Here is a 97,177-nt window from a genome sequence, read left to right on the forward strand (position 1 = left end):
GACAGCCACGGCCGCTGAGACCGGGCAGTCGACAAGTAGCAAAGGATTGAATGCATGCGCGCCTTAGCTGAGTTCATCATGCGAGGCCGAATGCAGGCCACTCTCGTGGTGGCCGGATGTGCAACATTGCCGTTGTTGTATTGGTTGGGTGCTGCCGCCGGGAGCCTTGTGCTGCTGCGGCGCGGATTGACGGACGCCCTTGGCGTTCTGTCACTGGGACTGCTGCCGGCCTTGATCTGGTGGCTGTATGCCGACGACCCACGGGCACTTCTGGTGCTGCTGGGGTCTTCGGGGCTTGCGTTGGTTTTGCGCGCAAGCGAATCCTGGGTCCGCACGCTGCTGGTCAGCGTAGTGATCGGAGTGGTGTTTTCAGTGGTGCTCGGGGTCGCGTTTGCGGCCCAGATCGAGATGCTCGCACAGGCCCTTATAAAGGTCATGCCGGCACTCCTCGGTGAGACCTACAAGCAATTGTCGGTCGATGAGCAAGCGCGTTTTGCGTCCCTGATTGCACCGGTCCTGACCGGACTGATTGCGGCCTTGTTGCAGATCGTCAGCGTGCTGAGCCTGATTGTCGGGCGGCATTGGCAGGCGTTGTTGTACAACCCGGGTGGTTTTGGTCGCGAGTTTCGCGCCATCCGCATCCCGCTGGGGCCGGCGATGTTACTGCTGGCGTTGATGCTTCTGGGCCCGAATCTCGGTGCACAGATGGCCATGTTGACGCCGTTGTGCAGTGTACCGCTGGTGTTCGCCGGGCTGGCCCTGATTCACGGGCTGGTCGGGCAGAAGCGACTGGCCGGTTTCTGGCTGGTGGGGTTGTACGTCACGCTGCTGTTGTTCATGCAGCTGATCTATCCGTTGCTCGTGGTTCTGGCCATTGTTGACAGCCTGATTGATTTTCGCGGTCGTCATGTGTCGAAAGACACCGACAGCGCGAACGGTGAAGGTTAAAAGTTAGAGGATTTTCACATGCAACTGATCCTTCTGGAAAAAATCGCCAACCTGGGCAACCTGGGCGACAAAGTAAACGTTAAGGCCGGTTACGGCCGTAACTACCTGCTGCCTTTCGGCAAGGCTACCGCTGCGACCGCTGCCAACCTGGCTGCGTTCGAAGAGCGTCGCGCCGAGCTGGAAAAAGCCGCTGCAGACCGTAAGGCATCGGCTGAAAGCCGTGCTGCCCAACTGGCCGAGCTGGAAGTGACCATCACTGCCACCGCTGGCGACGAAGGCAAGCTGTTCGGTTCGATCGGTACTCACGACATCGCTGATGCACTGACCGCTTCCGGCGTTGAAGTGCAGAAGAGCGAAGTTCGTCTGCCGAACGGCACCATCCGCAACGTGGGTGAATTCGACGTGGCTGTGCACCTGCACGCCGAAGTTGAAGCCACCGTACGCGTTGTCGTGGTAGCAGCTTAAGCAACATCGATCGGCTGGCGGCTTGTCCGTCAGACGGTTAACATCGGGCACGATCCTGTTTACAGGTCGTGCCCTTTGTCTTTCTGAATTCCCTGCTTTTCACTAATACTCAAGTGGCCATGAACGATATCTCCGCTCCCGAGCAATACGATCTGCAAACCGCTGCCCTGAAGGTGCCGCCGCATTCCATCGAGGCCGAACAGGCTGTACTCGGTGGTCTGATGCTGGACAACAACGCCTGGGAACGCGTGCTTGATCAAGTCTCCGACGGCGATTTTTATCGACATGACCACCGCCTGATTTTCCGCGCGATCGCCAAACTGGCCGACCAGAACTCGCCCATCGACGTCGTGACCCTTGCCGAGCAACTGGACAAGGAAGGTCAGACGTCGCAGGTGGGCGGCCTTGGCTATCTCGGTGAACTGGCGAAAAACACGCCGTCGGTCGCCAACATCAAGGCCTATGCGCAGATCGTCCGCCAACGTGCGACCTTGCGCCAACTGATTGGCATCAGCACCGAGATTGCCGACAGCGCTTTCAACCCTGAAGGCCGCACCGCCGAAGAAATCCTCGACGAAGCCGAACGGCAGATCTTCCAGATCGCCGAAGCGCGGCCAAAAACCGGTGGGCCGGTCGGTGTCAACGACCTGCTGACCAAGGCCATCGACCGTATCGATACCCTGTTCAACACTGCAGACGCGATCACCGGCCTCTCCACCGGTTACACCGATCTCGACGAGAAGACCAGCGGCTTGCAGCCGTCCGACCTGATCATCGTTGCCGGCCGTCCGTCGATGGGTAAAACCACCTTCGCGATGAACCTGGTGGAAAATGCCGTGTTGCGCAGCGAAAAAGCGGTGCTGGTGTATTCCCTCGAGATGCCAGGCGAATCGCTCATCATGCGTATGCTGTCCTCGCTCGGCCGTATCGACCAGACCAAGGTGCGTTCCGGCCAGCTCGAAGACGATGACTGGCCGCGCCTGACTTCCGCGGTCAATCTGCTTAACGATCGCAAACTGTTCATCGATGACACCGCCGGTATCAGCCCGTCGGAAATGCGCGCGCGGACCCGGCGTCTGGTGCGTGAACATGGCGACGTCGGTCTGATCATGATCGACTATCTGCAACTGATGCAGATCCCCGGTTCCAGCGGTGACAACCGCACCAACGAAATTTCCGAGATCTCGCGATCCCTGAAAGCCCTGGCCAAGGAATTCAACTGCCCGGTGGTCGCCCTGTCGCAGCTCAACCGTTCCCTCGAACAGCGCCCCAACAAGCGCCCGGTGAACTCCGACTTGCGTGAATCGGGCGCAATCGAGCAGGACGCCGACGTGATCATGTTCGTTTACCGCGACGAGGTGTATCACCCGGAAACCGAGCACAAGGGCATCGCCGAAATCATCATCGGAAAGCAGCGTAACGGCCCGATCGGCTTTATCCGCCTGGCGTTCATTGGCAAATACACCCGTTTCGAAAACCTTGCGCCGGGCAGCTACAACTTCGACGACGACGAGTAAAAGGCTGGCCGAAACCCGTCGGCCAGCACTCGCCTCATTCAGCTCGCACTTGTGCCGGCGGCTTCCTCGTCACTGCCGCTGGCCTTGTATTGCGCCAGCTCCTGGCGGCTCAGTGTTTCGATCAGGGCCGCTTCCTCGATCATCCACTCTGCCTGCATTGTTTTTGACTGCGCGTCGTAGTCGGCAAACGACAGTTCGTTGGCCTTGAATGAATCATCCAGGGCCGCCTGCCGATCCTGAAATGGCTGACGCCGGGTTTCGAAAACTTCCTGATAGTGAGTGGTCAGGTATGTTTGCCAGAACTCCCTGGACACCAACGCCTGAAACTCCTCGGCTGAGTTATCCCGCGCAATGACGGTTTGATAAGCACTCTCCATTTGCGCTTTGGAGACCCCGGCCAGGTGGGCAAACCCCATTTCTTCCGGTTGCCCGGGCAGTTGCAGGCGTTCTTTCAGACCATGGCGATAAAATAGCCTGATTTCGATTTCTTCCGGCACGTGTGGCGGTGGCAGGTTCGCGGTCTCGTGAGGCGTTCTGGCGGCGGCAATGACTGCTTCGCGTTGTGCGATATCCGCCGAGGCAATCTTGTCGACTTCATGCAAGCGGAACAATGCTCTGTTCAGCTTGAGCAGCTCCGGCCCCTGCGTCTTGTCACCGGCCCGGGCCACCGCACTGTGCATCATTGACAGAACTTCGAGGTTGGCAAAGGTGAACGCCGCTCGGTCGCAGCAGGCCGCTTCGCCTGCGCGATCGAAGACTTCGTTGCGCAAGCGTTCGGACTGCGGCGTGTTTTCGGTGATGCTGTCGATCAACCGCCAGACACGGCCCTGAAGTGCCAGGTGGCCGGTGGGGGTATCGAGCAGACGTTCTAGTGTGTTGAACAAACCGTCCGAGCGCGACTGGTCGCGCAGGGTTTGCCATTGGCGACTGCGGTTGGCCACTTGATCATCGGAGAATCCAGAGGTCCAGCGGTCTATCGGATCATTCATGACAACGCGAAACGGCGCAGGACGTACGATGGCCGTGCCGATGATGTTCCTTGCGCCTGTCAGCGGTGTCCCGGCTGCTCTCAGGCGATTGTTGTAGCGAAACAGGCGTGCGTCCGTCGCGTCCGACAGTGGGTTGTACGAAATATCGGTGACGTTGTTGACGCGCACGCTGTCCGCCAATTGATTATTTGGTGGCGCGATGACGGCGTCGGGAATTTCCGTGATTCGGTTGTGGTTCAGATTGACCGTGTCCAGCAGCGGCTGATTCATCAATCCCGTCGGGAAGGTTTCGATTCCTGTATGGGACAAATCGATGGAACGCAGGTCGACGATCCGGCTTAGATCGGGAACGATGCCCAGCTGCGGGTTATCCTGCAGCCCCAGTGCGCGCAGGGTGGTGCGATCCCCTAGCACCCGGGCAGTATCGACGTTCAGGGAAATATGGTTACTTTCCAGAAACAGACGCGTCAGACCCTGCATTTCGCCAATGGCCGGCGGTAGTTCACGCAGTTGGTTCCGCCCCATATCCAGCCAGCGTATGTGGCGGAAACGGGTGAGAAAACCTTCCGGTGAGGTGCTCAGGTTCATGTTCCTGAGCTTGAGCGAGCCGACGTGAGTGAAATCGACGTCAATGTCCGGCAGGCTTGGCAGACGCAGATCGCTGAGGTCCAGCTCGAGACCGATAGGAGTTCTGTCATTGGCGAGTTTTTGAGGCGTTTCGCGCCGCCAGCAACTGATAATTTTGTTGCTGGCGGTAACCCGGTCAGGGCGGGTTTGCGCATTGAGCGCCAGTTGGTCGGCGCGAATGTACCCGCCCAGATTGCCGCCGCCGGAAAAAACCCAATCGTCGAGCTGGCGTTTCAGTACTTTGAATTCTCGTTCGAGACTGCGCACTTTGGTGACTACGGTGTCCGCGTCGAGGCTCCACAGGTATTCCCTGCACTGCTTCATGTTCTTGCCTGGAAACAGCCGTTGGTAACGCTGCGCAACGGAGTTGTCACTATCGAAGTTGGGGTGAGCCAGCAGATGGGGAGCGACTGTGCTGACGCGGCGCCAAAACTCATCGAACTTCTTACCGTAACCGGCCGCAAAGCGGTTGCCTTTGAGTACAGTCGCGGCGTTGATTCGGGCGATCGCCAGCAACTGCTCTGCCGGCGGATCAAGGTAAGTCGGCGGCACTTCCTTCAAACGGTTGTTGCTCAAATCAAGGATGATCAGCTCGGTCTTGTCCTGCAACCCGCTAGGCCACTGGTCGATGCCCGTGTTATTGAGCAGCACTTGCCTTACCCGCGTCAGAGCGCTGAAATCAGGCATCGAACCGAGGGCCGAATTGTCGCTCAGGTTGATCGCTTCGAGCTGACTCATGGCACTGAGGGCTGTCGCGCTGTCCTCCGTCAATTGCACACGGTTGCTGGCCAGATCCAGGTTGGTCAGGTTATGCATGGCAGAGATGGGGGCGGGCAGAGCTTCCAGCCCGCAGTGATTGATGACCAGGCGTTCGAGATTGGGGAAACCAGCCAGGAAGGTCTCGGCGTCGCCCGACCACGTAGCGGCATTGATAAACAGCGATTTGACATGGCTGAAGTCGGCGCTGAGTTTCGGCAGTGGCGCCTTGATCAGCGCAAGCCTCAGCGTGTGTGTCGAATCCAGCCAACAGGCTTTGATGATATCCCCGATACGGCGCGCCTGTATTTTTGCCGGTGCGTCAGCACCGGATGCGTCGGGCTGGCTGCCGTTGACATAAGCATCGAGTTGGGATTCCAGTGAATCCAGCGCTGCGACACGGCGTGCCAGTTGCGCTTTGCCGTCGTCGTTCAGAGCGAGGAGAAACGCGCGCAGCTGCTTTGGGTTTTTATCAGGGTAGACCCGCTGCACGCTGGCGGTTTCCGGCATGTCACTGGGGAGCCTGAATGCATCGGCCGCCGCGCTGTTGCCCAGTTCCGGCTGTTCGATCGCTACCCGTTGCCAAAAGTCTTCCAGTTTCGTCCAGTAGCCGGGCGGGAACGGATTGCCCTCCAGCAGCGTGACGCTATTGATACGGGCGAGCGCTTCGAACTGAACGGCGGGTGGATTGAGGTTCGCGTCCGGGACCGCGGTCAAACGGTTGTTGCGCAGGTCCAGGTGCGTCAGCCGGGACTGCTTGTGCAGACCGGCAGGCCACTGATCCAGTTGTGCGTTGCTCAGCTTCAGGGTTTTGAGATCGGGCATGGCGGAAAAGTCCGGCGTTTGACCCAATGGGTTGTCCGACAGATCGAGATGCTTGAGTTTGCTCAGCGAACCCAGTTCAGCAGTCGTTTGTTCGTTGAGGGCGATTCGGTTCGAACTCAGATCAAGGCTGTTCAGGCCGGGCATCCGTGCAAGTGATGCGGGCAGCGTGGCCAGGGTCGAGCCGCTGATGTGCAGCCCCTCCAGGCCGGAGAAATTGCCGAGCAAAGTACTCGCCGCTTCCGACCAGGCAACCGATTGCAGCGTCAGGTGCCGGACATGGCTGAAATCTGCTTTCAGCGCCGGCAGTGTGCCGCTGCCAGCCTCAAGCCATAAAATGGCTCCGGTCTGGTGGCGCCAACAGCGCTTGAGGCTTTGCGCGATCTGCTGTGCATGGGTTGGCGAAGTGCCCGGTGGCGCTGCGTTGGCGGATTGCTGCAGCCAGGCATCCAGCTCGGTCTTGAGGGATTTGTAGGCGCTTTCGCGCTGGGTCAACCCACCAGAGACGTCATTGCCCAAGGACGTGATGAAACGACTGATTTCTTCGTCGGTGTGGTCCGGAAATAATTTTCGTGCCCGCGATTGCGGGCTGCGCAGGCGGTTCAGAGCCTGCGACAGCCGCGCACGCATGCCCGGGCGCGCAGGCACTTCAGCGCCGTCGCCACGCATCATGCCGCCGACGCCAGCTACGGTGGTACCCATCCAGCCTTGTATGGCATCGAATACAATCGGCTCCGAACGTCCCGGACGTGTTGCGACGTACAGGTTAGCGCGGTCACTGGCGACCGGGTCCTCGCTGCGCACGATACGCATCACGCTGGCTACGGGTGTCGAGGCGTCTGGATCGTGCAATACCTGATAAGCATGGTTATCGATCAGCGCATACAGTTTGCCGCCGAAGCGGTGCAGTCCGTCGATGGCCGGTTCCGCGTCGCGCAAAACCAGAGCCGTGCGAAACGCTGCCAGACGGCTATCGCTCAGCGCGAAGGTTACCGGTTCGAATTCTTCCAGCGGATACCACAATCCGCTGTCCGGATCGCGCAGCAGAATCGGGCCGGAAGCTTTCGATTCGCTGGGCAACCTGGCGCGGAACAGACCGCTGTCGGCATCCTGGGCGACCTGAACGGTGCCGATCTCGGCCACATCGACATAGTGTCGTCCCTTGAATATGCGCAAGCCCTCGGCATTGATTGCTGGCAGACCGACGGCGCCCATCACCCGATAGTCCTCCAGCGGCAGAACGGTTGCGCGTGATGTTGCGTTCGGCGTATTCGCTGGATGCATGGTGATCGTGGGCGCCGGTATGATCCCATCGAGATCAGCGTCGCCTGCAGGCCGGGAGGATTGTGTTGGCAGGCCAGGGCTGTCCAAGCCTGGTCGCAATGTCGTATTGGGACGCGGTGTAGTCACGTCCGGCGTCGGTGTCGGGCGAACGTGGGTGTTGCCTGAAATATTGCCTTTGGGTGGCGGCTTGATTGGCATGGGTAACTTCCCTGTAATACTTGCCCGCCACTGCCGCAAACGGGCAGTGGCGTGTCGGTTCGGCGTCATTGCCGGGTTGAGAATCAGCGGGTTGCTGCGGCTGCTTCGGTGGCAAGGGCAAAAATCTTTTTTGCGGTCTTGCCATCGAAGGTCTGTCGCCAGATTGCGACGTGAGGCAGGCCGGCCTGCTCGTCGCGGCGTTGCGACTCGCTGCCGCGCTTGCTCTGTTCCAGGGTTTTCAGATGGCTGCCCCTGATCGTGAAATTCAGTGGCTCACTGTTGTGTTTTTCATAATGAAAATGCGCCTCCCACAACGGCGCATCGTCAGCGCGATTGCTGATTGAGTAAACGTCGAGAAAGGATTTCCCTTTGCCTTTGCCCAGCTGTTTGCGGTCAACCGTTTTCAGTGCTTTGAGCTCGCCGTGATCGATCAGCCAGTTCAGGCGCATGATGTCCAGCACCTCCTTGTTCTTGTACATCCGCACCAGCACGCTTTGGCCATGCGCGGTCAGTGTGTCGGCAGCCGTTTGCAAGCGTTCGGCCAAACTCTGGATCTCGGCGTCCTCAGCTGCTGTATCGTGGTTTTGCAGGCGGCGTGACTGCTCGTTGAGCGGATCGATGGCTTTTTCCAGCTCTTCAATTATTTCCGTCGGATTGTCTTTAGCGGTTTCTTTGCTCCGTGCCTGGGCAATGTGCTTTTCAACGTCAACCAATAAGCGGTTGGCCTCGGCGATCAGTTCCGGTCGCGGAGTGCTGACGATAGGCGGACGAACAGGCAGCCATTCACCCTGCCTTTTCTCGTATCGTTCGACCAGGCCATTTGGCTGGAACGGATTGGAAACCTTGACGATAACGCTGCCGTCTGCGGCGGTTTCCGTGTCGCCAACCATTACTCGAGAGGTGCCGTGCCGTCGGGTGCGGAACACTTTCCTCATCGACGGCGGTCGGGCTGACACGTTATCGCTTGGCTTGGGCGGAATGAAATCGAAGTCGATGTTCTGATCCAGGCTGGGCAGCTCGATATTGCGGTTGGACGAGGCAAAGATTTCTTTCAAGCGAGTTTCGATGCCGGTCTCGAATTGATCGGTCAGCGCGAGGATCTCCCTGGCGTACTCGGCTTTGACGCTGTCTGCCGACAGCTCTGCTTCAAAGCGACCTCTTTCACCTCTTATCTGATCGAGGGTCAGCATCAGCGACAATGGCTGCGCGCCTTCGGGAATGTTGTGCAGATCGCCGGTGATGAGGTCGATGGAGTACAGCGAGCGCATGGTCACGTTTGGCGAATGGTCAGGCGTGCCTGCGAACAAGTGGACGTACAGGTTCAGCTTGTTGAAGTTGATGCGCTCGGCCGTGGCCACTTCATTACGGAGTTCTGCAAGTATCGGGGCCGCTCCTCGGTCAGCTTTCAGGATCAGCCCCATCACCACCTCCCGGTCTTCGAGAAGCTTCAGCTTTTTGTTCATGAAGCTGATGACTTTTATGCAGTTGTCAGCAGACAGCGTGGTGAACAGCGACTCGCCTCTGAAGTTCATGACCTTCATCAGTCGGTTCAGGTATTCCACATGATCCAGGCGAAGGGCGTGCAGCTCTTCGGCGAAAATCCCGTTGGCTTTGAGGTGAATCAACCACGATTTGTGATCGAGTATCGACTGCAAATTGTCAGCCTGCTTTTTGATGTGCCTGAGCAGGTGAACTTCAACGGCGATCAATGCTGCCGTTCGCCCTGCGCTGCCGCTCGGCAGAGCGTCTGCCTGCGCCGCGAGCACGTTATAGCGCTCCGCGGACTGGTTAATCTCGTTCATTCTGGTGACGAAAGGCTCATACCGTTGCAGCAGAATCGGGATCGCCTCATGGCGGCGCATGCCTCCAGGCAAGCCGGTGGAGACAGAAACCCAGGTGTCGTTGGCGTTGCGTGTGACGGCCCGCGATTCTCCACTACGGCTGGCGTGATAGATGTTGTCGCTATCACTGGCCACAGGATCTTTGGCATTAACGATACGCCAGACCTTTTGCACCGGCGTAGAGCCATCCTTATCAAGCATGACCTGATAAGCATGATCGTGGATGAGCGCGTAGCGTTTGCCGTCGTGTCGAAACAAACCGTCGATGTCGGGTTCGCTCGTACTGAAGTCCAGATCCGTGCGAAACGCTTGCAGGCCGACATCGGTAAGAGGGGCAGTAATGACTTCGTCGTTGTCGTTTGCCCGCCAGAATCCGCTATCGCCATCACGGTGCAAAACAGGGCCGGAAGGTTTCGATTCGCTTGCAAGATGAGCCCGGTACTGCCCGGTGTCGGCGTCTTTGGCGATCTGCACAATCCCGACATCGACCACGTCGACATATTGGCGGCCTTTGTGAATTCTGAAGCCCTCGATATTGGCTGCCGGCAAGCTGGCAGTGGCCATCACCCGATAATGCTCCAGCGGTAGAAAGGCTGCGCGTGGTGTTTCGTTCGGCGATGTCGAAGGGTGCACAGTAACGGTGGGAGCCTGGGTGATTGCGTCGTGGTCGTTGCTGCCTGTTGTCCTGGTCGGTCGGAATTGCGGATCGAACGAGGCAGCAGTTTCGAAGCCTGGCCGCACCGGTATGCCGGGGCGAAGATCAGCTGAATCCACTGCGGTATCCGACCGCTGATGCACCTGGGCGGTAATCGTTCTTTTTGGCGGTGTTTTGATTGGCATGTCTTACCTTCCTTGTAAAGTTTGCCAGCAGCTGTCCGATGCTGCTGGAGCTCGTGGCGTCATGGCCTGAGCGGGATTGCGAAGTGCTGGGTCGGATTCGTTACCGGCGAACGGTGCATCGATTATTTCTCGGTCGGGCGGTACTACGCCCGGCCGAGGAACAGCCATCACATGACGCGATCGGTGGTGGTCGCCGCGAGGTCGAAAATTCTCTGCGCGGTGCGTCCGTCGAAGTAATGGCGCCAGATGGCGACGTGTTGCCGTCCCGCCTGCTCCTCTCTGCGTTGCGACACACTGCCCATTGCGCTTTGCTCAAGGGTTTTCAGGTGGGCGCCGCGCACGTTGAAGTTCAGAGCGGACGTGTCGACGGCAGGATAATGAAAATGCGCGTGCCAGAGTGGCGCGCCGGTATGGGCATCCGTCAGTACGTATATGTCGAGGTATTCTCTGTCCTGGCGCTTGCCCCGTTTCAGTCGGGTGGCGGTTTTTTGCGCCCGGATGTGGCCCCTGTCGATCAGATAAATCACCCGGTCGACGCAGAGAAAATTCTTGTCCTTGTAAATCCGGACGCGTATGTCTTCACCTGTAGTTCGCAGGCGCTGACTGTCCTGCTTAAGCTTTTGGATCAATGCCCCGGCATTGGCATCGCTGCGTTCGAACCGCTGTAGCTGCAGGGCCGTGTCATCCAGCGCTTTGGCCTTTTCTTCAAGCGTTTCGACAATGTTGTCCGGGTTGATTTTCCCCCGCTCTTCCCTGAGGGCAGTCTTTACGTGCGAGTCGGATTTGTGCAGTTGTTGGTCGGCGTCCGCCAGCAGCGCCGGCAAGGGCTTTTCCCGCACCGTCTGCGCCGGGCGCCATTCGCCCTCTCTGTGCTCGTAGGTTTGAACGGTTTGCTTCGGATCGAAGGGGTTGCTGACGTCGATGACTTCTTCTCCAAGAGCGGTGCGTCGCGACGCGCCGATACTGATCTTGCTGACACCGTGTTTTTTCGCTCGAAAAAGCCGCCAGGGCTTGGGTTCGGGTCCGCTTCGGTCTTGTGGCGGGATATAGTCGAAGTCAATCGGCTGCTCGGGGGCTGGCCGTGCGGAACTGTCCGGCTGGTCCAGGTAGATACGCGTCAGGCGAGTTTCCAGGGTGTGTTCCAACGCTTGGATTTCTGCGTTGATGTCATTGCGTGAGGTGGCGTGTTCGGGGCCGGCTGGCAGGTCCAGTCGATCGTACCAGTCGCGCAGTGCTGCGCATTGCTGAGACAGGCCACTGAGTACCGATACGTGCAGCTCTTGCGGGATTTTGCCAAGTGCTGCGTAAACGAAGGTTGCCTGACCGAACTGGACGGCCAGGTCAGAGGCCTGAACAGCGTTGCCGGCCGCTTGAGGATTGTCCAGCAGTATGCTTTTGGTGAGCACCCACGAGGCGACGACGTTATGAGTATCTGCCGATGAAAGTATGTCGCTCGAATCGTCCGGCGAGACCTTCCATTTCTTCAATAGATTATCGGCAATGAGCTGGCGCTCTTTGAGATGGCCCATCAATCGGTTGAGGAAGCTGACGGTCCGAGGGAGCCTGTCCGGGGTGAGGTCAAGTAGCGGACCTTCCAGCGCGCGACGACTCAGGCCGCACTCTACAAGTTGTTGATAGGCGAGCATTTGCTTTTTCTGCAGCGCGATCATTTTGGTTCTGTAACCTTCCTCCGTGATAAGGGTGCTTACGACGGATTTCTGGTCTCTGTAGTAGTTCAGAGCCTTCCCCAGACTTTTCAACTCCTTGTGGCTGTGCAGTTCGCGATTGACAAGAGCCCTTAATTCGCCAGCAACCCTCGTGGCGGGCTCACCCTCCAGGTCCTTCGCAGTCAGCCATGCAGCAATCAGCTCTTGACGTTTCTCGTGCGCTGTTTGGACCCGCAGATTTATCCGGTCAAGTTCAGAGGCCACTTCCAGACGCTGCCAGAAAACACTTGAAGGTTGCGTCACGGTTCGCGGCATTCCTGCGGCACCGTACACAATGGTGCCCTGCCAGCCATACCGGCTATCGAAAGCGACAGGCTCCGAACTGCCAGGGCGCGTAGCCACATAAAGGTTGTCAGCGTCGCTGGCGACCGCGTCCTCGGGGCGAACGATGCGCATCACCGGTCTCTGCGGCGACGAGGCATCGAGATCATGCAGGACTTGATAGGCGTGTTGCTCTATCCGCGCGTAGAGCTTGCCATTGAAGCGATACAGTCCATCACTGCCTGGATCGGCCGTGCTGAAATCCAGGTTGGTGCGAAACGCCTCCAGGCGTGCAGTCGATAACGCATAGGTCAACGGCACCGAGCGTTCAACCGGGTACCACAGCGCACTCTCGGCGTCGGGCTTTAACACCGGCCCTGTGGGTATCAATTCACTCGGTAATTTTGCGCGATAGAGGCCGCTGGCCGGATCCACTCCGATCTGGACGGTGCCGCCGTCTGGCACCTTAACGTACTGACGTCCCCTGTGGACCGAAATACCTTGGGCGTCATGTGCCGGCAGCACCGCCAGCGAAGTGATCCAGTAGTCCTTCAGGGAACGTTCGGGCAGAGCGGGGACCGGTGCCGAGTTCGCTGTCGACCTGAGCCCGACTCGCGGTGGCACGGGAGTAATGACCGGTTGAGCTGGATCGGTTGGCGTCAGCGTCGGTGTCGAAGGGAGTCGGGCAGGAGAGGGGAACACCAACGTGCCGCCGACTGAATTCCTGTTACCGGGCCTGGGCACCGAGTCGCTGACGTGCGTCCCATGGACCGATGCGATTGTTGAGCCTCTGATTGGCGGTTTGATTGGCATTGCTTGTCATCCTTTAACATTCACGCCTCGCTATCCCATATGAGATGCGCTGAGTGGTCGGCTTCCTTGCCGTGTCGTGCGTTGTGCGTTCATATGAAACGCGTAGTGCCCGGATGGGCAGCCTCTTGGAGAAACCGACCACCGTCGTCGGAATTGGTCAAAATTTGTGCTATATTCCGCGCCCGCGATTTTTCACTTCAACACCGGTCGTCGACATGCAAGCAGCCAAGCCGTTATTTGACTATCCAAAATATTGGGCCGAATGTTTCGGGCCAGCGCCATTCCTGCCGATGAGCAGGGAGGAGATGGATCAGCTCGGCTGGGATTCGTGCGACATCATCATTGTTACCGGTGATGCCTACGTCGATCATCCGTCGTTCGGCATGGCGATCATCGGCCGGCTGCTGGAGTCGCAAGGCTTCCGCGTCGGGATCATCGCGCAGCCGAACTGGCAGTCCAAAGACGACTTCATGAAGCTCGGCGAGCCGAACCTGTTCTTCGGCGTCGCGGCGGGCAACATGGACTCGATGATCAACCGCTACACCGCGGACAAGAAAATCCGTTCCGATGACGCGTACACGCCCGGCGGCATGGCCGGCAAGCGTCCGGATCGCGCCAGCCTGGTTTACAGCCAGCGCTGCAAGGAAGCCTACAAGCACGTGCCGATCGTGCTCGGCGGCATCGAAGCCTCGCTGCGCCGCATCGCCCACTACGACTATTGGCAGGACCGTGTGCGCAACTCGATCCTGATCGACGCCAGCGCCGACATTCTGCTGTACGGCAACGCCGAGCGCGCGATTGTCGAAGTCGCCCAGCGCCTGTCGTGGGGCCACAAGATCGAAGACATCACCGATGTGCGCGGCACCGCGTTCATCCGTCGCGACACGCCGCAGGGCTGGTACGAAGTCGACTCGACGCGCATCGACCGTCCGGGCAAGGTCGACAAGATCATCAACCCGTACGTGAATACCCAGGACACTCAGGCCTGCGCCATCGAGCAGGAAAAAGGCCCGGTCGAAGATCCGCAGGAAGCCAAGGTCGTGCAGATCCTGGCCAGCCCGCGCATGACCCGCGACAAGACCGTGATCCGCCTGCCGTCGATGGAGAAGGTGCGTAACGACCCGGTTTTGTACGCCCACGCCAACCGCGTGTTGCACCTGGAAACCAACCCGGGCAACGCCCGTGCGCTGGTGCAGAAGCATGGCGAGCTCGATGTCTGGTTCAACCCGCCGCCGATTCCGATGACCACTGAAGAAATGGACTACGTGTTCGGCATGCCTTACGCCCGTGTGCCGCACCCGGCGTACGGCAAGGAGAAGATTCCGGCGTACGACATGATCCGTTTCTCGGTGAACATCATGCGTGGCTGCTTTGGTGGCTGCACCTTCTGCTCGATCACCGAGCACGAAGGCCGCATCATCCAGAACCGTTCCGAAGAGTCGATCATTCGCGAAATCGAAGAGATCCGCGACAAGGTGCCGGGTTTCACCGGGGTCATTTCCGACCTCGGCGGCCCGACTGCGAACATGTACCGCATCGCCTGCAAGAGCCCGGAAATCGAATCCGCCTGCCGCAAGCCGTCGTGCGTGTTCCCCGGTATCTGCCCGAACCTGAACACCGACCACTCTTCGCTGATTCAGCTGTATCGCAGCGCCCGTGCCCTGCCGGGTGTAAAGAAGATTCTGATCGCTTCCGGCCTGCGCTACGACCTCGCCGTCGAGTCGCCGGAGTACGTCAAGGAGCTGGTGACCCACCACGTCGGCGGTTACCTGAAGATCGCCCCGGAGCACACCGAGGAAGGTCCGCTCAACCAGATGATGAAACCGGGCATCGGCAGCTATGACAAGTTCAAGCGCATGTTCGAGAAGTACACCAAGGAAGCGGGCAAGGAGCAGTACCTGATTCCGTACTTCATCGCTGCCCACCCGGGCACCACCGACGAAGACATGATGAACCTTGCTCTGTGGCTCAAGGGCAATGGCTTCCGCGCCGACCAGGTGCAGGCGTTCTATCCGTCGCCGATGGCCACCGCTACGGCGATGTACCACTCGGGCAAGAACCCGCTGCGCAAGGTGACGTACAAGAGCGACGGCGTGACCATCGTCAAGAGCGAAGATCAGCGTCGTCTGCACAAGGCGTTCCTGCGTTATCACGACCCGAAAGGCTGGCCGATGCTGCGTGAAGCGCTGATCCGCATGGGCCGCGCCGATCTGATCGGGCCGGGCAAGGATCAACTGATCCCGGCGCATCAGCCGGCCACCGACAGCTACCAGAGCGCCCGTCGCAAGAACTCGACGCCGGCCGGCAGCCACAAGGTCGCCAAAGAGAAGACCACCAAGATCCTCACCCAGCACACCGGTCTGCCGCCGCGTGCCAGTGATGGCGGTAATCCGTGGGACAAGCGTGAACAGGCCAAGGCTGCGGCATTCGCCCGCAACCAGCAGGCGGCCAAGGAACGCAAGGATGCGGCCAAAGGCAAAGGGCCGAAGCCGACACGCAAGCCGGTCGTGCCGCGTTAAAGAAAACGCCAACCTTCGGGTTGGCGTTTTGCATTTCTGCCGTTGGATTTATTGAGGCCGCAAGATCCATCCCCCTCACCCCAGCCCTCTCCCCCCAAGGGGGCTAGGGGGAAGGGAGCAGGTCTTCGTGCTTTTCAAAATCCCGGTTCGACTCAGGACTTTCACGTCGGCGTACCTCCTACATCCACCTCGGTCCGTCCCCTCTCCCTCTGGGAGAGGGCTAGGGTGAGGGCTCTTTGCAACATTTGCGTGCAACTGAGTCCAAGCATTTCCTCGCATCGCCCGGTTTTGGTGCTGTACTGCCTTGAGCATTTCGCGAAAGCGCGCAAGCCTGTGCATGGCATAAGTCTTGCGCGCTTTCCCATACGCCCAAGGCTCGCAGGAGGCACGCCGTGTCGATTCATGTCGCATTGCATCACGTCACGCATTATCGCTACGACCGCGCTGTCGAACTCGGCCCGCAGATCGTCCGCCTGCGCCCGGCGCCCCACAGCCGCACGCGAATTCTTTCCTATGCGCTGAAAGTCTCGCCCGAGCAGCATTTCATCAACTGGCAGCAGGACCCCCAGGGCAATTACCTGGCACGTCTGGTGTTCCCCGAGAAAACCGCAGAGCTGCGCATCGAAGTCGATCTGATAGCGGAAATGGCGGTATTCAATCCGTTCGACTTCTTCCTCGAGCCGTATGCCGAGCGAATCCCGTTCAGCTACGCCGCCGACGAGCGCAAGGAGCTGACGCCGTACCTCGAAACCCTGCCGTTGACGCCGACGTTCAAGGCTTACCTGGACAGCATCGACCGCACACCGTTGCCCGCGGTGGATTTTCTGGTGGCGCTCAATCAGCGCCTCAGCGAAGACATCGGCTACCTGATCCGCATGGAGCCCGGCGTGCAAACCCCGGAGCACACCCTCCAGCACGCTTCCGGCTCCTGCCGCGATTCGGCATGGCTGCTGGTGCAGTTGCTGCGCAATCTCGGTCTGGCGGCGCGGTTTGTTTCCGGTTACCTGATTCAACTGACTGCCGACGTGAAAAGTCTCGACGGCCCGTCCGGCACCGATGTCGACTTCACCGACCTGCACGCCTGGTGCGAGGTGTATTTACCGGGTGCCGGCTGGATCGGCCTCGACGCTACGTCGGGGTTGTTCGCCGGGGAAGGGCATATTCCGTTGGCGTGCAGTCCCGATCCGTCCTCGGCGGCGCCGATCAGTGGTCTGGTCGAACCTTGCGAAACACAGTTCAGCCACGAAATGTCGGTCGAGCGAATCTGGGAAGCGCCACGTGTCACCAAGCCCTACACCGATGACCAGTGGCGGGCGATCCAGGCGCTGGGCCGGCAGATCGATGCCGATCTGCTCGAAGGCGATGTGCGCCTGACCATGGGCGGCGAACCGACCTTCGTTTCCATCGATGACCCGGACGGTGCCGAATGGAACACCGCCGCGCTGGGTCCGGACAAACGTCGACTGTCCGCCGAATTGTTCCAGCGCATGCGCAAGCAATACGCACCGCAGGGGCTGGTGCATTTCGGCCAGGGCAAGTGGTACCCCGGCGAGCAGTTGCCGCGCTGGTCGCTCAATTGTTATTGGCGCCGCGACGGTCAGCCGATCTGGCACAACGACGCGTTGATCGCCGATGAACAGCAGGACTACGGCGCCGACGGTGAGCTGGCCGGACGCTTTCTGGCCAGTGTTGCCGAGCGCCTCAAGTTGCCTGCGCGCTTCGTCTTCCCGGCTTACGAGGATCAGCTCTATTACCTCTGGCGCGAGGGCGCGCTGCCCGGCAATGTCAGCGCCGAAGATTCGCGTCTGGAAGAGCCGCTGGAGCGTGCGCGATTGCGCAAGGTTTTCAGTCAGGGCCTGAACAAGGTGATCGGCCAGGTGCTGCCACTGGCGCGCACGGCCAAGGGCGATCAATGGCAGAGCGGGCGTTGGTATCTGCGTGACGAGCACTGTCGCTTGGTGCCGGGGGACTCACCGCTGGGTTATCGCTTGCCACTGGCGTCGCAGCCGTGGGTAAAAGCGGCGCAATATCCGTTCATCCATCCCAACGATCCGAATCAGGACTTTGCCGAGCTGCCGGATGCCGCGCAGCTCGGTGTGCACGGCGAACCGGCTGCGCTGGATGAGCGCGTGCCGAAAATCGATGAGTCCGCTGACTGGCTGACCCGTACCGCCTTCTGCGCCGAGGCCCGCGAAGGGCGGCTGTATCTGTTCATGCCGCCGCTGGAGCGGGTCGAGGATTATCTGGAGCTGGTCTCGGCCATTGAGGCCACCGCTGAAGAACTGCATTGCCCGGTGTTGCTGGAAGGCTATGAACCGCCGAGTGATCCGCGCCTGAGCAATTTCCGTGTCACTCCGGATCCGGGCGTGATCGAGGTCAACGTGCAGCCATCGGCGACTTGGGACGAGTTGGTCGAGCGCACCGAGTTTCTCTACGAACAGGCGCGGCAAACCCGCCTGACCACCGAGAAGTTCATGATCGACGGGCGCCACACCGGCACCGGCGGCGGCAACCATTTCGTCCTCGGCGGCGCGACGCCGGCGGACTCGCCGTTTTTGCGGCGGCCGGATCTGCTGCGCAGCCTGATCAGTTACTGGCATAACCATCCTTCGTTGTCGTACCTGTTTTCCGGGCTGTTCATTGGCCCGACGTCCCAGGCACCACGGGTTGACGAGGCGCGCAATGACGCCTTGTACGAACTGGAAATCGCCTTTGCGCAGATGCCGGAACCGGGCGAGGAATGTGCGCCGTGGCTGGTCGATCGGCTGTTGCGCAATCTGCTGATCGACGTCACCGGCAATACCCATCGCGCCGAATTCTGCATCGACAAACTGTATTCACCGGACGGCGCCACCGGGCGTCTCGGCTTGCTGGAACTGCGCGCATTCGAGATGCCGCCCCATGCACGCATGAGTCTGGCGCAACAGTTGTTGCTGCGGGCGCTGGTCGCGCGGTTCTGGCGCGAGCCTTACGCGCCGACGAAACTGGCTCGCTGGGGCACCGAGTTGCATGACCGGTTCCTGTTGCCGCATTTTATCGAGCAGGATTTCGCCGACGTTATCGTCGAACTCAACAACGCCGGCTATCCGTTGCGTGCGGAGTGGTTTGCCGCACATCTGGAATTTCGTTTTCCCAAGGTCGGCGACTACGCCGTCAATGGCATCGAGCTGGAACTGCGTCAGGCGCTCGAGCCTTGGCATGTGCTGGGCGAGGAGGGCTCGGCGGGCGGCACGGTGCGCTACGTCGATTCATCGCTGGAGCGCTTGCAGGTCAGGCTCAACGGCCTGCCGCCACAGCGCTATCTGCTGACCTGCAATGGCGTCGCGGTGCCGTTGCACCCGACCGGGCGGGTGGGTGAGTTTGTCGCCGGGGTGCGCTTTCGAGCCTGGCAACCGGCCAACTGTCTGCATCCGACCATCGCGGTGCACGCGCCACTGGTGTTCGACCTGCTCGATACCTGGATGGGGCGTTCGCTGGGTGGGTGCCAGTATCACGTCGCCCATCCCGGCGGGCGCAATTACGAGACCTTGCCGGTCAACGCCAACGAAGCGGAGAGTCGGCGCATGGCGCGGTTTTTCCGCCTGGGGCACACGGCGGGGAAACTTGCGATACCGAATGTCGAAATCAATGACGAGCTGCCGATGACCCTCGATCTGCGGCGTTTCTAGAGCCTATGCGATACGTGGATTTTCGTATATCCGCGTGTCACGTGGCTGCGTTAGTCTGACCGTTCCCCGCTGTCTGCCGAGCTTTCCATGCCTGACCTGCTAGACCGCTACCCGCTGAACGCGGACACCTATCACGAACTGCTCGACGGCAGCGGCGCAGTGCGTGCGCATTGGCAGCGGCTGTTCGATCAGTTGCAGCGCAGCAGCCCCGCGCAACTGGTGCAGCGCCAGGCCTTGCTGGCGCGGCAGATTCAGGAAAACGGCGTCACCTACAACGTCTATGCCGATCCCAAGGGCGCTGATCGGCCGTGGGAGCTGGATCTGCTGCCCCATGTCATCGCGGCAGATGAATGGCAGCAATTGTCCGCCGGCATCGCTCAGCGTGCGCGCTTGCTCAATGCAGTGCTGGCGGATCTGTACGGTCCGCAACGGCTGATCCGCGAGGGCCTGCTACCGGCGGAGCTGGTATTCGGGCACAACAATTTCCTCTGGCCCTGTCAGGGCATTGCTCCACCCGAGTCAGCTTTTTTGCATTTGTATGCTGTAGATCTGGCGCGCGCGCCGGACGGCCGCTGGTGGGTCACTGCCGATCGCACTCAGGCGCCATCCGGTGCCGGCTATGCCCTGGAAAACCGCACCATCGTCTCTCGCGCTTTCCCCGATCTGTACCGCGATCTGAAGGTCCAGCATCTGGCTGGATTCTTCCGCACGTTGCAGGAAACTTTGGCCCGTCAGGCACCGCAGGGCGATGACGCACCGCTGGTGGTGCTACTGACCCCGGGCCGGTTCAACGAAAGTTATTTCGAACATCTGTATCTGGCTCGTCAGCTCGGCTATCCGCTGGTCGAGGGCGGCGATCTGACTGTGCGCAATGCCACGGTGTACCTGAAAACCCTCAGCGGCCTGCGCCGGGTGCACGCGATCATGCGCCGCCTCGACGATGATTTCTGCGACCCGCTGGAACTGCGTACCGATTCGGCGCTCGGCGTGCCCGGTCTGCTTGAGGCGGTGCGTCAGGGGCGGGTACTGGTGGCCAATGCGCTGGGCAGCGGCGTGCTGGAATCGCCGGGGCTGTTGGGGTTTCTGCCGAAGATCAATCAATACCTGTTCGGCGAAGAACTGATTCTGCCGTCGATCGCTACCTGGTGGTGCGGTGAAGCGCCGGTGCTGGCGCAAGCGCTGGAGAAACTTGGGCAGCTGTTGATCAAACCGGCGTTCCCGTCGCAGAGCTTCGCCCCGGTATTCGGGCGTGACTTGAGTGAAGGCCAGCGTCTCGAGTTGGCGCAGCGCATGCAGGCGCGGCCTTATGCCTATGTCGCGCAAGAACTCGCGCAGCTGTCGCAGGCGCCGGTCTGGCAGGCCGAAGACGGTCATCTGCAACCCCGCGCGATTGGCATGCGCATGTATGCAGTCGCCAGCCACGACGGCTACCGCGTGCTGCCGGGAGGTCTGACCCGGGTGGCGGCCGACGCCGATGCCGAGGTGGTGTCGATGCAGCGCGGCGGCGCAAGCAAGGACACCTGGGTGCTCGGCGACCGTGCGCCGAGCGGCGAGCAATGGAAGGCACAGCGCAATGTCGGCGTGCACGATCTGGTGCGGCGCGATCCGTATCTGCCGTCGCGCGTAGTGGAAAACCTGTTCTGGTTTGGCCGCTACTGCGAGCGCTGTGACGACAGCGCGCGGCTGCTGCGCATCATGCTCACGCGCTACGTCGACGGCGATGATCCGCAGGCGTTGCAGGCAGCGGTTGATTTGGGCGAACGTCTGGCGTTGCTGCCGGATGAGGGTGAACTGCCGGAACGCTTGCTCGCTGCGCTGCTGGGCGAAGATTGGTCGTTCAGCCTGCGTTCCAATTTGCAGCGCCTGCAATGGGCCGCCTCGCAAGTGCGCGGCAAGCTGTCCCGGGAGAACTGGCAAGCGCTGGTCGAGTTGCAGCGCGAAGCGCTGGAGCTGGAAGTCGATGAACCGGACTTCGCCGAACTGCTGGATTTCCTCAACCGTCTGGTGATGTCGCTGGCGGCGCTGTCGGGGTTTGCGCTGGATGACATGACCCGCGATGAAGGCTGGCGGTTTCTGATGATCGGCCGCCGCATCGAACGCCTGCAATTTCTCAGCAGCAGTCTGGCGGCGTTTCTGCGCGGCGCGGGCGCGTTCGATCAGGCGGGGCTGGAGTGGCTGCTGGAACTGGGTAACAGCAGCATTACTTATCGCTCGCGGTATCTGGCGGTGGCGCAATTGATTCCGGTGCTTGATTTGCTGCTGCTGGATGAGCAGAACCCCCACGCGGTGCTGTTTCAGCTGAAACTGGTCACCCGTACCTTGAAACGCCTGAACGAGGATTTCGCCGTGCCTCGCGAGACCGGGCTGCCGCAATTGGTCGAGCGCCTCTCGCGGTTCGATCTCGGTTGCCTGGAAAACCCCTTGTTCGGCAAATCCAGCGTACGTGCCGCGCTGGAGGGTCTGGCTGATCTGTTGCAGGAAATCGCCGAAGCCAGCGGCCAGGTATCGGATCGTCTGGCGCTGCGCCATTTCGCCCATGTCGATGATGTCAGCCAGCGAACGGTGTCCGTGTGATGAGCGCTCAGTACCAGATCTTTCACGACACCTGTTATCACTACGACAGCCCGGTGTCCCTCGCGCAGCAACTGGCGCACCTGTGGCCGCGCGAATGCAGCTGGCAGCGCTGCACCGAGCAGCAATTGCTGATCAGCCCCGAGCCGACGATGCGCCGCGATGAGCTGGATGTGTTCGGCAATCCGCTGACGCGCTTGGCCTTTGAGCGGCCCCATGACCAATTGCAGGTCAACGCCCGGCTGACGGTTGAGGTGCTGGCGCGGCCGGCGCTGGATTTCAGTCAGTCGCCGCCGTGGGAGCAGACCCGCGATGCGCTGACCTACAGCAGCCAGCCGTTGTCCGCCGACTTGCTCGAAGCCTGCCGCTACCGGTTCCAGTCGCCTTATGTGCATTTGAAGCGCAGCTTCGTCGACTTCTCGCAAAGCTGTTTTCCACCGGGGCAACCGTTGCTGCTCGGCGTGCAGGCGCTGATGCAGAAGATATTCAGCGAGTTCACCTTCGATGCCGAAGCCACCCAGGTGGCGACGCCGCTGGTGGAGGTGCTGGAGCGCCGGCGTGGGGTCTGTCAGGACTTCGCGCATCTGATGCTGGCCTGTGTGCGCTCGCGTGGTCTGGCGGCGCGTTATGTCAGCGGCTACCTGCTGACCCAACCACCGCCGGGGCAGCCACGCCTGATTGGCGCCGACGCCTCGCATGCGTGGGTATCGGTGTTCTGCCCGGTACTGGGTTGGGTGGATTTCGATCCGACCAACAACGTGCGGCCGGCGCTGGAACACATCACGCTGGCGTGGGGAAGGGATTTCTGCGATGTGTCGCCGCTGCGGGGGGTGATTCTCGGTGGCGGTAACCATGACCCGGAGGTGCGGGTTACGGTGATGCCTCAGAATTGATGAGTTTTCAGATGTGGGAGCGAGCCTGCTCGCGAAAGCGTCAGGTCAGCCAATAGATTTGTAACAGATACACCGCTTTCGCGAGCAGGCTCGCTCCCACAGGGATTTTGGTGTGTCAGGGAAAGCAGGGCTGTGAGGGCCGGCAGCAAAACCGCCAGCCCCGTCACAAATCCGCAGGGTCTGATTCGATCATCAAACCCGGTGGGGCTCAGGCGTCGGGCGTCTGATCTTTCGGTGCATCGGTTACATCGGGTGCATCAACATCATCATCGGTCGCCACTTCCCCGTCAGGGTTCAGTGCCGCTTCTTCAGCGGTTTGCTTCTTGCGCTGAAGCTTTTCCTCTTTCTTCTGTTCCTTTGCCAGGTCTCGTTGACGTTTGGCGAAGGAGTAATTGGGTTTGGCCATGGGCGATCCTCTTGGGTCGAAGGTGAGGTTGAGCGGCGCGTATTCTGCCCTGTATCGGTGCCGGGGGGTTAACCGGGTTTTTGGTCGACCCACTTGGGCGTGACGGTCGGCTGCCACTGATCGAGGGCGTCGAGCAGGGAATCTGGCGATTCGCTCACTTGCAGCATGTCACGGTGTGGCGCGCGAACGAAGCCTTCGCCGACGATATGATCGAGAAAGTCCGTGAGTTTGCTGTAGAAACCGTTCACTTCCAGCAGCCCCAAAGGCTTGCCGTGGTAACCGAGCTGGCCCCAGGTCCAGACTTCGAACAACTCTTCCAGCGTGCCGAGGCCGCCGGGCAGGGCGATGAAGGCATCGCTGAGTTCGGCCATCCGCGCCTTGCGCGCATGCATGCCGTCGACCACTTCCAGGCGTGTCAGGCTTTTATGGCCGATCTCCTTGTCCATCAGGCTTTGCGGGATGATGCCGATCACTTCGCCGCCAGCGGCCAGTGCTGCGTCAGCGACAATGCCCATCAAACCGACGGCGCCACCGCCGTAGACCAGCGTCAACTTGCGCTTTGCCAGAGCCCGGCCAAGGGCCACGGCGGCTTCGGTATAAGCCGGCACGGTACCGGCGTTGGCACCGCAAAACACACAAACGGATTTCAGCGACATGCGTTACTCCTGAATCGATCAGTCGCACAGGGTAACGGCTGGCACGCCGCGCTCCAAGGACTAGACTTCGCGTTCGGGCGATTCAAATGTACCGCTGGCGCCACAGGCGTAGGCGGCAAGCAAACTGCACAACAGACCGTTGAAGAACATGACAGGCACTCCGTTTCAGTAGATGCACCGATCATAGGGCTGGCCGAACGCAATGGCCGTTAGATTGTGTCGATGAGTGTCATAGCCTGAAAGTTGTATACAATTTTTGACACAAGTCATAGGAACTTGCGAAGATTTCAGGCAGTCTTTCCACCACTAGTGTTTTTGTTAACCCTGCCTTGGAGATTCACCATGTTTTCCAAAGTTGTTGCGGTATCCCTGCTGGCGCTGGCCAGCAGCCAATTGATGGCTGCCGAGTGCAAAACCACCGTAGATTCCACCGATCAGATGTCCTTCAACACCAAGGAAATCGTGATCGACAAAAGCTGCAAAACCTTCACCGTCGAACTGACCCACTCCGGCAACCTGCCGAAAAACGTCATGGGCCACAACCTGGTGATCAGCAAAGAAGCTGACATGCAGCCGATCGCTACCGACGGTCTGGCAGCCGGTATCGACAAGAACTACCTGAAGGATGGCGACGCGCGCATTGTGGCGCACACCAAGATCATCGGCGCCAAGGAAACCGATTCGGTGACCTTCGACGTGGCCAAGGTGGCTGACGGTGGCTACGGCTTCTTCTGCTCGTTCCCGGGCCACATCTCGATGATGAAAGGCACTATCGTCGTCAAGTGATTCAGGCACAAAAAAAGCGTCCTCCGGGACGCTTTTTTTGTGTTGGAGCTGCCGAAGGCTGCGATCTTCTGATCTTGATCTTCAAAGCAAGATTCAAGATCAGAAGATCGCAGCCTCGTTGCACTCGTCGGCTCCTACAGGCTCCTACAGGCCTCTACAGGCTCCTCAATACTTCAAGGTGCGAAAGGCATGACCCGCTTGTGATGGGTCTTGTTGTACGTATCGACGATGATCTTCGCCGCCTCGTCCCGCACGGTTTCACCGTGCAGAAAAGCATCGATCTCGGCATAGGTCACGCCATGCGCAGCTTCGTCCGGCTTGCCCGGCGACAGGTCTTCGAGGTCGGCTGTCGGCACTTTCTCGACCAAAGACTCCGGCGCGCCAAAGCTGCGGGCAATGGCGCGCACCTGATTTTTCACCAGGCCGCTGAGCGGGGCGAGGTCGCAGGCGCCGTCACCGAATTTGGTGAAGAAGCCCATCACCGCTTCTGCCGCGTGGTCGGTGCCGATCACCAGACCGCCAGCCACCCCGGCAATCGTGTACTGCGCAACCATGCGCATGCGCGCCTTGGTATTGCCCAGCACGAAGTCCACCGACGCTGCCGGTTTGCCTTCGAACGCCGAGACCTGAGCAGCCAGCGCCTTGACCGCCGGGCCGATGTTCACGGTGTGAATTTCGTCAGGGGCAATGCAGTCGAGCGAGGCCTTGGCGTCGTGCTCGTCAAACTGGGTTTCGTACGGCAGGCGCACGGCGATGAATTTGTAGCGGTCATCGCCGGTTTTTTCGCGCAGTTCACGTACTGCGCGCTGGGCCAAGAGGCCTGCGGTCAGTGAGTCGACGCCGCCGCTGATGCCCAGCACCAGGGCCTTGAGCCCGGAATTGACCAGACAATCCTGGATGAAACGCAGGCGCCGGGCGATTTCCGCCTGCAGGGCCTGATCGTCGGCGAACGGTGGTTGCACCTTGAGCTGCTCAGCAATCTCACGCTGTACGGCTTGCATGAATTCACTCCTTGCTAGATAGACTGGATTCGGCAGGAACCTGAAACACATGTCGCAAATAGGCGACGAAATTCGGATCTTTGCAGTGGGTCTTGCCGGGCTCGTCGGAGATCTTCGCCACCGGCTGGCCGTTGCAGGCGGTCATTTTAAGCACGATGCTCATCGGCTCGACACCCGGGATATCGCAGGTGAGGTTGGTACCGATGCCGAAGCTCACATTGATGCGACCGTGCAGCGCGCGGAAAATCTCCAACGATTTTGGCAGGGTCAGACTGTCGGAAAACACCAGGGTCTTGCTCATCGGGTCGATGCCGAGCTTGTGATAGTGCGCGATGCACTTTTCACCCCACGCCACCGGGTCCCCCGAGTCATGGCGCAGGCCGTCGAAGAGCTTGGCGAAGAACAGATCGAAATCGCCAAGGAATGCGTCGGTGGTGATGCAGTCGGTGAGGGCGATGCCAAGCAGGCCGCGGTACTCGCGGACCCAGCAGTCGAGCGCGGCGATCTGGCTGTCGATCAGTCGTGGGCCGAGTTGCTGGTGAGCCATGATCCATTCGTGGGCCATGGTGCCCAGCGGTTTCATGTCCAGCTCGCGGGACAGATGCACGTTGCTGGTGCCGACGAAGCGCCCTGGGAAATCATGCTTGAGCACGTTGACCACTTCCGCCTGCACGCCAAAGGAAAAGCGCCGGCGCGTGCCGAAATCGGCGACCTGCAGTTGCGCCAGTTCATCGGCCGAGGCGTTGGCGGTGAGCCAGTCGAACTTGCGATAGAGCTGTTCGCGCGCCTGCTCCAGCGAGGTCTCCCGGTAGCGATAGCGATTGCGCACTTCGCTGACGATCGCCAGCAGCGGCACTTCGTAAAGGATTACGTGCAGCCATGGCCCGCGCAGGCGGATGAACAATTCGCCGTTCTCGATACCGGTGTGCAGGTAGCGCAGGTTGAAGCGAAACAGGCCGAGGAAACGCAGGAAATCCGGTTTGAGGAACGTGATGCGCTCGAGAAAACTCAATTGATCAGGGCTCAGACTCAGCTCGGCAAGGCGCTCGATCTGATGACGGATTTCGGCCAGATACGGGCGCAGATCCTCGGCGTTGCGGCAGCGGAACTCCCATTCGACTTCGACGTTGGGGTAGTTGTGCAGCACCGCCTGCATCATCGTCAGCTTGTAGAAGTCGGTGTCGAGCAGGTTCTGCACGATGCGATCGGCAAACACACTCTCGCTCATAAACGGGTCTCCAGTTGCGCCGCGCCTGGCGCGGTCCATATCGATGGCGCTAGTGGCGCATATCAGCGGTGGGGATTGCCAGCGCTTTTTTGCTTTCAGGTGACAGATCCTCTGAGGCGATACACCTCAAACCGCAGAAATTGCTCATTTTCGGTTGCACCTCAAGCGCGGCATGAAGTACTTGCTCGATGCACTTCCAGCTTTTCAAATACTCGGCGAGTAACGAATGCCTCGGTATCAGGTTTGTTTCCACTGCCTTGAACATCGCTGCTCTGATCATTTCATCGGTTGTTATCTTACAGTGGGTAGAAGCGAGTCATGTCATAAGTTCCACGAGTGTTGCTGATGAAGGAAATTGAGAAGTTCATTTTTTCTGATTTTACTGCTCGAGTGTGCTGGTGTGTCGCGCAGTTATTACTGTTCTCTTATAACTGAAGCTCTAACTTGTAAGCGTGGACGGGTTGCCCGCCGGCTCTCGGTAGAGAGCCGGGTTGCTACGTTTCGTTATGTTTTGGGCGCTGGCACCGGTGGCCATGCAATTGGGTCAAGGTCTAGCTCGAGAAACAGTTTCGAATCAAAAACGGGTGTCTTGATTCCACTGCGACGTTGAACTTCATAATCATTCAAGAGACGCAGGCATATTTTGAAAAGAAGCGCCATCGCCATCAAGTTTACGAGCGCCAGTAAAGTCATGGTGATATCGGCAAAAGCCAGAACTGTGGATAAATCCTCGTTGGCCCCCCAGAACACCATGACTAATACCACGAGCCGATAGATGATCAGCATTTTCTTCGGCTCACCAAACATGAACCGTAAGCTGTTTTCTCCGAGGTAGTAGTTGTAGAGCATCGCCGTGAATACGAACAATGCCAGCACGATACTTATAAACGACCGTCCCCAGTCCCCGACCACGGCGGCCAACGAGTTCTGGGCCAGGGCAATTGCGTCGCCTTCAAATCCCGGACTGTAGATGCCGGACAACAAGATCATCAGTGCGGTGCAGGTGCAGACTACAAACGTGTCGATGAAAACGCTCAATGCCTGGACCGCACCTTGTGCAATCGGATGACTCACCTTCGCTACCGACGCGACATTTGGGGCGCTGCCCAGTCCGGCTTCGTTGGAAAAGACTCCTCGTCGGACGCCCATGATAATCGCGCTGCCGATCAAGCCGCCGAACGCTTGATCCAGACCGAATGCGCTTCTGATAATGGTCATCAGCATTGTCGGTACTTGTTCAAACTGCAGCACCAGTACGTACGCCGTCACGCCGATATAGGCGAGAACCTTCAGAGGAACCAACAGGTCGGCGACTGCTGCAATACGCGTGATACCACCGATGAATAACGATGCCCAGCATCAGGGAAAGCGCGAGGCCCGACCACAAGGGCGGCAAGCCGAATGCGTCTTTCAGGGAGTGCGATACTGCATGGGATTCGAGACCATTGATGGCGAATCCGAATGTCACCAGCATCAGCATGGCTACGATCAACCCGAGCCAGCGCTTGTTCAGACCATACTGAATGTACCAGGACGGGCCCCCTCGATAGAGGCCGTTGCAATCGCTGCGTTTGTAGAGCTGGCCTAGCGTGCATTCGAAGAAGCTGCTCGACATGCCCAAAAGCGCAGTCATCCACATCCAGAACACAGCGCCTGGCCCACCCAAACCTACTGCAATTCCGACCCCGACGATGTTTCCGGTACCCACGCGCCCGGCAAGGCTGAGTGTCAGCGCCTGGAGTGAACTCAAATGCTGACTGTTTGCGCGCCAGCTACCCCGTAAGACGCCGAACATATGAGGAAAGTATCGTAGTTGAACAAATCCTGATCGGATCGTGAAATACGCTCCTAATCCGAGAACAAAAGGTATTAACACCCTGCTCGAAAGAAAATCGTTGATGACATCAAGCATTCAAAGCTCCTTGCTATATAGAGTGCTGGCAAATCAATGGTGTCGTCAGTCCTGAATTCCTTCAGACGGCGTAATATCCCGCCATATTTGATTCGATGCAATTTCGCAAGTTGCTTAAATGTGATGCGAGTTGCTGCTATGGTTGCGCCTTTCTGGTCTTTGCTGGGTTATTGAATGTCTGATTTTCTTTCGGCGAACTTGAGGTTGCTATGTAGCCATTACAGATCTGTCGCGGAGGTTTGTAGGAAAGTTCGCATCAATCGTGGGCAATTCAATAAATACCTGTGTGGAAAAAGCATTCCAACGCCTTTTAACCTAAAGCGCATCTGCGAATTTTTTGGAGTCGAAGAGTCTGAAATTATTCAACCTACAGAGCAGTTCATCGCCCTGACAGGCGTCAAAGCAGGTCAGCGTCACACGCCAAGTGAAAGGGGCGCGCCACAATTGATGCATGAACATCTGCGTCAGCAATCTTCACCGGAATTAAGAGCGCATATTGGTTATTACTACGAGTACTATCACGCAATGACTGAACCTGGCTCCATTCTGTGCTCGCTGGTACATGTGCGAGCGGAGGGCGATGACATCGTATATGAGCGAAACGAGCGCTTACAGATCTCTGGCACTGCAGAGGACTTTGAACGGTATCAATATCTGGGCATCGCCTATCACCTTCGGGATCGCTTGTTTTTTATCGATTATGAATCGCTGACCTCCAACGAAATATGCCAGACCATTCTTATTCCAAGCTTCAAAAGCTGCATAACGCGGCTCAATGGGTTGAAGATGGGTGTTTCTGCTGCGGATCATCGCGCTCCCGCGTGCTCAAGGGTCGTATGGGAATATCTGCGGCAGGAAATCAATCACGTCGACGCGTACCGCCGTGTTCGTTTGTATAAGCCTGATGATCGCGCCATTGATGATGATTTGCGCGCGCGCCTGGCCCAATCCCGGATTGTCGAGGGCCTGTTTGTTATCGCCGGATAACCTCTGTTAAAAATCCCAATGGAGCGAGGCTGTTGATTTTGAAGATCAACAGATCGCAGCCTCGTTGCACTCGACAGCCCCTACAGGGGATTGTCGATTTGTTCGAGCATCCACTTAACAAAATCGCGCACCTTTGGCACTTCCGCCGCGTGCTCCGGGTAAGCGAGGTAATAGGCATCGCTGCTGGGCATCGCATGCTGCCAGGGAATGACCAGCTTGCCCTCGGCCAATTCCTCTTCCACCAGAAACCGTGGCAGCAGCGCCACGCCACAGCCGACCTGGGCGGCGCGGATGCACATATAAAAGGTTTCGAAACGCGGCCCGTGATAGCTGTGTTCGGTGTGGTAGCCCTGACTGTCGAACCAGTCGTGCCAGGCCTGCGGTCGCGAGGCATTCTGCAGCAGCACCAGATCGGTCAGTTGCGTCGGGTCAGTCAATGGCGCGTCGGGCAGGCTGCCCGGGGCGCAGACCGGCACCAGTTCTTCGCCGAACAATTTCAGGCATTCCGTGCCCGGGCGTGAGGCCTGGCCGAAATAGAAGGCCAGATCGCTGCGCCCCTGTAGCAGATCATCCGCTTCCTGCTCATTGCACAAATCAAGATGAATCGACGGGTGACGCAGGCGCCAGCCTTTCAGACGTGGCACCAGCCAGCGCGCGCCGAAGGTCGAAGGGGTGGAGACGCGCAGGACTTCGGTCTCTCCGCCGTAGGAACGCAGGTAATGCGTCGACATCTCCACTTGGCTGAGGATTTTTCTGACTTCGACCAGATACAAATCGCCGGCCGGTGTCATCTGCAAGCGGCGGCGCACGCGGCGGAACAACAAGTGCTGCAACAGTTCTTCAAGCTGCGCGACCTGTTTGCTTACCGCGCTCTGGGTCAGGTTCAGCTCTTCGGCGGCGCGGGTAAAACTCAAGTGCCGGGTCACCGCCTCGAAGCATTGCAACGCGGTGATCGAGGGCAAGTGGCGTTTGTTCAGCATGGCCAGTCCTTTTTCTTGTCTTTCTGTACGCAGCATGAATAAACGGAATGATATCTGGCGTAAAGGTCGTTTGTTGCATCGCTCTGGTGACGCTACAACTAAAGGCCTGCCCGGCCCTGCCAAGCATGGCCGCACACACTCTGTTTTTGCTTGAGGAGAGACCGATGGTTGCCGCATTGCTTGATCGTCTGGGAGTCAACCCGGCCCTGTACCAGAACGGCAAAGTGCCGGTGCATTCGCCCATCGATGGCAGCGAGATTGCCTCGGTGAACTGGGAAGGCGCTGCCGAAGTCGAGCAGCACATCAGTCGCGCAGATCATGCATTCGAGCACTGGCGCAAGGTGCCCGCACCGCGTCGCGGCGAACTGGTGCGCCAGTTCGGCGAAGTGTTGCGCGAATACAAGGCTGATCTCGGCGAACTGGTGTCGTGGGAGGCCGGCAAGATCACTCAGGAAGGTCTGGGTGAAGTGCAGGAGATGATCGACATCTGCGACTTCGCCGTGGGCCTGTCGCGCCAGTTGTACGGTTTGACCATCGCCTCCGAGCGCCCGGGCCACCACATGCGCGAAACCTGGCATCCGCTTGGCGTGGTCGGGGTGATCAGCGCGTTCAACTTCCCGGTCGCGGTGTGGGCGTGGAACACCACGCTGGCGCTGGTCTGCGGCAACCCGGTGGTGTGGAAACCTTCGGAGAAAACCCCGCTGACCGCGCTGGCCTGTCAGGCGCTGTTCGATCGCGTAGTGAAAAATTTCAGTGATGCCCCAGCGAGCCTGTGCCAGGTGGTGATCGGCGGTCGCGATGCCGGCGAAGCGCTGGTCGATGATCCGCGTGTTGCGCTGATCAGCGCCACCGGCAGCACGCGCATGGGCCGCGAAGTGGCGCCGAAAGTCGCCGCGCGTTTTGCCCGCAGCATCCTTGAACTGGGCGGTAACAACGCGATGATCCTTGGCCCGAGCGCCGATCTGGACATGGCGGTGCGCGCGATTCTGTTCAGCGCCGTTGGCACCGCCGGGCAACGCTGCACGACCTTGCGTCGTTTGATTGCCCATGAATCGGTCAAGGAAGAAATCGTCACCCGCCTGAAGGCTGCCTATTCGAAAGTACGCATCGGCCATCCGCTGCAAGGCAATCTGGTCGGGCCGCTGATCGACAAGCACAGCTTCGAAAACATGCAGGACGCGCTGGAGCAGGCGCTCAGCGAAGGCGGTCGGGTGTTCGGCGGTCAGCGCCAACTTGAAGATCAGTTCCCCAACGCCTACTACGTGTCGCCGGCCATCGTCGAAATGCCCGAACAGAGCGACGTGGTTTGCAGCGAAACCTTCGCGCCGATTCTTTACGTGGTTGGCTACAGCGATTTCGAGCAAGCGCTGCGCTTGAACAACGCCGTGCCGCAAGGACTGTCGTCGTGCATCTTCACCACCGATGTGCGTGAGGCTGAGCGGTTCATGTCGGCTGTCGGCAGCGACTGCGGCATCGCCAACGTCAACATCGGCCCGAGCGGTGCGGAAATCGGCGGCGCCTTCGGTGGCGAAAAAGAGACCGGCGGCGGCCGTGAGTCCGGCTCCGACGCGTGGCGAGCTTACATGCGCCGGCAGACCAATACCGTCAACTACTCGCTGGAATTGCCGTTGGCGCAGGGCATCACATTCGACTGACAGGTCGAGATCGCCTTTGTGGGAGCGAGCTTGCTCGCGAATGCGGTGTGTCAGCCGGTATGGATATTGGCTGATATACCGCTTTCGCGAGCAAGACCGCTCCCACAGGGTAGCCAGTGTTTGTTGGGTTTCTGTTGGAGTCTGGCAATGCCGTTACGCGAAGAATGTCTGTGGGAAAAGCTCACGCCACAACGGCCGGAGAATTCGGCGCTCAAGGGTGAGGTCAAGGTCGATGTCTGCGTGATCGGCGCCGGGTTCACCGGGTTGTCGGCGGCGCTGCATTTGCTGGAAAAAGGCAAAAACGTTTGCGTGCTGGAGGCTCATCGCGCAGGGCATGGAGGTTCCGGGCGCAACGTCGGGCTGGTCAATGCCGGCCTGTGGATTCCTCCGGACGAGATCGAGGCTGGCTTTGGTGAGGCGGTCGGCAGTCAGCTCAACCGCATGCTCGGCGCAGCGCCAGCGCTGGTGTTCAGCCTTGTGGACAAATACAACATCGATTGCCAGTTGCGCCGCGAAGGCACTTTGCACATGGCGCATAACGCCAAGGGCGAGGCCGACCTGCGCAGTCGCGAGCAGCAGTGGAAGCGCCGTGGCGCGCCGGTCGAACTGCTGACAGGCAAGGCCTGCGAGCAAGCCACCGGCACGCAGAAAATCGCCGCCGCGTTGCTTGACCGCCGTGCCGGCACGCTCAACCCGATGGCGTATGTAACCGGGCTGGCCAATGCCGTGCGCGGGCTCGGTGGGCAGATGTTCGATCATTCGCCGGTGACGCGCCTCGAACGCGTCGGGCCGAAGTGGTCGGTGCAGACCGCACAGGGTTCGGTGCTGGCCGAGCAAGTGGTCATCGCCTCCAATGCCTACACCGAAGGCGACTGGACCGAACTCAAGCGCAATTTCTTTCCAGGCTATTACTATCAGGTCGCCTCGGTGCCGCTCACTGAGGACGCTGCGCAGGCAATTCTTCCGGGCGGGCAGGGCTCGTGGGACACCCGTCAGGTGCTGAGCAGCATCCGCCGCGACAAGGAAGGGCGGTTGCTACTCGGCAGCCTCGGCAATGGCAATCAGAAACCGACCTGGTTTCTCAAGGCCTGGGCCGACCGGGTGCAGCAGCATTATTTCCCCAATCTGAAGCCGGTCGAGTGGGAATGCACCTGGACCGGGCGCATTGCGTTCACGCCGGATCACTTGATGCGCCTGTTCGAACCGGCGCCGGGTCTGTTAGCAGTCACCGGCTACAACGGACGCGGCGTGACCACTGGCACTGTGGTCGGCAAGGCCTTCGCCGATTACCTGTGCAACGGCGATTCGCAGGCGCTGCCGATTCCTTTCGCACCGATGCAGCCCCTGGCGGGCGTCGGCTTGCGCAGTTGCCTGTATGAGGCCGGTTTCTCGCTGTATCACGCGGGCCAGTGCTTGCGCATCGTCATTTGAGTGTTGAAATTTGTTGCCGGAAGCGGCGCTTTTGCATCCAGCGACTAGCCTGTAATGGTGCGGGTTGTAGCAGTCCCGCACCAGCAGTGTGCAGTTCGGTGACGCGCGCTGTTACAGGCTGGTTGCACGTACTTTGCCGCTGCGGTTGCAATGATGGCGCGTGCGGGTTGCGCCTGAATAAATATACGGTTTCACCTTCCGCGGTTTAGACGGTTGCACGCCCAATGAAAATGGGAACGAAACAGTCGAAATAACAACAATGCAGCGACTTTTTGAAGAATAAAAAACCGATGGCACGGGCCTTGCTCTGAGCTTTGAGTGAAGTGAAGTCGCAGTGCCAACTAAAAAAAACCTTGGAGCACCACCTCATGTCCCAGACGTTTTACAAGAAAGGCTTTCTTGCCCTCGCAGTGGCTACTGCGCTGGGTGTTTCTGCGTTTGCTCAAGCTGATATCAAGATCGGTGTAGCGGGTCCGATGACCGGTGCCAACGCGGCATTTGGTGAGCAGTACATGAAGGGTGCACAGGCGGCGGCCGACGCGATCAACGCGGCGGGCGGTGTCAATGGGGAAAAAATCGTCCTGGTCAAAGGCGATGACGCGTGCGAGCCGAAGCAGGCGGTGACGGTCGCCAAGGACCTCACCAACCAGAAAGTCGCCGGCGTGGTTGGCCACTTCTGCTCCTCTTCGACCATTCCAGCCTCGGAAATCTACGACGAAGCCGGGATCATCGCGATCACGCCGGGTTCGACCAACCCACAAGTTACCGAGCGCGGCCTGAGTGCCATGTTCCGTATGTGCGGACGTGACGACCAGCAGGGCATCGTTGCTGGCGACTACATCGTCGACATGCTCAAGGGCAAGAAGGTTGTCGTGCTGCACGACAAGGACACCTACGGCCAGGGCCTGGCAGATGCCACCAAGGCTCAGCTGGAAAAGCGCGGCGTCAAGCCTGTGCTGTACGAAGGCCTGACCCGTGGCGAGAAAGATTTCAGCACCATCGTCACCAAGATCCGTGGCGCCGGCGCCGATGTCGTCTATTTCGGCGGCCTGCACCCGGAAGCCGGTCCGCTGGTGCGTCAGCTGCGTGAACAAGGTCTGAAAGACGTCAAGTTCATGTCCGACGACGGCATCGTGACCGACGAACTGGTGACCACCGCTGGTGGCCCGCAATTCACCGATGGCGTGCTGATGACCTTCGGCGCCGACCCGCGCCTGTTGCCGGAAAGCAAGACCGTAGTGGACGCGTTCCGCAAGGCCGGTACCGAGCCCGAGGGCTACACCCTGTACGCCTACGCCTCGGTTCAGACCCTGGCGGCAGCGTTCAACGGCGCGAAGAAAAACGACGGCGAAGCCGCTGCCAAGTGGCTGAAGGCCAACCCGGTGAAAACCGTGATGGGCGAGAAGACCTGGGACGCCAAAGGCGACCTGAAAGTCTCCGACTACGTGGTTTACCAGTGGGACAAGGACGGCAAATACCACCAGCTGGAAAAGCAGAAGTAAGGGCTGAAGCGATCAACTGATCACCATAAATCCCTGTGGGAGCAGGCCCGCTCCCACAGGGGGTGGTGGTGAACACATCGGTCGCGCTCCGACATTGCTCCGACGTACATCTGTATTTTTCCTAGAAGAACCGCGCGCCATTGGCGCGCAGGTTCTCACTGCGTGAGATTGCGTTATGGATGGTATTTTCCTGCAGCAACTGGTCAATGGCCTGACCCTCGGGTCGGTCTATGGCCTGATCGCCATCGGCTACACAATGGTCTATGGCATCATCGGCATGATCAACTTCGCCCACGGCGAGGTTTACATGATTTCCGCTTACCTGGCGGCAATCAGTCTGGCTCTGCTGGCTTACTTCGGTATCGAATCCTTCCCGCTGCTGATGCTTGGCACGCTCATCTTCACCATCGTCGTCACTGCGGTGTATGGCTGGGTCATCGAGCGTGTCGCCTACAAACCCCTGCGTAACTCGACCCGCCTGGCGCCGCTGATCAGCGCCATCGGTATTTCGCTGATTCTGCAGAACTACGCACAGATCGCCCAAGGCGCCAAACAACAGGGCGTGCCTACGCTGCTGACCGGTGCCTGGCGTGTCGAAGTCGGCACCGGCTTCGTGCAATTGACCTACACCAAAGTCTTCATCCTGATCGCCGCATTCGTCGGCATGGGGCTGCTGACCTACGTCATCAAATACACCAAGCTCGGCCGCATGTGCCGCGCGACCCAGCAAGACCGCAAGATGGCCTCGATCCTGGGGATCAACACCGACCGGGTGATTTCCTATGTATTCATCATCGGTGCAGCCATGGCCGCACTGGCCGGTGTGCTGATCACCATGAACTACGGCACGTTCGACTTCTATGCCGGCTTCATTATCGGCATCAAGGCGTTTACCGCAGCGGTACTCGGCGGGATCGGTTCATTGCCCGGCGCGATGCTCGGCGGAATCATCCTCGGCATCTCCGAGTCGCTGTTCTCCGGCCTGGTCAACTCCGACTACAAAGACGTGTTCAGCTTTTCGCTGCTCGTACTTGTTCTGGTCTTCCGACCGCAAGGTCTGTTGGGCCGTCCTCTTGTGTCGAAGGTGTAAGCGATGTCTTCAACAACCACTGAAAAATCCATCGATATCAAAAAAAGTCTGGTCGAGGCGATTCTTGCCGGCCTGATTGCGCTGATCGTATTCGGGCCGATTGTCGGTGTGGTCCTCGACGGCTACAGCTTCAACCTCGAAGCCACCCGCGTGGCGTGGATCATTGCCATCGTCATGGCCGGACGCTTTGCGCTCAGCCTGTTCCTGCAAACGCCCAAGGGCCTGAAGATTCTCGACGGGTTCGAGAGCAGCGGTTCAGGCGTGCACGTGCTGCCGGCAGATTACAAATCGCGGCTGCGCTGGATCATTCCGCTGATTATTGTACTGGCGATCATCGTGCCGTTCGTCTCCAACTCCTACCTGCTCGGGGTGGTCATCCTCGGTTTGATCTACGTGCTGCTGGGGCTGGGGCTGAACATCGTGGTCGGACTGGCCGGTCTGCTCGATCTCGGTTACGTGGCGTTTTACGCCATTGGTGCCTACGGTCTGGCGCTGGGTTACCAATATCTCGGTCTGGGTTTCTGGACCGTGCTGCCGCTGGCGGCAATCACCGCAGGCCTGGCCGGCTGCATTCTCGGTTTTCCCGTGCTGCGTCTGCACGGTGACTATCTGGCGATCGTGACCCTGGGCTTCGGTGAAATCATTCGTCTGGTGCTGAACAACTGGCTGTCGCTGACTGGCGGCCCGAACGGCATGCCAGCGCCGCTGCCAACCTTCTTCGGTCTGGAGTTCGGCAAGCGCGCGAAGGATGGCGGGGTGCCGTTTCACGAGTTCTTCGGCCTGACCTACAACCCGGACGTGAAGTACTACTTCATCTACGCGGTGTTGTTCCTCGTGGTGCTGGCGGTGCTTTACGTCAAGCATCGGCTGGTGAAAATGCCGGTCGGTCGCGCCTGGGAAGCCCTGCGTGAAGATGAAATCGCCTGCCGCTCGATGGGCCTCAACCATGTGCTGGTCAAGCTCTCGGCGTTCACCATCGGTGCGTCGACGGCGGGTCTGGCCGGGGTGTTCTTCGCCACCTATCAAGGCTTCGTCAACCCCACTTCATTCACCTTCTTCGAATCGGCGCTGATTCTGGCCATCGTCGTACTCGGCGGTATGGGCTCGACCATCGGCGTGGTCATCGCCGCGTTCGTGCTCACCGTCGCTCCGGAACTGCTGCGCGGCTTCGCTGAATACCGCGTTCTGCTGTTCGGCATCCTGATGGTGTTGATGATGATCTGGCGACCGCGCGGGCTGATTCGCATCAGTCGCACCGGGGTCAAACCACGCAAAGGGGCCATTCACTACGAGAGGACTGCGCCATGAGTGAAGTCGTACTCTCTGTTGAAAAACTGATGATGCATTTCGGCGGCATCAAGGCCTTGAGCGATGTCAGCCTGAAGGTCAAACGCAATTCTATCTTCGCCTTGATCGGCCCCAATGGCGCCGGCAAGACCACGGTGTTCAACTGCCTGACCGGTTTCTACAAGGCCACGGGCGGCAAGATCGAACTCAACGTGCGCGGCCAGCAGACCAACGTCATCCAGTTGCTTGGCGAGTCGTTCAAACCGACCGATTTCGTTTCGCCGAAATCCTTCCTGAGCCGCCTGTACTACAAAATGTTTGGCGGTACTCACTTGGTCAACCGTGCAGGTCTTGCCCGTACCTTCCAGAACATTCGCCTGTTCAAGGAAATGTCGGTACTGGAAAACCTGCTGGTGGCGCAGCACATGTGGGTCAACCGCAACATGCTCGCCGGCATCCTCAACACCAAGGGCTATCGCAAGGCCGAGAGCGACGCGCTGGATGTCGCGTTCTACTGGCTGGAAGTGGTTGATCTGGTCGACTGCGCCAACCGTCTCGCCGGCGAGTTGTCCTACGGCCAGCAACGGCGTCTGGAGATCGCCCGGGCGATGTGCACGCGACCGCAGATCATTTGCCTCGACGAACCGGCCGCCGGCCTCAACCCTCAGGAAACCGAAGCGCTCAGCGCGATGATCCGGCTGCTGCGCGACGAGCACGATCTGACCGTGGTGCTGATCGAACACGACATGGGCATGGTCATGAGCATTTCCGATCACATCGTGGTTCTCGACCACGGCATTGTCATCGCCGAGGGCGGGCCGGAAGCGATCCGCAACGACCCGAAAGTGATCGCAGCCTACCTGGGCGCCGACGAAGAGGAGCTGGTATGAGCCAACCGATCCTCGAACTGCGCAATCTGGACGTGTTCTACGGCCCGATCCAGGCCCTCAAAGGTGTTTCACTGCAGATCAACGAAGGCGAGACCGTCAGCCTCATCGGCTCCAACGGCGCGGGCAAGTCGACCTTGCTGATGTCGATCTTCGGCCAGCCGAGAGCTGCGGGCGGGCAGATCCTTTATCAAGGTGTCGACATCACGCACAAGTCATCCCATTACATTGCCTCCAACGGCATTGCGCAGTCGCCGGAAGGGCGGCGGGTATTCCCCGACATGACCGTAGAGGAAAACCTGCTGATGGGCACCATCCCGATTGGCGACAAGTACGCCAAAGAGGACATGCAGCGCATGTTCGAGCTGTTTCCACGGCTTGAAGAGCGGCGCAATCAGCGGGCGATGACCATGTCTGGCGGTGAACAGCAGATGCTCGCCATCGCCCGTGCGCTGATGAGTCGGCCGAAGCTGTTGCTACTCGATGAACCAAGCCTGGGGCTGGCGCCGATCGTGGTGAAGCAGATTTTCGCCACCCTGCGTGAACTGGCGAAAACCGGGATGACGATTTTTTTGGTCGAGCAGAATGCCAACCATGCGCTCAAGCTGTCGGATCGCGCGTATGTGATGGTCAACGGCGAAATCCGTCTATCCGGCACAGGTAAAGAGTTGCTGGTGAACGAGGAGGTACGTAACGCCTATCTGGGCGGGCACTGATTTTCTCGCGGTTGTACACAGCCCTGGCGACGAGAGTCCCGGGGCTTTTCTTTTCCAGATCCTCCACAAATCCCTGTGGGAGCGGGCTTGCTCGCGAAAGAAGTGTGTCAAAAAACCACCGTGTTAATTGACTCACCGCTTTCGCGAGCAAGCCCGCCCCCACAGTTGATCTGCGCGGGGCCTCGCAATTGTGGAAAACAAATTCACCAAGCTGTCAAAGCGCGACATATAGACGCTGCAAATGGCTGTTTTTCCACAGTTTTGACTTGTCCCCGGTTACTGTGGAACCGGCTGTGAATAACGTGGGTGTATATGGCTGCAGGCCATATAAAACGTGGCCTTCAAGGCTATGATTGTTTTTTGATCAGGCTTTTTTACAGGAGCGGCAGACGTCGTTGTCAACCTTTTTTTGGCAACCGGGGCGACAGCCATTTCCTTTGACCAGGCCTGTGGATAAGTCTGTGACTAAACTCTGGAAAGACTTCGCTGAGGGCCGTAGTTGCTGGCCTCGCGCAATCACCCGGTGGCACCGTCCGTCGTGCAAAATGCCCTGTCCCGCACATCCATCGTCTCAGGGTCAAGCAAAAAACTTTCCATTTCGCCCGCAACGCCTTGTGTGGCGCGGCTTTGCGCCTTTGTACTTGCCCCCGAAAACTGTGGAGCAGACTGTGGATAACATGCGTGCACATGGCTACAGGCCACGCCTGGCAAGGGATAGCGGCCGTTGATCAAATTTTGATCTGAAACTCGTCCCATGTAGGCGCAGCCGTCGGCCCCCTGCATGGGGCAATGGTTGCTCGAGAATGCGAGGGCGGGCATGCTGCCTGCTGATTTTCTATTCCAAGGGCTGCCGTGGCAGCCGAAGCAAGGAGAACACGATGTCCAACACCCTGTTTATCACCGGCGCTACGTCCGGTTTTGGTGAAGCCTGTGCCCGTCGTTTTGCCGAAGCTGGCTGGAAACTGGTGCTGACCGGCCGTCGTGAAGAACGCCTCAATGCCCTGTGCGCGGAACTGTCGAAGCAGACTGAAGTGCACGGCCTTGTCCTTGATGTGCGTGATCGCAAGGCGATGGAGGAGGCAATCGCCAACCTGCCGCCGTCCTTCGCCAAACTCCGTGGCCTGATCAACAACGCCGGCCTGGCGCTCGGCGTCGACCCGGCGCCGAAGTGCGATCTGGATGACTGGGACACCATGGTCGACACCAATGTCAAAGGCCTGATGTACGCCACCCGCCTCCTGCTGCCACGGCTGATCGCCCACGGCCGTGGCGCCGGCATCGTCAACCTCGGCTCTATCGCCGGCAACTACCCGTACCCGGGCAGCCACGTGTATGGCGCAACCAAGGCGTTCGTCAAACAGTTCTCGCTGAACCTGCGTTGCGACCTGCAGGGCACCGGCGTACGAGTAAGCAACATCGAACCCGGCCTGTGCGAAAGCGAGTTCTCGCTGGTGCGTTTCGCCGGCGATCAGGAGCGCTACAACGCGACCTACGCCGGCGCCGAGCCGATCCAGCCGCAGGACATCGCCGAGACGATTTTCTGGGTGATGAACACCCCGGCGCACATCAACATCAACAGCCTGGAGCTGATGCCGGTAAGCCAGACCTGGGCCGGGTTTGCCATCGAGCGCAACAAGGCCTGAGACCGCGCTGAGGCCATTCGCGAGCAGGCTCGCTCCCACAATGAAAGTGCGCCGGACACACTATCGGTGAACAGCACAATCAAGGTGGGGGCGAGCTTGCTCGCAAAAGCGATCTGTAAGTCAGCGCAGATATTCAGCTAGACCGCTGTAACAAGTCGCCAAATGATAAGGCGTGGTCGAAGGCATGTCCTTGCGGCTGACCTCTCCATTCTCATCGCGACACTCATGCCAGCCGCCGGCATGCAGAAACCGCTGCTGCAACGCCTGCAACTGGCGCAGCACTGACGCTTCACTTTCCGGGCGCAGTGTCAGCGCGCGCAGGTATTCGGCCTGAGCCCAGATCCGCTGCGTCGAATCCCTTGGCCTTCCGTTACCTTCCAGATCAAGCATCGCCCGTACGGCGCCGCAAGATTCCAGCACGCCATATTGTTCGGTAAAGACGAATGCCCGATCCAACGCCCGGTGCAGTTTCGAATCGCGGAACAGCGGCGACGATTCGAGCAGGAAATACCATTCAAACTGATGCCCCGGCTCATACCAGTTATCCACAGCGCCCAGCGGCTTTTCCATCAACATGCCGTATTGCGGATCGACGAATTGCTTGTGCATGGCTGTGCATAACTCAAGCAGGGCTTGTTGCGTGTGCGCATCTTCGCGTACGGCGAGAGTGGCGAGGAAGGCTTCGGCCAGATGCATCAACGGGTTTTGCAGTGGGCCGGTCTGCAGGGTGAGCCAGTCGCGCTCCAGGCAGGCTTCGTACAAGCCGTCACCGGTGGCGAAACGGCGGCCGATGATTTCCAGCGCGGCGTTCAATGTCGATTCCGCTAGCGAGTCGCGAGACTTGCCCCAGTAATGCGCGCAGGCGAACAGGATGAAGGCGTGGGTGTAGAGATCCTTGCGCTGATCCAGCGGCTTGCCTTGCGCATCAATGCTGTAGAACCAGCCGCCGTGCTCGGCATCATGGAAATGCCGTTGTAGAGAACGAAACAGCGCCGCCGCACGGACTTCGGCGTTATCCACAACCCCGATCAGGCTGGAGAACACATACAGCTGCCGTGCGCAGGCCATCGCCCGATAACGTTGTGCTGGCAGCGGTTGATGCGCGGCGTCCAGCGCCTCATACGGTAACGCCATGTCGGCGTTCCAGCCCGGGCCTTGCCACAGCGGCACGATCACGTCGAGGAAGTGCTGCTGCACTTGGCCAAACAGGGCGGTCAATTCGGGCAGGGCGGTGGAGCGGGAAGCGTGGGGCATGGGCGGAGGTCGTCACGGGCTGGGGCGATTGCGCGACATGGTAGCAGAGAGGCAGCCTTTAGAGGCCGGGTGTCTGATGGGCCGCTTTCGCGAGCAAGCCCGCTCCCGCAGGTTTTGTGCTCGCCACAAATCCAGTGTGGGAGCGGGCTTGCTCGCGAAGGGGACAGTTCAGGCGATAACCAATCAGCCCGCCAACAACCACACCCCAGTCGCCGCCGATGCAGCCCCAGCCAGTCGCACCAATGGCGCCGCTGCCTGCGGCAACACGCGCACCACGCCATAACCGAGCGCATGCAAAACAGCTGTCGCCGCGACAAACCCGGCCGCATACGCCCAAGGACTGCTCATCTCCGGCAGTTCCAAGCCATGCGCCACGCCGTGGAACAGCGCAAACAGCGCCGTCGCTGCCACCGCCATCACCAGCGGCGGACGCACCGCTAGGGCTACCGCCAGGCCCAGCGCCAATACCGAAGCGGCAATCCCGCTTTCCAGCGCCGGCAACTCAAGCCCTTCAAAACCGAGCAAACCGCCCAGCAGCATGGTGCCAACAAACGTGCACGGCAGCGCCCAACGCGCCGCGCCTTGTTGCTGCGCCGCCCACAAGCCGACGGCGAGCATTGCCAGCAAATGGTCGAGACCGCCGATCGGGTGGCTGATACCCGCGACGAGGCCGCTGGCGCCATGCCCCGGGTGAGCGAAGGCCAGTGCCGGTGTCAGCAGCAGCGCCACGGCGCCAAGAATGCGTTTGAGTGTCATGGATAAGCTTCCTTGTTGATAAGTGAATCAGGCAGCGGTCAGCAGGCCCTGACGTTCGATGAAGGCGATGATTTGCTCAAGGCCCTGACCGGTTTTCTGGTTGCTGAACACGAACGGCTTGCCGTTGCGCATGCGTTTGGTGTCGCTGTCCATCATTTCCAGCGAGGCGCCCACCAGCGGTGCGAGGTCGATCTTGTTGATCACCAGCAGGTCGGACTTGCAGATCCCCGGGCCGCCCTTGCGCGGCAGCTTGTCGCCGGCGGAAACGTCGATCACGTAGATGGTCAGGTCGGACAGCTCCGGGCTGAAGGTCGCTGAGAGGTTGTCGCCACCGGATTCGACCAGAATCAGATCCAGGCCCGCAAAGCGCCGGTTCAATTGATCGACCGCTTCAAGGTTGATCGAGGCGTCTTCGCGGATCGCCGTGTGCGGGCAGCCGCCGGTTTCCACGCCGATGATGCGCTCCGGCGCGAGGGCTTCGTTGCGCACCAGGAAATCGGCGTCTTCGCGGGTGTAGATATCGTTGGTGACCACGGCGAGGTTGTAGCGCTCGCGCAGGGCCAGGCACAGGGCCAGGGTCAACGCGGTCTTGCCGGACCCGACCGGGCCGCCGATGCCGACGCGCAGAGGTTGTGTATCCATTTCATTCTCCAAAAATAAACAGGCCTAAGAGCGGAAGAGGCGGCTGTACTGGCGTTCATGGGCCATGCACGCCAGGGACAGACCAAAAGCGGCACTGCCGATGTGTTCGGGATTGATTCGGCTTGCGTCGTGCTGCGCCTGTTGCAGCAGCGGCAGCAGTTCGCTGGTCAGACGCTGGGCCGCTTGCTGGCCCAACGGCAGGGTTTTCATCAACACGGCGAGCTGGTTTTCCAGCCAGCTCCACAGCCATGCGGCAAGCGCGTCCTGTGGGCTGATGCCCCAGGCGCGTGCTGCCAGTGCCCAGCACAAGGCCAGGTGCGGTTCTGCGGTCTGGTCAAGAAAGTCGCGGGCGGGCGCATCGAGTTCCGGCAGACCGTTCAGCAGCTGCTGCAAGGAGTAACCCATCTGCCGGCTCTCCAGATGCAGCTCGCGGGTTTCGCGGCTGGCGCGATGGCTCTCGCAGAGCTGCCGTAGTTCGGCCCAGTTTTCATCTGCTGCGGCTTGGCAATGCGCCAACAACAGCGGCGCTTCGAAGCGGGCGAGATTGAGCAGCAGTTGATCGCTGATCCAGCGGCGGGCGGCGTCAGGGGTGTGGACCCGGCCGTTATCCACCGCCATTTCCAGACCCTGGGAATAGCTGTAGCCACCAATCGGCAATTGCGGACTGGCCAGACGCAGCAGCGCCCAGGCCGGATTCACAGGCGCACGCCGAACTGGTGAAGTTTTGGCGCGTAGTTGAAGTCTTCGTCGCCGTGGCGGGAATGATGGTGGCCGCCCCCATATGCGCCGTGTTCCGGCTGGAACGGCGCTTCGATAGCCTCGACCTGGGCGCCGAGCTGTTCGAGCATGGCCTTGAGTACGTAATCGTCGAGCAGGCGCAGCCAGCCATCGCCAACTTGCAGGGCGACATGGCGGTTGCCGAGGTGATAAGCCGCGCGCGTCAGTTCGAACGCATTGGCGCACGTGACATGCAGCAGTTGTTCGGGACGGGCGTAGACGCGCACGACACGGCCGTCTTCGGCCTGCAAACATTCGCCGTCATACAGCGGTGGCTGGCCGCGCTCCAAAAACAACCCGACGTCTTCGCCTTCGGCACTGAAACAGCGCAAACGGCTTTTGCTGCGCGCTTCGAAGGTCAGGTGCAACTCGGCGGCCCAGACGGGTTGAGGGTCGATTCTGCGATGAATCACCAGCATCGGAAAGCTTCCAGCAATGAACGTTGAATGGGCTAGAGCAAGCGTCGCGCCAACCGGCCCATCTGTAGGAAATGGCTGACGGCGCGTGGCTGATCTTTCAACAGGTGCGGGGATTCTGGAAGGTTTTGGTGCATGAAGGATTTGTCATGCACCAAAGCGAGGCTGCGACGCATGACCCTTGTGGGAGCGGGCTCGCTCGCGAAGGCAGTGGGTCAGTTGATTAATCAAGGTGACTTGCATGACGCCTTCGCGAGCAAGCCCGCCCCACAGTTGGAGGCTTGGGTGTCAATGGTGGAGAAGGGACTACTCGGTACTGCCCAGGCCCTGCCAATGCTTGAGGCCGATGAAGATGAAGCGCAATTGCTGGGTGATCTTCGCTTGCGGGGTCAGATGCTCGGGCAGGGCTTCGGCCGGCGGGTCGATGATGTCTGGCAGGGTGGCGAATACTGATTTGACGATCAGGTCGGCCATCACGCTCAGACCGGCGATGTCCAGATGTTGCAGCTTGGGCATCAGCGCCAGGTCTGCAGCGAGGTCGGCGCTGATGTTTTCGCGCAGGCGCCCGATCGCCTGACGTACCGGCAGTGAGCCGCCGTACTGTTCGCGGGCGAGAAACAAAAATTGCGAGCGGTTGGCGTTGACCACATCAAGGAAGATGCGCACCGAAGCGTCGATGATGCCGCCCATGACGAATTCGTTGTGACGCACCAAGCGAATGGTCTCGCGGAAGGTCTGGCCGACTTCGCTGACCAGCACCAGCCCCAACGCGTCCATATCGGCGAAGTGACGGTAGAAACCGGTGGGCACGATGCCGGCGGTCTTGCTCACTTCGCGCAGGCTCAGGCTGCCGAATCCTCGGCCGCTTTCCATCAGGTGGCGGGCAGCGTCCATCAGGGCATTGCGGGTCTGTTGTTTCTGTTCGGCGCGGGGCAGCATCGCAAGGTGTGTTCTTCGGCAGGACAAGCGCCGCACTCTAGCAAATCGGCTTTGTCGGCGTCGAACGGGGAGTCGTGCAGGGAGGGTTTACAGAAGTTGAAAAGTCAAAAGCCCAATCCGCCGATTGGGCTTTTTTGCCGGGCCGTCATGGGCTCAGCTCACAGCGCTGTTGCGTTCGATGACACGGTCACCGCCACCTTCGGCGAGGGCTTGACCTTGTGGGGTCTTGTCGTAGCCGTCTTCTACCAGGCCTTTTTCTTCGAGACGGTTGCGGCCGTTTTCAGCCAGGGTCTGGCCTTGTGGGGTTTTGTCATAGCCATCTTCAGCCAGGGTCTGGCCTTGTGGGGTTTTGTCGTAGCCATCTTCAGCCAGGGTCTGGCCTTGTGGAGTTTTGTCGTAGCCGTCTTCAGCGAGCGTCTGGCTGAACACCGAGTGGCTGTCTTTGACTTGTGGAGTCGCCTGATCGGCAGCGGGCAGAGCGAAAGCAGTGCTGGCTAGCATCGACAGGGTAAGGCTGAGCAGTAATTGACGTTTCATGATGGTGGCTCCTTGGGAGGGCGATAAAGTGGGTACGAAGGCAATGCTACTCTCGATAAGTCGATATAAAAGTTCATAAACGCAATGGTAATAATCAACAGAATTGATTGTTCCGTGCGAAGGCTCTAGCCCGCGCCTTTGCGGGCGACGGTTTTGCACCGTCGTGGGTATTTTCGACTCACTCGCGCCTCGCAAAAGTGCGGGTCGCGGTAACACTGCTCGACCGATCGGTCAGGTTTGCCGGGCTTTTTATGGCTTAAACTGCCTTTCGATTAAACCTGCGGGCCTTTCGCCAGTCACAGACTGCACAGGGGCCGCTTCGGTCTGCCGTTTCAGCTGTGCGTCGGGTAATCGGCGTGCGGTCGTGATCAGGAGCTTTGTGCATGACGCGCACTGGAAAAATCTTCAGCTGGACCTTCGCCATCGTTGCGCTGCTGCTGGCAGCCTTGATTCTGATCATCGTGTTTTTCGACTGGAACCGGATCAAACCGACCATCAATGCCAAAGTCTCGGAAGAGCTGCATCGGGCGTTTGCCATCAATGGCAACCTCGCGGTGATCTGGCGGCGCGAGCCGGAAGAAGGCGGCTGGCGCGCCTGGGTGCCGTGGCCGCACGTGGTCGCCGAGGACTTGAGCCTGGGCAACCCGGACTGGTCGAAACAACCGCAAATGGTCACGCTCAAGCGCGTCGAGTTGCGCATTTCGCCGCTGGCCCTGCTGGCGCAGCGCGTAGTGATTCCGCGCATCGACCTGACCGAGCCGAACGCTGAGCTGCAACGTCTGGCCGATGGCCGCGCCAACTGGACGTTCAAGTTCGATCCCAAAGACCCGAACGCCGAACCGTCGAACTGGGTGGTCGACATCGGCGCCATCGGTTTCGACAAGGGCCATGTGACCCTCGACGATGAGACCCTGAAAACCAATCTCGACGTGCTGATCGACCCGCTCGGCAAGCCGATTCCATTCAGCGAAATCGTCGGCGACAAAGCGGCGAAAACTGCCCAGGACAAGGGCGGCGCCCCGCAGGACTACGCCTTTGCACTTAAGGTCAAAGGCCAGTACCACGCGCAGAACCTTACCGGGCAGGGCAAGATCGGCGGGCTGTTGGCGTTGCAGGACGCGAACAGACCGTTCCCGTTACAGGCCCAGGCGAAGATTGGCGACACGCGTATCGAACTGGCCGGCACCCTGACTGACCCGCTGAATCTCGGCGCTCTCGACCTTCGCTTGAAACTCGCTGGCGACAGTCTCGGCAATCTTTACCCGCTGACCGGCGTGACCCTGCCGGACACCCCACCGTATTCCACTGACGGCCACCTGATCGCCAAGCTGCATGACGCGGCCGGGGCGAAATTCACTTATGAAAAATTCAACGGCAAGATCGGCGACAGCGACATCCACGGCGACCTGACCTACGTGGCCAGCCAGCCACGGCCGAAACTCAGTGGCGCGTTGGTTTCCAATCAATTGCTGTTCGCCGACCTCGCACCGCTGATCGGCGCCGATTCCAACACCGAGCAAAAGGCTCGTGGCGGCGCGAGCAAGCAGCCAACGGACAAAGTCCTGCCGGTCGAAGAGTTCAAGACCGATCGCTGGCGCGCCATGGATGCCGACGTCGAGTTCACCGGCAAGCGCATCGTCCACAGCGAGAAGCTGCCGTTCAACGACCTCTATACCCACCTGAAACTCAACGACGGCGAACTCAGCCTGGAGCCGCTGCGCTTTGGCGTCGCTGGCGGCACGCTGGATGCGCAGATCCGCCTCAATGGCCGCACCGAGCCGCTGGAAGGCCGGGCGCGCTTGACCGCACGCAAATTCAAACTCAAAGAGCTGTTCCCGACCTTCGAGCCGATGAAAACCAGTTTCGGTGAGCTCAACGGTGATGCCGATATCAGCGGGCGGGGCAACTCCGTGGCGAAGCTGCTCGGCGGCGCCAACGGTAATCTGAAGATGTTGATCAACGACGGTGCGATCAGCCGTGAGCTGATGGAACTGGCCGGGCTCAATGTCGGTAACTACGTGGTCGGCAAGATCTTTGGCGACAAGGAAGTGAAGATCAACTGCGCGGCGGCGGACTTCGACATCAAGACCGGCCTGGCCACCACGCGGCTGTTTGTCTTCGATACCGAGAACGCGATCATCTACATCGATGGCACGGCGAACATGGCCACCGAGCAACTCGATTTGACCGTCACTCCGGAATCCAAGGGCTGGCGTTTGATCTCGCTGCGCTCGCCGCTGTATGTGCGCGGCAAGTTCATCAAGCCGGATGCCGGTGTTAAAGCGGTGCCGCTGATGCTGCGCGGCGCGGGGATGGTTGCATTGGGCGTGATTGCCGCACCGGCGGCGGGACTGCTGGCGCTGGTCGCGCCTAGCGGTGGCGAGCCGAATCAGTGTGCGCCGTTGCTTGAGCAGATGAAGCAGGGCAAGGCACCGGTGACCGTCAAACCCAGCAAGTAAGCAGGGCAGAAGCCAAAGATCGCAGCCTTCGGCAGCTCCTACAGGGGAATGCATTCCAACTGTGGGAGCTGCCGAAGGCTGCGATCTTTTGCTTTTAAGGGTTACAGGTCGTTGAGGATGTCCGCCATATCGTCGGCGTGCTCTTCTTCCTGGGCGAGGATGTCTTCGAAGATGCGGCGGGTGGTCGGGTCCTTGTCACCGATGTACTGGATGATTTCGCGGTAGCTGTCGATGGCGATGCGCTCGGCCACCAGGTCTTCGTACACCATTTCCTTGAGCGAATTGCCGGCCACGTACTGCGCGTGGGACAGCTTGCTCAGCAGGTCGGGATTGAACTCCGGCTCGCCGCCCAGTTGCACGATGCGTTCGGCGAGGCGATCAGCATGCTCGGCTTCCTGATTGGCGTGTTCGAGGAATTCATCGGCGGCGACATTGGCTTTCAGGCCGTTGGCCATGAAGTAGTGGCGCTTGTAGCGCAAGGTGCACACCAGCTCGGTGGCCAGCGACTCGTTGAGCAAGCGCAGTATTTCTTCACGGTTCGCGTTGTAGCCCTCGGTGACCGCGCCGTTTTCCACGTGTTGCCGCGCACGTTCACGCAGGGTTTGAACATCAGACAAATGCAGGTCACTCATTTCATTCTCCTGGAGGCTAATCCGATAAGCGCCACGTTCTGAAGACGCGGTCGCTACCCAGGGTGTGAGTCTTGAGCGAAGCGAAAGTTTTATGCGATTTGCCGCGCCACCGTGGCCGGGAGCGATACTTGAAGCAGGCTGATTGTTGAGTTGTCACCGTCATGGTGGATGCTTGGCGGGCGTCTTGCAGATCAAGTGTTCACTCACCGCGCACAAGGATGTAACCCATGTCGACACGTTATCCACTGGTGCTGGTGCCAGGCATGCTCGGCTTTGTCCGGCTGGTGCTTTACCCGTATTGGTTCGGCATCATCAAGGCCTTGCGCCGTGGTGGTGCGACGGTGATTGCGGTGCAGGTCTCGCCGCTCAACTCCACCGAGGTGCGCGGTGAGCAGTTGCTGGCGCGGATCGAGGAAGTCCTGCGCGAGACCGGGGCGCAAAAAGTCAACCTGTTCGGTCATAGCCAGGGCGCGCTGACCGCACGGTATGCGGCGGCGAAGCGTCCGGATCTGGTCGCCTCGGTGACCTCGGTGGCCGGGCCGAATCAGGGCTCTGAACTGGCCGATTATCTGGAAAAGCACTATCCCGCCAACAGCGCCAAGGGTCGCTTGCTCGAAGCGTCGCTGCGCCTGATCGGCTGGCTCATGGCATTGCTCGACACCGGGTATCACGGGCCGAAACTGCCGGTGGATATCCACGCCTCCCACCAATCGCTGACCACGGCGGGCGCCGCCTTGTTCAATCAGCGTTATCCGCAGGGGCTGCCGCAAACCTGGGGTGGGCAGGGGCCGGAAGAGGTCAACGGTGTGCGTTACTACTCCTGGTCGGGGACGCTGCAACCGGGCAAGACCGATCGGGGCGGCAATCTTGTCGACGGGACGAATCGCAGTTGTCGGTTGTTCGCCAGAACCTTCGTCCGCGAGCGAGGGCAGTGCGATGGCATGGTCGGCCGTTATAGCTCGCATCTGGGCACGGTGATCGGTGATGACTATCCGCTGGATCATTTCGACATCGTCAATCAGTCGCTGGGGCTGGTGGGCAAGGGCGCGGATCCGGTGCGGTTGTTTGTCGAGCATGCGGCGCGACTGGCGGCAGCTGGTTTATGAAAGCACGATCTTTTTCAATCAGGGGACGCTGATCCGGCGGCCCAGCACCGTGGTCCAGCGCTCCGACAAAACTACCCCACCCAAGGTCAACAACCCGCCCACCAGGTGATACATCGCCAACCGCTCCTTCAACACCACTGCCGCAATCAACGCGGTAATCAGTGGCAGCAGGTTGAAAAACAACGTCGTCCGACTCGGTCCCAGCCGCTGCACTGCTTGCATCCACGCCAGCGGTGCGACCATTGAAGCCAGTAGGCACGCGTACAGCACCAGCGGCACGTTATGCAGGTTCAGCCCGGTCTTCGGCGAAACCGCAAACAGCGGAAACAACACCACAATCGCCACCAGCACCTGCAAATACAGCAACACCAGCGGCGGCAAACGCAGCTGCCACTTTTTCAACAGCGTGCTGTAGACCGCGTAGGCCAGCGTCGCGATCAGCATCATCGCATCGCCCAGATTGACCCCATGTTGCAGCAGCGCACCGAGGCTGCCGGACGACACCACCACCAGCACGCCGGCAAACGACAGTACTGCGCCGACCAAGGCACCAGCGGTCAGGCGCTGGCCGAGGCTGATGATCGCCATCGCCAGCGACATCAATGGCATCAACGACAGGATGATGCCCATGTTGGTCGCGGTGGTCAGTGTTGCAGCGAAATAGGCGAGGCTCTGATACACCGCCATGCCGAGCACACCGAGAATGAAAATCCGCCGCAGATTTGGCCGAATCTGCGGCCAGTGCGCGATGACTTTCCTGAGCATGAATGGAGTGAACAGCACGCCGGCGAGCAGCCAGCGATAGAAGCCGATCTCGGCCGGAAAAATCGCTCCGACCGCCAGTTTGTTGATCACGGTGTTGCCGGCCCAGATGAAAATCGCCAGCAGGGGAAACGCGTATTGCATGAGACAAAACCAGTACGTTGATGAAGCGCGATTATCCCTTGTCTGGATGCAGGCCTATACTGCAAAACGGACAACCCGCCTCTGCATTCGGACAGCATGAACAGCAAACACATCGATCTGCTCGATTTCAGCCAACTGCCCTCGGCGGTGTATTTCCGCTACGCCGATTTCACTGCCCACGAATTTGCCGCGCCGCACCGACACCCGTGGGGCACGCTCGAGTATGCGGCCCATGGCGTGCTGCACATGGATGTCGAGGGCAGCCGCTTCATGTCGCCGCCGCAATACGCGGTGTGGGTGCCACCCGAGGTCGAGCACAGTTTCTACAGCCATCAGCCGGTCAACTACCGCGCGGTATGCCTTGATTCCGACGTCTGCACGCGGCTGCCGACGCGCGCCTGCACACTGGCGATCAGCGACATTCTCAAAGCGATTCTCAAGGACTTCGCCGCCCGCGATGTAAAGATTCCCGAGCACGAGGCCGATCGGCGTCTGGCTCAGGTACTGGTCGATCAACTGCAACAGGCGCCGGTGCAGGAATGTTATCTGCCGTATGCAAGCAGTCCCGGCTTGCTGACGATTCTTGAAGCCTTGCAGGCCGAGCCCGGCAACAACCAACCCTTGGCGCATTGGGCCGCCCAAGTGCATGTCAGCGAGCGGACGTTGGCGCGCCAGTTCGTTCGTGAGCTGGGCATGAGCTTTGGTGAATGGCGCCAGCGCTTGCGTTATCTGGCGGCGATCGAAGCGCTGGAGACGTCGCGCTCGGTGCAGGAAATCGCTTTCGACCTCGGCTACAGCAGCGGCTCGGCGTTCATCGCCATGTTTGCCCGTCAAGCCGGATGCACGCCGGAGCAATACCGGCGCAGCCACCTTCAGGGCAGGAAGGTGTAACAAGCTTTGACTACACTGCGACAGAGGCCGCATCCATCGGTGCGGCAACAAGGAGAAAACTCCATGAAGATGTTGCGTGTGCCGTTGTTGATGATCGGGCTGCTCCTGTGTTCCCAGGGTTTCGCCGCCACGGCGCAACAGAACAAGATGACCACTTGCAATGCCGATGCGACTGCCAAAAGTCTGAAGGGCGACGAGCGCAAGGCTTTCATGAGCACCTGCCTGAAAGCGGCGCCTGCGGCCAACGATGGCAAGGTGCTGACGCCGCAACAGCAGAAGATGACCACCTGCAATGCCGATGCGAAAACCAAAGCGCTGACCGGCGATGCGCGCAAGGCATTCATGAGCGATTGCCTGAAGAAGAAATAAGATCAAAAGATCGCAGCCTTCGGCAGCTCCTCCATCAGATCGTGATTCTGTAGGCGCTGCCGCAGGCTGCGATCTTTGCGGCGCGACGACGACCCAGGGTCTGCGCTCGCTTCGGCACCGGATCGCTGGCAGACTGCCCATCCTTTCACGCCGTTCGTTTTGAGGCTGTATGCCAACGTTTTCTCAGCGTCATGTTGTGTTCTGGGTCAGTTGCATCATCATTTTTGGCGGTTTGCTGCTGGTGCTGCCGCTACGCCTGTTGCCGAGCCTGCTGGCCGGGTTGCTGGTGTTCGAGCTGGTCAACATGCTTACCCCGCAACTGCAACGGCTGATCGAAGGACGGCGTGCGCGCTGGTTGGCGGTGGCGCTGCTCGGCACGCTGGTCGTGAGCGTGCTGGCGCTGATTTTCGCCGGAGCCATCAGTTTCCTGTTGCACGAAGCAGAAAACCCCGGCGCCTCCCTCGACAAATTCATGGGCGTAGTCGATCGCGCGCGAGGGCAGTTGCCGCCGTTCATCGACGCCTATCTGCCGGCCAGTGCCGCTGAATTTCGCGTGGCGATCGGTGAGTGGGCGAGCAAACACCTGGCCGACCTGCAACTGGTCGGCAAGGACGCTGCGCACATGTTCGTCACCCTGCTGATCGGCATGGTCCTGGGCGCGATCATCGCCCTGCAGCGCATCCCTGACGTGACCAAGCGCAAGCCGCTGGCCGCCGCTTTGTTCGACCGTTTGCATCTGCTGGTGCAGGCGTTTCGCAATATCGTTTTCGCGCAGATCAAGATTTCCCTGCTCAACACCGTGTTCACCGGAATCTTCCTCGCGGTGATCCTGCCGATGTTCGGCATCAAGCTGCCGCTGACCAAAACCCTGATCGTGCTGACCTTCCTGCTCGGCCTGCTGCCGGTGATCGGCAACCTGATGTCGAACACGCTGATCACCATCGTCGGCCTGTCGCTGTCGATCTGGGTGGCGATCGCGGCGCTGGGCTATCTGATCGTTATCCACAAGCTCGAATACTTTCTCAACGCGCGCATCGTTGGTGGGCAGATCAGTGCCAAGTCGTGGGAGTTGCTCTTGGCGATGCTGGTGTTCGAAGCCGCGTTCGGCCTGCCGGGGGTGGTGGCGGGGCCGATTTATTACGCTTATCTGAAGAGTGAGTTGAAGCTCGGAGGAATGGTGTAACTCCAGATGGTTCCCACGCTCTGCGTGGGAATGCATCCCGTGACGCTCCGCGTCACAGCCTCAACAGCGGACGCAGAGCGTCCATGGCGGCATTCCCACGCGGAGCGCGGGAACGATCAGGGCTCAGGACAGATCAGGCCATCGCGCCATAGCGCTTCATGGCTTCAATCGCCAGGCCGCTGCCGATGCTGCCAAATATATTCCCCTCGACATGCCGCGCGTTCGGCAGCATCGCCGAGACGCTGTTGCGCAGGGCCGGGATGCCGCTGGAACCACCCGTGAAAAACACCGTGTCGACCTGATCGACCGCCACCCCAGCATCAGTCAACAACTGTGTAACGCTGCCGCGCACGCGCTCCAGCAGTGCTTCGATCGCCGATTCGAACAACGCGCGGCTCAGCTCGACGCTCAGCCCGGCCTCGATGCGATCCAGCGGCACATGGCGGCTGTCGGTGTGGGTCAGCTGGATCTTGGTTTCTTCGACTTCCATCGCCAGCCAGTGCCCGGCGCGCTGTTCGATCAGCTTGAACAGACGATCAATACCGCCGTTGTCTTCGATGTCATAGCGCATGCTGCCCAGCGCCAGGGTGGACTTCTGCGAGTACACCGAGTTGATCGTGTGCCAGGTTGCCAGGTTCATGTGGTGGCTGGTCGGCATGTAGGCGCCGCTCTTCATCCGGCTGCCGTAGCCGAACAGGGGCATCAGGCCTTGCAGGCTGAGCTGTTTGTCGAAGTCGGTCCCGCCAATGTGCACACCGCCGGTGGCGAGGATGTCATCGTGACGGTTGTCGAGACCGCGCCGCTCGGGCGACAGGCGTACCAGCGAGAAGTCGGAGGTACCACCGCCGATGTCGACGATCAGCACCAGCTCTTCTTTCTCGATGGTCGACTCGTAGTCGAAGGCCGCCGCGATCGGCTCGTACTGGAACGACACGTCCTTGAAACCGATTTTGTGCGCCACTTCCACGAGTGTGTCTTCGGCTTCCTGGTCGGCGAGCGGATCGTCATCGACGAAGAACACCGGACGGCCCAGCACCACTTGCTCGAATTCCCGACCGGCGGTGGCTTCGGCGCGGCTCTTCAATTGGCCGATGAACAGCCCGAGCAGGTCCTTGAACGGCATCGCCGTGCCGAGGACGCTGGTGTCGTGCTTGATCAGCTTGGAACCGAGCAAACTCTTGAGCGAGCGCATCAGTCGGCCTTCGTAGCCTTCCAGATATTCGTGCAGCGCCAGACGTCCGTAGACCGGGCGACGTTCCTCGATGTTGAAGAAGACCACCGACGGCAGGGTGATCTTGTCGTCTTCCAGCGCAATCATGGTGTCCATGCCGGGGCGCAGCCAGCCGACGGTGGAGTTGGACGTGCCGAAGTCGATGCCGCAGGCACGGGCTGGAGAGGCGTCTTTCATGTCTTTCGGTTCCGGTCAAAAAAACGGCCGCGCAGTGTATGTCAGTGCGCGGCAGATTCGAAGGCCGGTCATCTGCTATTTCGCATCCCGGTTGCCTTGAAACCTCGCGGTTCGCCCCAAACTTGCTGGCATGGGCCGGCAGATACATCGGCGGTCAACAGAACCGCCGTCCACTGCCGATAAACTTCTGCGGCGCCACCCGGTCACAACCATGAGATCGGTCAACCCGGCACGCGCCAATCGGGCGCACGCTGGTCTCGGCGCGAAATCGATAACGGATGGTGATCCTTCAATGGACTTCAAAGACTATTACAAGATACTCGGCGTGGAGCCGACAGCCGACGACAAGGCCATCAAGGCGGCCTATCGCAAGCTGGCGCGCAAATACCACCCCGATGTCAGCAAGGAAAAAGACGCCGAGGCCAAGTTCAAGGACGCCTCGGAAGCCTATGAAGCACTGAAAAGTGCCGACAAGCGCGCCGAATACGACGAACTGCGCCGTTACGGCCAGCACGGTCAGCCGTTCCAGGGCCCACCGGGCTGGCAAAGCCGTGGCGGTTTCGGCGGCGGTGCCGACACGGGCGACTTCTCGGACTTCTTCAGTTCGATCTTCGGCAATCGCGGCCCCGGTTTCGGTGGCGCCGAGAGCCGCCAATCACGCGGACGCCGAGGGCAAGACGTGGAAATGGAACTGCCGGTCTTCCTCGAAGAAACCCTGTCGAACGAATCGAAGAAAGTCACCTTCCAGGTGCCGCAATACAACGCGCACGGCCAGCACGTGAGCAACACCAGCAAGAGCCTGAACGTAAAAATTCCGGCCGGGGTGACCGATGGCGAGCGGATTCGCCTCAAGGGCCAGGGCGCACCGGGTATCGGCGGCGGAGCGAATGGCGATCTGTATCTGACCATTCGTTTTGCGCCGCACCCGAAATTCGATGTTGAAGGCGAAAACCTGATCATCACCTTGCCACTGGCACCCTGGGAACTGGCGCTGGGCGCTGAAGTGGCCGTGCCGACCCTGACCGGCAAGATCAACCTCAAGGTGCCGGCCGGCAGCCAGAACGGCCAGCGCATGCGCGCCAAGGGCCATGGCCTGCTGAACAAGGCCGGTGAGCGCGGTTATCTGTTCGTGCAGCTCAAGGCCGTGATGCCTAAAGCGTCCGACGATGAGGTCAAGGCGTTGTGGCAGGAACTGGCGAAAAAAGCCGCGTTCAACCCGCGAGAGAACTTCTGAACCCGACGAAGGAGTAGCCCGACATGAGCAGCCCCCTGATCGTTCAACTGGACCTGGCAGAATTCTGTGAGGCGGCCGATTTGCCGGACGTCTACGTGATCGAGATCGTCGAGCACGGCATCCTCGAACCTCAGGGCGGGCAGCCGCGCGATTGGCGCTTCACGGATTATGAACTCGCCCTGGCCAAACGCGCCGCCAAGCTGCGGCGCGAGCTGGAGCTGGAATGGGAAGGCGTCGCCCTGGCGCTGGACCTGCTCGAAGAAGTCCATGAACTGCGCGCGGAAAACCGTATGTTGCGCCAGCGTCTGGGGCGCTTGCTGGTCGAGTAGCGTCGCCATTCACGGTTATTGTTTGCACATGTTTCTCTGGTTTGAACCGGCTGAGCGGTCTGCTAGTTTGCGCTGAGGATCGGCAATGGACGCCGATTGACGTAGCGCCACTCTCACCGTGGCGCTGCGCAGTTCTTACAAGGAAATGTACACATGCCAGTCAAACCCAAACCACCAACGCCAGGCACGCCCCGTGTCGATGGGCCTCAGCACTCACGTACGCCTGTTGATTCGATCCCTCCCGGACCGGAAACCCCGCGCTTCACGCCCGACCCCGTCAGCCGCAGGATTGCGGGCGATGCGCCTGATTCGGCCGGCAGCACGGTCGACTCTTCGCACACGGCTACGACCCCAAGGGTGCAAGTGCATGCATCGACGTCCGCTTCCGCCCAAGCCGCCAGCGCCGACGTCCCCGCCCTGCAGCAGTACCTGATTCATCCGTCGGTCGTCTTGCCTGATGCCGATGCGCACGGCATTCGTACGTTCAAGGGCCGACACTATGCCGATGTTCAGGGTGGCGGCACGGTGTTGCTTGCCGTCGATGCGCAAACCGGGTTGCATAGGGCCCGGCTGGCAAGCGAAATGCAACCTTCGGGGCCGGTGTTGGCTCACGATCCAGCGAGCAACCATTGGTATCCTTTGCAGGATTTTGCAGTTTCCGCACCCCAGACGGTCATGCCGCGCAAGAGTCGCCGCTCACCTCGACGCAGCGACGATGAGTTCGAAATGGCCCTGGAGGAGCTGCCGCGCAATGACGACGGCGCGTCGGAGCAGTTCTATCTGGCCTCCGAATCGATGCCGATCAAACCGTACACGGCACACGAGCTGAACCTGATGCGCAGCGAAACGCGCTACTCATTCCTCGGTAATCAGCTCGGCACATACAACCGCGCCAACAATGGCAAATACCCGCTACGTGACGTTGCCGGCAGGCCCATCCGCATTCGGAAACTGCAGACCAAGGTGCGCTTCGAAAACGGTGACCAGTTCACCTCCGAACAGATCAAGCCCTACATCAAGCACGAAGGTTATGAGGATGTGGCGATGCTCTACGAAGAGAAGCTGCAATGGCGGGTGTTTACCGAAGCCGATGTACAAGTCCCCGGCGAAAAGGCCTTGATCGGCCAGTCGATGGTGGTGGCCAACCGGCGCATTGCCAAAGGCGAGACAATCGGCGTTTACGCAGGTGTCATCACACCTGCGAGGTTCGTGCATCCCCATGAACAGACCTTCAGCATGCTCGCCGGGGTGCGCTTGCAATATGGTCCGGGGCGAATGCTGCCCGACCCGCTGGCCATACTGGGCGACAACATCATTTCCCGAATCAACTCCAATTTCGAATACAACGAGGCCGGCAAGCCGATTCGCCAGGCACCGGGTGGCTATAACGTGGAAACCGTGCCTTTCGATATCGAGGCGCAGCAATGGGTAGGCGATAAACAGGTGACCCGCGACTTTATCCTCAACACGGTGTTCGCGTCGCAGGATATCCCGGCAGGCACCGAGCTGCGCCTGGATTACAACTACAGCGAACAGCAGATGTCATGGGCGTTTCCTGATTGATCAGGCAGCGCTGCCGGAGACGGACATGAGCGTCTGTAACCGGCAGCGCAACGGCCGTCAGAAAAGGAAGTAGCGCTGCGCCATCGGCAGGGTTTCCGCCGGCTCGCACCACAGCAATACACCGTCGGCCTTGACCTGATAGGTCTGCGGGTCGACGTCGATGTTCGGCAGATAATCGTTGTGGATCAGGTCGGTTTTCTGCACGTCACGGCAGCCTTTGACCACGGCGATCTTCTTCTTCAATCCCAGCGCTTCCGCCAACCCGGCCTCCTGCGCCGCCTGACTGATAAAGGTCAGGCTGGTGGCATGCAGCGAGCCGCCGTAACTGGCGAACATCGGACGGTAATGCACTGGCTGCGGGGTGGGAATCGAGGCGTTGGCGTCACCCATCAGGCTCGCGGCAATCGCCCCACCCTTGAGAATCAGCGTCGGCTTCACGCCAAAAAACGCCGGGCGCCAGAGCACCAGATCGGCCCACTTGCCGACTTCGATCGAGCCGACTTCATGGCTGATGCCATGGGTAATCGCCGGGTTGATCGTGTACTTGGCGATGTAACGCTTGGCGCGGAAGTTGTCGTTGCCCTCACCGTCCTGGGGCAGTGGGCCGCGCTGTTTTTTCATCTTGTCGGCGGTCTGCCAGGTGCGTGTGATGACTTCACCGACGCGGCCCATGGCCTGACTGTCGGAGCTGATCATCGAGAACGCGCCGAGGTCGTGGAGGATGTCTTCGGCGGCAATCGTTTCCCGGCGAATGCGGCTTTCGGCGAAGGCGACATCTTCGGCAATGCTCGGGTCGAGGTGGTGGCAGACCATCAGCATGTCGAGGTGTTCGTCGATGGTGTTGCGGGTGAACGGCCGGGTCGGGTTGGTCGAGCTTGGCAGCACGTTGGGGAAACCGCAGGCCTTGATGATATCGGGCGCGTGGCCGCCGCCGGCACCTTCAGTGTGATAGGTGTGAATGGTGCGGCCCTTGAATGCGCCGAGGGTGGTTTCGACGAAACCGGATTCGTTGAGGGTGTCGGTGTGGATCGCCACCTGCACGTCGTACTGATCGGCAACGTTGAGGCAGTTGTCGATGCTCGCCGGAGTGGTGCCCCAGTCCTCGTGCAGTTTGAGGCCGATGGCACCGGCCTTGACCTGTTCGATCAACGGCTCCGGCAGGCTGGCGTTGCCTTTGCCGGTGAGGCCGATGTTCATCGGGAAGGCATCGGCGGCCTGGAGCATGCGCGCCAGATGCCACGGGCCGGAGGTACAGGTGGTGGCGTTGGTGCCGGTAGCGGGACCGGTGCCGCCGCCGATCATGGTGGTGATGCCGCTCATCAACGCTTCTTCGATCTGCTGCGGGCAGATGAAGTGGATGTGGGTGTCGATGCCGCCAGCGGTGAGGATCATGCCTTCGCCGGCAATCACTTCGGTGCCGGCGCCGATGGCGATGGTCACGTTGGGCTGCACGTCAGGGTTGCCGGCCTTGCCGATCGCGGCGATGCGCCCGTCCTTGAGGCCGACGTCGGCCTTGACGATGCCCCAGTGGTCGATGATCAGCGCGTTGGTGATCAGCGTGTCGACCACTTCAGCGGCGAGCAACTGGCTTTGGCCCTGGCCGTCGCGGATGACTTTGCCGCCACCGAACTTCACTTCCTCGCCGTAGGTGGTGAAGTCCTTTTCGACCTCGATCCACAGCTCGGTGTCGGCCAGGCGCACCTTGTCGCCGACGGTGGGGCCGAACATGTCGGCGTAGGCGCTTCTAGAAATCTTCATGTGCTTGCCTTGGGATTCAATTTGATCGTTCCCACGCTCTGCGTGGGAATGCCGCCATGGACGCTCTGCGTCCGCCTTTTGTGACGCGGAGCGTCACGGGATGCATTCCCACGCGGAGCGTGGGAACGATCAGTCAGTCGAGATCACCCATGATGCGTCCGGCAAAGCCGAACACCCGGCGATGCCCGGCGTAATCGACCAGCTCGACTTCGCGGCTCTGGCCCGGCTCGAAGCGCACAGCGGTGCCGGCGGGAATGTTCAGACGCATGCCGCGACTGGCCGCGCGATCAAAAGTCAGCGCGTCGTTGGTTTCGAAAAAATGGAAGTGCGAACCGACCTGGATCGGCCGGTCGCCGCTGTTGGCGACCTTCAGGTTCACGGTGCGACGGCCGACGTTGAGTTCGATGTCGCCGGGCTGGATCTGGTATTGACCAGGAATCATCGCTGGGCTCCTTGCAGGACTTTGTAATAGAGAGCGGTCGGGCGGTAGATGCCGTTCGGGTCGCAGGCGTAATCGGGAATTTCGCCGACGCGCACGTAGCCCAGCGCCTTGTAGAAATCTTCCGCCGGCGAGCCGGCCTCGGTGTCGAGATAGAGCATGCCGCGCTTGTGCTTGGGCGCTTCGAGTTCCAGCGCCTGCATCAGTTGCTGGCCGAGACCACGGCGGCGCGCGTGTTCGCGCACCAGCAGTTTCTGCACTTCGGCGCGGTTCAGACCATTGGCCTTCTGGCACAGGCCCAGTTGCACGCTGGCCAGTACCTGCTCGTCCTTCACCACCACCCAGAGCAGCGTGCTGCCCTTGTTGATGTTGTCCTGCACCTCATCGAAATACGCGCGCGCCTGGGCGGCATCGAGGTCGGCCATGAAGCCGACGCTGGCGCCGTAACCGACGGCGTCGAGCAGCAGATCGATCAGGCCCTGGCGATAGTGGGCAAAGCTCTCAGCATTGACGCGGCGCAACTGGGCGGCGTTCATCGACATCACTCCTTGTGGGCGTCCGGTGGCTGTGCGCCGGGGTTGAGGGCCAACTGCATGAAGGTCAGATCGAGCCAGCGGCCGAACTTGGTGCCCACTTGCGGCATCTGCCCGGTGATGCTGAAACCGGCGCGCTGGTGCAGGCGGATTGAAGCCGCGTTGCCGCTTTCGATGGCGGCGACCATGACGTGCTTGCCGCTGGTGCGGGCGCGGTCGATCAACGCGCTCATCAGTTGCGGGCCGAGGCCGTTGCCACGCTGATCGCTGCGCACGTACACCGAGTGTTCGACGGTGTGACGGAAGCCGTCGAACGGCCGCCAGTCGCCGAACGAGGCATAACCCAGCACTGCGTTTTCACGGTCGACAATCACCAGAATCGGGTACGCCTGCAACTGACGTGCGTCGAACCATGCCTGGCGATTGCCGAGGTCAACCGCTTGTTCGTTCCAGATCGCCGTGGTGTTGAGCACGGCGTCGTTGTAGATGTCGCGGATCGCCGGCAGGTCGGCCCGGCTCGCATCGCGAATGCTGTAAGTCATGGCGCGGCCTCAGACGATCGGCTGGTGAACGGTGACCAGTTTGGTGCCGTCGGGGAACGTCGCCTCGACCTGGATCTCCGGGATCATTTCCGGGATGCCTTCCATCACTTGTTCGCGGCTGAGCAGGGTGGTGCCGTAATGCATTAGCTCGGCCACGGTCTGGCCGTCGCGGGCGCCTTCGAGCAGCGCGGCGGAGATGTAGGCCATGGCCTCTGGGTAGTTGAGTTTCACGCCACGGGCCAGCCGCCGCTCGGCGACGAGGCCGGCGGTGAAGATCAGCAGCTTGTCTTTTTCGCGTGGGGTCAGGTCCATGGTTGGAATCCAATATCGGCAGTTAAGAATGATCAGGTCGATCGCGATCTGTAGGAGCTGCCGAAGGCTGCGATCTTTTGATCTTGCTGTTAAAGATCAAGATCAAAAGATCGCAGCCTCGTTTCACTCGTCAGCTCCTACAGGGCAATGCATTTCAGGTGTTCCAGATTCGGGGGGGCATGGCTTCGCGGCCCAGCAGCGCAGGCCTTAGCAGTCGCCATAAATCAATCAGCCAGGCGCGGGCGAGTAACGCTTCACCGGCCAGACACCGTGCCACCAGCAACCCCGGCAACTGCGTCAAGTCTCCACGCACTTCGTGCCCCAGCGAGCGGCAGCGCTCCAGCAACTCGGCGTCTATCTCACCGGTCACCAGCATCGTCGCAAACACCGGTTGCCCATCCAGGCCGATCGGCGAATCGAGTAAACCGTCCGCACCGACAATGCGCTGCCGTTCATGCCAGAGCAACCGACCATCGCGGCGAATATCCAGGTGCGCCTGAAAATGCCCGAGGTCAAAGCGCTCGCCACTGGCCGGCCTGCCCAGCGCCACGACATCCCAGTAGAACAGCCGCGCATCGCCTTCAAGGTCAATGGTTGTGCTCAGTTCAGCCTGCGCGGCGCTGTAGACGATGGTTTCCTGCGGCAGCCATTCCAGCGTCGCCCCGGCGGCTACCTGCAGATCGAGTTGCTGAAAAGCCGGGCCACCGGCGCGATACCACTTGGCGGCGCCGGGGCTGGTGATCTGCGCCCAGGCGTTGGCTTCGACGCGGGCGCTGATGTCGAGGCGATCACCGCCGGCAATCCCGCCCGGCGGATGGACGATGATGTGCTGACAGACCTCCGGGCCTTCGGCGTACAGGTGCTTTTGCACGCGCAATGGGCCGAGGTGCCGGCGCAGGGTCGGCCGTGTGCAATCGCCGAAGCGCGCGTAGGCCAGCTCCAGCTCGGCGTGCCAGCTCGGGGTAAACAGGGCAGGTGAGGCAAGTGAATTCATGGTGTGTGATTATCGTTAGGAAGCTACAGATTAGACCGGCGCGTTAGATCGTGACCAGCCCGCGAACACCTTCGGCCTCCATATTTTCACCGCGACCCTGCTGGACGATCTCGCCCCGCGACATCACCAGGTATTGATCGGCCAGCTCGGCGGCGAAATCGTAGAACTGCTCGACCAGCAGAATCGCCATGTCACCGCGCGCCGCGAGCTGCTTGATCACCGCGCCGATTTCCTTGATCACCGACGGTTGAATGCCTTCGGTCGGCTCATCAAGAATCAGCAGGCGCGGGCGGCTGGCCAATGCCCGGCCGATCGCCAGTTGCTGTTGCTGACCACCGGACAGATCGCCGCCACGGCGCTGCTTCATTTGTAGCAGCACCGGGAACAATTCGTAGATGAAACCCGGAACTTCTTTGGCTTCTGAGCCTGGAAAGCGCGACAGGCCCATCAGCAGATTTTCTTCCACCGTCAGACGCCCGAAGATCTCGCGGCCTTGCGGCACATAAGCAATCCCGGCATGCACGCGCTGGTGCGGCTTGAGCGTGGTGATCGGTTTGCCTTCCCAGTTCACCGCGCCTTCCTTGGCCGGCAGCAGGCCCATCAGGCATTTGAGCAGGGTGGTCTTGCCGACGCCGTTACGGCCGAGCAGGCAGGTCACTTCGCCGACCTTCACGTCAAAGCTCAGGCCGCGCAGGATGTGGCTACCGCCGTAGTACTGGTGCAGTTTGTCGACTTGCAGCATGTTCAACTCTCCCCAAATCTCCCTGTGGGAGCGGGCTTGCTCGCGAATGCGGTGGATCAGTCGCCATCAACGTTGAATGACACTGCGCATTCGCGAGCAAGCCCGCTCCCACATTCGAAATGTGTTTGCAATTCAGCGGCCGAGGTAGACCTCGATCACCCGCTCGTTTTCCTGCACCTGTTCCAGCGAGCCCTCGGCCAAAACGCTGCCCTGATGCAATACGGTGACGTGGTCGGCAATCGAGCCGACAAAGCCCATGTCATGCTCGACCACCATCAGCGAATGCTTGCCCGCCAGCGATTTGAACAGCTCGGCGGTGAACTCGGTTTCGGCATCGGTCATGCCCGCCACCGGTTCGTCGAGCAAGAGCAGTTGGGGGTCCTGCATCAGCAACATGCCGATCTCCAGGAACTGCTTCTGCCCGTGGGACAACAGGCCGGCCTGGCGATTGACCGAGGGGGTCAGGCGAATCGTCTCCAGCACTGCGCTGATGCGATCCTTCTGCTCGCCGCTCAAGCGCGCACGCAAACTGGCCCACACCGACTTGTCGGTTTTCTGCGCCAGCTCCAGGTTCTCGAACACGCTCAAGGCTTCGAATACCGTCGGTTTCTGAAACTTGCGGCCGATCCCGGACTGGGCAATCTGCACTTCGCTCATCTGCGTCAAATCCAGCGTTTCGCCGAACCACGCCTTGCCGTGGCTCGGCCGGGTCTTGCCGGTGATCACGTCCATCAACGTGGTCTTGCCCGCGCCGTTGGGGCCGATGATGCAGCGCAATTCGCCGACGCCGATGTACAGGTTGAGATTGTTCAGCGCACGGAAGCCGTCGAAGCTGACGCTGATGTCTTCCAGGGTCAGGATCGTGCCGTGGCGCGTATCGAGGCCGGGGCCGACGCGCTGGCCGAGGCCGATCGAGTCGCGGCTGGTGCCTTCGTCCTTGTTCGGTTCCACGGGGAAAAACGCAGGTTCCAGCATGAATTCAGCACTCGCTGTGACTCTCATTGTTCACCTCGTTTTTTCAGCAGACCGATCACGCCTTTGGGCAGGTACAGCGTCACGACGATGAACAGCGCGCCGAGGAAGAACAGCCAGTACTCCGGGAACGCCACGGTGAACCAGCTCTTCATGCCGTTGACCACGCCGGCGCCGAGCAGCGGCCCGATCAGCGTGCCGCGCCCGCCGAGAGCGACCCACACCGCCGCTTCGATCGAGTTGGTCGGCGACATCTCGCTCGGGTTGATGATGCCCACCTGCGGCACATACAACGCGCCGGCCAGACCGCACAACACCGCGCTCAACACCCACACGAACAGCTTGAAACCACGCGGGTCGTAGCCGCAGAACATCAAGCGGTTTTCCGCATCGCGCAGCGCTGTCAGCACACGGCCGAACTTGCTTTGCGCCAGACGCCAGCCGATGAACAGACTCGCCACCAGCAGCAACACCGTGGCCAGAAACAGCACCGCACGAGTGCCCGGTTCGGTGATGCCGAAGCCGAGAATCGTGCGGAAATTGGTGAAGCCGTTGTTGCCACCAAACCCGGTCTCGTTGCGGAAGAACAACAGCATGCCGGCGAAGGTCAGGGCCTGGGTCATGATCGAGAAATACACACCCTTGATCCGCGAGCGAAAGGCGAAGAAACCGAACACCAGCGCCAGCAGACCCGGCGCCAGCACCACCAGACACATGGCCCAGAGGAAGCTGCTGGTGCCGGTCCAGTACCACGGCAATTCGCTCCACGACAGGAAGGTCATGAACGCCGGCAAGCCATCGCCCGCAGCCTGACGCATCAGGTACATGCCCATTGCATAGCCGCCGAGGGCGAAGAACAGACCGTGGCCCAGCGACAGCAACCCGGCGTAACCCCAGACCAGATCCAGCGCCAGGGCGACGATGGCGTAGCAGAGGATTTTGCCGACCAGCGTCAGGGTGTACGCCGAGACCGACAGGGTATTTTCCGCCGGCAACAACGACAGCAGTGGCAGGGCGACCAGCAGGGCGAGAACCACCGCGCCGACCGCGAGCGTGGTTTTCGGCCCGGCCTTTTGTGTGGCCGTGACTAACAGAGGCTGGTTCATCAGTCGATCACCCGTCCTTTCAGTGCGAAGAGGCCTTGCGGACGTTTCTGAATGAACAGAATGATCAGCGCGAGGATCAGGATCTTGCCGAGCACCGCACCGATCTGCGGTTCGAGAATCTTGTTGGCGATGCCTAAGCCAAACGCTGCGAACACGCTCCCGGCGAGTTGGCCGACGCCGCCGAGCACCACCACCAGGAACGAGTCGATGATGTAGCTCTGGCCAAGGTCGGGACCGACGTTGCCGATCTGGCTGAGCGCTACGCCACCCAATCCGGCGATGCCCGAACCGAGGCCGAACGCGAGCATGTCGACGCGCCCGGTCGGCACGCCGCAGCAAGCGGCCATGTTGCGGTTCTGGGTGACGGCGCGCACGTTCAGGCCGAGGCGGGTCTTGTTCAGCAGCAGCCAGGTCAGCACCACCACGAACAATGCGAACGCGATGATCACGATGCGGTTGTACGGCAGCACCAGATTCGGCAGCACTTGAACACCGCCGGACAGCCACGCCGGGTTGGCCACTTCAACGTTCTGCGCACCGAACACCAGACGCACCAGTTGGATGAGCATCAGGCTGATGCCCCAGGTCGCGAGCAGGGTTTCCAGCGGCCGGCCGTAGAGGTGGCGGATCACCGTGCGCTCCAGGGCCATGCCGATGGCGGCAGTGACGAAAAACGCCACCGGCAGCGCAATCAGCGGATAGAACTCGATCGCTTGCGGTGCGTAGCGCTGGAACATCAACTGCACCACGTAGGTCGAGTAGGCACCGAGCATCAGCATCTCGCCGTGGGCCATATTGATCACCCCGAGCAGGCCGAAGGTGATTGCCAGACCGAGCGCCGCCAGCAGCAGAATCGAACCGAGGGACATGCCGCTGAAGGCCTGGCCGAGGACTTCGCCGATCAGCAGTTTGCGTTTGACCTGAGCGAGGCTGGTTTCAGCGGCGGTGCGCACGCCGGCATCGCTTTCTACTTCCGGTTCGAGCAGGCCTTCGAGGCGTGTGCGCGCCAGCGGGTCGCCGGTTTCACCGAGCAGGCGCACGGCGGCAAGACGCACGGCTGGATCGGCGTCGACCAGTTGCAGATTGGCCAGCGCCAGGCTCAGGGCGGCGTGGACGGTTTCATCTTTCTCGCCAGCGAGTTGCTGGTCGAGGAATTTCAGCTGCGCGGGTTTCGCGCTTTTCTGCAATTGCTGCGCGGCGCTCAGACGGATTTTGGCGTCGGCGGCGAGCAATTGATGGCTGGCCATCGCGGTGTCGATCAGACCCCGCAGGCGGTTGTTCAGGCGCAAGGTTTTGGGTTGGCCATCGATGCTCAGCTCGCCTTGCTGCAAGGCGCCGAGCAATTCGATGCGCGCCGGATCCGGCTGCGCGGCCCAGGCTTCCAGCAGTTTGGCCTGTTGCATCGCATTGGCCGCGACGAAGTCTTCGGCGTCGCCGGCGTGGGCCAGGATTGGCAGCAACAGTGCGATGGCACAGATAAATCGGTAAAGGGCAGTGGGCATGGTCAGTCGCCTTGACGCGGACATTGTGGGAGCGGGCTTGCTCGCGAAAGCAATGTGTCAGTCGACTGACATGTCGAATGTGAGTCCGCCTTCGCGAGCAAGCCCGCTCCCACAGGGGGATAGTGTCGGCCTCACGCCAGGCGCAAGACTGACATCCGGTTACTCAGTTGCTCTTCACCGCATAATCGGGCTTCTTGTCGTTGCCCTGAATGAACGGGCTCCACGGTTGCGCGCGGATCGGGCCTTCGGTTTGCCACACGACGTTGAACTGCCCGTCGCTCTGGATTTCGCCAATCATCACTGGCTTGTGCAGGTGATGGTTGGTCTTGTCCATGGTCAACGTATAACCGGACGGCGCTGCAAAGGTCTGCCCGGCCAGCGCTTCGCGGACCTTGTCGACGTCGGTGGATTTGGCTTTCTCGACCGCCTGCGCCCACATGTGGATGCCGACGTAGGTGGCTTCCATCGGGTCGTTGGTCACCGCTTTATCAGCGCCCGGCAGGTTGTGTTTCTTCGCGTAGGCTTTCCAGTCAGCGACAAATTTCTTGTTCGCAGGGTTTTCAACCGACTCGAAATAGTTCCACGCCGCAAGGTTGCCCACCAGCGGCTTGGTGTCGATGCCGCGCAGCTCTTCTTCACCGACCGAGAACGCTACAACCGGCACGTCGGTGGCCTTCAGACCCTGGTTGGCCAGCTCTTTATAGAACGGCACGTTGGAGTCGCCGTTGACGGTCGAAATGACCGCAGTCTTGCCGCCGGCGGAGAATTTTTTGATGTTGGCGACGATGGTTTGATAGTCGCTGTGACCGAACGGCGTGTAGACCTCTTCGATGTCCTTGTCGGCCACACCTTTGGAATGCAGGAACGCGCGCAGGATCTTGTTGGTGGTGCGCGGGTAGACGTAGTCGGTACCGAGCAGGAAGTAGCGCTTGGCGCTGCCGCCTTCTTCGCTCATCAGATATTCCACCGCCGGAATCGCCTGCTGGTTCGGCGCTGCGCCGGTGTAGAAGACGTTCGGCGACATCTCTTCGCCTTCGTATTGCACCGGGTAGAACAGCAGGCCATTGAGTTCTTCGAACACCGGCAGCACCGATTTGCGCGACACCGACGTCCAGCAGCCGAACACCACGGCGACCTTGTCCTGAGTCAGCAACTGCCGACCCTTCTCGGCGAACAGCGGCCAGTTCGACGCCGGGTCGACCACCACCGGCTCGAGCATCTTGCCGTTCACACCGCCCTTGGCGTTGATCTCGTCGATGGTCATCAGGGCCATGTCTTTGAGCGACGTTTCGGAGATCGCCATGGTCCCGGACAACGAATGCAGAATCCCGACCTTGATGGTCTCGGCCGCCTGGACAGTCCAGGTCATGCCCATCGCGGCGATGGATGCCGTGAGTGTGAAAGCCTTGATCAAACTGCGACGCTTCATTGTGCGATCTCCATGAACATTCGATTTTTTTTGATTGGCAGATGCGGACGACTGAAGGTGTTTTGCAAGGGCTGTGCCCGGTCGCGATCAGGCAGGAAAATGTCGTGTCAGAGCGGTCGCGGGCTGAACGCGTGCACCACGAGGGGACGGGTTGCGGGCGATGGTGCGCCGAGGTGCGCCAGATTGGGGCGTGGTGGGCGTCCGGATGCGGACACTCATGTACCGCCATTCGCAGGTACTGCGAGCACAGACTCATTCGATCGTTATCCCGATTTTCCAACAGGATATTTTATGAGTGATGTGTCAGGCCGGTCTGGCCGTACGGCGAGTCCCGCTAAAAAACGACTTTTAACCCTCAGTACCGCTTTTCTCACCCAAGAGGACGCCGCTTATTGGGTTCACAGCCGGATCCCGCTCGGCTCGGACAGGGAGCACGGCAGTGTGATTCTGCTGCGCCCGGACGGAAAGTTCGTGGCGACGGCGCCCGTGCCTGGCGGCGTCAGCAGTTTCGACCTGAGCACCATCGTCGAACTCGACGCATCGGGTTCGTTGGTGCCGCCCAAGGGTTACACGTTCGCTGCGAACATTCATAACCATCCGCCTCGTCACGATGTCTTTCGCAAACTCTATCCGGACCTGTCGCGACCCATTCACGCCCGACCGGTCTGGCGGCATGGGATGCCAAACAGTTGTTTCGAGTGGATGCCAAAAAACAATCGCAACTGCCACAAGGCTATCAGCTGGAGGGTTTTGACTTTTACTCCCGGCCAGATCCTGTGACGTTCCCGCCAGTTCAACCGTGGCGCTATGCAAACTTTTCACTCCGCAGGAACTTGCCGTGGCTATCGAAGCCCATCGTCGCAACAAACATTTTGGCGCGATCGGGCCGTTTTGTGGTCACCGAACCATTGGAGGGCGGCATCGTCGCGCTCAGCCGTGGAACGGTTTTCCCGAGCGACAATGAGGGCCGTCCCGTATTGCCTGATGACTGTTCAGTGCACGCGCACTATGTTTCTCACGAGGCGTTGTCACAACTTGATCCCTCCGTGGTCGAGCGCGGGAATTCAGAGTCTTGATCGCAGGTTACTACTGGCGCCAGTCGGGACGAATGGGCAGCGCATGGCGAACCCGCCGCCAGCGATCTCCGAGCCCGGCTACGGTCAAGTGGCGTGACGATTTGTAATCCAGCAAAACAACTGGCGCGGGCGATTGAAGCCGCCCGCGCCAATCCCCTCAGCGAGGTAGCTCTGCGGTGTTACGGGCGACTCTCGGCAGCACGAACCGATCAAGCAACCACACCACTACCAGCGATGCACCCACCAGTGGGAATATCACTGCCAGCACCAGCATGATCGCCACGCCGGTTTTCCACTTCGGCAGGTCATGGCGCAGCGGCGGTACGCCGAATTTGCCTTCGGGCCGACGCTTCCACCAGATCACCACGCCACTGACGGCGCTGAGCAGGATCATCAGGCAGATCAGCAGCACGACGATCTGGTTGAAGGTGCCGAACATCTTGCCTTCGTGCAGCATCACGCCGATTTCCGTGGCGCGTGCGACGCCGCCGTAGTGTTCGAAGCGCACATCGGCGAGGACTTTGCCGGTGTACTGATCGACGTGCAGGGTGGCGTCGTTGCGCGGGTCGTCGGCGGACACGGCGATGGTGAATACACCGGTGGCGGTGGTCGGCAGGGTTATGCTGTAGCCCGGTTCGACTTGCCGCTCGCTGGCGATGTTCTGCACATCCTGCAAGGTGATGGCGGGTGCAGCGGGGCCAGCGTGGGCGTTGCCGTGGGCCATGTGTTCGGCGTGGTCGCCGGACATTGGCATCGGCGTGTTTTCCATCGCCCATGGCACGGTCTGGCGGGTGGCGCTGTTGAGGCTGCGTGCCTGGACGTCGGAAGTCGGCACGTTGTCCCACATCGCGGCTGGGAACACGTTCCATACCGCCGCGTATTGTTTGCCCCAGAAACCGGTCCAGGTCATCCCGCTCAGCAGCATCACCAGCAGCAACGTCGCGCCCCAGAAGCCGGTGACCGCATGCAGGTCACGCCACAGCACACGGCCGCGCGCATTCAGCCGCGGCCACAAAATGCCGGCCGCCTGCCCGCGTGGCCACCACAGGAACAACCCCGACACCACCAGCACCACGCCCCAGCCAGCAGCCATTTCGATCAGCCGATCGCCGACGGTGCCGATCATCAATTCGCCGTGAATGGCGCGGGCGATGGCTTGCAGATTCTGCTTGGCATCCTGCTCGCCGAGGATGTCGCCATGGTACGGATCGACGAACACGTTGAGTTCGTGGCCAGCGTCTTTTACCACGAATTGTGCGCTGCGCTCGGCATTCACCGGCGGCAGGTACTGGGTGACCTGGCCTTGCGGGTACGCGGTTTTCACCCGTTGCAGCAGGTCATCGGCCGGCACCGTGTGATGGCCGGCAGGTACCTCAAGCAGGCTGCTGTACATCAGCGCATCGAGCTGCGGTTTGAACAGATAGATGATCCCGGTCAGGGCCAGCATCACCATGAACGGGGCGACGAACAGACCGGCGTAAAAATGCCAACGCCAGGCCAGGTTGTAGAAATTCGGTTGAGTCTTTTGCATCACGTGTGCTCCGCTGAGCGAATCATTTTTCAAGATCAAAAGATCGCAGCCTTCGCCAGCGCCTCCAGGTCGTACGCAATCCCATGTAGGAGCTGGCGCAGCCTGCGATTTTTTGACTTTTCTTGTCAGAAACTCATATCCACTTTGGTCCAGAGCGTGCGCCCCGGTTCATTAATTGCCTGTGGGTCATTGACCGGGTAACCGAACCCGGCGTTGCCGGCCAGGTTCAAGTGCTCGGCGTAGGCTTTGCCAAACAGGTTGTCGACGCCGCTGCTGACCTTCCAGTGCTTGTTGATCCGGTACGCGCCGTTGAGCGAAAACACACCGAAGCCCGAACTCTGGTCGTAATCCTTGCCGACCACGTTGCCCTTGTTCGCGTCGATACGGTGTTGGGCGGCGACTACGCGCCACAAGGCGCCGGCGCTCCAGTCGTCCTGGCTGTAGGTCAGGGCGAAATGCGCATCCAGCGGCGGCATTTGCGGCAGGGCCTTGCCGTCGCTGCTGTTCTTGCCCCAGGCGTACGCCAGGGTCGCATCGGCTTTCCAGTTGTCGGTGAGCTTGTAGGCCGCACCGAACTCGCCACCCATGATCCGCGCGTCGATGTTCTCGGCGCGCGAGGTGTTCATGCCCATCATTGCTGGCGTGTAGTCGAAGAGGATGTAATCGCGCACCACGCCGACATAGCCCGAAGCCCAGGCCTCGAGGTCGGCGCTTTCGTAATTCGCGCCGAAATCCAGCTGAGTGGTTTTTTCCGGCTTGATCGAATCGAAGGCGTTGACCGAACCCGCCGGGCCGGCGTTCGGCGAAAACAGTTCCCAGTAATCCGGGAAGCGCTGCGCATGGCCGAGGGCTGCATAGAGCGTGGTCGGGCTGTCGGCGAGGTCATGCTCGTAACGGATGAAGCCGCTGGGCAATGTGTCGGCGCGGGTGGCGTCGGCGGTCGGGTTGGGCCGCGACATCATCCCTGACCCGGTGGTTTGCCGATAATCCCTGGCCGAGGCGCGATCCACCCGTGCGCCAGTGATCAAGCGATCACGCTCGGCGGCGTACCAGGTCATTTCGCTGAACACGCCGTAATTGTGGAAATCGGCATCCTTGCTGTACGGCAGATCCTTGTAAGTATCGACACCCATCGCACTGCGCTGGCGGTGCTCATCGGTTTGCGCGTCGAGGCCGGTGATCAGCTGGATCTCGGCCCAACGCCAGGTCGCCTTGATCCGCGCGCCGAGGGTGCGGCGGTCGACATTCGACGCCATTGGCCCCGCCATCATGCCGGTGCCGGATGGCGTGCGCAGGGTGTAGTTGTCCATCACATGGTCGGCGTAGTTGTAGTAGACCTGCGCCTCGAGTTTTTCCAGCACCTCGCTGATATCGGATTTTTCCAGACGCAGGCCAAGGCTTTCACGCAGAAACTGCGAGCCGTCCATGCCGCGCCCGGCATAACGCGCCTCGCCATCACCCTTGCCGGCGGTGAGTTCGATCAGGGTGTCGGCGTCCGGCGTCCAGCCCAGCGCGATGTCACCGTTCCACTTGTCGTAGCGCGAGGCGACGATGTCATTGTTGCCGTCGCGATAATCGTCGGAATGCGCGGTGTTGCCGATCACCCGCACGTAACCCGACGGACCGCCGGCAGCGGCGTCGACCACCTTGTCGAAGCGGCCGTGGGAGCCGGCCAGAATGCTCGCGTTAACACGCGTGCCGAGTTCGCCGAAGCTTTCCGGCTCGCGGTCGAACAGCACCGTGCCCGCCGATGCACCCGGGCCCCAGAGCACGGTTTGCGGGCCTTTGATCACCGTGAGCTGATCGTAGGTTTGCGGGGAAATGTACGAGGTCGGCGCATCCATCCGCCCGGGGCAGGCGCCGAGCATCATGCTGCCGTTGGTGAGGATATTCAGGCGCGAGCCGAACATCCCACGCAGCACCGGATCGCCGTTGGTGCCGCCATTGCGCACCAGCGCGAAGCCGGGAATGGTCTTCAGATAATCGCCACCGTCACTGGCCGGCACTGGCTGGCGCGGGTCTTTAGGATTGGTGACGATAGTCAGCGGCGAAATTGGAGCGATGGCAGTGATTACCGTCGGGCTCAGTTGATTTTCTTGGCCTGCGTGCTCGTCGGCCAGCGCCAGCGGTGTCAGCAGTACGCCGCAAAAGATGGCAATAGCGTGCCTGCAACGAATCCGCGATTCATTCGGGGCAAAGTGCGCGCGGGCAGATTCCGCGCAGGGGACAGCAGTAAACCTGGACATGACAATTTCCATCGAACAGTCGTAAACACCACGGCCGGCAGCCTGGAGCTGTCTTCTCAACCGTGTGCAATCAGAGGTGCTTGTTTACGTGGCGATGGGCGGGGCGCGGGTGCGGGCCCCGGGGAAGAATGGACGGCGGGCATGGCCCAAACGCGGGGAGAGCGGGGTGAAGGTGTTGGGTGGCGGGATGTTGAAGGCGACGAAATCGCCGCTGCCGGTCAGCGCCGGGCAATTGAACAGCAGGTTGCAATAACCGCACTTTTCCCACAGCGCATGGTGCGAGGATTGCGGTGGGCATTGTTCGGCGGACGGCTTGGCGTCATGGCTGCCGTGATCCATGCCAGGCATGCCCATCGACATGTCCATGCTCATCGGCATCGACGTCGAGGCGTGCTGATCCATCGGCATCGACTGAGAGATCAGTGGGCCGATGAAGATCATCAACATGGCGAACAGGGCGATCCAGCTGCCGCAGGTCAGGTGTTCAGTCTGACTGCGTTGCCGGAAGGGCCTGCTGCTCGGCGAGCGCATGGGCGAGGTCTGCCGGATGGCTTACTGAGCGTGAGCGTGCGTCTGCGTGGTTTTCGGCGGTTTTTTCTGCACGGCGACTTCGACGGTGACGTCGCCAGCCTTTTCGAAGTGCAGGGTCATCGGGAAGCGTTTGCCATCGCTGAGCAGGCTCCGATCGTTCGGATTGAGCAACATGACGTGGTAGGCCATCGGCGCGAAGGTCACGTTGCCACCCGCCGGAATCGCCACGCTCGGCACTTGCTGCATCTTCATCAGATCGCCCTGCATCACGTGCTCGTGCAGCTGCGCTTCAGAGGCGATGGGCGAGTCGACGCTGAGCAGGCGATCGTCGGTCTTGCCGGTGTTGTGAATGATGAAATAAGCGGCGACGGTCGGCGCATTCGGCGGTAGCTCCTGTGACCACGGATGGGCGATTTCCAACGTACCGGCCTTGTATTCGTGGGCATGGGCAAAGCACGCCGGCAGCAGCAGCGCAGCGACGACGATGAGTTTGTTCAACATGGCAGTTCTCCAGAACGATTTGAAACGCGGGTTATTGCGCGAACAAATCAGACCAGAGGCGAGGCACGGGGATTGAGACTTGGCCATTGCTGGCGCGGTGTTGGTGTTTGCAGTGAGGCGGGCGTGACGCTGCGATTGCTCTCAAAGCGCGCGAAATACAACTGCGGCGAATGCCCCGGCAGCGCCACCAGCGGCGCCGAGCCCGAGCAACACCAGCAATGCTGCATGTTCGAATGGCTGTCGTTTTGCGGGGCCTTTTGATCGCTGGCGCCAATGTCGATCGCCACCATCTTCATGCCGCTGCCGGTGCAAAAACTGCTCCAGAGCAATTGCTCGGCCGGCGAACTGGCCGCTTGCGCCATCGCCCCGCTCATCGGCATGGCGAGCATGTTGAACAGCACTGCAAAGCAGGCGATCCAGGCAAATGCTAGCCGGTGTCGGTTCATGGGACAGATCCGTTGGAGTGGGCGATCAGGCGCGGGCTATTTAGCCTGATCAGGGCCGATAAGTAAAAAAGCGTCGTGCGGTGTGGTGTCGCAGTGCGCAGTTGGAAAGAGTGTAGCCAACAGGATTTGCAGCGCCAGATCTGACGCCTTCGCGGGCAAGCCCGCTCCCACAGGTTTGTGGCTGCGTACAGATATCAGCTACACCCCGCGTCCCTGTGGAAGCGGGCTTGCCCGCGAAGGTATTCCTGAATTTTCCTGGCTTCAGGTTGGGCTGAGGTTCGAGAGGGCAGAGAGGACTTCAGACACCGAGCCAAACTCCCGATCAACCCCCGGCAACTCCGGTCGCTGCAACACCAGCACCGGTACGCCGCGCTCACGCGCCACTTCCAGCTTCGGCTCGGTGGCGGAGCTGCCGCTGTTCTTGCTGATCAGCACGTCGATCTGCCGGCGCTCGAACAGCGCTCGTTCATCCTCGAGCAGAAAGGGGCCGCGTGCGCCGATCACTTCGCAGCGCGCGTTGCCGGGATAGATGTCGAGGGCGCGCAGGGTCCAGAACTGGTTCTCAGGAATTTCATGCAGATGCTGCAGCGGTTCGCGGCCAAGCGTGAACAGCGGCCGGCGGAAGGGTTTGAGCGCGCTGATCAGCGTGGCCCAGTCGCCCACTTCGCGCCAGTCATCGCCGGGCTGTGGCTGCCACGCCGGGCGGCGCAAGGCCCAGCAGGGAATACCGGTCAGTTGCGCGGCAGTCGCGGCGTTCTGGCTGATTTGCGCGGCATACGGATGCGTAGCGTCGAGCAGCAGATCGATGCCTTGGTCATGAATGAATTGCGCCAGACCTTCAGCGCCACCGTAACCACCGACGCGTACCTGACAGCTCAGATCTGTCGGCACCCGGCCAACCCCGGCGAGGCTGTAAATATGTTGCGGCCCCAGCGTGCGGGCGATCGCCAGCGCTTCAGTCACGCCACCGAGCAGCAGAATCCGCTTCATGCAAAACCTCCGGCATGTCCGACAATGCCGCCTTGACGATCGATCGCAAACACCTCGACCTGCACCTGCGCCGGAACCACGCTGCGCGCAAAACTCAGCGCATGCCGGCAAACTTCGTCACCGAGCGCAATCCCTGCCGCAGCCGCCATGGCCAGCGCCTGTTGACTGGTGTTGGCCGCGCGAATGCCTTGCTGCAACGTGGTGTCTGCGCCGATCGCCGCCGCCCAGTCGGCCAGTTGCGGCAAGTCGATGCTCGAATGCCGCGAATGCAGGTCCATGTGGCCGGCGGCGAGTTTGCTGATCTTGCCGAAACCGCCGCACAGGCTGAGTTTATCCACAGGTACTTTGCGCAGATGCTTGAGCACCGCACCGACGAAGTCGCCCATTTCGATCAGGGCGATTTCCGGCAGGTTGTAGACCCGGCGCATGGTGTCTTCGCTGGCGTTGCCAGTGCACGCGGCGATGTGCAGGTAACCGTTGGTTTTCGCCACGTCGATGCCCTGATGAATCGAAGCGATGTAGGCCGCGCAGGAAAACGGTCGGACGATGCCGCTGGTGCCGAGGATCGACAAACCGCCAAGAATGCCCAAGCGTGGATTCATGGTTTTCAGCGCCAGTTCTGCGCCGCGTTCGACATTCACCGTGACCTCAAACCCGCCGCCATAGCCGGTCTCCGCGGCGAGCAGGCTCAGGTGATCGCTGATCATTTGGCGCGGCACCGGGTTGATCGCCGGTTCGCCCACCGGCAGCACCAGCCCAGGGCGGGTCACGGTGCCGACGCCGGCACCGGCCATGAAGCGCACGCCCGGCTCTGCCAGCAGCCGCACCTGCGAATAAAGCAGAGCGCCGTGGGTCACGTCGGGATCGTCGCCGGCGTCCTTGATCGTGCCGGCTTCGGCGCCGTGCGCATTCAGTCGGCAGAACTCCAGACGCATCTGCACCTGTTTGCCTTTGGGCAAGACAATCTGCACCGCATCGGCCGACGTGCCGCTGAGCAACAGGCGCGCGGCGGCGAGGCTGGTGGCGGTGGCGCAGCTGCCGGTGGTCAGGCCGCTGCGCAAGGGGGCAGGTTGTTCGGCGGTTTCGTCACGCATCGAGGGGTTTGACCAGTTCCAGCAGGGTGATTGGCAAGGCCTGACGCCAAGTGTCGAACTCGCCGAGCGGCTGCGCCTGGGCGACGTGGATACGCGTCAGCTCGCCGCCGTAGCGCTCGCGCCAGTTCATCAGCGTCAGTTCGCTTTGCAGCGTCACCGCGTTGGCGACCAGACGGCCACCGGGTTTGAGCTGTTGCCAGCAGGTTTCGAACACGCCATCGCGGGTCACGCCACCGCCGATGAAAATCGCGTCCGGGCGTTCGAGGCTATCGAGCGCTTGCGGTGCCCTGCCACGGATAAGTTGCAGGCCAGGCACGCCCAGCGCATCGCGGTTGTGTTCGATCAATTGCTGACGACCCTCGTCAGCCTCAACCGCGATGGCGCGGCAACTCGGATGGGCGCGCATCCACTCGATACCGATCGAACCGCTGCCGGCGCCGACGTCCCAGAGCAGTTCGCCGGGCGTCGGCGCGAGGCGGGCGAGGGTAATTGCGCGTACGTCGCGTTTGGTCAGTTGGCCGTCGTGGCGGAACGCCGAGTCGGGCAGCCCGGCCAGACGCGACAGACCGGTAACGCCGGATTCGGCCAGGCACTCGATAGCGATGACATTAAGGTCGGCAACCGCAGTGTCGTCCCATTCACTGGCGCGGCCGGCGATACGCCGTTCGGCGTCGCCACCCAGATGCTCGAGAACGGTCATGCGACTGGCGCCGAAACCACGTTCGCGCAGCAGTTGCGCAACGGCTGCCGGGCTGCTGCGGTCATTGCTCAGCAGCAATAACCGCATGCCGCTGAACAGGTGCGCATTGAGCGCCGCCAGCGGCCGCGCCACCAGCGACACAATCGTCACCTCCTGCAACGGCCAGCCCAAGCGCGCCGCCGCCAGTGCGCACGACGAAGGCGCGGGAATGATCGACATCTCGGCGCTCGGCACTTGACGCGCCAGACTGGCACCGACGCCATAGAACATCGGATCGCCGCTGGCCAGCACGCAGACCGGCACGCCCGGCGACGCCAGCACGGGCGCGAGAGAAAACGGACTCGGCCACAATTGCCGCTCGCCGTTGATGCACGGCGGTAGCAAATCCAGTTGCCGCTGGCCGCCGACGATCCGCGAAGCGCCCATCAGAGCACGCCGGGCGTTCTTGCCCAGGCCCTTGAAGCCGTCCTCACCAATTCCCACGATCGTCAGCCAGGGTGACATCTATATTCCTCTAAACGTGCCGTTCCGACGGGCAGACTTTTCATGCCGCCGGACAAAGCAGGCATAATACCGCGCCTTCGCCCGCGAAGCGCTTCTGCCACGCAACCGGTCAGCCCCTTGAACGAACGTCCGATGTCCACCGCCTTACGCCCCTCGGCCTGCCCGGGGTTGCTGCGTATCGTCCAGGCGCTGGACGGCGGTATCTGTCGGATCAAGCTCGCTGGCGGTTCGATCAGTGCTGATCAGGCCGATGCAGTGGCCACTGCCGCCGAGCAGTTCGCCAGTGGCGCGATCGAAGCGACCAATCGCGGCAATCTGCAGATTCGTGGAATCGGTGTGCAATCGGCGGCGCTGATCGAGCGCTTGCTCACCGCTGGCCTCGGGCCTAAAACCGCTGCTGGCGACGATGTGCGCAATCTGATGCTCAGCCCGGCCGCCGGCATTGACCGGCAGATGCGCATCGACACGCGCGGCCTCGCCGAGCAAATCCTCGACACCTTGCAAAGCCATTCGCGCTTCCATGAGCTGAGCGCCAAATTCGCCGTGCAGCTCGATGGCGGTGAAGCGCTGGCGATGCTGGAGCATCCACATGATCTGTGGCTGGCGGCGTGCGAGCGTGATGGCCAAACCCTCTGGGCATTCGGTCTGGCCGGTTGCCCGACGGATCGGCCGCTCGGTGCCGTGACCGTGCAAAACGCTCACGCGCTGGTGGTGGCGGTGCTCCAATTGTTCCTCGACATGGCCCGGCCAGAGCAGACGCGCATGCGCCACCTGCTCGGAGAATTGCCGAGGCTCGCATTCCTCGAACAGTTGCGCGAGCGCGTGTCGGTCAGAGCAATCAGCGACTGGCAGCGTTCGCCTGAGGCTGAAGCGCTGCACATCGGCGTCCACCGGCAAAACACGACGGGTCGCTGCTACGTGGGCGCAGTGCCGCCACTCGGGCGACTCGCTCCGTCAATGCTGCGCGGCGCAGCGCAACTGGCGCGCCAGTTTGGCGACAGCAGCCTGCGCTTCACCCCGTGGCAAAGCCTGCTGCTGCCGAACGTGAACGCCGTTGATACCGACCCAGTGCTTGAGCAGTTGCGAGCGTTGGGCCTGTTGACCAGCCAAGCCGAACCGCTGGCACGCCTGATCGCCTGCACCGGCTCCGATGGCTGTGGCAAAGGCCTGGCTGATACCAAGCAGGATGCCCGGCAACTGGCACCTCTGCTGTCGGCAGGACAGAGCGTGCACCTGTCGGGTTGCTCGCGCTCGTGCGCCGCCGCTCACTGCGCGCCAGCGACGCTGCTGGCCGTTGCCCAAGGTCATTACGACCTCTATTTTCGCGATGCAGCACAACCCGGTTTCGGCACGCTGCACGCCTGCAACCTTACTATTGAAGCGGCCGCGACTTTGCTCGACGCCCGCTCCCGGAGCCCCCTTGATGCTTGATTACATCCGCGACGGTCAGGAGATCTATCGCAACTCCTTCGCGATCATTCGCCGCGAGGCCAATCTGGCGCGCATTCCCGCCGACCTGGAAAAACTCGCCGTGCGGGTGATCCACGCCTGCGGCATGGTCGAGGCTGTCGACGGTCTGCAATTCTCCGAAGGCGCGGGCAAGGCCGGGCGCGATGCACTGGCCGCTGGCGCGCCGATTCTCTGCGACGCGCGCATGGTCTCCGAAGGCGTAACCCGCACCCGTCTGCCGGCCAACAATCAAGTGATCTGCACTTTGCGCGACGACAGCGTGCCTGAGCTTGCACGCGAGCTGGGCAATACCCGCTCGGCCGCCGCGCTGGAGCTGTGGCGCCCGCACCTTGAAGGCAGCGTCGTAGTGATCGGCAATGCGCCGACCGCACTGTTTTATCTGCTGGAAATGCTCGACGCCGGCGCGCCGAAACCGGCGTTGATCCTCGGCTTCCCGGTCGGCTTCGTTGGCGCCGCAGAATCGAAAGCGGCGCTGGCTGCCGACAGCCGTGGCGTGCCGTTCGTGATCATGCAGGGCCGCCTGGGCGGCAGCGCCATGGCCGCCGCCGCCGTCAATGCCCTCGCCACGGAGATCGAATGATGCACGCCCAGGGACGTCTGATCGGCCTCGGTGTCGGGCCCGGTGATCCGGAACTGATCACCGTCAAAGCCTTGCGCCTGCTGCGCGAATCGCCGGTGGTCGCGTACTTCGTGGCCAAGGGCAAGAAGGGCAATGCGTTTGGCATCATCGAGGCGCATCTGGTCGAGGCGCAGAAGCTGCTGCCGCTGGTCTATCCGGTGACCACCGAGGCCTTGCCGGCACCGCTGTCGTATGAGCAGGTCATCAGCGATTTCTACGACGAAGCCGCTGTGGCGGTCGCCGAGCATCTGGACGCCGGCCGCGACGTGGCGGTGATCTGCGAAGGTGACCCGTTCTTCTACGGCTCCTACATGTATCTGCATGACCGACTCGCCAGCCGATACGAGGCCGAAGTCGTGCCCGGCGTGTGCTCGATGCTTGGCGGCGCTTCGGTGCTCGGCGCGCCGCTGGTGTATCGCAATCAGAGCCTGTCGGTGCTTTCCGGCGTGCTGCCCCAGGAAGAATTGAAGCGGCGTCTGGCCGATGCCGATGCGGCGGTGATCATGAAGCTGGGACGCAACTTTCCCAAGGTGCGTCAGGTGCTGGAAGAGCTCGGCCTCGCCGAACGCGCGCTGTACGTCGAACGGGCGACCATGGCCAACCAGAAAATCGTGCCGATGGATCAGGTCGAGCCGATGTCCTCGCCGTACTTCTCGCTGATCATCGTCCCGGGCGAACGGTGGCAAGGTTGATGACGCATTCGACTCCCGCCATCGTCATCCTCGGCCAGGGTAGCCTGGCCACGGCGCGGCGCATTCAGCAGGTCTATCCAACGGCGCAGATCCATGGCCTTGCCGGACGCGTCGAAGGCGCCGACTGCCTGTATCAGGAATTCGGCGCGACCCTGCGCGCGCTGTATCAACAGGACACGCCGATCATTGCCCTGTGCGCGGCCGGGATTGTCATTCGCACCCTGGCACCACTGTTGCTGGAGAAAGGCGCCGAACCGGCCGTGCTCGCAGTGGCCGAAGACGGCAGCGCGGTGGTGCCGCTGCTGGGCGGCCTCGGCGGGGTCAACGTCATGGCCCGGGAGATTGCGGCGGCGCTGCAAGTCGCGCCGGCGATCACCACCAGCGGCGAATTGCGCTTTGGCACCTGCCTGCTCAATCCGCCGAGCGGCTATGCACTGGCGGATCTGGAATCGGGCAAACGCTTCGTTTCCGATCTGCTCGCCGGGCACAGCGTGCGCATCGAAGGTGCGGCGCCGTGGCTGGATCAGGCGCAGTTGCCGCAGGATCCGCAGGCGCAGCGGTCGATTCATGTAAGCAGTGCGCAGCGTATGGCCAGCGCTGATGAATTGCTGATTTACCCGCGCAGTGTGGCGGTGGCGGTGAGCGCTGATGTGACTGATCTGCCAGACGTCGTTCGCCATGCGTTGCAGGCGGCCAACGTCGCCGTACCGGCACTGGCCTGCCTTGTGGCCGCCGACACTGATATGGCCTCGACGAATTTGCGCCAGGCTGCGCTTGAATTGGGCGTGCCATTGCGCTTCGTGGCGGGGCAAAGCGATCTGCAGGCATTGGTCCGCGCTGCAGTGCCAGACGCGAACGTGATCAGCGTTGAAAATCTTGCGGTGGCGATTGCCGAGCAACCGCTGGAGGTCGCGCAGATCGGCCGGCCACGCGGTCGTCTCGCGGTTATCGGCCTCGGCCCCGGTGCCGCCGAACTGATGGTGCCCGCGGTGAAAGCCGAACTGGCCCGCGCCACCGATGTGCTTGGCTATGAAACCTACGTGCGCATGGCCGGCCCGTTCCGCGATGATCAGGTGCAGCACTGCACCGACAATCGCGAAGAAATGCAGCGTGCCCGCCATGCCTTCAGGCTCGCCGCCGAAGGCCGCTCGGTGATCGTGGTTTCCTCGGGCGATCCGGGCGTGTTCGCCATGGCCGCTGCGGTGCTGGAAGCCTTGCACGAATCGGACGATCCTGCGTGGCACAGCGTCGATCTGCAAATCCTGCCTGGCGTCTCCGCCTCGCTGGCCACTGCCGCTCAGGCCGGTGCGCCGCTGGGCCACGACTTCTGCGTGATGTCGCTTTCGGACAACCTCAAGCCATGGGCGATCATCGAGAAACGTCTGGATCTGGCCGCCGAGGCGGATCTGGCCCTGGCGTTCTACAACCCGATCTCCCGTGCGCGTCCGTGGCAGTTGGGCAGGGCGCTGGAGATCGTTGCGCAGCACCGCGCGCCGCAAACACCGGTCGTGCTGGGGCGCGACATCGGGCGTCCGGGCCAGTCGTTGCGCACGACCACCCTCGGCGGGTTGACTGCGGATCAGGTCGACATGCGCACGATGGTGCTGATCGGCTCCTCTACCACTTGCACGTTCCCTCGCACCAGCGGTGGTGAGTGGGTTTACACACCGCGTTGGTACGGCGAAAAGCCGCTTTCCTGATTTGCACGCCGAGGCAAGTTGTAAGCAACTCGCCTCGGCGTGACATCCCGATAAAGTTCGCTCTCGGATTTTCCCCTTTGTCACCGGCCGATGCTTGCGTCAGGAACGCCGCTTTGGCTGTTTCACGGATCATTTGTCAGCAACTTATATGTTGCCGGATCGTGCGCATGAGCGATGTGAATGTTATGTAATGTTTCCCGGGAAATTATTTGAGTTTTGTGTTTTTTGAAGTCGCTGCATCGGCGGCATAACTTCGTCCAGGTTTACTTTGATGAATCAGGGATGAAGTTTTTATGGGTGTCATGGAGCAGTATGTCGGCGAATCAGGTTTTATTTCTGAGCAGGATTATTCAGCGCTGAAACGCGCCTTGAAAGAGTTTTCCACGACCGGCGAATATTCCGAGTTGATCGCGCTTTACGAGAGTGCAGGCACGGCATCGAACTTGACTGAAAAGCTGCGAGTCGTAACGCTTTTCCTGGACAACTTCGAGCGCTTGGCCAATCGCAAGACTGCACCCATGCCGGCAGCTATCGATCGAATCGAAACCAGGCTGCGCGATTACGCGGCACGCCTGGCGGCAACGGTGAGCATGTTCAGTGACGTAACTGCGCCAGTGCCAGCAATAATGCACTTTGTCTGGGTGGGCGGCAGCCAGGTCGGCGCTATCCAGCGTGATTACATGAATGTCTGGCGCCAGGTCCTGGCCGCCGAGGGCTACCAGTTCAATCTCTGGTATGACAGCGATGCCTTGCTGGCTTTCGAAATGAATCGGGTCATCACTGACAGCGCGCGAGTGGATGCGATGGAGGCTGGCGGCGACTCCATTAGCAGTCCCGGTGCGCTGGCAAAGATGATCGAAGATCGTGCGCGAGTCTTCAAGCGCGAGATGTTCGAATTTCTGCAGCAACCACAATGGCAAGGCAAGGCCGATCAGGCCCGGATTGAATTGATGGTGCGCGCTTACGGTAAAGACCGGGCGACACTGGAAAACTTTCGACAGCATTGTTTGCAGACCCATCGACAAATGGCTGGCAGCGACTTGCAGTTGCGCGATGTTCGCCGAGAGTTTCACGGGCATTTTCTGGCCGATGTCTATCAGCGGGAAGTGGCGATGCGTGGCAACTTCGCCGCCGCCAGTGATGTTGTGCGCTTGCAGGCGCAATACTTGGAGGGCGGGCGTTACAGCGACATGGATTACTTGCCACCGTTGGCCGAAAAACCCGGTGGCGTCGATATAAGCAATTTTGATGACGCGCAACGCTTGGGCCTGTTGCAACTCTTGCTTAATCATGATGAAACATTGCTGCCAGGTCGCGATCGCCTGCGCTACGCCGATCGCACCGATACCCTGCCCGCTGCCGATCTGGATGCGCTGCTTGCGTTTGCCCGCAGCAAGCCCGGAGTGAAGCAGATATTCGTCGCACCGCGTGAAGACCGCAGCCCGGCCCATGGTCTGCGCATGGGTACGCAACTGGACCGGGAAATGAACGCTTACATGCTGGCCCAGCCTCACAGTGAAATGACGCTCGCGGTCATGCAGTTGATCCGGTTCAACTACGACTGCCTTCAAGCCATTGAACACTCAGTAATGGCCTCGTCGGTGGATTGGTCACAGACCGAGCGATTACTCGATGTCATCGAAAACGTGATGAACGAGAAAATCGAAGGGGGGCAACTGACGCGAACACAGCAGGATTTTATTGGCAGTTTGAGCGAGGCCATTTTGAATTATTACCGTGATGGCATTCGCGTCGGAGCGCGCGGCACCATTGCGCTGACCGGACCCGGCGCGGCGGTGACCGGAGTGAGAAATTACGTCGAGACACACCTGTTCGCGCAGGACGTGTTCAAGGTTCAGCAACACTTGAAACTGGCCGAGGGTTATAACGTCCAGACTGAGGAGGAAATGATTTCCGGCTGGACCGTCAATGACGATGAGGCGCAGTGGCTGGCCAATGAGCAGGAAAAATGGCGCAGCGGCAAACTCAAGTCGCGTTATACCGGTCAGCTGGCGGATCTGCTCAAACCGCAACAGACGCTGACATTCAAGCAGGGCTGGCCGGTGTTGGGCGGTAAACCGGTTTTACTGACTTCGGTCCTGCAGCGATGGATAGATGACCTGGGCGAGCCCTTTGTCCGGGCCATGCGCGAAAAACTCAGCGGTGAAATCACCTTCACCGATGCTGTTGCCATCGGCTTCGACACGCGGCAGTTGATTGCTGCGCAACCGCTGAGCGACCTGCCCGTTTCCCATGGCGCCGAGACGTCCGACAACCTCAACGAACTGTTCACTCGTATTGCTCATGACGCGCTGCCGTTGCAGCAACTCAGTCCGCTGCAGCGGGTCATGCTCGGTGGGATTTTCGGTGCAGGCAGTCTCGACGATGTGGGCTTTGCGGGTGCCTGGCAAAGCGTACTTGAGCTTGCCGTGGCAACCGATGGCGACGGCACTTTCGCGCGGTTTGACGCTGTCGAAAAAGCCATTCACCAGCGCCCCGAATCCGAGACGGCGCTGGCGCGGGGTGAGGCGCATCCTGTGCTGACGGCGCGTGAACTCAAGGTCCAGGCGCTCTTCGAAGCGCTGACGGTGCGACAGTGGAGGGAACGCATCGGGCTGATCAAGCGCACCGCGCAGCGCGAATACCGCACCCGGATCATTCAGCGCAGTGCGCAGGTGCGGGAGATGTTCATCAGCGCGGGCGCGACGTCGGCCCGGCAGCTCTCGCAGGATTTGCTGATGCAGACGAACAGCGACCCAGGGCGACGGTGCTATCCGCTGGCGCTGTTGATGGGCGCTGCGGTGGTCGCCGGCGAGTCGGCCGAGCGCACGCTGGTCGGGCATGTCGCTACGGCCAACATCAATCCTGAACACACCAGCTCACGGGCGTTGCTCAGTGCGCTGGACGAATTGCGGGCTGTGCCGACCAGCTCCATCGGCAAGCCTCTGGGTTTGCAGAGTCTGGACACGCTGATGCAGACGCTGGAGATGAAAACGGCCTCTACCGTCCTGTTGCTCGACACCGGCGATCACGCGTTGCTGATGGCCAAGGTGCAGGTGGACGGCCGGTTCGTCTACCGTTTCTACGATCCGAACTTTGCCATCTATGGGTTCGCCGAAGCCGCCCTGGTCAAGCTCGGCGTAGAGCGTTATCTAAGCGCAGGCGATAGCGCACTGGCCAGGCTTTACGGTCTGGGCGATATGGCGGGTGCGCAATTTAACGTCATCGAACTGAACACTGATGTGATCGCCGCGCGCAAACTGTCGGCGGGGTTGCGCGTGGACAGCTTTTTACACTCGCCTTCGAGCGATTCGCGCCGTGCCTCGGTCTGGGCCAGACAAGCGCTGGCGCGCCAGCGCTCGCTCAGCGAAAACGCGCGCATGGGCACAAGCCTGGCGCAAGTGGATGCTCGGTACTGGGCGCAGGCATTTGGCGAGGCCACGCAGCAATTGCGCAGTGAACACTCGCTCGGGCGCGAATATCTGCCGTTGCTCGACACCCTCAAGCCGCAGGCGGACGGCGCTTTTTCGCTGACTCTGGTCGATGCGCAAAACCCGCGTGAGGCGCGAACGGTCAGCACAATCGACCCGCGATTCAACAAGCTCAAAGAGCATGTGCAGCAGTTGGTCAAAGCGGCAAAACCCGCAGTCTCGGCCGAGTCTGACGGCGGCAGTCGCTTGAGTTTTGCTTTTGCGATCCAGACTCTGGTCACTGAGATGCGTCAGCGCGATTACCAGGCGGGGGATCAGTTGCCGGCTCTGTCGATCGCTCTGCAAGTGCAGGTCGACGTCAGTTATGCCCAACTGGGTTTCGGCGTGGTCAGCGATACCGCTCAGGTGATCAACCTGGTGCGGCAGGTGGCCGCCAGTGAGCAAGCGTTGCTGTTGCGTCAGCCGTCGCTGGCTGGTCGCGCGCTCGGGCCGGCAGCCGTCGGTGTCGGCTTTGCGTTCTCGCTGGTCAACATCGGCTTCGACATCTATAACCTTTCACTGGCGCAGAACCACGAGCAGCGCTCACGTTTTTCCACATCGCTGGCGTTCAATGTGGCGGCGTTGGGGCTGGACATCGCCGCGCTGGCCGTCGGTGGAACGGTCGGCGCGGCGGCGGCCATTCTGTCCGTGCCGTTGCTCGGTATCGGCATCGGTGCCACCGCCATTGCCAGTAATCTGGGGCAGATCGCCGACAAGGCTACGGCGGTCGGCAATCATTTGCGGGCCATTCACAACGCTTACCGTCCAGGCGCTTTTACCTTTGCCGACGGGACGCTGCAGTTTCCACCCGAAGCCGTCATTACACAGCTTGATCTGCAAGACCGGCAGGTTATTTTCGACAGCCAGCGGTTTTACCCGTGGGGCGGCGGCCCGCTGGAGCTGCCGCAGTACAACGATGACCCGAAGCAGATTCAGCGCTCGCTGAACATTCGCCAGGCCTTCGGTCTGGGCGAGAGCGCAACGCTGGATATCCGCGACAATGCTGCGCTGCATACCGTGGTGCTGCCCTGCACACCGCTTTGCTATTACGGTTACGAATATCAACTGGGGGGCGCCGGCTATGTCTATGAGCCGTTGGCGGGCGAGCGGGTTGAACCGCGTAGTTCCAGTGAACATGCCGACCCGCACTGGTACGCAGCGTTTCATCCCTTCACCGCCCTGGGCGATACGCTGGCGACGCAACTGGATAAGCGCATCCATACCCGTTATCCGCAATTGCGCAACAGCCTGGCGGACAAGCTCGAATATGACGAGCAAGGCAACCGGCGTTTTTATCTGCACAGCACGCCGTCGCTCAAACATATTCTCTACAAGCTGCACCCGGTCTATAAACCGACCACGATCCGCGTACAACTCAATGAGCAGGTTCGTCAGCTGGCGGTGCCGAGGTTACCGGTGGAATGGCAGCAAAAACTGTCCTATGAAATCACCGCCACCCCCGGACACTGTCAGTTGCGCCTGACACCCGGTTTGCGCGAGGTGACATTCAACGGCTTTGGCAAATGGCTGGTGCATGCGCCCTGGGTCAATCTCGAGCAGGTCAGCTTTGCTGATGCAGTGATTGCGGATGACGACGGCCCACGGATACATCTGGCGGGGCGCCAATTGACGATTGACGGCATCGTGCTGTCGGCTTTCGAGGGGCTGATCGAACTGGCCGGAGGTGAACTGTACGAGCTGGACTGGCAGCACAACGCATTGCGTCTGGTATCCGTCACGCTTGGCGATACCCACCATTCGCGCGATGTTCTTGCGCGACTGCGCAAACTCGGTGAGGAGCAGCGTCTCGCCGTCGGCTATCTGAGGCTTGAGCGATTCAACGTGCCGTTCAGTCCGGCCAGCCGCCCGCTGAGGACCACGGCTTTTTATGATGGCCCGCGCAGACGCCTGTTATACGCGCGCAACCTGCCGGGCGAGGTCAACGACGGCTTGCTGCTGGGCGCCGCCACTGCAGATGAAGCGTGGTTTTATCATCCCGATCACGCCACTGTCTGGCGCGTCAATGTGCTCAGCGGGCTGGTCGTGCAGCGCTATCGTTTGCTGAGCCTGGAACCCGGCACGAAAATCAGCGCTTTTGCGCAACTCGCAGACGGCACTCTGCGCGTCTGGCAGCAGTTGGTTGAGCGAAAAAACCTCAACGTGCAAACCACGCTGGAATTTCATCTGGCTGACAAGGACGTGACACTGACCGACATCACGCTAAGGTCGCGCGGGTTGGAAAATTCGCCCCTCAAGCCTGAAGAGGGCAGCCGGATCGCGTTTTTCCGTCATCGCCAGAAACCGCTTCGCGCCTATGCCGACGAAACCCCCGGCATGACCCCGACCATCAGCACCTGGCGCTACGCACCGTATATTCATGCCCAGGCTTACTCTTTCGATCAACTGCTCGAGCGAGCCTGGATAGGGACGGAAAACGGCCGCTATTTGCGCGCCGACCCGCACAGTGACGTGGACCGAGTGTTGCTCATGCCACGATCCGCTGATCCGGCCATAGCGCTGTTGTTCTACAGCAAGCAAAGCCAGATGCTCAGCCATGGCATCGAACTGCGTGACAATGTTTTCATGCAGCAAGCGCTGGCGCGCGATGTGGTTGACGTCAGACGCATCGGTGACAGCTATCTCGCCACGTTGAGCGATGGTCGACTGTTCGAGATCGACTTGGGTGTCCGTGAGGATAACGGGTTGTCGGAGTTAGACAGAGAGGTGCTGCAGTTCGTCGGGCTCAGCCAGCGCTGGCTGCAACACCACCCCGACTGGCTGGCCGCACTGCCTGCGCTGGCCAGGCAATATAACAGCGCAGCGTTTGCGATCATCGGCTTGCGCGCCCAGGCAGGCCAGCCCTTTCTGGCCGCGTGGTGCGTGGACGAAAAGCTGGTACTGGCGCAAACGCCTGGCAACCGCGAGCTGGCATTCCTGGGCCTGACGCCGGACCGGCAAGCCGTCTGGCTGCTGAATACCGACGTCGGAACAATCTGGCGGCAAGCGCTGGTGCCCTTCGACGAGGTTCGCGCAGCGTTCGGCAACAGCGACGTCGTACAGCATCGCCAGGCTTTGCCACAGGCCGAGCCGGTCTGGTCATCGTGGACATTCGGCGAAGTTCTGCCGCAGGGCGACGGCCTGCTCGGGCGCACCCGCGAAGGCGTGACGCTGCTACTGCAGGATCAACAGCCGGCGCGGATCGTCGGCACGGAAAATCGCTGGTCCTGGCGCCTCGGCGAAACGCCCGCACAATTGTGCGAGCGTTTGAAGCAACTGCTGGACGGACAAGCCCATGCTGCCTTCCTGCCCGTCGAAAATACCGGCAAGCGTTACCAATATTACGTGCCGGCGCTGAATCGGCTGTTCGATGTGTCTGCGCGGGACGATGGCCGGTGGGCGACGTTCCTCGGAACGCGTGACGCAGACAATCCGCTACTGCTCGACCCCATTGACGTATTGCTCTTCAGTGCCGGAACGACTGATGGCGTCTGGTTGCCGGGCAGCCATGCCCAGCGCGATGCGCAGGTCATGACGCTGCAGGTGAGCGATGACCTCACCGAGATCCTGCCGTTGATAGTCGACGGCGTGGACACGTTGATCCTCAGCTTTGGTTCGCACACGGAGGGCTATCGGATTTCGGCCGCTAGCTGGCAGCGTCTGGATTGCATTGTCGTCGATGTGCGGCGTCCGACAGTCAGCGAAACCGCGGAGCCAGGCTTGCTCGTGCTCGATGTGGGGGAGTGTGGGCATTGGTTGATGTCGCGGGTCGATGACGAGCTGGTGCTCGCCGATCCGGACAGCGGTCGCAGTCTGATCGTGCGCAACGTCCGGGAGCAGAGCGCCTGCGAGCTGGCGATCAGCGTGTCGGGTCGCCAGTATGTGTTGGCGCTGGAGCAATGGTTGCTGGGGTTTGATGTTGCACAGGACAGCGACGCCATCGCCACGCTGGCGGCCGTGGCTGAACAATTGCCTTGACGGGTTGAGCCTGCACGAAAACGCCGCGAACGTTGCCGTTCGCGGCGTTTTATTGAGTCTTGTGCGGACGGCTGCAAGCGCTCAAGACACCAGATAACCTTTCACGCCGGTAAAGATGATCTGCGCCGCCAGCGCGCAAACAAACAGCCCCATCAAGCGGCTGACGATCTGCAAGCCCTGATCGCCGAGAATCCGCTCGATGCGGTTCGATAGATAAAGCACCACGCCGACGGTGAAACTGGCCAGTGCGATACTCATGATCGCGGTGAGCTTGTCGTCCCAGTGCGGTTGGCTGACGCCCATGACCAGCAAGGCACCGATGGTGCCGGGGCCGACTGTCAGCGGGATGGTCAGCGGGACGATGGTCACGTCCTGCTGCACATTGTCGGCCTGCACTGCCGGTTTACCCTGGGCCATGCCCAGCGCCGAGATGAACAGCACACTGCCGGCGCCGATGCGGAACGCGTCCACGGTGATGCCGAACACATCGAAAATCACCCGCCCGAACAAATAGAGCAAAACGCTGGAAATCAGCGTCGCGAGAGCGACCTTCCACGCCAGGCGTTGCCGCTCCTTGCGCGAATAGCCACGGGTCAGGCTGATAAAGCAGGACAACACGAAGAACGGGCTGTAGAGCACCAGCATCTTCAGGTAAACGCTGAATAACACATGGAGCATGATGCAAGCTCACTGGCGATGGAGTCGGGGGGAGTCTATCAGGCACTGCCGCCTCTGTCGGTTTACGACGGCTGGGTCGTCGCCCGGTTCTGCTGATCGCGCTGCGCGACCCAGTGCTCGATCAACTCGCGCAACTGCGACAGCTCGACCGGTTTGGACATGTGCCCATCCATCCCCGCCTGGCGGGCGCGTTCCTTGTGTTCGGTAAGGATGTGGGCGGTGAGCGCCACGATCGGCGTACGGATGCGCTGGTTGCTGACTTCCCAGGCGCGTAGTTGTTGCGTCGCGGAGAAGCCATCGAGGATCGGCATTTCGCAGTCCATCAGCACCAGGTCGTAACGCTGGGCTTTCATCGCTTGCAGCGCTTCTTCGCCGTTGCTCGCGGTGTCCGGCTGCAAGTTGAGCTTGCCGAGCATGCCGCGGATGACTTTGGTCGAGATTGTGTTGTCTTCGGCGACGAGGATGCGGAAGTCGCTCGGCACTTTGGCTGCCGTAGCCGCCGTGAGCACTTGCGGCTGGTACACCACCTGGCCCTTGTTGCGCTGATTGAGTTCGTCGGCGAGGGTAGTCTTGAGCGTATAACCGGCAACGGGTTTGGCCAGGATCCGTTTGATCCCCGAGTTACGCGCAATGATCTTGCTTGGCGCGTTGCTGATGCCGGTGAGCATGATCAGCAGAATGTCGTGATTGAGGCTCGGGTCTTCCTTGATCTTGGCTGCCAGTTGCATGCCGGTCATGCCGGGCATGTTCTGGTCGAGCAGCACCACGTCGAAGTAATCGCGCAGGTGCGCCTTGGTGCGCAGCAGCGCCAGCGCTTCCTTGCCCGACGGCACGGCGCTGACATTCAGGCCCCAGGCGCTGCACTGCTGCACCAGCACTTTGCGACACGTGTCATTGTCATCGACCACCAGCACCCGCGCGCCTTGCAGCGGGCTGTCGAGGTCGGACGTCGGATGCTCGAGGCGGTCCGGGTCCAGCGGCAGGGTCAGCCACAAGGTGCTGCCCTGAGTGGCGCCGCTCTTGATGCCGAATTCGCCCTGCATCAGACGGATCAGTTGCCGCGCAATCACCAGACCGAGATTACCGCCGAGGCGATTGGCCGAGAGGAAGTGCTTGCTGTGCAATTCCGCGTGCATCAGCGCCTCGCGTTCTTCCGCCTCCATCGGCACGCCGCTGTCCTGCACGGCGATGCGCAGGCGCGGTTTGCTGCTGCGCTCGTCGAGGGCGACGACAATCAACACTTCGCCTTCCTCGGTTTTCTTCAGGGCGTTTTCCAACAGACTCAGCAAGGTCTGGCGCAGGCGCGTCGGATCGCCGCTGATCACCCGTGGCACTTGTGGCTGGATGAAACTGATCAGCTCGACGTTCTGTTGCTCGGCCTTGGCCCGGTAGATGCTCAGGCAATCGTCGATCAGCGCGTTGAGGTCGAACTGCACGTCATCGAGTTCGATCTGCCCGGATTCGAGCTTGGAGATATCGAGGATCTCGTTGATCAGCGTCAGCAGTTCGTTGCCGGCGCTGTGGATGGTCTGCACGTAATCACGCTGCTTGACCGACAGCGGCGTGCCCAGCAGCAGCTCGGTCATGCCCAGTACGCCGTTCATGGGGGTGCGGATTTCGTGGCTGATCTTGGCGAGGAATTCGGCTTTGGCGTTGATCTCGGCATTGCTTGCCGCCAGGTCGCGGCTGATGCTGAAGCGGCTTTCGGTGATGCTTCGCTGTCGCTCGCCCAGGGCGATGCTCATCAGCAGGCCGCTGATGCAGATGAAGACCATCAGTGTGATGATCAGGCCTTGCGGTGTGACCAGTGTAAGACCCAGCAGCGCCGGCAGGATGACCAGCGTGCCGATGTTGAATATCACCATGGCGGCGACGAACAGCCGCGCCGGGCGATAGCCCTTCTGCCAGTGATAGAAGCCCACCAGCAACATGCTCAGGCCGGCCAGCGCCACCAGTGCATAAGTGATGATGTTCAGCGGCAAAGTGTTGACGAACAGCAGCAGGAGGCTGCACGTGACGATCAATATGATGTCGCCCCACAGCAGTTTGTTCAGTGGGTGCTGGCCGAGTGGCGCGAAAAAGCGCAGGGCGTACATCAGTCCGGCGGGGGCGGTCATCAGCAACGCCAGATAGGCGCCCGGCGTCTGCACCGCATGCCAGTTCGGCAGCCAGGGACCGGCGAGGTTGAGCAACAGGAACAGGCTCAGCCCGAGCAGGCCCTCACAGATCGCCAGCCAAAGGCTGCTGCGCGAGCGCGAGTAGGCGTAGCGCACCAGATTGTGCAGCAGGAGCATGGCGAGACAGCCGAACAGCAGGCCGAAGATCAGCGTCTGCTTCTGATCGGCTGCGCCTTCCACGGCTGCTTGCAGGGTGATGTGCGGGCGCAGCTGATGGTCGGAGACCATGCGCACGTAGATGTCCAGCGGCTTGTCGGCCTGGGGCAGGGGCAGCATGAAATCGCTGCTCGGCAAGGGATGTTCTGCCTGGGGCCGGTCGTTGCCGGTGTTGCGTTGCTCGATCAGCCGGTCGCCGTCGAGCACGTAAAGATTGAGCTGTGACAGATCGGGGGCAAAGATGCGCAGCACTTGTTCGTGCTTGCCCGGCGCCAGTTTGAAGCGCAGCCACAGGGCACCCTCGGGTTCGGCTGCCGTCAGGCGGTCAAGCTCGGTGGGGCTGAATTGATTGGTGTAGCGAGGGGAGCGGATGTCGCTCAGTTGCAGGATGCCCTGATCGTCAAGCAATACCGACCAGCCACTGCCTTGCGCGGCCTGGGCCGGGAGCATGCAGAGCAAGGTCATCAGCGTGACGGTGAAGCTTATGGCAATCCTGAGCCAGCGCACGGCGAAATCCCTTCGTAGGTTGATGCCAGAATATAACGATGCGCGGCGACCGAACAGCCCGGCGAGGATGGCATCCGCGCCGGGCTTGATGGATCGCTTATTCCTGGGTTTCGCCGCGCTCACGGGCAATGGCGCGGTAGCCAATGTCCTTGCGGTAGAAGCAGCCATCCCAGTCGATGGCAGCGGCAAGTTTGTAGGCTTGCTGCTGGGCTTCACCGACGGTGGCGCCCATGGCTGTGGCGCAAAGCACGCGACCACCGGCAGTGACCACCTGACCGTCCTTCAATGCGGTGCCGGCGTGGAAGACTTTGCCTTCCAGACCTGCTGCTGCGTCCAGGCCATTGATCGCTGCGCCTTTAGCGTAGTCGCCCGGGTAGCCGCCAGCGGCCAGAACGATGCCAACGCTCGGACGCGAGTCCCACTGCGCTTCAACCTTGTCCAGCGCTTGCGCCAGTGCGGCTTCGACCAGCAACACCAGGCTCGATTGCAGACGCAGCATCACCGGTTGGGTTTCCGGGTCGCCGAAGCGGCAGTTGAACTCGATGACCTTCGGGTTACCGGCCTTGTCGATCATCAGACCGGCATAGAGGAACCCGGTGTAGACGTTGCCTTCATCGGCCATGCCACGCACGGTCGGCCAGATCACCTGATCCATCACGCGCTGGTGCACGTCGGCGGTGACCACCGGGGCAGGAGAGTAAGCCCCCATGCCGCCGGTGTTCGGGCCGCTGTCGCCGTCGCCGACGCGTTTGTGGTCCTGGCTGGTGGCCATCGGCAGGACGTTCTTGCCGTCGACCATGACGATGAACGAAGCTTCTTCACCATCGAGGAATTCCTCGATAACCACGCGCGAACCGGCGTCGCCAAACGAATTGCCGGCGAGCATGTCGCGCACGGCGTCTTCGGCTTCGGCCAGGGTCATGGCGACGATCACACCTTTACCGGCAGCCAGGCCATCGGCCTTGATCACGATCGGCGCGCCTTTTTCACGCAGATAAGCCAGAGCCGGCTCGATCTCGGTGAAGTTCTGGTAGTCGGCGGTCGGAATCTTGTGGCGGGCGAGGAAATCCTTGGTGAACGCTTTTGAGCCTTCGAGCTGCGCAGCACCGGCGGTCGGGCCGAAGCAGTCCAGGCCACGGGCCCGGAACAGATCGACCACGCCCGCAACCAGTGGCACTTCCGGGCCGACGATGGTCAGGGAAACGTTTTTCTCGGCGAAGTCGGCCAGTTGCTCAAGGGCCAGTACGTCGATGGCGACGTTCTCGCACTTGGCTTCAATGGCGGTGCCAGCGTTGCCCGGTGCGACGAAAACCTTCTGCACACGCGGATCCTGAGCCACTTTCCAGGCCAGGGCGTGTTCACGGCCACCGCTGCCAATGATCAAAACATTCATTTCAAAAACCTCAAAATTCTGTGGGACGCTAACAAACCTCTGTGCTCGGACCCTGTAGGAGCTGCCGAAGGCTGCGATCTTTTGATCTTGCCTTTTAAACACAAGATCAAAAGATCGCAGCCTCGTTTCACTCGTCAGCTCCTACACAGAGCCTGCATCCGGGGGCGCGGGATCAGTGACGGAAGTGGCGCATTCCTGTGAACACCATCGCGATACCGGCCTCATCGGCAGCAGCAATCACTTCAGCATCACGCATCGAACCGCCCGGCTGGATCACCGCAGTGATGCCAACCTTGGCCGCATTGTCCAGGCCGTCGCGGAACGGGAAGAATGCATCGGAGGCCATGACCGAACCGGCCACCTGCAAGCCCGCGTGCTCAGCCTTGATCGCGGCGATGCGTGCCGAGTTGACGCGGCTCATCTGGCCGGCGCCGACACCGATGGTCTGACGGTTCTTGGCGTAGACGATGGCGTTGGATTTGACGTATTTGGCGACTTTCCAGGCGAAGATCAGGTCGTGGATTTCCTGTTCGGTCGGTGCGCGTTTGGTCACCACCTTCAGGTCATCGGCGCTGATCATGCCGATATCGCGGCTCTGCACCAGCAAACCGCCGTTCACGCGCTTGTAATCCCAGGCAGCAGCGCGGTCAGCCGACCACTCGCCGCAGGCCAGCAGGCGTACGTTGGCTTTGGCCGCGACGATGGCGCGGGCTTCTTCGCTGACCGATGGGGCGATGATCACTTCAACGAACTGACGCTCGACGATCGCCTTGGCGGTCTCGGCATCCAGCTCGCGGTTGAAGGCAATGATGCCGCCGAACGCCGATTCAGTGTCGGTGGCGTAGGCCAGTTCGTAGGCCTGACGGATACCGCCTTCAGCGTCCGGGCTGACGGCGACGCCGCACGGGTTGGCATGCTTGACGATCACACAGGCTGGCTTGACGAAGCTTTTCACGCATTCCAGCGCAGCATCGGTGTCGGCAACGTTGTTGTACGACAGTTCTTTGCCTTGCAGCTGGGTCGCGGTGGCGATGCCGACTTCGGCAGGCTTGGCTTCAATGTAAAAAGCCGCGCTCTGGTGCGGGTTCTCGCCGTAGCGCATTTCCTGGGCCTTGATGAACTGGCTGTTGAAGGTGCGCGGGAATTCGCTGCGGCCGGAAGTCGAGAGGGTCTCAGCGGCCTGGTTAACGGTGCCCATGTAGTTGGCGATCATGCCGTCGTAGGCCGCGGTGTGTTCGAAGGCTTTGAGCATCAGGTCAAAACGCTGAGCGTAGGTCAGGCCGCCGGCCTTGAGGTTTTCCAGGACGTTGGCGTAATCGCTGGCATTTACCACGATCGCTACGTCTTTATGGTTTTTCGCTGCCGAACGGACCATGGTCGGCCCACCGATGTCGATGTTCTCGATAGCGGTCGGCAGGTCGCAGCCTGGCTTGTTGATGGTCGCTTCGAACGGGTAGAGGTTGACTGCCACCAGATCGATCGGCTTGATGCCGTGCTCGTTCATGATCGCGTCGTCGATACCGCGACGACCGAGGATGCCACCGTGGATTTTCGGGTGCAGGGTTTTTACCCGACCGTCCATCATCTCGGCGAAACCGGTGTAATCCGCGACTTCCACTGCGGCAACGCCGTTGTCACGCAGCAGCTTGAACGTTCCGCCGGTGGAGAGGATCTCGACGCCCAGAGCTTCAAGCTCTTTGGCGAATTCGAGGATCCCGGTCTTGTCGGAAACGCTGATCAAGGCGCGGCGGATCGGCAGGCGGGTAGTCTGGTCGGTCATCTCAATTTCCATCAAAAGCAAAGGAAGTCAGCAAAAAAGGCGACCGTTTTTTACGCGGGCGCCTTTCTGGATTGATTGAATGCTTACAGCAGATCGTACTGCTTGAGTTTCTTGCGCAGCGTGCCGCGGTTCAGTCCCAGCAGCTCACTGGCCTTGGTCTGGTTGCCCTTGACGTAATTCATCACGCTTTCGAGCAGGGGCGCCTCGACTTCGGTCAGCACCAGGTTGTTCACATCGGTGCCGGTCGCGCGCTCAAGGTGGGCGAAGTAATTGTGCAGCGCCTTCTCGAGACTCCCGCGTAGGGT

General features: G+C 60.7%; 73 protein-coding genes and 1 pseudogene. 31 read left to right on the forward strand and 43 right to left on the reverse strand.

What is annotated here, in order from left to right; all coding sequences use genetic code 11:
* Positions 1-54: 54 nt before the first annotated feature.
* The 3 genes from ACIGDJ_RS16220 (at position 55) to dnaB (ending at position 2,930) form a co-directional block, all read left to right on the forward strand.
* Entirely contained in the window at positions 55-948 is an 894-nt protein-coding gene (locus ACIGDJ_RS16220) for a hypothetical protein (RefSeq protein ID WP_016771937.1), read from the forward strand.
* An 18-nt stretch (positions 949-966) separates the two neighbouring features.
* Positions 967-1,413, forward strand: a complete 447-nt coding sequence (rplI, locus tag ACIGDJ_RS16225; RefSeq protein ID WP_003221136.1) for a 50S ribosomal protein L9 — start codon at positions 967-969, stop codon at positions 1,411-1,413.
* Positions 1,414-1,532: 119 nt separating this feature from the next.
* Complete coding sequence (dnaB, locus tag ACIGDJ_RS16230; RefSeq protein ID WP_101157733.1) at positions 1,533-2,930, forward strand: replicative DNA helicase; 1,398 nt, start codon at positions 1,533-1,535, stop codon at positions 2,928-2,930.
* A gap of 38 nt (positions 2,931-2,968) precedes the next feature.
* Here the strand turns inward: dnaB and ACIGDJ_RS16235 are convergent, their stop codons facing one another.
* The 3 genes from ACIGDJ_RS16235 to ACIGDJ_RS16245 form a co-directional block, all read right to left on the reverse strand.
* Positions 2,969-7,408 (reverse strand): NEL-type E3 ubiquitin ligase domain-containing protein, encoded by a 4,440-nt coding sequence (locus tag ACIGDJ_RS16235; RefSeq protein ID WP_397479235.1) that lies wholly within the window; start codon positions 7,406-7,408, stop codon positions 2,969-2,971.
* Between the two features lie 281 nt (positions 7,409-7,689).
* A complete protein-coding gene (locus ACIGDJ_RS16240; protein WP_397479234.1) occupies positions 7,690-10,287 on the reverse strand; it encodes a hypothetical protein in 2,598 nt (865 codons plus the stop codon).
* 167 nt (positions 10,288-10,454) lie between these two features.
* Positions 10,455-12,740 carry a hypothetical protein gene (locus ACIGDJ_RS16245; protein WP_397479233.1) on the reverse strand — a complete coding sequence of 762 codons (2,286 nt, stop codon included), beginning with the start codon at positions 12,738-12,740 and terminating at the stop codon, positions 10,455-10,457.
* 563 nt (positions 12,741-13,303) lie between these two features.
* Between ACIGDJ_RS16245 and ACIGDJ_RS16250 the strand changes: the two genes are divergently transcribed.
* The 4 genes from ACIGDJ_RS16250 (at position 13,304) to ACIGDJ_RS16265 (ending at position 22,739) form a co-directional block, all read left to right on the forward strand.
* Positions 13,304-15,607 (forward strand): YgiQ family radical SAM protein, encoded by a 2,304-nt coding sequence (locus ACIGDJ_RS16250; protein WP_016771932.1) that lies wholly within the window; start codon positions 13,304-13,306, stop codon positions 15,605-15,607.
* A gap of 392 nt (positions 15,608-15,999) precedes the next feature.
* Entirely contained in the window at positions 16,000-19,275 is a 3,276-nt protein-coding gene (locus ACIGDJ_RS16255; RefSeq protein ID WP_397479231.1) for a DUF2126 domain-containing protein, read from the forward strand.
* Positions 19,276-19,362: 87 nt separating this feature from the next.
* Positions 19,363-21,849 (forward strand): circularly permuted type 2 ATP-grasp protein, encoded by a 2,487-nt coding sequence (locus tag ACIGDJ_RS16260; RefSeq protein WP_312997537.1) that lies wholly within the window; start codon positions 19,363-19,365, stop codon positions 21,847-21,849.
* On the forward strand, positions 21,849-22,739 hold the full coding sequence (locus tag ACIGDJ_RS16265; protein ID WP_397479230.1) for a transglutaminase N-terminal domain-containing protein: 891 nt from the start codon (positions 21,849-21,851) through the stop codon (positions 22,737-22,739). The genes ACIGDJ_RS16260 and ACIGDJ_RS16265 overlap by 1 nt, the downstream gene beginning before the upstream one ends.
* Before the next feature lie 208 nt (positions 22,740-22,947).
* On the opposite strand, the gene ACIGDJ_RS16270 is transcribed toward ACIGDJ_RS16265, so the two are convergent.
* Complete coding sequence (locus ACIGDJ_RS16270) at positions 22,948-23,145, reverse strand: hypothetical protein (protein WP_101157720.1); 198 nt, start codon at positions 23,143-23,145, stop codon at positions 22,948-22,950.
* Between the two features lie 68 nt (positions 23,146-23,213).
* Positions 23,214-23,801: a TIGR00730 family Rossman fold protein gene (locus ACIGDJ_RS16275; protein WP_101157718.1), complete on the reverse strand. Its 588-nt coding sequence runs from the start codon at positions 23,799-23,801 to the stop codon at positions 23,214-23,216.
* A gap of 342 nt (positions 23,802-24,143) precedes the next feature.
* On the opposite strand from ACIGDJ_RS16275, the gene azu reads away from it, so the two are divergent.
* Positions 24,144-24,587 carry an azurin gene (gene azu, locus ACIGDJ_RS16280; protein ID WP_101157716.1) on the forward strand — a complete coding sequence of 148 codons (444 nt, stop codon included), beginning with the start codon at positions 24,144-24,146 and terminating at the stop codon, positions 24,585-24,587.
* 173 nt (positions 24,588-24,760) lie between these two features.
* Here azu and nadE read toward each other — a convergent pair whose 3' ends face one another.
* The 3 genes and pseudogenes from nadE to ACIGDJ_RS16295 form a co-directional block, all read right to left on the reverse strand.
* Positions 24,761-25,588 carry an ammonia-dependent NAD(+) synthetase gene (gene nadE / locus ACIGDJ_RS16285; protein WP_101157714.1) on the reverse strand — a complete coding sequence of 276 codons (828 nt, stop codon included), beginning with the start codon at positions 25,586-25,588 and terminating at the stop codon, positions 24,761-24,763.
* Positions 25,589-25,592: 4 nt separating this feature from the next.
* The gene (gene pncB, locus ACIGDJ_RS16290; RefSeq protein WP_101157712.1) at positions 25,593-26,816 is read right to left on the reverse strand and encodes a nicotinate phosphoribosyltransferase; all 1,224 of its coding nucleotides are present in this window, start codon (positions 26,814-26,816) and stop codon (positions 25,593-25,595) included.
* A gap of 504 nt (positions 26,817-27,320) precedes the next feature.
* Positions 27,321-28,728, reverse strand: a pseudogene (locus tag ACIGDJ_RS16295) (alanine/glycine:cation symporter family protein).
* A gap of 174 nt (positions 28,729-28,902) precedes the next feature.
* Between ACIGDJ_RS16295 and ACIGDJ_RS16300 the strand changes: the two are divergent.
* Complete coding sequence (locus tag ACIGDJ_RS16300; RefSeq protein WP_397479229.1) at positions 28,903-29,715, forward strand: helix-turn-helix domain-containing protein; 813 nt, start codon at positions 28,903-28,905, stop codon at positions 29,713-29,715.
* An 80-nt stretch (positions 29,716-29,795) separates the two neighbouring features.
* On the opposite strand, the gene ACIGDJ_RS16305 is transcribed toward ACIGDJ_RS16300, so the two are convergent.
* Entirely contained in the window at positions 29,796-30,695 is a 900-nt protein-coding gene (locus ACIGDJ_RS16305) for a LysR family transcriptional regulator (RefSeq protein ID WP_101157705.1), read from the reverse strand.
* Between the two features lie 164 nt (positions 30,696-30,859).
* Between ACIGDJ_RS16305 and ACIGDJ_RS16310 the strand changes: the two genes are divergently transcribed.
* From ACIGDJ_RS16310 to ACIGDJ_RS16345, 8 genes are all read left to right on the forward strand, one after another.
* Positions 30,860-32,350, forward strand: a complete 1,491-nt coding sequence (locus ACIGDJ_RS16310; RefSeq protein WP_397479228.1) for an aldehyde dehydrogenase family protein — start codon at positions 30,860-30,862, stop codon at positions 32,348-32,350.
* Between the two features lie 147 nt (positions 32,351-32,497).
* Positions 32,498-33,781 carry an NAD(P)/FAD-dependent oxidoreductase gene (locus ACIGDJ_RS16315; RefSeq protein WP_397479227.1) on the forward strand — a complete coding sequence of 428 codons (1,284 nt, stop codon included), beginning with the start codon at positions 32,498-32,500 and terminating at the stop codon, positions 33,779-33,781.
* 368 nt (positions 33,782-34,149) lie between these two features.
* On the forward strand, positions 34,150-35,283 hold the full coding sequence (locus ACIGDJ_RS16320) for an ABC transporter substrate-binding protein (protein ID WP_101157699.1): 1,134 nt from the start codon (positions 34,150-34,152) through the stop codon (positions 35,281-35,283).
* 175 nt (positions 35,284-35,458) lie between these two features.
* On the forward strand, positions 35,459-36,373 hold the full coding sequence (locus ACIGDJ_RS16325) for a branched-chain amino acid ABC transporter permease (RefSeq protein WP_016771918.1): 915 nt from the start codon (positions 35,459-35,461) through the stop codon (positions 36,371-36,373).
* A gap of 3 nt (positions 36,374-36,376) precedes the next feature.
* Complete coding sequence (gene livM / locus ACIGDJ_RS16330; RefSeq protein WP_312997510.1) at positions 36,377-37,681, forward strand: high-affinity branched-chain amino acid ABC transporter permease LivM; 1,305 nt, start codon at positions 36,377-36,379, stop codon at positions 37,679-37,681.
* On the forward strand, positions 37,678-38,550 hold the full coding sequence (locus tag ACIGDJ_RS16335) for an ABC transporter ATP-binding protein (protein WP_101157697.1): 873 nt from the start codon (positions 37,678-37,680) through the stop codon (positions 38,548-38,550). The genes livM and ACIGDJ_RS16335 overlap by 4 nt, the downstream gene beginning before the upstream one ends.
* On the forward strand, positions 38,547-39,263 hold the full coding sequence (locus ACIGDJ_RS16340; protein ID WP_397479226.1) for an ABC transporter ATP-binding protein: 717 nt from the start codon (positions 38,547-38,549) through the stop codon (positions 39,261-39,263). Before ACIGDJ_RS16335 ends, ACIGDJ_RS16340 begins: the two co-directional genes overlap by 4 nt.
* Before the next feature lie 878 nt (positions 39,264-40,141).
* A complete protein-coding gene (locus ACIGDJ_RS16345) occupies positions 40,142-40,906 on the forward strand; it encodes an SDR family oxidoreductase (protein ID WP_186547595.1) in 765 nt (254 codons plus the stop codon).
* Between the two features lie 120 nt (positions 40,907-41,026).
* On the opposite strand, the gene ACIGDJ_RS16350 is transcribed toward ACIGDJ_RS16345, so the two are convergent.
* The 7 genes from ACIGDJ_RS16350 to ACIGDJ_RS16380 form a co-directional block, all read right to left on the reverse strand.
* The gene (locus tag ACIGDJ_RS16350; RefSeq protein ID WP_312997504.1) at positions 41,027-42,160 is read right to left on the reverse strand and encodes an AGE family epimerase/isomerase; all 1,134 of its coding nucleotides are present in this window, start codon (positions 42,158-42,160) and stop codon (positions 41,027-41,029) included.
* A 183-nt stretch (positions 42,161-42,343) separates the two neighbouring features.
* Positions 42,344-42,916 (reverse strand): HupE/UreJ family protein, encoded by a 573-nt coding sequence (locus ACIGDJ_RS16355; protein ID WP_312997501.1) that lies wholly within the window; start codon positions 42,914-42,916, stop codon positions 42,344-42,346.
* Between the two features lie 27 nt (positions 42,917-42,943).
* Complete coding sequence (gene ureG / locus ACIGDJ_RS16360) at positions 42,944-43,558, reverse strand: urease accessory protein UreG (protein WP_101157686.1); 615 nt, start codon at positions 43,556-43,558, stop codon at positions 42,944-42,946.
* Between the two features lie 24 nt (positions 43,559-43,582).
* A complete protein-coding gene (locus ACIGDJ_RS16365) occupies positions 43,583-44,257 on the reverse strand; it encodes an urease accessory protein UreF (RefSeq protein WP_312997495.1) in 675 nt (224 codons plus the stop codon).
* Positions 44,254-44,754, reverse strand: coding sequence for an urease accessory protein UreE (ureE, locus tag ACIGDJ_RS16370; RefSeq protein ID WP_101157682.1), 501 nt, complete (start codon positions 44,752-44,754; stop codon positions 44,254-44,256). Before ureE ends, ACIGDJ_RS16365 begins: the two co-directional genes overlap by 4 nt.
* A 303-nt stretch (positions 44,755-45,057) precedes the next feature.
* Positions 45,058-45,690 carry a TetR family transcriptional regulator gene (locus ACIGDJ_RS16375; RefSeq protein WP_101158356.1) on the reverse strand — a complete coding sequence of 211 codons (633 nt, stop codon included), beginning with the start codon at positions 45,688-45,690 and terminating at the stop codon, positions 45,058-45,060.
* 153 nt (positions 45,691-45,843) lie between these two features.
* A complete protein-coding gene (locus ACIGDJ_RS16380) occupies positions 45,844-46,227 on the reverse strand; it encodes a hypothetical protein (protein WP_041480705.1) in 384 nt (127 codons plus the stop codon).
* Between the two features lie 383 nt (positions 46,228-46,610).
* Here ACIGDJ_RS16380 and ACIGDJ_RS16385 point away from each other — a divergent pair, with 383 nt between their 5' ends.
* Entirely contained in the window at positions 46,611-48,686 is a 2,076-nt protein-coding gene (locus tag ACIGDJ_RS16385) for an AsmA family protein (protein ID WP_312997487.1), read from the forward strand.
* Between the two features lie 101 nt (positions 48,687-48,787).
* On the opposite strand, the gene ACIGDJ_RS16390 is transcribed toward ACIGDJ_RS16385, so the two are convergent.
* Complete coding sequence (locus tag ACIGDJ_RS16390; protein WP_039756965.1) at positions 48,788-49,318, reverse strand: bacterioferritin; 531 nt, start codon at positions 49,316-49,318, stop codon at positions 48,788-48,790.
* A 227-nt stretch (positions 49,319-49,545) separates the two neighbouring features.
* Between ACIGDJ_RS16390 and ACIGDJ_RS16395 the strand changes: the two genes are divergently transcribed.
* Complete coding sequence (locus ACIGDJ_RS16395) at positions 49,546-50,424, forward strand: triacylglycerol lipase (RefSeq protein ID WP_101158354.1); 879 nt, start codon at positions 49,546-49,548, stop codon at positions 50,422-50,424.
* 18 nt (positions 50,425-50,442) lie between these two features.
* Here the strand turns inward: ACIGDJ_RS16395 and ACIGDJ_RS16400 are convergent, their stop codons facing one another.
* Complete coding sequence (locus ACIGDJ_RS16400) at positions 50,443-51,330, reverse strand: DMT family transporter (protein ID WP_101158353.1); 888 nt, start codon at positions 51,328-51,330, stop codon at positions 50,443-50,445.
* 96 nt (positions 51,331-51,426) lie between these two features.
* Between ACIGDJ_RS16400 and ACIGDJ_RS16405 the strand changes: the two genes are divergently transcribed.
* From ACIGDJ_RS16405 to ACIGDJ_RS16415, 3 genes are all read left to right on the forward strand, one after another.
* Complete coding sequence (locus ACIGDJ_RS16405; RefSeq protein ID WP_101158352.1) at positions 51,427-52,221, forward strand: helix-turn-helix transcriptional regulator; 795 nt, start codon at positions 51,427-51,429, stop codon at positions 52,219-52,221.
* A 63-nt stretch (positions 52,222-52,284) separates the two neighbouring features.
* Positions 52,285-52,590 (forward strand): PsiF family protein, encoded by a 306-nt coding sequence (locus ACIGDJ_RS16410; protein ID WP_039756973.1) that lies wholly within the window; start codon positions 52,285-52,287, stop codon positions 52,588-52,590.
* Positions 52,591-52,759: 169 nt separating this feature from the next.
* A complete protein-coding gene (locus ACIGDJ_RS16415) occupies positions 52,760-53,773 on the forward strand; it encodes an AI-2E family transporter (RefSeq protein ID WP_101158351.1) in 1,014 nt (337 codons plus the stop codon).
* Between the two features lie 133 nt (positions 53,774-53,906).
* Here the strand turns inward: ACIGDJ_RS16415 and ACIGDJ_RS16420 are convergent, their stop codons facing one another.
* Entirely contained in the window at positions 53,907-55,181 is a 1,275-nt protein-coding gene (locus tag ACIGDJ_RS16420; protein WP_397479225.1) for an Hsp70 family protein, read from the reverse strand.
* Between the two features lie 292 nt (positions 55,182-55,473).
* Between ACIGDJ_RS16420 and ACIGDJ_RS16425 the strand changes: the two genes are divergently transcribed.
* From ACIGDJ_RS16425 to ACIGDJ_RS16435, 3 genes are all read left to right on the forward strand, one after another.
* Complete coding sequence (locus tag ACIGDJ_RS16425; RefSeq protein WP_101158349.1) at positions 55,474-56,415, forward strand: DnaJ C-terminal domain-containing protein; 942 nt, start codon at positions 55,474-55,476, stop codon at positions 56,413-56,415.
* 23 nt (positions 56,416-56,438) lie between these two features.
* The gene (locus ACIGDJ_RS16430) at positions 56,439-56,744 is read left to right on the forward strand and encodes a chaperone modulator CbpM (RefSeq protein WP_101158348.1); all 306 of its coding nucleotides are present in this window, start codon (positions 56,439-56,441) and stop codon (positions 56,742-56,744) included.
* A gap of 153 nt (positions 56,745-56,897) precedes the next feature.
* Positions 56,898-58,307: an SET domain-containing protein gene (locus ACIGDJ_RS16435; RefSeq protein ID WP_101158347.1), complete on the forward strand. Its 1,410-nt coding sequence runs from the start codon at positions 56,898-56,900 to the stop codon at positions 58,305-58,307.
* A gap of 57 nt (positions 58,308-58,364) precedes the next feature.
* Here ACIGDJ_RS16435 and ureC read toward each other — a convergent pair whose 3' ends face one another.
* The 11 genes from ureC to urtA all read right to left on the reverse strand — a co-directional run bounded on the left by ureC (position 58,365) and on the right by urtA (position 68,636).
* Positions 58,365-60,065 carry an urease subunit alpha gene (gene ureC / locus ACIGDJ_RS16440; protein ID WP_397479224.1) on the reverse strand — a complete coding sequence of 567 codons (1,701 nt, stop codon included), beginning with the start codon at positions 60,063-60,065 and terminating at the stop codon, positions 58,365-58,367.
* A 133-nt stretch (positions 60,066-60,198) separates the two neighbouring features.
* Entirely contained in the window at positions 60,199-60,507 is a 309-nt protein-coding gene (locus ACIGDJ_RS16445) for an urease subunit beta (RefSeq protein WP_397479223.1), read from the reverse strand.
* A complete protein-coding gene (locus tag ACIGDJ_RS16450; protein ID WP_101158344.1) occupies positions 60,504-61,040 on the reverse strand; it encodes a GNAT family N-acetyltransferase in 537 nt (178 codons plus the stop codon). The genes ACIGDJ_RS16445 and ACIGDJ_RS16450 overlap by 4 nt, the downstream gene beginning before the upstream one ends.
* 5 nt (positions 61,041-61,045) lie before the next feature.
* Positions 61,046-61,579: a GNAT family N-acetyltransferase gene (locus ACIGDJ_RS16455; protein ID WP_397479222.1), complete on the reverse strand. Its 534-nt coding sequence runs from the start codon at positions 61,577-61,579 to the stop codon at positions 61,046-61,048.
* A gap of 9 nt (positions 61,580-61,588) precedes the next feature.
* The gene (gene ureA / locus ACIGDJ_RS16460) at positions 61,589-61,891 is read right to left on the reverse strand and encodes an urease subunit gamma (protein WP_003221215.1); all 303 of its coding nucleotides are present in this window, start codon (positions 61,889-61,891) and stop codon (positions 61,589-61,591) included.
* A gap of 154 nt (positions 61,892-62,045) precedes the next feature.
* On the reverse strand, positions 62,046-62,885 hold the full coding sequence (locus ACIGDJ_RS16465; RefSeq protein WP_101158342.1) for an urease accessory protein UreD: 840 nt from the start codon (positions 62,883-62,885) through the stop codon (positions 62,046-62,048).
* A 43-nt stretch (positions 62,886-62,928) separates the two neighbouring features.
* On the reverse strand, positions 62,929-63,627 hold the full coding sequence (gene urtE, locus ACIGDJ_RS16470; RefSeq protein ID WP_397479221.1) for an urea ABC transporter ATP-binding subunit UrtE: 699 nt from the start codon (positions 63,625-63,627) through the stop codon (positions 62,929-62,931).
* A 132-nt stretch (positions 63,628-63,759) separates the two neighbouring features.
* Positions 63,760-64,629 (reverse strand): urea ABC transporter ATP-binding protein UrtD, encoded by an 870-nt coding sequence (urtD, locus tag ACIGDJ_RS16475; protein ID WP_397479220.1) that lies wholly within the window; start codon positions 64,627-64,629, stop codon positions 63,760-63,762.
* On the reverse strand, positions 64,626-65,705 hold the full coding sequence (gene urtC, locus ACIGDJ_RS16480) for an urea ABC transporter permease subunit UrtC (protein WP_397479219.1): 1,080 nt from the start codon (positions 65,703-65,705) through the stop codon (positions 64,626-64,628). Before urtC ends, urtD begins: the two co-directional genes overlap by 4 nt.
* On the reverse strand, positions 65,705-67,207 hold the full coding sequence (gene urtB, locus ACIGDJ_RS16485; protein WP_397479218.1) for an urea ABC transporter permease subunit UrtB: 1,503 nt from the start codon (positions 67,205-67,207) through the stop codon (positions 65,705-65,707). The genes urtC and urtB overlap by 1 nt, the downstream gene beginning before the upstream one ends.
* Positions 67,208-67,370: 163 nt before the next feature.
* Positions 67,371-68,636, reverse strand: coding sequence for an urea ABC transporter substrate-binding protein (gene urtA / locus ACIGDJ_RS16490; RefSeq protein ID WP_056787644.1), 1,266 nt, complete (start codon positions 68,634-68,636; stop codon positions 67,371-67,373).
* Between the two features lie 291 nt (positions 68,637-68,927).
* On the opposite strand from urtA, the gene ACIGDJ_RS16495 reads away from it, so the two are divergent.
* Positions 68,928-69,416 carry a hypothetical protein gene (locus ACIGDJ_RS16495; RefSeq protein WP_397479217.1) on the forward strand — a complete coding sequence of 163 codons (489 nt, stop codon included), beginning with the start codon at positions 68,928-68,930 and terminating at the stop codon, positions 69,414-69,416.
* A gap of 453 nt (positions 69,417-69,869) precedes the next feature.
* Here the strand turns inward: ACIGDJ_RS16495 and ACIGDJ_RS16500 are convergent, their stop codons facing one another.
* The 8 genes from ACIGDJ_RS16500 to cbiE all read right to left on the reverse strand — a co-directional run bounded on the left by ACIGDJ_RS16500 (position 69,870) and on the right by cbiE (position 78,255).
* Positions 69,870-71,243 carry a PepSY-associated TM helix domain-containing protein gene (locus tag ACIGDJ_RS16500; protein ID WP_397479216.1) on the reverse strand — a complete coding sequence of 458 codons (1,374 nt, stop codon included), beginning with the start codon at positions 71,241-71,243 and terminating at the stop codon, positions 69,870-69,872.
* Between the two features lie 125 nt (positions 71,244-71,368).
* A complete protein-coding gene (locus ACIGDJ_RS16505; protein ID WP_397479215.1) occupies positions 71,369-73,489 on the reverse strand; it encodes a TonB-dependent copper receptor in 2,121 nt (706 codons plus the stop codon).
* Between the two features lie 84 nt (positions 73,490-73,573).
* Complete coding sequence (locus tag ACIGDJ_RS16510) at positions 73,574-74,020, reverse strand: DUF2946 domain-containing protein (protein WP_397479214.1); 447 nt, start codon at positions 74,018-74,020, stop codon at positions 73,574-73,576.
* A gap of 21 nt (positions 74,021-74,041) precedes the next feature.
* Positions 74,042-74,521, reverse strand: coding sequence for a copper chaperone PCu(A)C (locus ACIGDJ_RS16515; RefSeq protein WP_397479213.1), 480 nt, complete (start codon positions 74,519-74,521; stop codon positions 74,042-74,044).
* A 47-nt stretch (positions 74,522-74,568) separates the two neighbouring features.
* On the reverse strand, positions 74,569-74,967 hold the full coding sequence (locus ACIGDJ_RS16520) for a DUF2946 domain-containing protein (protein ID WP_101158331.1): 399 nt from the start codon (positions 74,965-74,967) through the stop codon (positions 74,569-74,571).
* A gap of 261 nt (positions 74,968-75,228) precedes the next feature.
* Complete coding sequence (locus ACIGDJ_RS16525; RefSeq protein ID WP_397479212.1) at positions 75,229-75,957, reverse strand: cobalt-precorrin-6A reductase; 729 nt, start codon at positions 75,955-75,957, stop codon at positions 75,229-75,231.
* Positions 75,954-77,051: a cobalt-precorrin-5B (C(1))-methyltransferase gene (locus ACIGDJ_RS16530; RefSeq protein ID WP_101158329.1), complete on the reverse strand. Its 1,098-nt coding sequence runs from the start codon at positions 77,049-77,051 to the stop codon at positions 75,954-75,956. The genes ACIGDJ_RS16525 and ACIGDJ_RS16530 overlap by 4 nt, the downstream gene beginning before the upstream one ends.
* Positions 77,044-78,255, reverse strand: a complete 1,212-nt coding sequence (cbiE, locus tag ACIGDJ_RS16535) for a precorrin-6y C5,15-methyltransferase (decarboxylating) subunit CbiE (protein WP_397479211.1) — start codon at positions 78,253-78,255, stop codon at positions 77,044-77,046. The genes ACIGDJ_RS16530 and cbiE overlap by 8 nt, the downstream gene beginning before the upstream one ends.
* 132 nt (positions 78,256-78,387) lie before the next feature.
* On the opposite strand from cbiE, the gene cobG reads away from it, so the two are divergent.
* The 5 genes from cobG to ACIGDJ_RS16560 all read left to right on the forward strand — a co-directional run bounded on the left by cobG (position 78,388) and on the right by ACIGDJ_RS16560 (position 90,181).
* On the forward strand, positions 78,388-79,686 hold the full coding sequence (gene cobG / locus ACIGDJ_RS16540) for a precorrin-3B synthase (RefSeq protein WP_397479210.1): 1,299 nt from the start codon (positions 78,388-78,390) through the stop codon (positions 79,684-79,686).
* Positions 79,679-80,305, forward strand: a complete 627-nt coding sequence (locus ACIGDJ_RS16545) for a precorrin-8X methylmutase (RefSeq protein ID WP_076565519.1) — start codon at positions 79,679-79,681, stop codon at positions 80,303-80,305. The genes cobG and ACIGDJ_RS16545 overlap by 8 nt, the downstream gene beginning before the upstream one ends.
* Entirely contained in the window at positions 80,305-81,036 is a 732-nt protein-coding gene (locus tag ACIGDJ_RS16550) for a precorrin-2 C(20)-methyltransferase (RefSeq protein WP_101158360.1), read from the forward strand. The genes ACIGDJ_RS16545 and ACIGDJ_RS16550 overlap by 1 nt, the downstream gene beginning before the upstream one ends.
* Positions 81,036-82,736, forward strand: coding sequence for a precorrin-3B C(17)-methyltransferase (gene cobJ / locus ACIGDJ_RS16555; RefSeq protein ID WP_397479209.1), 1,701 nt, complete (start codon positions 81,036-81,038; stop codon positions 82,734-82,736). The genes ACIGDJ_RS16550 and cobJ overlap by 1 nt, the downstream gene beginning before the upstream one ends.
* 293 nt (positions 82,737-83,029) lie before the next feature.
* Complete coding sequence (locus ACIGDJ_RS16560; protein ID WP_397479208.1) at positions 83,030-90,181, forward strand: TcdA/TcdB pore-forming domain-containing protein; 7,152 nt, start codon at positions 83,030-83,032, stop codon at positions 90,179-90,181.
* Between the two features lie 81 nt (positions 90,182-90,262).
* On the opposite strand, the gene ACIGDJ_RS16565 is transcribed toward ACIGDJ_RS16560, so the two are convergent.
* The 5 genes from ACIGDJ_RS16565 to fis all read right to left on the reverse strand — a co-directional run.
* On the reverse strand, positions 90,263-90,859 hold the full coding sequence (locus tag ACIGDJ_RS16565; protein ID WP_101158325.1) for a MarC family protein: 597 nt from the start codon (positions 90,857-90,859) through the stop codon (positions 90,263-90,265).
* A gap of 62 nt (positions 90,860-90,921) precedes the next feature.
* The gene (locus ACIGDJ_RS16570) at positions 90,922-93,699 is read right to left on the reverse strand and encodes a response regulator (RefSeq protein WP_397479207.1); all 2,778 of its coding nucleotides are present in this window, start codon (positions 93,697-93,699) and stop codon (positions 90,922-90,924) included.
* Between the two features lie 97 nt (positions 93,700-93,796).
* Positions 93,797-95,092, reverse strand: coding sequence for a phosphoribosylamine--glycine ligase (purD, locus tag ACIGDJ_RS16575; protein ID WP_101158321.1), 1,296 nt, complete (start codon positions 95,090-95,092; stop codon positions 93,797-93,799).
* A gap of 172 nt (positions 95,093-95,264) precedes the next feature.
* A complete protein-coding gene (gene purH / locus ACIGDJ_RS16580) occupies positions 95,265-96,872 on the reverse strand; it encodes a bifunctional phosphoribosylaminoimidazolecarboxamide formyltransferase/IMP cyclohydrolase (protein WP_397479206.1) in 1,608 nt (535 codons plus the stop codon).
* 83 nt (positions 96,873-96,955) lie between these two features.
* Positions 96,956-97,177: DNA-binding transcriptional regulator Fis (gene fis, locus ACIGDJ_RS16585; protein WP_397504574.1), on the reverse strand; the 222-nt coding region annotated here is incomplete at its 5' end.

Source organism: Pseudomonas sp. NPDC079367 (genome assembly GCF_044542195.1).
In the GTDB taxonomy this organism is placed as follows: domain Bacteria; phylum Pseudomonadota; class Gammaproteobacteria; order Pseudomonadales; family Pseudomonadaceae; genus Aquipseudomonas.

Excerpts from the sequence above, each read along its gene's own strand:
- ACIGDJ_RS16220 (WP_016771937.1), top strand. The coding sequence starts at position 55 with ATGCGCGCCTTAGCTGAGTTCATCATGCGAGGCCGAATGCAGGCCACT.
- rplI (WP_003221136.1), top strand. The coding sequence starts at position 967 with ATGCAACTGATCCTTCTGGAAAAAATCGCCAACCTGGGCAACCTGGGC.
- dnaB (WP_101157733.1), top strand. The coding sequence starts at position 1,533 with ATGAACGATATCTCCGCTCCCGAGCAATACGATCTGCAAACCGCTGCC.
- ACIGDJ_RS16235 (WP_397479235.1), bottom strand. The coding sequence starts at position 7,408 with ATGCATCCAGCGAATACGCCGAACGCAACATCACGCGCAACCGTTCTG.
- ACIGDJ_RS16240 (WP_397479234.1), bottom strand. The coding sequence starts at position 10,287 with ATGCCAATCAAAACACCGCCAAAAAGAACGATTACCGCCCAGGTGCAT.
- ACIGDJ_RS16250 (WP_016771932.1), top strand. The coding sequence starts at position 13,304 with ATGCAAGCAGCCAAGCCGTTATTTGACTATCCAAAATATTGGGCCGAA.
- ACIGDJ_RS16260 (WP_312997537.1), top strand. The coding sequence starts at position 19,363 with ATGCCTGACCTGCTAGACCGCTACCCGCTGAACGCGGACACCTATCAC.
- ACIGDJ_RS16265 (WP_397479230.1), top strand. The coding sequence starts at position 21,849 with ATGAGCGCTCAGTACCAGATCTTTCACGACACCTGTTATCACTACGAC.
- ACIGDJ_RS16270 (WP_101157720.1), bottom strand. The coding sequence starts at position 23,145 with ATGGCCAAACCCAATTACTCCTTCGCCAAACGTCAACGAGACCTGGCA.
- ACIGDJ_RS16275 (WP_101157718.1), bottom strand. The coding sequence starts at position 23,801 with ATGTCGCTGAAATCCGTTTGTGTGTTTTGCGGTGCCAACGCCGGTACC.
- azu (WP_101157716.1), top strand. The coding sequence starts at position 24,144 with ATGTTTTCCAAAGTTGTTGCGGTATCCCTGCTGGCGCTGGCCAGCAGC.
- nadE (WP_101157714.1), bottom strand. The coding sequence starts at position 25,588 with ATGCAAGCCGTACAGCGTGAGATTGCTGAGCAGCTCAAGGTGCAACCA.
- pncB (WP_101157712.1), bottom strand. The coding sequence starts at position 26,816 with ATGAGCGAGAGTGTGTTTGCCGATCGCATCGTGCAGAACCTGCTCGAC.
- ACIGDJ_RS16300 (WP_397479229.1), top strand. The coding sequence starts at position 28,903 with ATGTCTGATTTTCTTTCGGCGAACTTGAGGTTGCTATGTAGCCATTAC.
- ACIGDJ_RS16305 (WP_101157705.1), bottom strand. The coding sequence starts at position 30,695 with ATGCTGAACAAACGCCACTTGCCCTCGATCACCGCGTTGCAATGCTTC.
- ACIGDJ_RS16310 (WP_397479228.1), top strand. The coding sequence starts at position 30,860 with ATGGTTGCCGCATTGCTTGATCGTCTGGGAGTCAACCCGGCCCTGTAC.
- ACIGDJ_RS16315 (WP_397479227.1), top strand. The coding sequence starts at position 32,498 with ATGCCGTTACGCGAAGAATGTCTGTGGGAAAAGCTCACGCCACAACGG.
- ACIGDJ_RS16320 (WP_101157699.1), top strand. The coding sequence starts at position 34,150 with ATGTCCCAGACGTTTTACAAGAAAGGCTTTCTTGCCCTCGCAGTGGCT.
- ACIGDJ_RS16325 (WP_016771918.1), top strand. The coding sequence starts at position 35,459 with ATGGATGGTATTTTCCTGCAGCAACTGGTCAATGGCCTGACCCTCGGG.
- livM (WP_312997510.1), top strand. The coding sequence starts at position 36,377 with ATGTCTTCAACAACCACTGAAAAATCCATCGATATCAAAAAAAGTCTG.
- ACIGDJ_RS16335 (WP_101157697.1), top strand. The coding sequence starts at position 37,678 with ATGAGTGAAGTCGTACTCTCTGTTGAAAAACTGATGATGCATTTCGGC.
- ACIGDJ_RS16340 (WP_397479226.1), top strand. The coding sequence starts at position 38,547 with ATGAGCCAACCGATCCTCGAACTGCGCAATCTGGACGTGTTCTACGGC.
- ACIGDJ_RS16345 (WP_186547595.1), top strand. The coding sequence starts at position 40,142 with ATGTCCAACACCCTGTTTATCACCGGCGCTACGTCCGGTTTTGGTGAA.
- ACIGDJ_RS16350 (WP_312997504.1), bottom strand. The coding sequence starts at position 42,160 with ATGCCCCACGCTTCCCGCTCCACCGCCCTGCCCGAATTGACCGCCCTG.
- ACIGDJ_RS16355 (WP_312997501.1), bottom strand. The coding sequence starts at position 42,916 with ATGACACTCAAACGCATTCTTGGCGCCGTGGCGCTGCTGCTGACACCG.
- ureG (WP_101157686.1), bottom strand. The coding sequence starts at position 43,558 with ATGGATACACAACCTCTGCGCGTCGGCATCGGCGGCCCGGTCGGGTCC.
- ureE (WP_101157682.1), bottom strand. The coding sequence starts at position 44,754 with ATGCTGGTGATTCATCGCAGAATCGACCCTCAACCCGTCTGGGCCGCC.
- ACIGDJ_RS16375 (WP_101158356.1), bottom strand. The coding sequence starts at position 45,690 with ATGCTGCCCCGCGCCGAACAGAAACAACAGACCCGCAATGCCCTGATG.
- ACIGDJ_RS16380 (WP_041480705.1), bottom strand. The coding sequence starts at position 46,227 with ATGAAACGTCAATTACTGCTCAGCCTTACCCTGTCGATGCTAGCCAGC.
- ACIGDJ_RS16385 (WP_312997487.1), top strand. The coding sequence starts at position 46,611 with ATGACGCGCACTGGAAAAATCTTCAGCTGGACCTTCGCCATCGTTGCG.
- ACIGDJ_RS16390 (WP_039756965.1), bottom strand. The coding sequence starts at position 49,318 with ATGAGTGACCTGCATTTGTCTGATGTTCAAACCCTGCGTGAACGTGCG.
- ACIGDJ_RS16395 (WP_101158354.1), top strand. The coding sequence starts at position 49,546 with ATGTCGACACGTTATCCACTGGTGCTGGTGCCAGGCATGCTCGGCTTT.
- ACIGDJ_RS16400 (WP_101158353.1), bottom strand. The coding sequence starts at position 51,330 with ATGCAATACGCGTTTCCCCTGCTGGCGATTTTCATCTGGGCCGGCAAC.
- ACIGDJ_RS16405 (WP_101158352.1), top strand. The coding sequence starts at position 51,427 with ATGAACAGCAAACACATCGATCTGCTCGATTTCAGCCAACTGCCCTCG.
- ACIGDJ_RS16410 (WP_039756973.1), top strand. The coding sequence starts at position 52,285 with ATGAAGATGTTGCGTGTGCCGTTGTTGATGATCGGGCTGCTCCTGTGT.
- ACIGDJ_RS16415 (WP_101158351.1), top strand. The coding sequence starts at position 52,760 with ATGCCAACGTTTTCTCAGCGTCATGTTGTGTTCTGGGTCAGTTGCATC.
- ACIGDJ_RS16420 (WP_397479225.1), bottom strand. The coding sequence starts at position 55,181 with ATGAAAGACGCCTCTCCAGCCCGTGCCTGCGGCATCGACTTCGGCACG.
- ACIGDJ_RS16425 (WP_101158349.1), top strand. The coding sequence starts at position 55,474 with ATGGACTTCAAAGACTATTACAAGATACTCGGCGTGGAGCCGACAGCC.
- ACIGDJ_RS16430 (WP_101158348.1), top strand. The coding sequence starts at position 56,439 with ATGAGCAGCCCCCTGATCGTTCAACTGGACCTGGCAGAATTCTGTGAG.
- ACIGDJ_RS16435 (WP_101158347.1), top strand. The coding sequence starts at position 56,898 with ATGCCAGTCAAACCCAAACCACCAACGCCAGGCACGCCCCGTGTCGAT.
- ureC (WP_397479224.1), bottom strand. The coding sequence starts at position 60,065 with ATGAAGATTTCTAGAAGCGCCTACGCCGACATGTTCGGCCCCACCGTC.
- ACIGDJ_RS16445 (WP_397479223.1), bottom strand. The coding sequence starts at position 60,507 with ATGATTCCTGGTCAATACCAGATCCAGCCCGGCGACATCGAACTCAAC.
- ACIGDJ_RS16450 (WP_101158344.1), bottom strand. The coding sequence starts at position 61,040 with ATGAACGCCGCCCAGTTGCGCCGCGTCAATGCTGAGAGCTTTGCCCAC.
- ACIGDJ_RS16455 (WP_397479222.1), bottom strand. The coding sequence starts at position 61,579 with ATGACTTACAGCATTCGCGATGCGAGCCGGGCCGACCTGCCGGCGATC.
- ureA (WP_003221215.1), bottom strand. The coding sequence starts at position 61,891 with ATGGACCTGACCCCACGCGAAAAAGACAAGCTGCTGATCTTCACCGCC.
- ACIGDJ_RS16465 (WP_101158342.1), bottom strand. The coding sequence starts at position 62,885 with ATGAATTCACTTGCCTCACCTGCCCTGTTTACCCCGAGCTGGCACGCC.
- urtE (WP_397479221.1), bottom strand. The coding sequence starts at position 63,627 with ATGCTGCAAGTCGACAAACTGCACCAGTACTACGGCGGTAGCCACATC.
- urtD (WP_397479220.1), bottom strand. The coding sequence starts at position 64,629 with ATGAGAGTCACAGCGAGTGCTGAATTCATGCTGGAACCTGCGTTTTTC.
- urtC (WP_397479219.1), bottom strand. The coding sequence starts at position 65,705 with ATGAACCAGCCTCTGTTAGTCACGGCCACACAAAAGGCCGGGCCGAAA.
- urtB (WP_397479218.1), bottom strand. The coding sequence starts at position 67,207 with ATGCCCACTGCCCTTTACCGATTTATCTGTGCCATCGCACTGTTGCTG.
- urtA (WP_056787644.1), bottom strand. The coding sequence starts at position 68,636 with ATGAAGCGTCGCAGTTTGATCAAGGCTTTCACACTCACGGCATCCATC.
- ACIGDJ_RS16495 (WP_397479217.1), top strand. The coding sequence starts at position 68,928 with ATGAGTGATGTGTCAGGCCGGTCTGGCCGTACGGCGAGTCCCGCTAAA.
- ACIGDJ_RS16500 (WP_397479216.1), bottom strand. The coding sequence starts at position 71,243 with ATGCAAAAGACTCAACCGAATTTCTACAACCTGGCCTGGCGTTGGCAT.
- ACIGDJ_RS16505 (WP_397479215.1), bottom strand. The coding sequence starts at position 73,489 with ATGTCCAGGTTTACTGCTGTCCCCTGCGCGGAATCTGCCCGCGCGCAC.
- ACIGDJ_RS16510 (WP_397479214.1), bottom strand. The coding sequence starts at position 74,020 with ATGCGCTCGCCGAGCAGCAGGCCCTTCCGGCAACGCAGTCAGACTGAA.
- ACIGDJ_RS16515 (WP_397479213.1), bottom strand. The coding sequence starts at position 74,521 with ATGTTGAACAAACTCATCGTCGTCGCTGCGCTGCTGCTGCCGGCGTGC.
- ACIGDJ_RS16520 (WP_101158331.1), bottom strand. The coding sequence starts at position 74,967 with ATGAACCGACACCGGCTAGCATTTGCCTGGATCGCCTGCTTTGCAGTG.
- ACIGDJ_RS16525 (WP_397479212.1), bottom strand. The coding sequence starts at position 75,957 with ATGAAGCGGATTCTGCTGCTCGGTGGCGTGACTGAAGCGCTGGCGATC.
- ACIGDJ_RS16530 (WP_101158329.1), bottom strand. The coding sequence starts at position 77,051 with ATGCGTGACGAAACCGCCGAACAACCTGCCCCCTTGCGCAGCGGCCTG.
- cbiE (WP_397479211.1), bottom strand. The coding sequence starts at position 78,255 with ATGTCACCCTGGCTGACGATCGTGGGAATTGGTGAGGACGGCTTCAAG.
- cobG (WP_397479210.1), top strand. The coding sequence starts at position 78,388 with ATGTCCACCGCCTTACGCCCCTCGGCCTGCCCGGGGTTGCTGCGTATC.
- ACIGDJ_RS16545 (WP_076565519.1), top strand. The coding sequence starts at position 79,679 with ATGCTTGATTACATCCGCGACGGTCAGGAGATCTATCGCAACTCCTTC.
- ACIGDJ_RS16550 (WP_101158360.1), top strand. The coding sequence starts at position 80,305 with ATGCACGCCCAGGGACGTCTGATCGGCCTCGGTGTCGGGCCCGGTGAT.
- cobJ (WP_397479209.1), top strand. The coding sequence starts at position 81,036 with ATGACGCATTCGACTCCCGCCATCGTCATCCTCGGCCAGGGTAGCCTG.
- ACIGDJ_RS16560 (WP_397479208.1), top strand. The coding sequence starts at position 83,030 with ATGGGTGTCATGGAGCAGTATGTCGGCGAATCAGGTTTTATTTCTGAG.
- ACIGDJ_RS16565 (WP_101158325.1), bottom strand. The coding sequence starts at position 90,859 with ATGCTCCATGTGTTATTCAGCGTTTACCTGAAGATGCTGGTGCTCTAC.
- purD (WP_101158321.1), bottom strand. The coding sequence starts at position 95,092 with ATGAATGTTTTGATCATTGGCAGCGGTGGCCGTGAACACGCCCTGGCC.
- purH (WP_397479206.1), bottom strand. The coding sequence starts at position 96,872 with ATGACCGACCAGACTACCCGCCTGCCGATCCGCCGCGCCTTGATCAGC.